The organism is Alteromonas sp. LOR (assembly GCF_000753865.1).
Taxonomy (GTDB): Bacteria; Pseudomonadota; Gammaproteobacteria; order Enterobacterales; family Alteromonadaceae; genus Alteromonas.
In genome coordinates, this window is the sequence record NZ_JQFW01000015.1 from 1 (window position 1) to 115,343 (window position 115,343).

At 44.2% G+C, this 115,343-nt stretch carries 93 protein-coding genes, 1 tRNA gene and 1 other RNA gene (1 of these 95 running past the window's edge); 44 read left to right on the plus strand and 51 right to left on the minus strand.

The window, feature by feature from the left end; translation table 11 throughout:
* Nucleotides 1–125: 125 nt before the first annotated feature.
* The gene (gene nhaC, locus JV36_RS0105350) at nucleotides 126–1,613 is read right to left on the minus strand and encodes a Na+/H+ antiporter NhaC (protein ID WP_032096427.1); all 1,488 of its coding nucleotides are present in this window, start codon (nucleotides 1,611–1,613) and stop codon (nucleotides 126–128) included.
* 387 nt (nucleotides 1,614–2,000) lie between these two features.
* Between nhaC and JV36_RS0105355 the strand changes: the two genes are divergently transcribed.
* A complete protein-coding gene (locus JV36_RS0105355; RefSeq protein ID WP_032096426.1) occupies nucleotides 2,001–3,287 on the plus strand; it encodes an HD-GYP domain-containing protein in 1,287 nt (428 codons plus the stop codon).
* A gap of 45 nt (nucleotides 3,288–3,332) precedes the next feature.
* Here the strand turns inward: JV36_RS0105355 and JV36_RS0105360 are convergent, their stop codons facing one another.
* Together JV36_RS0105360 and JV36_RS0105365 are read right to left on the minus strand one after the other, a co-directional pair.
* Nucleotides 3,333–4,631: a general secretion pathway protein GspB gene (locus tag JV36_RS0105360; protein WP_032096425.1), complete on the minus strand. Its 1,299-nt coding sequence runs from the start codon at nucleotides 4,629–4,631 to the stop codon at nucleotides 3,333–3,335.
* Complete coding sequence (locus JV36_RS0105365; protein ID WP_032096424.1) at nucleotides 4,624–5,535, minus strand: ExeA family protein; 912 nt, start codon at nucleotides 5,533–5,535, stop codon at nucleotides 4,624–4,626. The genes JV36_RS0105360 and JV36_RS0105365 overlap by 8 nt, the downstream gene beginning before the upstream one ends.
* Before the next feature lie 146 nt (nucleotides 5,536–5,681).
* On the opposite strand from JV36_RS0105365, the gene JV36_RS0105370 reads away from it, so the two are divergent.
* Both JV36_RS0105370 and JV36_RS0105375 read left to right on the plus strand, forming a co-directional pair.
* The gene (locus JV36_RS0105370) at nucleotides 5,682–6,995 is read left to right on the plus strand and encodes a CCA-adding protein (RefSeq protein ID WP_032096423.1); all 1,314 of its coding nucleotides are present in this window, start codon (nucleotides 5,682–5,684) and stop codon (nucleotides 6,993–6,995) included.
* Between the two features lie 274 nt (nucleotides 6,996–7,269).
* A complete protein-coding gene (locus JV36_RS0105375) occupies nucleotides 7,270–7,857 on the plus strand; it encodes a porin family protein (protein WP_032096422.1) in 588 nt (195 codons plus the stop codon).
* Nucleotides 7,858–7,948: 91 nt separating this feature from the next.
* Here the strand turns inward: JV36_RS0105375 and JV36_RS0105380 are convergent, their stop codons facing one another.
* Nucleotides 7,949–10,123: a S46 family peptidase gene (locus JV36_RS0105380; RefSeq protein ID WP_032096421.1), complete on the minus strand. Its 2,175-nt coding sequence runs from the start codon at nucleotides 10,121–10,123 to the stop codon at nucleotides 7,949–7,951.
* A 166-nt stretch (nucleotides 10,124–10,289) separates the two neighbouring features.
* A complete protein-coding gene (gene msrA / locus JV36_RS0105385; protein ID WP_032096420.1) occupies nucleotides 10,290–10,889 on the minus strand; it encodes a peptide-methionine (S)-S-oxide reductase MsrA in 600 nt (199 codons plus the stop codon).
* A 301-nt stretch (nucleotides 10,890–11,190) separates the two neighbouring features.
* Between msrA and srmB the strand changes: the two genes are divergently transcribed.
* The 3 genes from srmB to hemW all read left to right on the plus strand — a co-directional run bounded on the left by srmB (nucleotide 11,191) and on the right by hemW (nucleotide 14,417).
* Nucleotides 11,191–12,450, plus strand: coding sequence for an ATP-dependent RNA helicase SrmB (gene srmB, locus JV36_RS0105390; protein WP_032096419.1), 1,260 nt, complete (start codon nucleotides 11,191–11,193; stop codon nucleotides 12,448–12,450).
* Between the two features lie 232 nt (nucleotides 12,451–12,682).
* On the plus strand, nucleotides 12,683–13,285 hold the full coding sequence (rdgB, locus tag JV36_RS0105395; RefSeq protein WP_032096418.1) for an RdgB/HAM1 family non-canonical purine NTP pyrophosphatase: 603 nt from the start codon (nucleotides 12,683–12,685) through the stop codon (nucleotides 13,283–13,285).
* Complete coding sequence (gene hemW, locus JV36_RS0105400) at nucleotides 13,278–14,417, plus strand: radical SAM family heme chaperone HemW (protein WP_032096417.1); 1,140 nt, start codon at nucleotides 13,278–13,280, stop codon at nucleotides 14,415–14,417. The genes rdgB and hemW overlap by 8 nt, the downstream gene beginning before the upstream one ends.
* A gap of 80 nt (nucleotides 14,418–14,497) precedes the next feature.
* Here the strand turns inward: hemW and JV36_RS0105405 are convergent, their stop codons facing one another.
* From JV36_RS0105405 to JV36_RS0105445, 9 genes are all read right to left on the minus strand, one after another.
* Nucleotides 14,498–15,304 (minus strand): YggN family protein, encoded by an 807-nt coding sequence (locus tag JV36_RS0105405; protein WP_052010211.1) that lies wholly within the window; start codon nucleotides 15,302–15,304, stop codon nucleotides 14,498–14,500.
* Nucleotides 15,305–15,465: 161 nt separating this feature from the next.
* Entirely contained in the window at nucleotides 15,466–15,981 is a 516-nt protein-coding gene (locus tag JV36_RS0105410) for an Lcl C-terminal domain-containing protein (protein ID WP_235207804.1), read from the minus strand.
* A gap of 76 nt (nucleotides 15,982–16,057) precedes the next feature.
* Nucleotides 16,058–17,860, minus strand: coding sequence for an Lcl C-terminal domain-containing protein (locus JV36_RS0105415; RefSeq protein ID WP_081926540.1), 1,803 nt, complete (start codon nucleotides 17,858–17,860; stop codon nucleotides 16,058–16,060).
* A gap of 104 nt (nucleotides 17,861–17,964) precedes the next feature.
* Nucleotides 17,965–18,453 (minus strand): PAS domain-containing protein, encoded by a 489-nt coding sequence (locus tag JV36_RS0105420; RefSeq protein WP_032096416.1) that lies wholly within the window; start codon nucleotides 18,451–18,453, stop codon nucleotides 17,965–17,967.
* Nucleotides 18,453–19,448, minus strand: a complete 996-nt coding sequence (locus tag JV36_RS0105425) for a response regulator (protein ID WP_032096415.1) — start codon at nucleotides 19,446–19,448, stop codon at nucleotides 18,453–18,455. The genes JV36_RS0105420 and JV36_RS0105425 overlap by 1 nt, the downstream gene beginning before the upstream one ends.
* A gap of 201 nt (nucleotides 19,449–19,649) precedes the next feature.
* The gene (locus JV36_RS0105430) at nucleotides 19,650–20,360 is read right to left on the minus strand and encodes an LrgB family protein (protein ID WP_032096414.1); all 711 of its coding nucleotides are present in this window, start codon (nucleotides 20,358–20,360) and stop codon (nucleotides 19,650–19,652) included.
* Nucleotides 20,361–20,364: 4 nt separating this feature from the next.
* Nucleotides 20,365–20,727 carry a CidA/LrgA family protein gene (locus JV36_RS0105435; protein WP_032096796.1) on the minus strand — a complete coding sequence of 121 codons (363 nt, stop codon included), beginning with the start codon at nucleotides 20,725–20,727 and terminating at the stop codon, nucleotides 20,365–20,367.
* A 206-nt stretch (nucleotides 20,728–20,933) separates the two neighbouring features.
* Nucleotides 20,934–21,263 carry a hypothetical protein gene (locus JV36_RS0105440; protein WP_032096413.1) on the minus strand — a complete coding sequence of 110 codons (330 nt, stop codon included), beginning with the start codon at nucleotides 21,261–21,263 and terminating at the stop codon, nucleotides 20,934–20,936.
* Nucleotides 21,264–21,485: 222 nt separating this feature from the next.
* A complete protein-coding gene (locus tag JV36_RS0105445; RefSeq protein WP_032096412.1) occupies nucleotides 21,486–22,295 on the minus strand; it encodes an MbnP family protein in 810 nt (269 codons plus the stop codon).
* A 437-nt stretch (nucleotides 22,296–22,732) separates the two neighbouring features.
* Here JV36_RS0105445 and JV36_RS0105450 point away from each other — a divergent pair.
* Nucleotides 22,733–22,809: transfer RNA gene (locus JV36_RS0105450), tRNA-Ile, on the plus strand.
* 210 nt (nucleotides 22,810–23,019) lie between these two features.
* Complete coding sequence (locus tag JV36_RS0105455) at nucleotides 23,020–23,574, plus strand: hypothetical protein (RefSeq protein WP_032096411.1); 555 nt, start codon at nucleotides 23,020–23,022, stop codon at nucleotides 23,572–23,574.
* 98 nt (nucleotides 23,575–23,672) lie between these two features.
* On the opposite strand, the gene JV36_RS0105460 is transcribed toward JV36_RS0105455, so the two are convergent.
* The 3 genes from JV36_RS0105460 to JV36_RS0105470 all read right to left on the minus strand — a co-directional run bounded on the left by JV36_RS0105460 (nucleotide 23,673) and on the right by JV36_RS0105470 (nucleotide 28,886).
* A complete protein-coding gene (locus tag JV36_RS0105460; RefSeq protein WP_235207779.1) occupies nucleotides 23,673–24,128 on the minus strand; it encodes an MBOAT family protein in 456 nt (151 codons plus the stop codon).
* Nucleotides 24,129–24,204: 76 nt separating this feature from the next.
* Nucleotides 24,205–28,287 (minus strand): pullulanase-type alpha-1,6-glucosidase, encoded by a 4,083-nt coding sequence (gene pulA, locus JV36_RS0105465; protein ID WP_052010210.1) that lies wholly within the window; start codon nucleotides 28,285–28,287, stop codon nucleotides 24,205–24,207.
* Nucleotides 28,287–28,886: a PEP-CTERM sorting domain-containing protein gene (locus tag JV36_RS0105470; protein WP_152561556.1), complete on the minus strand. Its 600-nt coding sequence runs from the start codon at nucleotides 28,884–28,886 to the stop codon at nucleotides 28,287–28,289. Before JV36_RS0105470 ends, pulA begins: the two co-directional genes overlap by 1 nt.
* A gap of 479 nt (nucleotides 28,887–29,365) precedes the next feature.
* Between JV36_RS0105470 and JV36_RS0105475 the strand changes: the two genes are divergently transcribed.
* The gene (locus tag JV36_RS0105475) at nucleotides 29,366–30,007 is read left to right on the plus strand and encodes an HvfX family Cu-binding RiPP maturation protein (protein ID WP_081926541.1); all 642 of its coding nucleotides are present in this window, start codon (nucleotides 29,366–29,368) and stop codon (nucleotides 30,005–30,007) included.
* Between the two features lie 74 nt (nucleotides 30,008–30,081).
* Here the strand turns inward: JV36_RS0105475 and JV36_RS0105480 are convergent, their stop codons facing one another.
* Complete coding sequence (locus tag JV36_RS0105480) at nucleotides 30,082–31,167, minus strand: mechanosensitive ion channel family protein (protein ID WP_032096408.1); 1,086 nt, start codon at nucleotides 31,165–31,167, stop codon at nucleotides 30,082–30,084.
* Between the two features lie 340 nt (nucleotides 31,168–31,507).
* Between JV36_RS0105480 and JV36_RS0105485 the strand changes: the two genes are divergently transcribed.
* Entirely contained in the window at nucleotides 31,508–32,380 is an 873-nt protein-coding gene (locus JV36_RS0105485; RefSeq protein WP_235207806.1) for a LysR family transcriptional regulator, read from the plus strand.
* Here JV36_RS0105485 and JV36_RS0105490 read toward each other — a convergent pair.
* Nucleotides 32,377–33,345 (minus strand): L-threonylcarbamoyladenylate synthase, encoded by a 969-nt coding sequence (locus JV36_RS0105490; RefSeq protein ID WP_052010209.1) that lies wholly within the window; start codon nucleotides 33,343–33,345, stop codon nucleotides 32,377–32,379. The two genes, JV36_RS0105485 and JV36_RS0105490, sit on opposite strands and share 4 nt — an antisense overlap.
* Before the next feature lie 255 nt (nucleotides 33,346–33,600).
* On the opposite strand from JV36_RS0105490, the gene JV36_RS0105495 reads away from it, so the two are divergent.
* The 4 genes from JV36_RS0105495 (at nucleotide 33,601) to JV36_RS0105510 (ending at nucleotide 40,897) form a co-directional block, all read left to right on the plus strand.
* On the plus strand, nucleotides 33,601–35,217 hold the full coding sequence (locus JV36_RS0105495) for an NADH-quinone oxidoreductase subunit L (protein ID WP_032096406.1): 1,617 nt from the start codon (nucleotides 33,601–33,603) through the stop codon (nucleotides 35,215–35,217).
* Nucleotides 35,217–37,628: a YbcC family protein gene (locus JV36_RS0105500; protein ID WP_032096405.1), complete on the plus strand. Its 2,412-nt coding sequence runs from the start codon at nucleotides 35,217–35,219 to the stop codon at nucleotides 37,626–37,628. The genes JV36_RS0105495 and JV36_RS0105500 overlap by 1 nt, the downstream gene beginning before the upstream one ends.
* Before the next feature lie 195 nt (nucleotides 37,629–37,823).
* Nucleotides 37,824–39,017, plus strand: coding sequence for a patatin-like phospholipase family protein (locus JV36_RS0105505; protein WP_081926542.1), 1,194 nt, complete (start codon nucleotides 37,824–37,826; stop codon nucleotides 39,015–39,017).
* Nucleotides 39,018–39,304: 287 nt separating this feature from the next.
* Entirely contained in the window at nucleotides 39,305–40,897 is a 1,593-nt protein-coding gene (locus JV36_RS0105510) for an ABC-F family ATPase (RefSeq protein ID WP_032096404.1), read from the plus strand.
* 158 nt (nucleotides 40,898–41,055) lie between these two features.
* Here JV36_RS0105510 and JV36_RS0105515 read toward each other — a convergent pair whose 3' ends face one another.
* Complete coding sequence (locus JV36_RS0105515; protein ID WP_052010208.1) at nucleotides 41,056–41,991, minus strand: BadF/BadG/BcrA/BcrD ATPase family protein; 936 nt, start codon at nucleotides 41,989–41,991, stop codon at nucleotides 41,056–41,058.
* Nucleotides 41,992–42,316: 325 nt separating this feature from the next.
* Between JV36_RS0105515 and JV36_RS0105520 the strand changes: the two genes are divergently transcribed.
* On the plus strand, nucleotides 42,317–43,075 hold the full coding sequence (locus tag JV36_RS0105520; RefSeq protein WP_235207780.1) for a MipA/OmpV family protein: 759 nt from the start codon (nucleotides 42,317–42,319) through the stop codon (nucleotides 43,073–43,075).
* Nucleotides 43,076–43,133: 58 nt separating this feature from the next.
* Here the strand turns inward: JV36_RS0105520 and JV36_RS0105525 are convergent, their stop codons facing one another.
* From JV36_RS0105525 to JV36_RS0105550, 6 genes are all read right to left on the minus strand, one after another.
* A complete protein-coding gene (locus tag JV36_RS0105525) occupies nucleotides 43,134–43,637 on the minus strand; it encodes a CreA family protein (protein ID WP_152561555.1) in 504 nt (167 codons plus the stop codon).
* 120 nt (nucleotides 43,638–43,757) lie between these two features.
* The gene (locus tag JV36_RS0105530) at nucleotides 43,758–44,648 is read right to left on the minus strand and encodes a GGDEF domain-containing protein (protein ID WP_052010207.1); all 891 of its coding nucleotides are present in this window, start codon (nucleotides 44,646–44,648) and stop codon (nucleotides 43,758–43,760) included.
* Entirely contained in the window at nucleotides 44,645–45,451 is an 807-nt protein-coding gene (locus JV36_RS0105535) for an alpha/beta fold hydrolase (RefSeq protein WP_032096403.1), read from the minus strand. The genes JV36_RS0105530 and JV36_RS0105535 overlap by 4 nt, the downstream gene beginning before the upstream one ends.
* 190 nt (nucleotides 45,452–45,641) lie before the next feature.
* On the minus strand, nucleotides 45,642–49,433 hold the full coding sequence (locus JV36_RS0105540) for an AAA family ATPase (protein ID WP_032096402.1): 3,792 nt from the start codon (nucleotides 49,431–49,433) through the stop codon (nucleotides 45,642–45,644).
* Nucleotides 49,430–50,785, minus strand: a complete 1,356-nt coding sequence (gene sbcD / locus JV36_RS0105545; protein WP_032096401.1) for an exonuclease subunit SbcD — start codon at nucleotides 50,783–50,785, stop codon at nucleotides 49,430–49,432. The genes JV36_RS0105540 and sbcD overlap by 4 nt, the downstream gene beginning before the upstream one ends.
* 282 nt (nucleotides 50,786–51,067) lie before the next feature.
* The gene (locus JV36_RS0105550; protein WP_032096400.1) at nucleotides 51,068–53,338 is read right to left on the minus strand and encodes a TonB-dependent receptor; all 2,271 of its coding nucleotides are present in this window, start codon (nucleotides 53,336–53,338) and stop codon (nucleotides 51,068–51,070) included.
* A gap of 343 nt (nucleotides 53,339–53,681) precedes the next feature.
* On the opposite strand from JV36_RS0105550, the gene JV36_RS0105555 reads away from it, so the two are divergent.
* Nucleotides 53,682–54,698, plus strand: a complete 1,017-nt coding sequence (locus JV36_RS0105555) for a LacI family DNA-binding transcriptional regulator (protein ID WP_032096399.1) — start codon at nucleotides 53,682–53,684, stop codon at nucleotides 54,696–54,698.
* A 41-nt stretch (nucleotides 54,699–54,739) separates the two neighbouring features.
* Here the strand turns inward: JV36_RS0105555 and JV36_RS19685 are convergent, their stop codons facing one another.
* On the minus strand, nucleotides 54,740–54,883 hold the full coding sequence (locus JV36_RS19685; protein ID WP_160173362.1) for a hypothetical protein: 144 nt from the start codon (nucleotides 54,881–54,883) through the stop codon (nucleotides 54,740–54,742).
* A gap of 55 nt (nucleotides 54,884–54,938) precedes the next feature.
* On the opposite strand from JV36_RS19685, the gene JV36_RS0105565 reads away from it, so the two are divergent.
* The 5 genes from JV36_RS0105565 to JV36_RS0105585 all read left to right on the plus strand — a co-directional run bounded on the left by JV36_RS0105565 (nucleotide 54,939) and on the right by JV36_RS0105585 (nucleotide 62,001).
* Nucleotides 54,939–56,186 (plus strand): MFS transporter, encoded by a 1,248-nt coding sequence (locus tag JV36_RS0105565; protein ID WP_235207781.1) that lies wholly within the window; start codon nucleotides 54,939–54,941, stop codon nucleotides 56,184–56,186.
* Nucleotides 56,183–57,823, plus strand: coding sequence for a trehalase family glycosidase (locus tag JV36_RS0105570; protein WP_034331558.1), 1,641 nt, complete (start codon nucleotides 56,183–56,185; stop codon nucleotides 57,821–57,823). Before JV36_RS0105565 ends, JV36_RS0105570 begins: the two co-directional genes overlap by 4 nt.
* A gap of 164 nt (nucleotides 57,824–57,987) precedes the next feature.
* Nucleotides 57,988–59,436: an adenosine deaminase family protein gene (locus JV36_RS0105575; RefSeq protein WP_235207782.1), complete on the plus strand. Its 1,449-nt coding sequence runs from the start codon at nucleotides 57,988–57,990 to the stop codon at nucleotides 59,434–59,436.
* Between the two features lie 99 nt (nucleotides 59,437–59,535).
* A complete protein-coding gene (locus JV36_RS0105580) occupies nucleotides 59,536–60,579 on the plus strand; it encodes an AI-2E family transporter (protein WP_032096397.1) in 1,044 nt (347 codons plus the stop codon).
* A 384-nt stretch (nucleotides 60,580–60,963) separates the two neighbouring features.
* Nucleotides 60,964–62,001 carry a carbohydrate porin gene (locus tag JV36_RS0105585; RefSeq protein ID WP_152561554.1) on the plus strand — a complete coding sequence of 346 codons (1,038 nt, stop codon included), beginning with the start codon at nucleotides 60,964–60,966 and terminating at the stop codon, nucleotides 61,999–62,001.
* Nucleotides 62,002–62,071: 70 nt separating this feature from the next.
* Here JV36_RS0105585 and JV36_RS0105590 read toward each other — a convergent pair whose 3' ends face one another.
* From JV36_RS0105590 to JV36_RS0105605, 4 genes are all read right to left on the minus strand, one after another.
* The gene (locus JV36_RS0105590; RefSeq protein ID WP_032096395.1) at nucleotides 62,072–62,509 is read right to left on the minus strand and encodes an SRPBCC family protein; all 438 of its coding nucleotides are present in this window, start codon (nucleotides 62,507–62,509) and stop codon (nucleotides 62,072–62,074) included.
* Between the two features lie 211 nt (nucleotides 62,510–62,720).
* Nucleotides 62,721–64,046 carry a TMEM143 family protein gene (locus JV36_RS0105595; RefSeq protein ID WP_032096394.1) on the minus strand — a complete coding sequence of 442 codons (1,326 nt, stop codon included), beginning with the start codon at nucleotides 64,044–64,046 and terminating at the stop codon, nucleotides 62,721–62,723.
* A gap of 391 nt (nucleotides 64,047–64,437) precedes the next feature.
* Nucleotides 64,438–64,650, minus strand: coding sequence for a hypothetical protein (locus tag JV36_RS0105600; RefSeq protein ID WP_032096393.1), 213 nt, complete (start codon nucleotides 64,648–64,650; stop codon nucleotides 64,438–64,440).
* 65 nt (nucleotides 64,651–64,715) lie between these two features.
* Nucleotides 64,716–65,063 (minus strand): hypothetical protein, encoded by a 348-nt coding sequence (locus JV36_RS0105605; protein ID WP_032096392.1) that lies wholly within the window; start codon nucleotides 65,061–65,063, stop codon nucleotides 64,716–64,718.
* 321 nt (nucleotides 65,064–65,384) lie between these two features.
* On the opposite strand from JV36_RS0105605, the gene JV36_RS19390 reads away from it, so the two are divergent.
* From JV36_RS19390 to JV36_RS0105620, 4 genes are all read left to right on the plus strand, one after another.
* A complete protein-coding gene (locus JV36_RS19390) occupies nucleotides 65,385–65,522 on the plus strand; it encodes a hypothetical protein (protein WP_235207783.1) in 138 nt (45 codons plus the stop codon).
* A 253-nt stretch (nucleotides 65,523–65,775) separates the two neighbouring features.
* Entirely contained in the window at nucleotides 65,776–66,432 is a 657-nt protein-coding gene (locus JV36_RS0105610) for a YigZ family protein (RefSeq protein ID WP_052010205.1), read from the plus strand.
* A gap of 20 nt (nucleotides 66,433–66,452) precedes the next feature.
* Nucleotides 66,453–66,977, plus strand: a complete 525-nt coding sequence (locus tag JV36_RS0105615) for a YgjP-like metallopeptidase domain-containing protein (RefSeq protein ID WP_032096783.1) — start codon at nucleotides 66,453–66,455, stop codon at nucleotides 66,975–66,977.
* Complete coding sequence (locus JV36_RS0105620; protein WP_032096391.1) at nucleotides 66,977–67,327, plus strand: YacL family protein; 351 nt, start codon at nucleotides 66,977–66,979, stop codon at nucleotides 67,325–67,327. The genes JV36_RS0105615 and JV36_RS0105620 overlap by 1 nt, the downstream gene beginning before the upstream one ends.
* Here JV36_RS0105620 and JV36_RS0105625 read toward each other — a convergent pair.
* Nucleotides 67,324–68,793, minus strand: a complete 1,470-nt coding sequence (locus JV36_RS0105625; RefSeq protein ID WP_052010204.1) for an esterase/lipase family protein — start codon at nucleotides 68,791–68,793, stop codon at nucleotides 67,324–67,326. The genes JV36_RS0105620 and JV36_RS0105625 overlap by 4 nt on opposite strands.
* Before the next feature lie 459 nt (nucleotides 68,794–69,252).
* Here JV36_RS0105625 and JV36_RS0105630 point away from each other — a divergent pair, with 459 nt between their 5' ends.
* Nucleotides 69,253–69,858, plus strand: a complete 606-nt coding sequence (locus JV36_RS0105630) for a hypothetical protein (RefSeq protein WP_032096390.1) — start codon at nucleotides 69,253–69,255, stop codon at nucleotides 69,856–69,858.
* 223 nt (nucleotides 69,859–70,081) lie between these two features.
* Here JV36_RS0105630 and JV36_RS0105635 read toward each other — a convergent pair whose 3' ends face one another.
* Nucleotides 70,082–70,330, minus strand: a complete 249-nt coding sequence (locus tag JV36_RS0105635) for a hypothetical protein (protein ID WP_032096389.1) — start codon at nucleotides 70,328–70,330, stop codon at nucleotides 70,082–70,084.
* A gap of 47 nt (nucleotides 70,331–70,377) precedes the next feature.
* Entirely contained in the window at nucleotides 70,378–71,166 is a 789-nt protein-coding gene (locus JV36_RS0105640; RefSeq protein ID WP_032096388.1) for a hypothetical protein, read from the minus strand.
* 300 nt (nucleotides 71,167–71,466) lie between these two features.
* Between JV36_RS0105640 and JV36_RS0105645 the strand changes: the two genes are divergently transcribed.
* On the plus strand, nucleotides 71,467–72,387 hold the full coding sequence (locus JV36_RS0105645; protein ID WP_032096387.1) for a cation diffusion facilitator family transporter: 921 nt from the start codon (nucleotides 71,467–71,469) through the stop codon (nucleotides 72,385–72,387).
* 160 nt (nucleotides 72,388–72,547) lie between these two features.
* Here the strand turns inward: JV36_RS0105645 and JV36_RS0105650 are convergent, their stop codons facing one another.
* A complete protein-coding gene (locus tag JV36_RS0105650; RefSeq protein ID WP_442853184.1) occupies nucleotides 72,548–74,380 on the minus strand; it encodes a M1 family metallopeptidase in 1,833 nt (610 codons plus the stop codon).
* A gap of 547 nt (nucleotides 74,381–74,927) precedes the next feature.
* Here JV36_RS0105650 and JV36_RS0105655 point away from each other — a divergent pair.
* A complete protein-coding gene (locus tag JV36_RS0105655) occupies nucleotides 74,928–76,151 on the plus strand; it encodes a hypothetical protein (RefSeq protein WP_032096386.1) in 1,224 nt (407 codons plus the stop codon).
* 97 nt (nucleotides 76,152–76,248) lie between these two features.
* On the opposite strand, the gene JV36_RS0105660 is transcribed toward JV36_RS0105655, so the two are convergent.
* Nucleotides 76,249–76,677 (minus strand): organic hydroperoxide resistance protein, encoded by a 429-nt coding sequence (locus JV36_RS0105660; protein ID WP_032096385.1) that lies wholly within the window; start codon nucleotides 76,675–76,677, stop codon nucleotides 76,249–76,251.
* A gap of 158 nt (nucleotides 76,678–76,835) precedes the next feature.
* Here JV36_RS0105660 and JV36_RS0105665 point away from each other — a divergent pair, with 158 nt between their 5' ends.
* Together JV36_RS0105665 and JV36_RS0105670 are read left to right on the plus strand one after the other, a co-directional pair.
* Nucleotides 76,836–77,279, plus strand: a complete 444-nt coding sequence (locus JV36_RS0105665; RefSeq protein ID WP_032096384.1) for a MarR family winged helix-turn-helix transcriptional regulator — start codon at nucleotides 76,836–76,838, stop codon at nucleotides 77,277–77,279.
* 80 nt (nucleotides 77,280–77,359) lie between these two features.
* Nucleotides 77,360–78,529 (plus strand): MerR family transcriptional regulator, encoded by a 1,170-nt coding sequence (locus tag JV36_RS0105670; protein ID WP_032096383.1) that lies wholly within the window; start codon nucleotides 77,360–77,362, stop codon nucleotides 78,527–78,529.
* A 43-nt stretch (nucleotides 78,530–78,572) separates the two neighbouring features.
* Here JV36_RS0105670 and JV36_RS0105675 read toward each other — a convergent pair whose 3' ends face one another.
* Complete coding sequence (locus JV36_RS0105675) at nucleotides 78,573–78,944, minus strand: hypothetical protein (RefSeq protein WP_032096382.1); 372 nt, start codon at nucleotides 78,942–78,944, stop codon at nucleotides 78,573–78,575.
* Nucleotides 78,945–79,439: 495 nt separating this feature from the next.
* On the opposite strand from JV36_RS0105675, the gene trhA reads away from it, so the two are divergent.
* Both trhA and JV36_RS0105685 read left to right on the plus strand, forming a co-directional pair.
* The gene (gene trhA / locus JV36_RS0105680) at nucleotides 79,440–80,096 is read left to right on the plus strand and encodes a PAQR family membrane homeostasis protein TrhA (protein WP_235207785.1); all 657 of its coding nucleotides are present in this window, start codon (nucleotides 79,440–79,442) and stop codon (nucleotides 80,094–80,096) included.
* An 8-nt stretch (nucleotides 80,097–80,104) separates the two neighbouring features.
* Nucleotides 80,105–80,695, plus strand: a complete 591-nt coding sequence (locus JV36_RS0105685) for a hypothetical protein (RefSeq protein WP_235207786.1) — start codon at nucleotides 80,105–80,107, stop codon at nucleotides 80,693–80,695.
* A 108-nt stretch (nucleotides 80,696–80,803) separates the two neighbouring features.
* On the opposite strand, the gene JV36_RS0105690 is transcribed toward JV36_RS0105685, so the two are convergent.
* Nucleotides 80,804–81,712 (minus strand): hydrogen peroxide-inducible genes activator, encoded by a 909-nt coding sequence (locus JV36_RS0105690; RefSeq protein ID WP_032096381.1) that lies wholly within the window; start codon nucleotides 81,710–81,712, stop codon nucleotides 80,804–80,806.
* Between the two features lie 186 nt (nucleotides 81,713–81,898).
* Between JV36_RS0105690 and JV36_RS0105695 the strand changes: the two genes are divergently transcribed.
* Nucleotides 81,899–82,882 carry a universal stress protein gene (locus tag JV36_RS0105695; RefSeq protein WP_032096380.1) on the plus strand — a complete coding sequence of 328 codons (984 nt, stop codon included), beginning with the start codon at nucleotides 81,899–81,901 and terminating at the stop codon, nucleotides 82,880–82,882.
* A 166-nt stretch (nucleotides 82,883–83,048) separates the two neighbouring features.
* Here JV36_RS0105695 and JV36_RS0105700 read toward each other — a convergent pair whose 3' ends face one another.
* The 5 genes from JV36_RS0105700 to JV36_RS0105720 all read right to left on the minus strand — a co-directional run bounded on the left by JV36_RS0105700 (nucleotide 83,049) and on the right by JV36_RS0105720 (nucleotide 90,056).
* On the minus strand, nucleotides 83,049–84,317 hold the full coding sequence (locus tag JV36_RS0105700; protein WP_032096379.1) for an inorganic phosphate transporter: 1,269 nt from the start codon (nucleotides 84,315–84,317) through the stop codon (nucleotides 83,049–83,051).
* Nucleotides 84,318–84,639: 322 nt separating this feature from the next.
* The gene (gene phoU, locus JV36_RS0105705; RefSeq protein ID WP_032096378.1) at nucleotides 84,640–85,356 is read right to left on the minus strand and encodes a phosphate signaling complex protein PhoU; all 717 of its coding nucleotides are present in this window, start codon (nucleotides 85,354–85,356) and stop codon (nucleotides 84,640–84,642) included.
* Between the two features lie 119 nt (nucleotides 85,357–85,475).
* A complete protein-coding gene (gene pstB, locus JV36_RS0105710; protein ID WP_032096377.1) occupies nucleotides 85,476–86,282 on the minus strand; it encodes a phosphate ABC transporter ATP-binding protein PstB in 807 nt (268 codons plus the stop codon).
* 8 nt (nucleotides 86,283–86,290) lie between these two features.
* Nucleotides 86,291–87,895, minus strand: coding sequence for a phosphate ABC transporter permease PstA (pstA, locus tag JV36_RS0105715; protein WP_052010203.1), 1,605 nt, complete (start codon nucleotides 87,893–87,895; stop codon nucleotides 86,291–86,293).
* Nucleotides 87,888–90,056, minus strand: a complete 2,169-nt coding sequence (locus JV36_RS0105720) for an ABC transporter permease subunit (RefSeq protein ID WP_032096376.1) — start codon at nucleotides 90,054–90,056, stop codon at nucleotides 87,888–87,890. The genes pstA and JV36_RS0105720 overlap by 8 nt, the downstream gene beginning before the upstream one ends.
* 234 nt (nucleotides 90,057–90,290) lie before the next feature.
* Here JV36_RS0105720 and JV36_RS0105725 point away from each other — a divergent pair, with 234 nt between their 5' ends.
* The 4 genes from JV36_RS0105725 (at nucleotide 90,291) to JV36_RS0105740 (ending at nucleotide 95,980) form a co-directional block, all read left to right on the plus strand.
* Entirely contained in the window at nucleotides 90,291–90,797 is a 507-nt protein-coding gene (locus tag JV36_RS0105725) for a glycine cleavage system protein R (RefSeq protein WP_032096375.1), read from the plus strand.
* A 106-nt stretch (nucleotides 90,798–90,903) separates the two neighbouring features.
* Nucleotides 90,904–92,976, plus strand: a complete 2,073-nt coding sequence (ppk1, locus tag JV36_RS0105730; RefSeq protein WP_032096374.1) for a polyphosphate kinase 1 — start codon at nucleotides 90,904–90,906, stop codon at nucleotides 92,974–92,976.
* Nucleotides 92,977–92,992: 16 nt separating this feature from the next.
* On the plus strand, nucleotides 92,993–94,525 hold the full coding sequence (gene ppx / locus JV36_RS0105735; RefSeq protein WP_032096373.1) for an exopolyphosphatase: 1,533 nt from the start codon (nucleotides 92,993–92,995) through the stop codon (nucleotides 94,523–94,525).
* Nucleotides 94,526–94,813: 288 nt separating this feature from the next.
* Nucleotides 94,814–95,980: a DUF418 domain-containing protein gene (locus tag JV36_RS0105740; protein ID WP_032096372.1), complete on the plus strand. Its 1,167-nt coding sequence runs from the start codon at nucleotides 94,814–94,816 to the stop codon at nucleotides 95,978–95,980.
* Here JV36_RS0105740 and JV36_RS0105745 read toward each other — a convergent pair.
* Nucleotides 95,958–98,129: an alpha/beta hydrolase family protein gene (locus tag JV36_RS0105745; protein WP_032096371.1), complete on the minus strand. Its 2,172-nt coding sequence runs from the start codon at nucleotides 98,127–98,129 to the stop codon at nucleotides 95,958–95,960. The genes JV36_RS0105740 and JV36_RS0105745 overlap by 23 nt on opposite strands.
* A 328-nt stretch (nucleotides 98,130–98,457) precedes the next feature.
* Here JV36_RS0105745 and JV36_RS0105750 point away from each other — a divergent pair, with 328 nt between their 5' ends.
* Nucleotides 98,458–98,922, plus strand: coding sequence for a hypothetical protein (locus JV36_RS0105750; RefSeq protein ID WP_032096370.1), 465 nt, complete (start codon nucleotides 98,458–98,460; stop codon nucleotides 98,920–98,922).
* A 199-nt stretch (nucleotides 98,923–99,121) separates the two neighbouring features.
* On the opposite strand, the gene JV36_RS0105755 is transcribed toward JV36_RS0105750, so the two are convergent.
* From JV36_RS0105755 to tkt, 4 genes are all read right to left on the minus strand, one after another.
* Nucleotides 99,122–100,021: a fructose bisphosphate aldolase gene (locus tag JV36_RS0105755; RefSeq protein ID WP_032096369.1), complete on the minus strand. Its 900-nt coding sequence runs from the start codon at nucleotides 100,019–100,021 to the stop codon at nucleotides 99,122–99,124.
* Nucleotides 100,022–100,335: 314 nt separating this feature from the next.
* Nucleotides 100,336–101,511 carry a phosphoglycerate kinase gene (locus tag JV36_RS0105760; RefSeq protein ID WP_032096368.1) on the minus strand — a complete coding sequence of 392 codons (1,176 nt, stop codon included), beginning with the start codon at nucleotides 101,509–101,511 and terminating at the stop codon, nucleotides 100,336–100,338.
* A gap of 92 nt (nucleotides 101,512–101,603) precedes the next feature.
* The gene (gene epd, locus JV36_RS0105765; RefSeq protein ID WP_032096367.1) at nucleotides 101,604–102,614 is read right to left on the minus strand and encodes an erythrose-4-phosphate dehydrogenase; all 1,011 of its coding nucleotides are present in this window, start codon (nucleotides 102,612–102,614) and stop codon (nucleotides 101,604–101,606) included.
* 17 nt (nucleotides 102,615–102,631) lie between these two features.
* Entirely contained in the window at nucleotides 102,632–104,623 is a 1,992-nt protein-coding gene (gene tkt, locus JV36_RS0105770; protein WP_032096366.1) for a transketolase, read from the minus strand.
* A gap of 408 nt (nucleotides 104,624–105,031) precedes the next feature.
* Here tkt and metK point away from each other — a divergent pair, with 408 nt between their 5' ends.
* On the plus strand, nucleotides 105,032–106,177 hold the full coding sequence (gene metK, locus JV36_RS0105775; RefSeq protein ID WP_032096365.1) for a methionine adenosyltransferase: 1,146 nt from the start codon (nucleotides 105,032–105,034) through the stop codon (nucleotides 106,175–106,177).
* Between the two features lie 378 nt (nucleotides 106,178–106,555).
* Entirely contained in the window at nucleotides 106,556–107,032 is a 477-nt protein-coding gene (locus JV36_RS0105780; protein ID WP_235207787.1) for a hypothetical protein, read from the plus strand.
* 70 nt (nucleotides 107,033–107,102) lie between these two features.
* Here the strand turns inward: JV36_RS0105780 and JV36_RS0105785 are convergent, their stop codons facing one another.
* Nucleotides 107,103–107,636, minus strand: coding sequence for a 3'-5' exonuclease (locus JV36_RS0105785; RefSeq protein ID WP_032096364.1), 534 nt, complete (start codon nucleotides 107,634–107,636; stop codon nucleotides 107,103–107,105).
* Nucleotides 107,637–107,991: 355 nt separating this feature from the next.
* Between JV36_RS0105785 and JV36_RS0105795 the strand changes: the two genes are divergently transcribed.
* Nucleotides 107,992–108,735 carry a substrate-binding periplasmic protein gene (locus JV36_RS0105795; protein WP_442853180.1) on the plus strand — a complete coding sequence of 248 codons (744 nt, stop codon included), beginning with the start codon at nucleotides 107,992–107,994 and terminating at the stop codon, nucleotides 108,733–108,735.
* 186 nt (nucleotides 108,736–108,921) lie between these two features.
* On the opposite strand, the gene rnpB is transcribed toward JV36_RS0105795, so the two are convergent.
* Nucleotides 108,922–109,273, minus strand: an RNA gene (rnpB, locus tag JV36_RS19225) — RNase P RNA component class A.
* Between the two features lie 191 nt (nucleotides 109,274–109,464).
* Here rnpB and JV36_RS0105805 point away from each other — a divergent pair.
* Nucleotides 109,465–110,262: a peptidylprolyl isomerase gene (locus JV36_RS0105805; protein ID WP_032096360.1), complete on the plus strand. Its 798-nt coding sequence runs from the start codon at nucleotides 109,465–109,467 to the stop codon at nucleotides 110,260–110,262.
* Between the two features lie 184 nt (nucleotides 110,263–110,446).
* Here the strand turns inward: JV36_RS0105805 and JV36_RS0105810 are convergent, their stop codons facing one another.
* Nucleotides 110,447–111,565, minus strand: a complete 1,119-nt coding sequence (locus tag JV36_RS0105810; protein ID WP_152561552.1) for a zinc-binding dehydrogenase — start codon at nucleotides 111,563–111,565, stop codon at nucleotides 110,447–110,449.
* Between the two features lie 544 nt (nucleotides 111,566–112,109).
* Between JV36_RS0105810 and JV36_RS0105815 the strand changes: the two genes are divergently transcribed.
* The gene (locus JV36_RS0105815) at nucleotides 112,110–114,977 is read left to right on the plus strand and encodes a M16 family metallopeptidase (protein WP_032096358.1); all 2,868 of its coding nucleotides are present in this window, start codon (nucleotides 112,110–112,112) and stop codon (nucleotides 114,975–114,977) included.
* Nucleotides 114,978–115,282: 305 nt separating this feature from the next.
* Nucleotides 115,283–115,343 carry the 5' portion of a branched-chain amino acid aminotransferase gene (locus JV36_RS0105820; RefSeq protein WP_268746554.1) on the plus strand. The gene runs 968 nt beyond the window's last position, so 61 of the gene's 1,029 nt are visible here — the first part of the coding sequence; the start codon lies at nucleotides 115,283–115,285; its stop codon lies off the right edge, out of view.

The following is a 115,343-nucleotide window of genomic DNA, read 5'->3' on the forward strand; positions in this document are numbered from 1 at the left end:
AACTTAAATGCTCTGTGATGTTTGGACATAAAAAGACCCCCAGTAATTGGATAGTCCAACTATTGGGGGTCACTTCAACCCTCGCTTTTTTATTTTCCCTAAATACTTTAAACAGCAAAGAACAATCACTCGGTCACTGGCGTTCCGTCATCATTGAACTTGGCAATATCAGCACCTGATGACTCCCACTCTTCACGCTCTTTATCCGATGCCTTCGGTGAAAACATACCGGTATAGGCATAAAATATTCCTATTAATGGCGCTGTCCAACATGCGAAAGCAAGAGGTATGTAGAGTAGGTTTTGCAAGTTATCACCGGAGATGCCAAGTCCTAATGCAGAGATAACAAAAGCGCCTCCGGCATTCCACGGAATGAGTGGAGACATTAGCGTACCGCCCTCTTCTATACCTCGGGAAAGATTAAGCGTTGAATACCCCATGCCGCGATAAACAGGAGAATACATACGTCCTGGTAGGGCAACAGATAAGTACGGGTCACCGGCAACAAGATTCGTTGCAAACGCAGTTCCTACGGCTGCAACTTGAGTACCTGCGAATGTTTTTGCTTTACTTTTGATAGCGTTGATAATGCTTCTCAAACAGCCTGTAGTCTCAAGCGCACCACCAAAACCTAGGGCAATAAGTACTAGCGAAATGGTCCACATCATCGACTGAATGCCGCCGCGATTAAGCAATGTATCTATTTCGCTTATATTAGTTTGAATGGAATAACCGTTATTCGCATAGTCAAACACGGCCTGAAGTGACTGCCCTTGTGTAACCATTGCAAACGCGCCGCCAACAACTACGCCTGCAAACAGCGAAGGCAAAGGTGGGAATTTCTTCAATGCCAATACCATCACGACTAAAGCAGGCAATAACGCCCATGCAGATATGTAGAAGTTATCTTCTAAAGCGGTCGTAATGCCTTCAATTTTTTCAAACGACACACTTTGCGTATCGATAACAAAAAAACCAACGCCAATATAGATTAACAGCGCAATAACCATGGCCGGTATAGTTGTGGCCATCATGTTTTGTATGTGTGAAAAGACGTCGGTGCCTGTCACCGCTGGTGCTAGGTTAGTCGTGTCAGAAAGCGGCGATACTTTATCACCGAAAAATGCGCCAGAAACAACAGCGCCTGCCGTCCAATACATGGGAATGTCAAACCCCTCGCCTATGCCCATCAGGGCCAAACCAACGGTTCCGACACTTCCCCAACTAGTGCCTAAAGACACTGACACCACGGCGCAAATGACCATGCCAGCGGCGAGAAATATCTCTGGCGATAAGGTTTTTAAGCCGTAATAGATAATGGTGGGAACTGTGCCGCTGGCAATCCAAATACCGATGATCATGCCCACCGTTATGAGCACGCTTACCGATGGCAGCGCAACATGGATAACTTTAAAAATACCGGCGCGAATATCTTCCCACGACAGTCCAAGGTAAACACCTACAAAACTTGCAAGGGCTAAACCTATCGCTAGGGGGATATGAGGCTCGAAAACGCCAAAGTAGAAAATCTGTGTTCCCAAGATTATCAGCGTTAACACAACAGGTGTTAACGCCAGCAAAAGCCCGGGCGTAGTTTGCTGTTCATCTTTCATAGGACATCCTTATACTAGAGCACTGATATAGACAATCAGACCCTATGCTGTGAATAGCGATCTAGATATAAAAAGTACTTCGCTAGATATGAAAAGCGCTATTACAAGAGTTAATTATTTATTAATTGTGCAGGTTTACTACGCTACTTTACGTGTAAAAGATCGAATGCATGGAGAATGACAGTGGTTATGCAAGGGCTTGGTCACGGGTTTGGGCATATATTTAAACGTTACGTTTGGTTTCATTTTTCAATGAAAACCACTGTAAGTACAAGAAGTCGACTTTTACGGTTATTAAAAATAATATTCCTCATTATTGGCATATCATCACACATAACCCTATGCTAATTTAACGAGCCTAAAACAATGCAGTAAACGGACAATGAAATGCTAGAACAGGTGCCTATTAATGAGCTTAAACCAGGAATGTACGTTACACAGGTTCTAGAGCAATCTGGTACGCTTCATATGCGCTCCCAGGGCATTGTTAAATCTCAAAGCATTGTGGATACATTGAAGAAGAAAGGCATCTTACTTCTCGAAGTTGATATTGCTAAGTCAAAACATCAACGCAATGAAGAAACACAAGTTGATGCTCTGGTAAATGATAGCTCGGCACATGATAGCTCGGTAAATAATAGCCCGGCCCATAAAGGCACGGCACATGAAGAGCAAGCGCCGACCAAGGAGCTCTCAGCTTCTGAGTCAAAAGCTCATAAGTCAAACCCCCTAGACAATGCCTCTATCAACAAAGCTAACGACTTATATGAAAATGCACTGTCTATTCAAAGTAAGTTTGTAAAGGCGTTAAATCAAGAAGCCGTGACTGACTTATCGCCTATGACGTCGCTATCGCACAGTCTCATCGAAAGTGTATTTGATAACGAAGACGCCTTAAGTTGCCTCACCCTCATTAAAGATACTGACAACTACCTGCTAGAACACTCGATAAACTGCTCAGTGTTGACCGGAATATTTTGCAAATTCTTAGGATACGACAGAGACAGTATTGAACAAGCAAGTCTTGGGGCATTGCTTATGGATACGGGCATGTCGTCAATACCTGCTGACATTCGAAGGCCTACTGCAGCCCTATCTGAAGACGATCTCGCGGTTTTGAAAACCCACGTAGAAATTGGTGTTACCCTAGTAGAGCAATGCGGAGATATTCCCGATTTATCTTTGCAGGTTATTGAACAACATCAAGAGAGAGTAGACGGCTGTGGTTATCCCGACGGGCTTTGTAACGACGAAATATCAGAGTTTGCTCGAATAGCCGCCATTGTTGATACCTATGACGAGTTAACATCTCATCACCCGTCACAGCCAAGTCTCACGCCTATGCAAGCGCTCAAACGCTTATCAGAATCATCTGGCCTAGATCAAACCTTAGTTACCCAGTTCATCCAATGTATTGGCGTACACCCAGTAGGCTCTTTGGTTAAATTAAAAAGCGGCAAGTTAGGCATTGTTAGTAAAATTAATCCTAAAGATCCAGTAAGCCCTCATGTGATGACGTTTTACAGCGTGACATCGAACCACTTTAATGAAATTAAAAAAATTGACCTTAGTCATTATAACGATGAAGTGGTGTCTGGCGTTCGTCCGGAAGAATTCAGAATAAACCTGCCGAAGTTTTTCAAGGAAGTGTTTGTTCATCAAGCCCCACACTAATCGATAGCCGATTACCGACAACCGGGGCTTGGTTCATCTTACACGCTACCAGTCAGTAAGCGCTGCCATGGTAAATATTTCATCTTCAAAGGCTAACACCACCCGCTGAGCTTCAATGTTTACAATTTGGACTTTGTCGGCAATCCAGTCGCCTTCTGAAAGCTGACGACCATTTACCCTAACCCACCTATCTCGCGGTTGAGACGCGTACATATGGGCACTGAAATTCATTGTAGGCAGCCGAGTTAATAACCTTACCGGTAATTGGTCTACCCGCAGTGTATCGTCACGTACCGTTACCTTTGTCTCAGGCTCTCTCGCTGAACCCGGTGATTTGTCATCAAGTGCTTCAACGGCAGCGTTAAATCGCGCCATTAGCTCTGGAGAAACCTCAATATTGTTAGCGTTATTTGCCTCGTTAAGCACTTTCCCTTCGTACTCGTCGGTAGAGCCCTGCTCACCCGTAATATTTTGCCCTGTGCTCCCCTGCCCCGTGCTTTCCTGCCCCGTGCTTTCCTGATTGCCAGCTCTGCCAATTTCAGAATTAGCGCTTCCAGAATTAGCGCCCTCAAAATTAGTGCCTGGCCCTGAATTGCGAGCATTATTGTCAAAGCCATCTGACGCCATTTGATTATTCGACGGCTGCGATGCATTGTTGTTCATCACATTCTGCGCATTATCTCGCGTATTACCAACGTATTGTTGTTGCGCTGACTGCTGACCTGGCTGTTGTGATGTCTGTTGCGCTGGCGTTGAATTATTCCCTGTATTAGTAGATAAAGTTTGCTCACCGCCAATGCCGTTTTCATTCGGCGCTGCATTTGTACTGGTATTCGAAGGCGTATTTGCTGCCGTATCAATATTGCCTGCTGATGTTGAGGTGTCGGTAGAAATTGATGAGGCTAACGCCGGCCACCAATTATTCTTAGTCGCTGCGGTAAAGCCTAGTGCCAGTCCCCCCATAATCACAACAGCAAAAACAAAAGCTTGCTTTGCATAAAGTGAAAACGACGACGGAAGGCCTTCAACAGTAGGCAAAAATAAACTGCGATTGAATTGGTCATTCAACGATTTATCGAAACGCGCCGACGTATCGTGCTGGCCCCGCAATAATGCCTGCGTTTGCGTGCGATGGTGAGTTGAAGTGGGAGTTGGAGGTGCAACTTCAACCGTTTGTTCAGGGTCAATTTCAAGTTCTTGCACTCCCATTTCTGAGAGGCCTTGCACCATAGCATCGCTCGATACTAATCCGGATTTGCGTATTTTAACTGGCCCGTTTTGCTTGGTAATTTGAACTATCACCATGCCTGGCTGCAAATTTTCGATAGCAACAATACTAGACATACAAACTCCCAATGGCATACCCACACACTAACGCTAGTACAAACGTACCCGCCAAGTACCACCGGTTTTGGCCCTGCACTCTTTGGCTTACTACATCTTCACCCAAAATCTGTTCTGCCGCTGCGAGAAAAATGGGCTTTTTCACCACCGCATGTTGCTTAGTAAATGAGAGGGTTAACGCCCTATCACATAGCAAATTAATAACCCGAGGAATTCCCCCCGTTATTTGGTGTACTGCACGCAAGGTACCCTTGCTGAAAATACTGATATCGCCATCTGCCACGCTAAGTCGGTGAGCAATGTAAGAACTCACCTCTGGGGCGGTTAGCGGCAGCAGGTGATAACGAGCCGTTATGCGTTGTGCAAGCTGTCGAAGTTCATTGCGTTTAAGCAATTGCTGTAGCTCAGGCTGACCAATTAACACCACTTTAAGGAGCTTTTCTCGGTTAGTTTCTAAATTGGTTAATAAGCGCAACTGCTCTAATACCTCAGGCAATAAATGCTGCGCTTCGTCAACCATCAATACGGTATTCATACCCGATTGATGATTTTCGGCGAGTTTAGACAAAATGAGGTCAGTGAAATATTTAAGACTGGCTTTATCAGATGAATATGAAAGCCCTAACTCGTCACACACGGTGGCCAAGAGCTCTAAGGCTGATAACGTGGGGTTTAAAATCATCGCTACCTGAGTGTTATCCGGCAGCTGTTGAAGTAATTTTCGCGAAACCGTTGTTTTGCCTGTTCCAACCTCCCCAGTTAGCATTACAAAACCTCCGCTTTCCCTTAAGCCGAAGGTTAAGTGTGCTAGAGCCTCTTTGTGTCGTGGGCTCATGTAAAGATAGTCGGGGTTTGGCGCTATGGAGAACGGGTTGTCGTTTAACCCGAAGTAATTCAAGTACATGGTTTTCGCTAATTTATCGTAAAAACGATGATTAAACTACCAGAGCATGACGGTAAGTAAAAGCGCCATAGCACGCAGTAACAAATTTAATTGTAACATTGGTATACTCATCATTATTACCCTTACTTTTTGAAGAGCGAGAATACATGCAAGTTTACTTGGTTGGCGGTGCCGTTAGAGACACGTTGTTAGGAAGGCCCGTTACCGAACGCGATTACGTGGTAGTAGGAGCAACCCCTAACGACATGCTCGCAAAGGGCTTTACACAAGTAGGAAAAGACTTCCCTGTATTCCTTCACCCTCGCACTAATGAAGAATATGCCCTAGCTCGCACAGAAAGAAAATCTGGGGCTGGTTACACGGGCTTTATTTGCGATGCATCATCTGAAGTGACTCTTGAAGAAGATTTACGACGTCGCGACCTCACCGTTAACGCCATGGCGCAAGATGATTCGGGCAATATTATCGACCCTTATAACGGAAAAGCTGATTTAGAAAAAAGGTGCTTGCGCCATGTTTCTCAAGCATTTAGCGAAGATCCATTGCGGGTGTTTCGCGCGGCCCGCTTTGCGGCTAGGTATGCCTACTTAGGTTTTTACATTGCCGAAGACACCATCGCCCTTATGACATCGATGGCAGAAAGTGGTGAATTAAAAGCACTAAGTGCAGAGCGCGTATGGCAAGAGACTAAGCGCAGCCTTTTAGAGCAATCTCCCGAAGTGTATTTTTCAACGTTAGCAAAAAGCAAAGCGTTGCCAAGCTGGTTTATGGAACTCACTGACTTCATCGACGAAGCAATAGTGTTACTAATTAAATCAGTAGCCGCCACTAGCAGAAACGGCAGTAGGAGCAACGGCAGTAGCAGCGATGGCAGTAGCAGCAACGGCGACAGCAGCAGTGACGGAGACGTTATTATCGATAGTAAGGCGGATGAAAACGTCAGCGCTGATAAAAAAGAACACGATGATACCCAAATATTAATTACTCGGTTTACCTCACTTTGCATATTGTTAGATGAGCAACAAGCAGCGGCGCTGTGTAAACGCCTAAGGGTGCCAAACCAAGTAAGCGAGATTGTTGTGCTGGCCTGTAAATTTAAAACCTTATTGCTAGGCAATGGTATTGGCCCTGCGACAAGCCATAGAGCAAGCTTTACTGAAACCAGCATAACCTCTGATGCCCTGATCACTGTTTTCAACGCAGCGGACGCGTGGCGACGACCTGAGCGCTTTGAACGATTACTTTTTGCCATCGGTCCGGCGGCAGAGGCAAGAGAAGTAAAATGGTCAGCCACGCACGGCCTAATTAATAAGGCCTTAGCCGCAGCGAACCAGGTTAATGTTAAAGACATTATTGCCAATGGGCACAAAGGCGCAGCAATAAAAGAAGCGTTAGATAAAGAAAAGCTGCAGGCCATAGGCCATGCTATCGAGTCAGGGCAGGTCGAAGGCGCTAAGTAAGTCATTACATACAGCAAAGCTTATGTATTCTTTTCAAACCGCAAGAAAGTTCTGCCGTACAGCTTTTAATCGACGATTAAAAGCTGTACAACTCCGGTCAAAATCCTTTGTAAACTGTGAAACTCTTTCACGGTTTTTCCCTCTTTTCTGTGAAATTTACGCTGGCATACCAATTGAATAGCTAATCACATCAACCGTGAACAATTACAGCTTCACGTTGAACTTCCCTAAGGGAAGCTAATGGAAAGTTATAAATTGAAAAGAGGATGTCATTATGAAAAAAACACTTACAACACTTGCAGGAATCGCAGCACTTTCATCGCTAACATCATTTGGTGCCCATGCGCAATCAAACGATATCACCGCTGACGACAGTGGTTTTTATGTAGGTGGTAACTACGGATACCTTCGTGTAGAAGGTGAAGACGACTTTGATGACGACAAAGATGTATGGCAAGGATTGCTAGGTTATAAATTTAACGAGTACGTTGCATTAGAAGGTAGCTTCATCGATTTCGGTGACTACGGCACCGACTTAGCTGGCGGAAATACCGATGGGTATACGGCAGCAATTAAAGGTATTCTTCCGCTAACAGACCGTTTCTCACTCTATGCAAAAGCAGGTCAACTGTGGTCAGAAACTGAGTACAATCTAGGCGGCATATCGAATGAATCCGACGATGAAAGCCTTTTCGTTGGCGCAGGTTTAAGTTACGCCATTACCGCTAACTTCCTAGTGAACGCGGAATACACGGTGTACGATGCTGAACTAGACGCGGAAGAAGCCGTTGACGATATCGACGACACTAATTTTGAAACCGATTTAAAACAAGCGAGTATTGGTGTTGAATATCGCTTCTAAATAACAATTTTCAAATACTAAAAAGCCAGCCTTTAATCAGGCTGGCTTTTGTCTTTCAGTTTTTTATCTAACGTCCTTTTACTTAATCTTCTTACCTAACAACTGTCATTTCTTCAATTAAGTTGTTTGCCCCATCTACATACTCCATTACCCAAAGCATATAGCGGGTATCAACGTGAATAGTGCGGGTAGTTTTAGGGTCGAAGTCCCAATCTGAGTTAACACTCTCAAAGGTTCCATCAAACAATAAACCAATTAATTCGGCTTTCGAATTTAAAGTAGCAGACCCTGAGTTACCGCCTGTAGAATCTAAGTCGGTTAAAAAGTTAACTGGAACGCTGTTTATATCATCCAATTTATACGGGCCGTACTTCGACTCATTGATGAGTGAAAGCTGTTTTTTAGGTGAATTAAACGGCGTTTCGCCTGTGTCTTTCTCAGTAATCCCTTCAAGACGGGTGAAAGGCTCGTAGATAAGGCCATCTTTAGGCGAACCGCCCATTACGTTACCGTAAGTCACACGCAATGTGCTGTTAGCATCTGGATAAGCCAAACTTCCCATCGACTTCTGCCATTCAATAATTGCCTTCATGTATTTAGGGCGAAGCGCTGTGGCTTTGCCGCTTAAGGTTTTGCTTTGATCTTCAATACTCATTTCAGTATCGAAAAGAGCAACGGCCAATTTAATGAATGGGTCATCACTTTTTTCAAAGTCTTCACGGCTAGCGGTAAGCCATGACAGTCGAGTTTCAGAGTCAGTTAATGAGGTATTCTCGTAAAACGCCTTCAACGTTTTCTGCAGTGTTTGGCTGTCTGTAGAGCCGTCAATACCAACCGCTTCGTCAAATGCAGCAACGCGATTTTCTTCAGGTTGCTCGAGGTACATGCTGATCATTTTTTGCCAAACGGCTTGATCAACAACCGGATCGAAACGACGCTCTATTCGCTCCATTCCTTCTTTTAAGCGAATTTGATCCCGTTCTTGAAATCCAGATTCACGCTCAGCATCTGGCTTTTCACTCTCAATAGCATTGCGATATAACGTCTGCGCAGACGACAGTAACTGAGCGCGATTCAAGTTGTTGTACCAAAAGTTTTGCTTATTCATTTGCATCTGCTGTTCGCTTACCGCGTCTAGTTCAGCTAGCGCCTGCTTAAGTTCGCTTTTGTCATTTTTATCAAGCCAAGCCGACAGCTGTGCTTCGCGCTCAGCACGACGTGGTACTAATCCTACTCGTTTGGCGCCAGATAGCTGGCCTAATGTGTTCTTATGGAAGTTGTTTAAACCGGCAAGAGTCGCTTCGTATTTAATACGCGCGTCGCTTCCTTCTTCTGACGCTTTTTCGATAGTATCAATCCACTCGCCTACTAAATCTAAATAGGTGGGGTACAACCAATCGAATGTGTAAGACACACGGGACAAACGCGCATAGCGATTTGTTGAGCCGGGGTATCCCGCTGCCATAACAAAGTCGCCGTCGCTAAGCCCTGCGGCAGACACTTTTAAGAAATGTTCTGGCTTAAATGGTACGTTCTCTTCACTAAAATCGGCTGGCTTACCGTCTTTACCCACGTAAGCACGATAGAACGAAAAGTCGCCCGTGTGACGAGGCCACATCCAGTTATCGATATCACCGCCGTATTTCCCAATGGAATCTGCAGGTGCATACGCAATGCGAACATCGCGTATTTCCATTTGTTTAATAAGCTTGTATTCAAGGCCTTGGAAAAATGACGGCACTGAGCAGCGGAAACCCGGTTGTGACTCACATTCGGTGATCAATGCTTTACGGTTAGCTTCGATAGCATCGAAGCGCGCACGCCCTTCTACCGACTCTTTTATACCACCAGTTACTTTATCTGTTACGTCTTCAAACCCAACGGTAACAAACATACGGGTGCCAGGTGCAGCAGGCAGCTCTTCATTCATTTGCTTGGCAAGAAAACCATCTTCTAAATAGTTGTTTTCAGGCGTGCTGTTGTATTGCACAGACCCTCTTGCACAATGATGATTAGTAACCGCCAAGCCTTTATCCGACACAAAAGACGCTGAGCAGCCACCAAGCGACACAATGGCGCCCATGGGGAATGCCGTTAAGTCGTTAATACTTTCAGCAGGAATGGCCAGCCCAGTTTGCTTTAGCTCGCTAGCTATTGATGGTAATTGCTCTGGCGTGAACATGCCTTCTTTGGCATTTACGTGCAACGCGGCTCCAGCTGCACCAATAAATGCAGTTGAAATACATAACGCTTTTATTTTTGACATAGATTTTCCTTTTTATTGCCAATAGACGGTGTGATGAGCCGCCTTAAAATTCCGTGAGATAAAGTAACTGGCTACACACAGTTTAGTATTTTTGCATTGTCGCAAAAGCGTCAGCATATAGTGAGCACACAATTGTTAACAAGTGTAACCAAAGGCGGTGAAGTACTTAGTGCGTGACAGCATCACCCCAAATTTCTTCTAAGCGAGCGTCGCGGCCACATCCCCAGCGATATGTTGCATAACGGATCGGGCTTTTTTTGTAGTAGTCCTGATGATAGCTTTCATTGCCTTTGATGGGGTAAAAGGTTGAGGCGTTGAGAATAGGTGTAACCACCTGCTGATTTGGAAACTGGCTGATAACCGCCTGCTTAGATTTTTCTGCCAGCATGCGCTCATTCTCGTTTTTCACAAAAATGGCACTGCGGTAGCTAGGTCCTTTATCACAGAACTGGCCTTTGTCATCAAATGGGTCGATGTTTACCCAGTAATGGTCCAAAATATCTTGATAACTCAACACGCTAGCGTCGTAAGTGATCAACACGGCTTCGTAATGACCTTGATGATTGCCACTATACGTTGGATTTTTAAGTTTTCCCCCAGTGAAACCTGAAATAACGTCAGTTACCCCTTCCAATGTTTCAAAGTCTTTTTCCATACACCAAAAGCAGCCACCTGCCAGTATGGCTTGTTTCGTTTTCGCAGCCATTGCTAAAGGACCATAAAAAAGTACGGCACATGTTATTGCCAGCGTAAGAATTTTTTTCATAACAGCGTTTTACCTATTTTGAGAAGCGCTTTTGTTTAGCTATTTTCAAACGTTTAGGTGTGTTGACCTAGCCTGCTTTGCGTTTGTAATTGCATTTTTATCTGTAGTTGAGTCTATACGGTTAAAACAAAATCGCGGTTTTAATTTAGCGCTAGCAACTTTACCATTGCAATTGATGCAAAACGCGTAAACGAGAACGAAAGGGAATGCAGAGATAATCTCATTTCCTGTACAGTTTTTTTCTGTGTTTCGACGCATCAATGCTACAATACACCCCATTCATTTTAAGCGTTTTTATACTATGACTTTCGAAGAACTCGAATTAGACGAAACTCTCTGTCACGCCGTGGCCGATATGGGTTATGAAACCCCAACTAATATTCAAGAATTGGTTATTCCACTTGCCATGGACGGACGAGACATTTTAGCGTCTGCACCCACCGGTACCGGAAAGACAGCGGCATTCTTGCTGCCTGCGTGTCAATTTTTGCTGGATTACCCGCGTAAGCAACCCGGCGCTACGCGTATATTAATTCTAACGCCCACTCGTGAACTTGCCCTTCAGGTATACGAGCAAGCTAAAAGTTTTACCAAGCATACGCAACTAATCTGTGGTGTTATTACTGGCGGTATTAACTATGGCACCGACAAAGAAACACTAAGCCAAAACTTAGATATTCTTGTAGCCACACCGGGACGCCTTTTAGAGCACATCGAAAAAGAAACGGCTGACTGCCGTGATATTGAATGCTTAATTCTTGATGAAGCTGACCGCATGCTCGATATGGGCTTTTCTACCGTGGTAAATCAAATAGCCACAGAAGCTCGCTGGCGCAAACAGAACCTGCTTTTCTCAGCAACGTTAGAAGGCGCTGGGGTAAGAAACTTTGCGAAAGACATCTTAATTAACCCTGAAGTTGTTGAAGCAAATCCATCGCGCAAAGAAAAAAATAAAATACACCAGTGGTATCACCTTGCCGATGACTTCGCTCATAAACAAGCGCTGCTTATTCACATTCTTAAAGAGCAAGTGACTACTGCAGTTGTGTTTGTAAAAACACGAGAGCGTTTGCAGATGCTTAAAGACGTGCTTGCGTCTAAAGGAATCAATGTTTGCTGGCTTCAGGGCGAAATGCCGCAAGACAAACGAAACGCCGCATTAGCGCGTTTTAAAAGCGGTGAAGTGCCTATTTTACTTGCCACCGACGTTGCGGCACGTGGAATAGACGTACCCGATGTAAGCCATGTGATTAATTTTGATATGCCACGCAAAGCCGATATTTACGTGCATAGAATAGGAAGAACCGGCCGCGCTGGCGCAAAAGGTACTGCTATTTCACTGGTAGAAGCCCACGACTTTGCCATGGTTGCAAAAGCTGCCCGTTATATGGAAGAGCCTATTAAAGGGCGAGTTATCGCCGAGCTTAGACCTAAAAACAAAACGCCCAAAATTACTGCCAAAAAGAAAAAGGTAGCAACAAAGAAAAAGACAAGGCCGAAGAACAAAGCGAAAGCAAGGGCGAGTTCAAAAGCAAAGTCAGCTGGCAAAAAAGCCAAGTAAGTCAGAGTTTGTTAAGCACTGCTAGGGTATCTAAAAAGGGTATCTGACAAGGGCATCTAATTTGTGCAATTAAATTGAGCCATTAAGTTTAATCATTAAATTTAATGGCTATGGCTAGAAACAAAGCTAGCTGTCAGATTGTACAATGAAAAAGTGCCCCTTAGTGCCCGCTGTTGACTCAGTTCACTTGGTCCACTGACTGTGGCAAACCTATTCAACTCAGAGTAATGATATGACATTTCCCCAAAAAATTGTTTTAGCCTCGGGTAATCAAGGCAAGGTACGTGAATTCACCTCTCTTTTTGCTGAATACGGCGTAGACGTAGTTGCACAAAAAGAACTGGGCGTTGAAGACGTACCAGAAACAGGTACCACCTTTGTAGAAAATGCCATTATTAAAGCGCGCCATGCAGCTCAGGTAACGGGTTTGCCCGCTATCGCAGACGACTCTGGGTTGGTAGTTGATGCATTAGGCGGTGCTCCAGGCATTTACTCGGCTCGCTATGCTGGTGAAAACGCCAGCGACGGTGACAATATCGATAAGCTCTTGGCTGCCCTTGATGGCGAAGCAAAACGCAAAGCCCACTTTTTCTGCACACTAGTATTTATGCGTCACGCTGATGATCCAGTACCGCTTGTCAGCCAAGGCAAATGGCAAGGCGAAATTCTTAAAGCTCGCCAAGGCGACGGTGGTTTTGGATACGACCCCATTTTTAATCTACCTTCCCACGGCTGCACAGCGGCAGAGCTAGAAAGCGGCGAAAAGAATCGTGTTAGTCATCGCGGTAAAGCGCTGGCCATTTTACTTGATAATATGAGATCTGCTTTTGCGTAATCCACCCCTTAGTTTGTATGTGCATATTCCTTGGTGCGTACAAAAGTGCCCTTACTGCGACTTTAATTCACATGGATTAAAGTCGGCTTTGCCAGAAAAAGAATACGTGGCTCATCTACTCGATGACCTTGCAGAAGACGCCAAGTCTATTGGCGATAGGCAAGTAGATACCGTGTTTATTGGTGGCGGCACACCAAGCTTATTTTCTGCAGACGCAATGGCAGATATTATCGCTGGCATAAAAGCCCGGGTAAATTTAGCACCTGATGCGGAAATTACCATGGAGGCCAACCCTGGCACCGTGGAAGCTGGAAAGTTTTTAGGGTTTTATCAAGCTGGCGTAAACCGTATTTCTGTGGGAATTCAAAGCTTCCAACCGCAGCATTTAGCGGTGCTTGGCCGTATTCATAACGATGACCAAGCTATCAATGCAGTAAAGCAAGCGCACAGCGCTGGACTGCCTACGTTCAATCTCGACCTAATGCACGGATTGCCCCAGCAAAGCGTCGACAATGCTATGTCAGACTTAGATAAAGGCATCGCCCTTAATCCTTATCACCTATCTTGGTATCAGCTGACCATCGAGCCAAACACGCCTTTTTACTCTCGCCCTCCCGACTTACCCGATGACGACATACTGTGGGAAATTCAAGAACAAGGGCACCGAGTGTTAGAAGCAGCGGGTTACCAGCAATATGAAATTTCAGCCTATGCAAAAGAAGGCCACCAGTGTCGCCACAATGTAAACTATTGGCGTTTTGGTGACTACTTAGGTATTGGCTGCGGGGCTCATGGCAAAATAACGGATATAGAAAGCGGGACGATAAAAAGGCTAGTAAAGGTGAAACACCCTAGAGGCTATATGGAAATGAGTCGCCCTTATATCGATACCACCACACTGGTAGAAGAAGACGATATTCCTTTTGAGTTTTTTATGAATAGATTCCGTCTTTTAGAGCCCTGCCCTATCGACGACTATAGTGCGCTAACAGGCGTTTCAATAAGCGATGAGGTGAAGGCTGCGCTAGATGATGCTGCGCAAAAAGGACTGCTAGACATTACACCGCATCACTGGCAGGTAACAGCTAAGGGCCGACGCTACTTAAATACGCTGCTTTCCTGCTTTGTGTAATGCATGCAAATGAACCTGCACCGCGTTATACATTGCAATTTTAAAAGCAGCAGTTTGTTTGCAAAGCAGCAGCGCCGAGCTTACTCGTTAGCCGTTTGTGCTGTTTGCGAAGTAATAATGTTGTAGGGTTCAAACGCTGGAAGACTGGCTCTTAAGTTTTCCTCGGCAATGTCTAAACGCTTAAGCTTTTCACAAAACCATTCTGCTTTTTTACGCAGCGTCGTGGCCTTGTCGCCAACGTCTAAACCTTCACCAACCGTATTAAGCTGTCTTGTAATCGCCGCGACTTTCTCTTCATTCACTTCGCTGCTGTCGGTGTTAATACCGCTGATGGCTGAGAGAATACCGCCTACTGAGGTAGAGATCGCTTCTTCAAGCTGCGCCTCAATTTCACTGTCTACAAACTCATCGACGCTTTCTAGGGACCCAGGGCCAATAAAATAGTGATTACTGGCATGGCGAAACTTATCCTTCACTCTGCCTTGTACCCGCTTCATTGCGGTATTCAAGCGCTCGTAGCTGTCGTGATCGCTACCTACCAAGCCCAAGTAAACATGCTCGATAGTATCTATAGCCAAATCTACTCCTTCGGTGGCCAGCACTATCATTTTCGGCACTACATAATGCAGACCATTTGAATATTCACTAAGCCAAGCACGCTGCTCTTCATTAAGCGTTTGCCACCTGCCGTTAATAAAAAGCTGAGACTGTTCGTTAATTTGCACTACTGTGCGAGTTTTATCCATCACTCGCAATTGGTCGCTATTAACCGCAATGCCGTAGGCAAAATCGATGTTACAGGTATATTCAGCCTGCGTAGAAAAAGGCAGCCCTGCTAGCAAGCAAAGCAGTATCGAAATAGGTTTGAAACGAGGGAAATATTTCATAACGCTATTGTGGCTAGCTTACGACAAAATAAAAAGCCGTGTTGAGTTTAACGTGCTAAAAATCAGGTTGAACTTGAACTAGATTGGATAAAAAGAAAGCACATAAATCATTATGTGCTTTTCCATCGATAACTTTATTTGTTTTTGCTAAACGCAGATGTCTAATTGTCGGTGGTAAATGTTCTTACTAAGCGAACATAAATAAATCGGTCTTTTTCTTTAATCGAGTGGCTTGCATTAAAAAAGGCAACCACCCAAGCTCTATCAGGATCGTCAGCAGATGGTGTAGAAGTCCAAAAATCATCAGGGGGGGTGGCCGGGAAAAGCGAGCTATTCACAGCGGGTCTAACGCAGTCTCGCTCGGTAATCGAAGCAAGCTCTTTCACATTAGGTAAACGCCAGCCAAGCAAATCTTCGTCGCTTGCTTGATGGGCTAGTTGCAGCGCCTCTTGCCACGTGTACTTTATCGCTTCACCTTCGCAAGTTGAGCCGTTCCACGTTTGCCCTTCTGAGCAACGTCGCCATACAAGGTCGGTGGTAACATCAAGCAATGTACTGGTTGTTACCGCAGTAAAGTTGTCATTAGGGGTGGTTTCCAGGCCATCTGACAAACACTCTTGCGCTAGCGCCACGCTGGGAGTAATGCATAGCGCCGCTAACATACATGCACCAGCCATCTTGGCGTTTAATGTGCTGTTTATGGCTGCAGCAGCTTTTGTCATAAAGGTGTTTTTTATAGGTAGTATCATCACGTTATCTCCCTGCTCTCACTAAACGCACTCTCGCTGCCGTGGACTTATTGAGAAAGTTATCAACACCCGAGTCAAAATCTAACGCCCATGAATTTTGTGCATCATCACTGTTTACACCGTCTGCGCTTGGCACTGACGACCAATACCAAAGAGGCGTGCTCGATGGAGCCCCCGTATTAGGGAAGTAATCTTCATCTATCGCTACCCCGCTAACGTCGCCAAGATGCATAAGCGAAAAGAGCTCTTTGTGCGTGGGCATACGCCAATCGAAAAAGCCGCACAAACCTTGTGAGTTAACCTCGGCAACATAAGCCGTAGTATTACAGTTAGTGAGCAGGCATGTTGCGGCCATGCCCACTTGGTCGCCTTCAAAACCGCCGTTAACTTCTTCGCTATACCAAGAGTAGGTAAAGTTTACGTCGCGCACCGAACCGTCATCGGTTTTCACTTCCCATACCAAGCCGGTTACGTTGTCGCGAACGCAAGACCATGTTTGGGCATCAGCGTCTTGCTCATCGCCGTTTGCGTTTAAGCGGGTAAAATCAAAACCGGCTTTACCTCTACCTGCTTTTTCTATTAATCCATTTTGTTCAATAACATCAGAGCCGCGCTGACCGTCTTGGCCAGGGAAATCGTTTTGCTGTACTTGGGTTAGCGCATTATTGGTGGCTTGTTGTAAAAAACCAGTGTCGTTGACTAACGCAGTGGGCATGGGTTGAATACGCACCGAAATAGTATCTTCAACACTGTTGCTATTGGCATCGGTTACGGTAAGCGTATACGTCACTACTGTGGCAGACGATACCGCAGGGGCAATGGCGAAAGTAGATAGCGCATCACTATCGTCAACGGCTTTTATGCTTACCGATGTGCTTGTTGGGTCGCTATTGTTTAGGTCAGAGCCAGTCGCACCAGACAAAGAGGAGGTTGCAATACTGCTTCGCTCCCAAGAATATTGAAGCGGCTCTGCCGCCGGAATACTGGTACTCGCTTGTCCATTCAACACAATAACTTCACCACTAAATACGCCTTGCGAAAAGCCGGCGTTAGCTTCTGGTAACGTTTCGGCCTCAGACTGAATAGACAAACTCACTAAAGCGGTGTCGCTCGCCCCTTCGCTATCAACCACTTCTAGCTGGAATTCGAGGGTCTGTGGATCGTTTGCAATAGGCGTAGTGATACTCAACGTAGATAGATTGGTTTCCACACCCGTGATGACATTGGTTCCGCTGGTTTGCGACCACGTATAGCTGGCTATAGCGTTTGTATTTGCTGGCGCATCAGCATCACTGCTGCCAGAGCCGTCTAATACAATATTCACACCGCCTGGAAAATTATTGGCTGGCAAACCACTCCACTGAGGAACAGAAATATCTGCCACGGGATCGATATTAATAGGCGCAACTGTGATGATAGTGGCATCGCTGGTTGAATTACCGCTAGCGTCATTTACCGCCAATGTAATGGTATAGCTGGTGCTTTCATTGACCGAGGGAGCGACAAAGCTCGCTGAAGACGTGGATGTATCGTCATGGGTAATATCTAGGGTAGGCGACGCGGTCCAATTATAGCTATAGGTACCGTCTCCACCAGTTACGCTGCCGCTTAATGTATAAGTAACCCCTTCTGTAACGGTGGCGTCTGGCCCTGCATTTACCGCCAGAGCAATGTTGCCTGGACTGCTGTTGGAATCGGAGCCACCTCCGCCGCATGCACCTAAAATAAAGACACCACAACACACAACAAAAAATCGTGTCGCGGCAGTAAAAAAGCGAGGAGAATGAATAAAAGGCGTTACTTGCATAAAAGCTCCAATAGCACGACAACCTATTTGCCGTGCTTTTAAAAAACAGTATGTTTTAAATTACTGAGGGGAGTAAGGAATGAGGTGATGCAGTTGCGTTAACGCTAGAGTATTCTTTTCGACTCCTGCGCCTCTGACACCGATACCTGCAACGATTCTAATTGCTTTTTCCCTACTGCCACATCAGTCATGTCATAAATCATCATACTGATGTAATCCACTTTACCCGTTGCCGAAGTCAACGGTGAAAGCGTGATGTTTTGATACATATATGGCTCACTACCTGTAATCGGCCGATAGTTGGGAAACTTAAACAAATAGGGGCGTTGCTCCCATGTCATAAATGCACGGGTTTTCAATTCAAACACTGGCTTGGCTTTTTTCATAAACCAGTCTTTTTTGATGGCAGGAAATAGCTCAAATAACGATTTGTCTCTTACTTCGCTAGGCAGCATTCCGCTGTGGCTTTCCATAAAACCGTTCCACACCTGCACAGAAAAGCTTTTATCTAACACCACAATACCCACATCAACGGTTTGCAGCATATCCATCATCCAATGGAATTCTAATAAATCGTCGAGATTCTGATTCATTAAAAGTCCTCCAGCAAATGGGCGAGTTTTGAATTCATCATTTTCATCGATTCCTCAGTGAACAGCAAAATGAGATCGCATTGAACGTTGTAGCCCTCAAGGCCATAGCTTAATTCAATGGCAAGCGTTCGCTTCCACTTAATTTGGTTCATACTGATGATTTCGGTAATCGCGCGGTGTTGACCAAGTACAATGGGATGCCCTTGGCTGAAATTAACATCCATCTGATTTGCCAGCCCGCTGAGACAGGTGCCAATTAAAATACTGGCAGCGTCCATCAATAGTTCTAATTGAAGCTGGTCGTCTACCTCACCTTCTACATTTAATATTTTGGCCACGTCGTCGAAGCTCGAATCACTTAAAATACACAGCGCTTCGCCGCTGATACCTGGGCCTAAAAAGCCTTGGCAAACCGCGGTGACTTCTTCATGACTTTCTATATCTGACAGCATCATATGAAGTTCAGACACTTCAATGAGATTGACGTTGGGAATGGGTAATTCAACAAATACGTTCATGGTTCTGGCTAGGTGGTCGCCCGCTTGGCCCATGGCTATATTAGTAATCTCTTGGTAGCAATCGCGAATATCGGGGTCAAGAGGAGTAACCTCATGCACCTCTTCCTCTTCAGCATGCAGGATATTATGTTTATCTAATACCTCGGCAAGCGCCTGAGGGTCGACGGGCTTGCGAATAAAATCTAACGCACCAAGCGAGATTACTCGGTCACGGGCTTCAGGCTGAATATCACCAGACACCACAATAACCTTAGTTTTAAGCCCCTGCTTTTGAATCGCTTCTAAGGTGCCGTACCCATCAAGTACGGGCATATTTAGGTCGAGTAGAAGCAAATCGCCTTTACCGGCGGTAAGGGACGCAAGCCCCTCTTGGCCATTTTTAGCAAAGTGCACAGCAACGTCCCAATCTTGGGGAAGGCACTTAGCCACTTGCTTTCGTGCAACTAATGAGTCATCACAAACGAGTACGGAAAACATTAAGCTTTTATACCACCTAATTTAAGAAACCAGTTTTCACCGACGTTATCAATTACTAACTAATGTAACCGTATCGGCAGAATAACAGCAAACTGAAACGCGCTTTTGCATAAGCGTATAATGATATGAAATACATCACTAAGAAATAGCACTTTTGGGGAATATTGCCAACGATAGCACCAAATTAATGCTGTTGGGGCTTTATAACACTATGCTGAACATAAGGGGGAGAATAAAAGCGGTAAATAAGCCGTTAATGCAAAGCCCAAGCGTTGCCATTGCGGTTACCTCCTCGCCCATGTGAATAGCTTTGGCCGTGCCTACTGCATGGGCCACTGTACCTAGAGCGATGCCCTGAGCTTCTGGGCTTGTTACGCGGCACAACAAAAAGACCGAGTTGGAGACCACCGCTCCCACAATACCCGTGGTGATAACAAAAACAGCCGCCAGTGCTGGTATGCCGCCAATTTGAGCTGTGGCTTCCATGGCCAGCGGCGTAGTTATTGATTTAGCTAACATGGTGAGCTGAAGCGCAACGGGCGAACCCAGCGCATACAATGTAAACCACGCTAACAAGGGCGCCAACACACCGCCTACCGCAATACTGGCAAATAGTCGCCAGCCGTAATGCCTTAACTTTTGCCACTGCTTAAAAATAGGCAGCGCTAAAGCAACGGTTACCGGCCCTAATAACCAGTGCAACAGCGATACCGATTGTTGATACTGAGGCACACTCATATTACTGAATAAAAGCGCGAGCCCCACCAGCGATACCGTAATTACCAATGGGTGTGATGCGGGATGGCCGTTAAAAAACAGGTTCACTTTTACGCTAATGACGTAACAACACAGGGTAACGGGTAACCATATAAGGCCACTTACGGTAAAGGTATTGAGGATCGCATCTATCATTGCGCTACATCGACTTCTTTTTCATTAGTTTATTCGCTACCCACGCCGTTAACCCCAAGCTTAATGCTGTGGTGCCCCCAATCGCTACAGCCAGCGCCATCGCATTAGCTTCAATATCGCTCCAATACATACCGACTCCCAATACGGCGGGAACAAAAAGTACAGACATGTGCTTGAGTAAAGGCTGCGCCACTAATGTGGTGTGTGTTTCAATGTTTGGAAAGGCGAAAAGCAAAGAGAGCAATAATACCAACCCTAGTAACGGGCCGGGAATGGGCAGACCGAGGGAAGCTGAAAGAAATACCCCGCCGTAATAGGCGAGTAAAATAGCAAAAGCGCCAATGAACGTATTTTTAAGCTGAAGCATTTTCGCCTTTCGTCTCTTTGATATTGATTAGCAAGTGTATTCTCATACTAGCATGCTGAAAAGCGCGACAAAGGTCTTACTAATAAATGATCACCACGCGTTAGTTAATGATGAATGCTGCAAAGTGAGGCGTCAGAAACAAGTAAGGGCTAGATAAACTAGCCCTTACTTTTAAAATCAATACTTGCTAAAAACTCACTATCGGCCTAGAAGAAGCTGTCTTGGTGAATTTTAATAAACATGCTGGTGCCAACTTTCGAGTAGTCTATTTTGTACTCTTTTCCGTTAAGGGTTTGGATGAACACCAATGTTTTCTCATCGCCAAACACGTCGCTCATCGTCACGTCCACAAGCTCCATATCCATCATTTTGGCATCGCGCTTGTTCTCTGGCACTTTGCCTTCGTACTGCTTAATACCTTTATAGGTAACAATAATCGGCGGATGCTCGTCTCCATTAATGACCAGTAAGTCTAGCTTTCGAATTTTATGAATAATGGTGTTACGGCCACTTGTAATAAAGGCTCTTTCTGTCATTTTTATCTCCGCGACAGCGCACCTGCTGTATAAGGCAATGCAATGTTAAAATTATTATAAGTTTACCACTAATCACATGCGTAGCACATAAGCAGTAAGCTCTTGCTTTGACTAAAGTATAAACATAAAACGAATAAAACAGGCAAATAAATACGACTTTTTGTCGCATTTTGCCTACTTTCGCTGCAACTACTGCCTCTTTTCTATGTTTATCGCGCTAATTTAGTGCCATTTTATCCATGGGCGGTATACCAAGTTGTTGATCAGCTTCTTGCACGGCGCAATTTCAGATGACGCAAACTTGCAGTCGTCTACCTCGTTTATATCTAACTGAGCAAATATATTAGACACTGAAATATCAATGTCTAGGTCGGTATCTAGCTGTGTCATGGGAAGTATAAACTCAACACGGTTAGTGAATGCACACGCCTCAACTTTCACCTCATCAATACCTGTATCCTCACACCCTGCATTACCCAAATGATAAGACCATGTCGATGACGGGTCACCGGCTTTTGATACGTCTAACCGCAAAAACATATGCCCGTCTAACTGGTTAGCAAACATAGACTTATCATTTATCGGCGAGGTCTGTTTATTAATGTCGGCGTGATTTTGCTCTAAAGGCAGCCCCATAGTGAAACGCAAGTTGGTTGACAACTTTAATAGCTCTTCGGAAACGTCTAATACAATCTTATTGTTCGCATCGCTTGGATTGCTGCACATGGTATGAAATTTTAAAAGCGCGGTAGACGGCGTTTGCCATTGTGTTTGCTTAAACTTCACTCGCTGCCATTTCCCGTCAACCCGCACCTCTGGCTTACTCAAATAGAACCCAAAGTAGTCGATATTCCATCTGTCGTTTCCGGCGCGCACAATGACGGGACAGGCATCAGTTTCAACGCCCACTAGTTTAAACGGTATTTCACCAGCTTCTCTGCTGCCAAAGCTCCCCATATCACAACCACTCAATGACAAGGTGGCAGTAAACAATAGAGCTAGTAAAGAAGCAGAACGGGAATGCATGTTCATAACGGAGCGTTTATCCTGTAAAAAAAGAGATGAGACATCTAATAGACAAGCAATAAGGAAGTAAAGTTTAAAAAAAGCGTAGTCAATTAACCCAAGCGATTGTTTGCAGCCATGAGCTAATCGCAAACAGCCTTGAGCCAATCGACAACAGCCCTGAGCCAATCAAAAACAGCCCTAATAGTGCTGCTTTTGGCTGTAGCGAGTCAAGAAACTTAATAGGAGTAGAGAAATCTGCGCCCATCGCCAAAAGCTTTTCACCACATCTTGCGCTAATGTGAACAAAAATAAAGCAAACAATTCATAAAGCTATTGCCAAGGCGTGACAAGCCAAATAAAACTGCTTATACTTGCGGTCGCTTGAATATGTGAAGCTCATGTTGCTTTCAAACATAGCTTTGAATCACATAGTTAACGCAGCGCAATATACAATTCAAAATGGCCCAATAGCTCAGTTGGTTAGAGCATCCGACTCATAATCGGCAGGTCCCCTGTTCAAGTCAGGGTTGGGCCACCATTTTTTCCCAAAATATTCTATAAAGCTCAAACGCACTCAAAATTAAAAAGCTAACCCTAATTCCCTCTCGAATTTTGTCGAGCATATTGGATAAAGGCTGCGCAATGTGTGATTGAATTTATGATTGTTATCACATACTATTCTTAACTTGCACGACAATAATATAGAGAAGTACCTGTATAAAAGCTGTCTAAATAAAAGGATATAAATATGGAACATTTAAAGTTTTTATTAATTGGTTTTTTGATGGTTTTGTTAGCAGCATCGGGATGCGCTTCTAATCCGAAAGGCGCTTCGTTTGAACAAGCACCTGATACCGTATCTCCAGATCAAGCACGAATTACGATTTATCGTGATTCCGACGCCTATGCGGCCTCTTTTTCTTGGCTTGTGGCTCAAAATGTAAGTCAGCAAAGTCCCAAACCGCTCGCGGTCATCTCTAGAAATACTTACTATCGTTTCGATACAGCTCCTACACGAATTGAGCTATTGGCAGATTTACAGAAAAGCCCAATATATACGCCCGTATCTCCGCTTGCTGCGGTAGCCGGTGTAATTTCTGCTGCTGAAGCAAAAAACACTAACGATAAAATTGATTATGTCGCGCTTCATGATTTTGAAGCAAAGCCTGGACAAGAATATTACTTTAAGCTTGAGTTTAAAGACGCAATGCTAGATCCAAGCCCTTATCTTGTGCAAGTGACAGGTAAACAAGCTATGAACGATCTTAAGAAGTCAAAAATGGCATTATTACCGAAGACATAATTCCGCTATTTTTTGCTTCAAATGAAACGATAAATTCTGGACTGCAGACATCATTAAGGTTCTCAGTCCCTAGCACGTAAAACTCAACAAACGTGAAGTTAGCTGTAAGCCTGCACAAACACTCCATCAAGCAACGAGGTCAACAAATAACACGCAACTATTATCGCTACATTGAACAATGCACGAATGGCCCACGGGAAGTTAGCGTATTGAAGATTCAGTTTGCTTGTGACTAAAACTGCTGCCCCCATCACTGCAAACCAAGGTGTAAAAAAGAATATAGCGTGCCACTTAAGCAAGGTAACCGCTAGGTCGTGAAGCGCTCCGCTTACTGCAAAAGTTATCATTATCGTTAGCCACTGCGGTAGCCATTTTGATAGTGGCCGCATTACGTATCGCGATAAATAGTAGCTCCATATCGGATTCCAATACCGCCAAAAATGACTGAAAGATTTGGCCCCTAGAGAACGTGAAAGCATATTTTGCAAAGAGCCAGAAGCACCTAGTCCTAAGCCGGTTCTTTTCTTCACATATTGATTTAGTCTAATCGTCAAAATACGTCTCTTTTGAAAATAAAATGGGGCGATATCTATCGCCCCATTATGTATTTTTAGCAGATTTATAAATAGCCTAATATTGTTCCGGTCCCTGCACTAGGATAATCGGCGAACTGGTATCGCTCGCGTCTATCTCAAAGCGCAACGTTTGCGATTGGCTTACCGTCAATTGTACGTTACCAGCGCCTTGCGTTAACGATATAGATTCTCCTACATTAATTGAGCCACCGTTACTGCCTAAATTCGGGCTAGACCAGTTAGCTTCCGCTACTTTAAATTCGTAGGTACCAGCACTAACAAAAGTACTTATAGCGTAAACCCCTGCCCCTTCGTATGTCATTGGTCGAGACGTTCCCCAATCGCCCATGATGCCGCGTAAATAAATAGCGGTATTGCCATAAGGTGCAGGTATTGCATCAGGGTTTTCATTAGAGATAGTGAGCACTGGATTGGCATCATTTGAAGCATCTAACTCAAAAGTATAGTCGCCGTCTTTAATAATGTTCAGTGTAAGGTTATTACCGCCATTACTGAGTGTAAACGACTGCCCAGCTCCTACCGCGAAACCACCACCAATGTTTGCCACGTCGAAATATTCATCCGCCAGCTTGAATTGGTAAGTGCCTTCAAACAAATTGGCGGTAAGACGATATTTATCATTACCCACATACTCAAGAGGTAAAGACATATCCCAGTTGTTCATACTTCCGCGAAGAAATACTGTTCTATCGCCATAGGGTGGCAAGGCTGACAGTCCGTACCCTTGTTCGCCATTTTGCGGCTTAACAAATATTGCAGTAGTAAGCGCTGGCAAACTGAATGTACTGTTGCTAAACGATGCATTTTGTACTCGTTCATCGGCAGACGTCTGCTGATTGGAATGAAGCTCAAAGCCGAGTGCATCGACTATGCTGAAACTCTGTGTGCTTTGTGTTCCGTTAAATAGCACCACAATTGCATCATTGTTTGCGTCCAGGTCGGCAAGGCCAATACCGTCATCAAGACTCATCACAATTAACCCTTGTACTTGCCCCTGCCCCGTATTGTGAAAACGAATACGCTCTGAAATAGCTTCTGCACTTGTTAGCCTAAACAATTTGCTTGTAGACCGAATATTAAGAAACTCTTTAAACAGTGAGGAAGTCAGCTGAATATCTTCAGAGCCAAACTGCGCGTTAGTATTCGCTGAAACGCTGCTAATCTCTCCCCATTTCGCCTCGTTATCTTGCGCTAACGGTAAGCCGATATTCCAATTATTTGTTGTCTTGGTAAAGTCGACTCTATTGAACCAATCACCTGCATCGTAAGTGTTTCGGTCCATTGATTTAGAGCGAATTAGATCTGAGCCCATGTGGAGAAATGGGATCCCCTGGCTTAGCAAAGGAATAGAAAGAGCAACGTTTTGAATGCGAACGCGATCTTGTACTGCCATATCACTTGGCAAACCATATTGAAGCTGATCCCAAAGTGCCTCATTGTCGTGCTTAGAAATATAGTTAACGGTATCAGCGGGGTCATCACTGTAGCCGGCCGGCTGTCCGTTCCAACTATAGTCGTAGGTAGACAAGTAAGTACCGTCTGCGGCTACAAATTGATAACTACCTACATTGCCCACTAAGCCAATTCTTATCGTATCTTGATCGTGAAGGCTTCCCCCTGTGTTAAATAGAGCTGCATTTCGCACTGCCTCTCGCTGTCTGTCTGAGAAGGTACCTATTTCAGATCCAGCCATATTAAGCTGGGCCGCCTGCTCAAATCTGCGATTGTTAACCACTTCACCAAAATTCCAACCTTCTCCATAAAAATAGGTATCTGAGTCTACTTCGCGTACGGCTTCACGAGCATCTAAAATGGCTTGCTTCGGTATATGCCCCATTAAATCAAAGCGGAATGAATCGAATCCAAACTCTTTAGCAAAACTGACTAACGAATCGTTCATTAGTTTTGCCATCATGACGTGCTCAGTAGCGGTATTTTCACAACATGTTGAGTTCTCTATACTGCCAGTGGTTTCACTTAAGCGCTGGTAGTATCCAGGTACTACTTTATCGAGTAACGATGTATCGTAAAGCCCCGATGATGCCGTGTGGTTATACACCACGTCGAGCACTACACGCAGACCCATTTCATGAAGCGCTTGGTTCATTGCGCGCATTTCTAAAACTCGAGCCTCACCGTCTGGAGCCGTAGCATAGCTTCCCTCTGGCGCAGCAAAATGGTGTGGGTCGTAGCCCCAATTAAAACCGTCAAAGGCACGCATTGAGTCTACTAACGCTTGTGCTTGAACAGTGCTAGGTGAATAACTTTGCAGTACATCTAAAATAATCGCGTTGTCATTTTCCACACCGCAGACAGGCGCTTGGGCATTTAAACTACACAGTTTGCCTACGGTATCGGTAACATCTACGCGGCCTTGTTCATCTTCTCGAATAGTTGCTATATCGTTCGCCGGCAACATGTGAAAATGGGTGAGGCCTGCACGTTGTAACGACTGTAAATGTTGAACTGGAGCAGAATTAAGCTCGGTAAATGCCATATATTTACCGCGATGTTCAGCACTGGTACTCTCATCGAGAATACTAAAGTCGCGAATGTGACTTTCGTAAATAATGATATCTTCAGGATCCTTCGCTGCTGGAACAACGTGAGTATCCCAGCCTGCTGGTTTCAAGTCTGCATCATCAAGATTTACAAATTGAGTAAAGCGGCCATTTGTGGACAGGGAAATTGAATAAGGGTCGGTTGTCTCAACTAATTCAATGTTTTGTGTGAGTGGGTGGTATACCGACAGTTCATAGCGATAAAACTGCCTGTCTAACGTTGCCTTTTCACCCGTGTGACGCCAAATACCTGTGTCTGAATCAAGTATCATAGGATAGGTGTTTTGTAGCGCTTTTGCTTTGTTGTACACCTTTAATGTAACCGACTGGGCAGTTGGTGCCCATACTGAAGCGGTCACTGACTCGTTACTATAGTCTACGCCTAACTTCGCTTCATTTGCGTCATTGTTAGTACGTGTATATAAATAGTCTAGAACTCTTGGAATTTGAACTCGCGTTGAATCAACAATGTTTCCTTCAGCATCGGCAGCAACGGCAATAAGCTGACCTGTCAGCATCTGCTTAGCTTGCGATTCGCTTACATCGATTGAGAAGCCGGTAAACCCACTTAAGTGCGGATTATTGTTGTAATGAACTTGCTCTGGCGCATCTAAATACATAGGAGTGCTAGATGCTGAACTCAATGCATCGGTATTTAACAACGACACACCCGAGCTCTCTATATCAAGGCTCGCGTCAGACGAATGATACAGCGATATATTTACGGCATCGCTGTGCTCAGTAAGCCAAAGCAAGGTATTACTATCCATCCAGTGAGCTCTTGCACCGTCTAGAAACTGAGGACGGTTAGCTACGGGTGTATACCAAAGCTCTGGAAAGCCATTAAACGTGAAAACTTGGTTACCAAATTCAGGTTCAAATTGACTATCAGCGTCGCCTAGCGGTTTTTCATTTCCTTTATGTAAAATAAAGTTATAGCAGTCGGCTCCAGGCTCCACCGACATTATGTAATACGCACCATAATCGGGATGAACTCCGTCAGCAGGATAGGGATCATTCCAATTACTAAAATGAGAACTTTGTGTAGTAGGCTCAGCGTAATTGCCACATGCTTGGCCATTCCAAAGGTGTAAGCCCCATCCGTCGTATTGACCATCGTCGCGGTCATAAAATACAGCAATCTGATTTTCAGCGAGTGTTAGACCCGAGCCCCCGCTGTCTTCAACAACCCCCTGCACTGAAAGGTCTAAGGAAAGGCGGGCTCTACGCAGTTCCAATCTAGCGTTTACAGTAGCGCGTTCTCCAGGTGCCAGTTGCTCAGTATCTAGCGTTAAGTAAGGTACGCCGTCTTCTTCTCCACTGGCATTCATCAACGCATGGCTGCTAGCGTTCACCATGACACGTAAAGGGCCTAGTAATATCGAATCGCCCGTATTTTCAACCGTAACTGTAGTGACGTATTGTCGATTAATACGATCGAGCATAGGGCGCTTAAGGTAACTTGTATCAGCGGCCTCTGTTTGTTGCCAATCTGCAAACGATGGCGCGCCTGTAAGCGCTAGTAAAGGTAGGCACATCATTGATAACTTGTTCATTATAATGCTCCCCTTTTATCTTGATGCTTACGACGAATGCCAATAATGGCTAGTCCCATTGCCATTAATAATGAAGTGTGAGGCGCTGGCACATCTACTTCTTCAGTCAGGGCGACATTATCGATAATGAACGTTGAGGCAAATGACTCAGTGTTGAAGCCAGGCTGCAATACAAATTCAAGAAAAAAGCCATCGTAACTATTATCAATTTGCGTGGTAAATGTGCCGCTGCCGTTTTCAAATACAGAAAATAGTGGTTCGATATCAATCCCATCGTTTAGATATACTGAGAACAAATCAGATTCGATGTCGGTTTGTAAGTCGAGCCCACTGAATATCCAATCAAAACTTAAATCTAACGACACACCATTGGCAACATCTGATAAATCGAGCTGTGTAATCAATGAGTTGTTAAAGTTGACGAGCATCGAATTCTCTAGAGTAATTTGCGCAGAACATTGACCTGCATTGTTTATTATCGAGAAGTCACTGGTATCATCGGGTTCACCCAACAAGTCTGTGTCTAAACTCCACCCATCGAAGCTGCATGTTTGAAAATCGCCGTTGGGAATAAGGCTAGCATTAGCCCGTGTGCACATAACCTGAGCGCATATAAAAAGTAGTGTAACTGCCGTTATAAACCTGAAATTCATCATTTCACCTTTTTGTTAAAGAAGTCCATTTTGTGTTAACAAAATGTTTATTTTCCACACATGCTATTGGAAGGGATACTTGCTTACTAGCGTTTAGCCCCTAAAAGAGCGCTGAATACGTATGCAAAAGAAATAAGGCACATCTACGTAAAATCACCGAACGTGTAGATAAAAATCTAGAAATGAACAGTAATTATAGGAATATTGAGATTAACGGAAGGTGCTGATGTGGCGGAATTCAAAAGCGAAGCCCGTTGTGTAATTTCATATTTTGAAACCCAGCGAGAAAAAACTTTATGCGATAGCACTCTATTTCAACCCAAAAAACATCCAGTTAATGCGGCGAGATTTTTGGTATTTCTCCTTCTTTAAAATGACTTTCTACAAAACATGAAATTTTATTGGCATGAAATTTTTTTGCACGTATGGCGTTCTTATTTAAAAATTCACATTTAAGGTTTATCGCCGTGCTCATTTCAAAATACGACAATACTGTTAAGCGTTTACACCATTTCGATGGGGTAGCATTACTATTAATAAGGCTTTATCTAGCGCCAGTTATGATTCAGGCCGGTTGGAATAAAGCCAGCAGCTTTTCAGGAATAGTAGATTGGTTCGGTAATGAAGATTACGGTTTAGGGCTACCCTTTCCATTTGTGCTTGCGCTACTGGCTACAGCGGCTGAACTGGTTGGCGGCATCTTTCTTTTGTTTGGCTTGCTGACGCGATTAGTTAGCGTTCCTTTGCTAATAACCATGCTGGTGGCCATGGTAACCGTGCATGGAAAAAACGGCTGGCTAGCTATTTCTGATGCCTCTTCGTGGCTGGCTGATGGTACTATTTTGCTTAACGAGCGCATTATGGATGCTCCTGAAAAGCTAGATGCTGCCAAATCACTGCTTCAAACCCACGGCAACTACGACTGGCTAACTTCAAGTGGCAATATTGTGGTGTTAAATAATGGCATTGAATTCGCCGCCACCTATTTTGTTATGTTACTCGTACTACTTATTTACGGCGGCGGAAAATACGTGAGCGCCGATTACTTTTTAACAAGAAATAGGTAGCACTAACAACCTTGTTACCTATGGCTATTGGCTTACTCCTATTGCTGTTTTTATTCCCGGCCTTGTTGCTGCTTTTATTTTTGTTCTTGCTGCTGCTCCTGTTGCTGCTCTTGCTGAAGATTAATTGCAGCAATAGGAAATGGAATAACGATACCTTCTTCGTCAAAGCGCTTTTTAAGCAATTTAATAAACGCACTTTTAATAAAGAAGCGGTTGAAGTATTCACGGGTTCGCAGCATTACCGTAAGGTTAATGCTCGAACTATCGAAGGTATGAAAAAGCACAAACGGCTCGTAGGTATCTACTCCGTATTCATGGGTGTGCAGTGTATGTTTGGCTACCTCTAAACACACTCTTTCAACGTGATCTAGGTCAGAACTGTAATGCACGCCTAATTCCACAGGCACCGATAGCTCCCGCTCGGGATAGTAGTAATTAATCAACTTTGAATTAGACAGCTTACTGTTGGGCACAATAACAATATTGTTTGGTAGCATTCTTACCCAGGTTGAGCGCCAGCCAATCTTTTCAACAAAGCCTTGCTCGCCTGAATCTAGCTCTATGTAGTCACCTATTCGAATAGGCTTATCCATCACTAACTGAATGCCTGAAAAGAAGTTTTCAAGGGTAGGCTGCAGTGCTAACGCCACCGCCAAAGAGGTAATACCTAGTGATGCCACAATGGGCGTTATAGAAATACCCATAGCGCTTAAAATAATGAGAATGGCCAGAACAGCTAATACTGCCCGAAGCGCACCACCGGCAATGGCACTGGTATTTTTAACTAAAGACGACTGGTCTTTGTAGCGACGTAGGGAATAGGTAAGAAAACGCTCTAAGAAAAGGAACAACGTGATGATAATGCTCGACTCAATAAGCACATTAAGTACTGTAAGCGTGCGTTCATCGTCTACTTTAAAAACAGATACCACGCTTTTTACAAGCAGTAAAAATATTACCCATATAGTTAGGCTAAGGGGTGCGTTTAAGGATAAGACGAGTACCCGATACATACCCGACATACTGCTAGTTTCGGAGCGAGCTTTTTCTTTCAAACGCACCAAAACAAGACGTTTTACCAAAAAAAGAATGACAACAGCCAAGAATAAGCCGGCTATCGCTGCCAGCTGTTTGGGCTCTAACGTACTTGCTATGTCCATGTCAGCCTTGTCTCCCGCGTAGTGCTGGCGTGTGCCACTTTAAACTACCTGCTCTTTTCAATAGCGTGGTTGCTTACTGGTCTAGTCATCCCCTAGTGCACTGCAACTTTTGCGCCGTAAGTTTTAGGCTTATGCTATCGAGATGTTTTACCGGCTGTGCCGTGCAAATGAGTCTGTCACCACAGGCACTTTCTACTAATTTTGAAAGGGCAAACGAGGAATAGAACTAACAGGATACTGCACCGTCTCATTTTTTGCGGTAGTATAAACGGCGTTAACCGTTAAATTTAACGCTAAATCAGAGACTTACTAAAGCTACGGAGATAACCTCGTGTCGAGAATGAATTATCATCATTTGTATTATTTTTGGCGCGTCGCGAATACCGGTAATTTAACCCAGGTAGCCAACGAAATTCACCTTTCACAATCGGCTATATCGGCCCAGCTTAAACAGTTTCAACAACACTTAGGTATAGAGCTTCTCACCCGCAAGGGGCGTTCACTTATTCTAACGCCCGAGGGCAAGCAGGTACTTGCCTACGCCGACGACATATTTTCGAAAGGCGAAGAACTAGAGAGTTTGATCAATAAGGGGCTACCCACTCAACATAGGCACGTTTCAATTGGCGTGTTATCGAACTTATCTCGAAACTTTGTAGAAAGTTTTACGCTACCGCTTATAAACGATAAATTTGCTACTTTCTCTTTGCAAACAGATAGCCTAGAAAACCTGCTCGATGGCCTTTCTAGCTTTAAATTCGACATTATACTCACCAATCACAATGTTGAATTAGGTCAGCAAAACGCCATATGGCACAGCGAATTAGTTTCCCGCCAAGCCATTGAAATTATTGGGCCTACTAAGCCTCAGCGAACCCGTAAGTTCCCCAATAGTTATGGGGATGCGACCTGGGTTCTGCCTTCTCAGAATAGTGAAATTCGCTCTGCATTTAGTATTGCTTGCGCCAAATTTCAATACACCCCCAAAATAAAGGCAGAAACCAACGACATGGCGATGCTTAGATTGTTAGCTCGAGATAGCGGCGCCTTTTCAATTATGCCTGAAGTGGTAGTTCGCGATGAAATTGCCAATGGCCTTTTACATATTCAACAAAGCCTGCCCGACGCCTACGAACATTTTTATGCCGTTACCCTATCGAAAAAACGGGTTTCTCCCCACGTTCAACAGTTGATTGAACAAACGAAAAGTTAGCCCAAAGCCACTACTCTGCTTACTCGATTATTCAGTGCAAACCACGAATCGGTATTAGGTAAGGCTTCAATATAAATACAACTCAGCCCCTGTTTATCTAATTCATGCAGTGCATCATAAAAGTCGCGACTGTATTGCTGAGGCGTTGAAGAAAGTTGAATGTAGTTTCTTTTTTCTAAAGGCCATGTGCAGGGTGAAAGAGCTATTAAGCCTTCGCCTTTGGTAAATCTCTTTTGCACTAGCGCGTTTTGGGAAAGCATCTTCACTGGCGTATTCGGCTGATAATGCTGTAAGACGCTGCCAGGTACAGTAAGGCCCTCATTGTTTTTGAAAGTGACTTCGGTCTGTAAGTCGCGTTTCAGGCTGTCGCGGTCGATAGGCCCAGGCCTCAATATGCAGGGCGTCTCTCCCGTTACATCAACAATGGTCGACTCAATACCCACTTCCGCCCTTCCTCCATCTACCACTGCGGCAATTCGTCCATGTAAAGACGTAAGCACGTGGGCAGCGCTAGTTGGGCTTATAAACTTGTATTTGTTGGCAGAGGGAGCAGCAAGCCCAACTCCCGCCGCGTTGATTAACGATAAGAAATCATCACTCGCTGGCATTCTCAGCACCACGGTATCTTGCCCCCCGGTGACGGTATCGCTTACCCATGGCTGCTTTTTTAGTAATAGTGATAACGGCCCCGGCCAATATTTTTCAGCCAATAAATAAGCCCGCGATGGAATATCCCTAGCCCACTTTTTCATATCAGCAATATTGGCAATGTGAACAATAAGCGGGTTTGTGGCTGGCCGCGCTTTGGCTTTAAAAATGGCTTTCACCGCATCTTCGTTCGATGCATCGGCAGCAAGGCCGTATACCGTCTCGGTTTTAATAGCTACGCACTCACCTGCTTTAATAAAAGCGGTTGCCTGTGCTAAGTCGTTGGGAAAGTGAAGAATAGGGGTTGTAGGTTGCATGCTTCGTTATACAAAAATTCTGTTAGCGTAATGATCGCCCTCAATGAATATAAAATAAAATTCAAATTATCAAACAAAATCATTCATTAAACAGAACGAATTAACAACAAAAGTTCACATTCAATATATTTTTCAACATTTTACTTAAAACAAAAAATTAACACAGTTAAAAATACGAACGATTTTTAAATATATATCTATTTTTTAAATTAAACTGACCGTGCTTTACTGCTTAAAACAAAAAAGGAGTAAAACATGTCACCTCAAACCAGCGCATTTTTGCTAATTTCGCTGCCACTGTTCTGGGCCATACTGTCTTGGTTTACCAGTAAAAAAGCCACACTGTTCTCAACTGTCAATATCGAGAAAGTCGCTATTGTGGGAAGCATCACACTGCTCATCGTGTCTTTAGCTACTGGCCTTTCTAGCAGCATGCTTACTGATGAGGGGACAACTGCAGTGGGTGTCATGTTAGTCTCTATTTCCCCTATGAAAGCCATTGTTATGCTAACGGTTGTAGCAATAGGCACCATACTGATGCGATTTTCTCGCAATTATTTAGTGGGTGAAGCCTGCTACCCCCGTTTCTTGCGCTGGATGCAGCTTACCTTGTCCTCTGTGGTTATTACTATCTTAGCCAACCACCTCATTATTTTCTGGGCGGGATGGCTAGCGGTCAGTCTTTCTTTGCACAACTTATTGCTACTTTATCCCGAGCGCCCACGCGCCATTATTGCGGCACATAAAAAGTTTATTTTGGCTCGCACCTCAGAGTGCTTGATGGCGGGTGCCTTTGTATTGCTGTTTTTAGCGTTCGACACCTTGTATATCGATGAAATTTTGTACCTCGTTAATCAACCCAGTTCGATTATCCAAACACAAAGTGGATTAACTAACGCTGAGTTAACGACTTATGCCGCCTGCCTAATAAGTGCAGCTGCGCTGTTAAAATGTGCTCAACTTCCGGCGCATGGCTGGCTTATAAATATTGTCGAAGCGCCTACGCCAGTAAGTGCGCTACTTCATGCTGGCGTTATAAACTTGGGTGGGTATCTGTTATTGGCCTTTGCGCCCCTCGTTGCTGCAAGTAGTCAGGCGCAGTGGATGCTGTTAGTTGTAGCAGGGTTAAGTGTATTTTTCAGTGCATTGATCATGACAACCCGCGTCACAATCAAAGTACGACTTGCTTGGTCAACATCATCACAAATGGGGTTAATGCTTATTGAATGCGCCATGGGGCTTTATTCGCTTGCGCTAATCCACTTGGTTGCTCACTCGTTTTACAAGGCCTATGCGTTTTTAAATACAGGTTCGGCGGTTTATGAAACCTTAGAGCACGATATTAGCGCCCATCGAGCCCCCCTCTATGCCGACTGGCTTAACGCTGCGTTTATTACCTCTCTTGTCATAGCTGCTAGCTTTACACTTTCTAGCTATCAAGGGCCCGCAAGCCCCTGGGTACTGATGGCGCTGGCATTCACCGCGTTTCTTGCCATGCGAACCGCTAATTCAGACCAAACACAAATGTATATCTTAGTGGCTATCACCATTGCTCTTGTAAGCTTTTACGCAACAATAAAAGGCCTTATTCAAAGCTATATTGTGCCCGCTTACCCGGCCCCAATTGGCATGTTTTCGCTAATGGACATATGGGTATCAGCATTGTTAGTTACGCTATTTGCGCTGCACTTTGTCATGCAAACATTTGCTAATCATATTGCAGTGAAGCGTTTTAAACAGCTTTTGTTTGCAGGGTTTTACCTCGATGAATGGTTTACCAAAATCACATTAAAACTACATCCAATAACGCTGCGTGAGAAACAGTCGCGACCTAGTCATGCAGCATCAGTGTCTAAAATTGGGAGTCAATAATGACCGTTATCTCACTTAACGCCTCAAGTCTTGATGAAAAGCGCATTCACAAAGCGGCAGCCCAAGCTTGTGAGGGAGTTGCGCCAAACTTCCCTCTTGATAAATTAATTGCGGTAAACCCCTATTGGAAACTGATAAACAGCTCGCAGCAAGACGTATCGGCAAAAGTACATGCCCTTGCCGGTATATCAACCGTGATGCCAGCGTCTCATTGGTTAGATTTGTATAAAGAGGGAGAGATCTCAGACAATGCAATTTCTCACAGTTTAATTCAGTACGGTATTACGCTAGATAGCGCAACGTTTTTGTCTACGCTTGGCGATACCACCAAGAAGTTAGCGCTTCCACTTATTACAACGCACTTCGACAGCTATCGCTCGGCAAGTGAAATGACATGGCAAGATGAGTGTTTATTTCAAATCAGTCAGTTTTGCGCGGCGTACTATCAACACGAATCTCCTCTTGTTCACGTTGAGGGCAACTCTGCCGCCGACACCTTGTATAAAAGTTGGCTTAATGGGTTAACGCACGACGCCGGCATTAACGTACTGATGAATACCCGCGGGCTTAAGAAAGTATTTGAAACCCTGCCAACAAGTGTTGATGGCCTTCTACTTGAAGCGAGTAAAACACTGGCGCTAGATAACAGCAAAGCGCAAGACTATTTCTACGCGCTCATTATGAGTATTAACGGGTGGTCTTCTTATATTGCTTATCGCACTTGGCTTAAAGACGAAAACGAACTGCAGGGTTTACTCGCTATTCGTCTTGCTTGGGAACTCATTGTGTATCGGTATTATGAAAAACACCATGCTGTAGAGGCTAACCAAGTAAGAACAAGATGGTCTTACGTATTAAATCAACTCCCAGCAAGAATAGCGCAGTTTAAACGAGAAGAGCAAAGCCAGTGGGTAATGATGTATGCCTACGAGTATGAACAGCAACAGCGGTTACAGGCTAAATTGATTGGCTGTACGCCGGTTGAGCAAACCCACGCAGAAGTGCAGGCTATCTTTTGCATTGATGTGCGCTCTGAAGTTATCCGTCGTGTTTTAGAATTGCAAAGTCCTTCCGTGAAAACCATGGGGTTTGCAGGCTTTTTTGGTATGCCAGTAGCCTATGCGCCTGCGAATACAGATGCAAAGCGTCCTCAACTACCAGGGCTTCTTGCTCCGCAGCTTTCAGTATCGGAAAGTGGTACTGAATCTCATCGCACCGAATTTATTCAGCAGCGTTCTACGTGGCACAAATGGAGCAAGTCGCCACTTGGCAGCTTTTCTATGGTGGAGTCTGCGGGGTGGTGGTATGCCTTTAAACTTTTGAAAAACTCTTGGCTTCCATCGAGTAAAGAAAACCCGATGAACACATTAAGTCATGAGCGCAATTGGGAAATTAAAAATGAAAACGGCCCTATTGGCCTAGATGACAAAGTAGCCTTAGCTGCGGGTGCACTAAAAATGATGGGAATGAATAAGTTCTCTCCCACTGTGTTGTTAGTGGGTCACGGCAGCAAATCTAGAAATAACCTGCATGCCGCTGGTCTTGATTGTGGCGCCTGCGGCGGTCAATCTGGCGAGGTTAATGTGCGCGTGCTGGCTCAACTGCTCAATGATGAGGATGTTCGCAAAGCACTTAAAACCATGGGACACAAAATAGCCGGAAATACGCGCTTTATCCCCGCACTGCATAATACGACTACCGACGACGTGGAGTGTTTTGATACGTCTGTACCAGAGAAAGTAAAAAACTGGTTATTAAAAGCCAAGCATCAAGCGCAAAAGGAACGGGCTAAACATTACAGTACCAATTTACAGTTTGAATCGGACAAAAAGCGTGATCAGCGCTTTCAGCAACGCGCAAAAGACTGGTCTCAAGTTCAGCCTGAGTGGGGTCTTGCAGGAAACGCGTCGTTTATTATCGGTCCTCGCCAGCGTACTCGAGGAGTAGACTTAGAAGGCAAAAGCTTTTTACACGACTATACCTGGCAAACCGATTTGGATTCTTCCGTGCTAGAAACCTTGATGACAGCGCCAATGATTGTTACCCACTGGATCAACGCGCAGTACAACGCCTCTGTAACGGATAACGAAAAATTAGGCAGTGGAAACAAGGTGCTTCACAACGCCGTTGGCAACAATATTGGTGTGTTTGAAGGCAATTCCGGTGATTTGCGAATAGGGCTTTCAAAGCAGTCGCTACACAACGGCGAGCGCTGGGTTCACCAACCTCAACGACTGGGTGTTTATATTGTTGCCCCAAATCACAAAATTCTCGACATTGTGAATAAACACACCATGTTGCAAGAGCTTATTGATAACGACTGGATATATTTATTTAGCTGGGAAAAGCAGGCTGTCATAGAAAGACTTTACAAAGGAAAGTGGTACAAGTCTCACGGCCTTTCTATGTAATTCTGCCTACCGGCAAATGTGTTTGTGTGTAAGTGTGTTGACAGGGACGTCTTTTTTGCACATCGCTTCTTTTATTCCGCTTTTCAAGTCACTGTGTTTTTCCTATCGCTGCGATTCATTCTTTCAATTTTCGCATTGGCGTAAAACGCCATATCCTTTGGTTCATCTTAACTATCTATCGAACAGGTAACCAAAATGAACACTCCAGCCCCATCGTCAGTCTCACCTCAAGCAAACGAGCGTACTAAGTTAGCGCTTATTGCAGAAGGCGGGGGACAGCGTGGAATTTTTACCGCTGGAGTGCTCGACGCGTGGTTGGCTGAAAATTACGACCCTTTCGACATGTTTATTGGAACCTCAGCAGGCTCGCAAAACTTAACCAGCTTTTTAGCGCGGCAAAAAGGATATGCGAAACGATTAATTAGAGGTCTGTCGCGTCACAAACGTTTTTTTCAAGTTGGCCGCGGCTTGGTGGGTAAGCACATTGTCGATTTAGATTGGTACTTTGATAAAACCAAGGAAACAAATCGACTATTAGATTTTAGCGCCGCTACTGAAAATTTAGGAGACAGGGAGCTATTAATAACGGCTACAAACTCTCGAGATCGCAAGCCTTATTTTTTAAGCCCTACAGGTAGCGCTAATCAATGGCGTGAACTTCTAAAAGCGTCTAGCGCATTGCCTTTTTTGTATAAGCAAGGCGTAGCGCTAACAACTGACTACAACGCTAGCGCTTATAACGCCTCTTCGAATAACGGTGAACGCACTAGCGTTTCTAGCACTAACAGAGCGTTAGCGAGGAAAGGTTTCGCTAAAGGGCCTACAAAAGGTGAACAAAATGCCAGTTGTAGTGAGCCAACGGCACCTACATCAGATTTTTACTTAGATGGCGGTTTGGCGGCTCCCCTCCCCGTGCGAGAGGCGTACGAGCGCGGCGCGAAGAGAATTGTTGTTATTCGCACTGGTGATATTAATTTTCAGGCGCGCTCAGCGTGGCTACACAAATTGAAGTCATTAGTGTGCGCAACGGGTCATTGCCCCAAAACAATTAATTATTTAGTGCAGCACGAGGAAGCTTATCAGCAAGAGTTGGCGTTTATCGCAAACCCACCAGCAGATGTAGAGATTATCCAAATATTTGCTGGCAAACCCTTGCACAGTAAGCTTCTTGGAAGTACTGACAGCGACTTGCGTCATGATTATAACGTGGGTGTAAGCGCAGGAAAGCACTTTTTAGCTCAGTATGAGGCCGCAAAAAACCATGATGTAACGCTACCGGCGACAGATGATTTAGCATTGCCAGCAACAGACGATTTAGCGCTTGTAGCGGCAATGAATGGCTCACCTATCAGCCAAACAGCATTTGGAGCCCACCGGCTGTCTGCTTAGAGTGCTGTTCTCTTTAGCGCACAGCTCATTTTAATGCACTGTTCCTTTTAATGCACTAGAGCAGCGCACTTGTCGAAAAAATGACTTTACGCCCTTTAAGGGGGCTAGTTTTTAGTGCTAAGGAATTAGGGCATGAATTAAGACATTTGTGTGAAGATAAGGGCAATAGCTCAAAATTTCCTCGACATATTGCCCTTATTTCCTTATAGTGCGCGCGCAATGCAAGCTGCCTCGGCGTACAAACGCGCCCAGCTTTATCTTCTGATTTACTCCCCTGGATACCTGTTTTGATAACCACCGCTAATATTACGATGCAGTTTGGCTCTAAGCCACTGTTTGAAAACATTTCTGCCAAATTTGGCAACGGCAACCGTTACGGCCTAATTGGTGCAAACGGATGCGGCAAGTCTACCTTCATGAAAATTTTGAGCGGTGAACTTACACCGACTTCTGGCAATGTCTCTATGGCACCGGGTACTAAACTCGGTATTTTAAGTCAGAACCAATTCGCATTTGAAGAATTTAGCGCAGTTGACACCGTTATCATGGGTGACCGTGAATTATGGGAAGTAAAACAAGAACGCGACGCCATTTACAGCAAGCCTGATATGAGCGAAGCAGACGGTATGCGTGTTGCCGATCTTGAAACTCAGTTCGCCGAAATGGACGGTTACACAGCTGAAGCCCGAGCAGGCGATATATTAAGCTCTGCCGGTATTGATGAAAGCTACCACTTTGGCCTAATGAAAGAAATTGCACCGGGTAAAAAAGTGCGTGTTCTTCTTGCTCAAGCCTTGTTTGCAGAACCTGATATTTTGCTACTTGATGAGCCAACCAACAACTTGGATATTTACACCATAAGCTGGTTAGCAGAAGAGCTAAACAAGCGTAAATCTACCATGATCATTATTTCCCATGATAGACACTTCTTAAACTCTGTGTGTACTCATATGTCGGATATTGACTACGGTGAACTTCGTACTTACCCAGGTAACTACGACGATTACGTTCAGGCTGCAATGTTAGTACAAGAACAGCTGCACAACGAAAACGCGAAGAAATCTGCTGAAATTGAAGAGCTTCAGGGCTTCGTTGCACGATTCTCTGCTAATGCGTCAAAAGCAAAGCAGGCAACTTCTCGTGCTCGCCGTTTAGAAAAAATTGAATTGTCTGAGGTGAAAGCGTCGAGTCGCCGTAAGCCTTACATTGTGTACAAGCAACACAAAAAACTGCATCGCTTAGCCATAACCCTTGAAGAACTGGGCCACAGCTATCCCGACCTTCCGCTTTTCAGCAACGTTAACTTGTTGCTTGAAGCAGGTCAGCGCCTGGCAATTATCGGTGAAAACGGTGCAGGTAAAACCACGCTACTTAAAACCTTAGTAGACGATTTAGAGCCTACAATGGGTAACATTAAGTGGGCGGAAAACGCAGCGATAGGTTACATTCCACAAGACAACGCCAAATACTTCGCTAAAGATATGACGTTGTTTGACTGGATGAGCCAGTGGCGCAGTCCAAAGCATGATGACCTTCAAATAAAAGGCATGCTGGGACGCTTACTGTTTACTTCTGATGACTTTAATAAGAAAGTGCAGGTGTGTTCAGGGGGTGAGAAAAACCGTCTGTTGTTTGGCAAGCTAATGCTTCAAGATATCAACGTGCTTGTGCTAGATGAGCCTACTAACCACATGGATATGGAGTCTATCGAAGCGCTCAACAATGCTATTTACAAATTTGATGGCACGGTTATTTTTGTTAGCCACGACAGAGAGTTCGTTTCTTCGCTAGCCACTCAAATTATTGAAATAAAAGACCAAGAGCTTAACCACTTTGATGGTAACTATGACGAGTTCTTGTCGCATAAAGAAATAGCGTAAGTTAACGGTTAACGTTATATACAAAATAAGGTGGCGCAAGCCACCTTATTTATTTAAACCGCGCCTACCTTTCACACTATTGTGCACAAAGCACTTTTCCTATAGAGCCTGTTTCTATCGACCCAGCTACTATCGGCCCTACTCCTTTAAGAACGTTTTTACTTTACGCCTTCTTTCACTCTATCCTTCGCGCTATCCACTTGTGAAAAGTATCCTATTGCACCGCGCTGAGCGTTTGTTTTTGGCGTGCATAACGATTGCTGTATATCATTAGGCAATAACGGAATATAGGTTTGCGCAAGCCCACCCACCACACACACTGGCATTACTGATGAATCGCCCGCTGTTTTACAAAAACTTCGATAGTACTCGTTTAGCGTGTTTATGATGGAGTGAATGTAGCGAGCGCCTTCGCGAATAATCTCGGTAGCTGATTCGCAGCCTGCTTCATGGCATGCTGTAACAAGGGGTGCCAGCTCTCCATAATGACTTGGTTTATAAGAGGAGGTAATGGTAACAACATCGCTAGCTGTGCGTGCTTGAAGTTGCTCAACCACTCGTTTTGCAAGCGCGCTTTCTTGATGAACACCATCCATCGTAAGCAATGTATTTTTGACTGCCTGAAGGCCAAGCCACGCTGCGCTGCCATTGTCGCCTAAGCTAAGTCCATAACCACCAATATCTTTAAATGTGCCATCGCGATGACACGTAGCTGCCGAGCCAGTGCCGCAGATAATTAGGCCACCGTTTGCGCCTTCATGGGCACCAAAGCAGGCGGCATGCAAATCGCTCATTACGTGAATGCGTTTAAACGGCATTGGCAATGACAGAAAATAAGTCTTTGCTTTAGGAATGTTGGCGCCGGCAAGCCCTGCCATTACCACCAGTTCAGACAGAGAAAGCGACAGGTTGGCATCGGCTATTGCTGCTTTGCATGCACTCACTATTGATTGCAGTGCCTGTTGGGGGTCGCTCATTATATTTGATGCCCCAGAGACTCCCTCTCCAACTAACTTTCCATTGCTATTTTGCAACACAGCCCGACAGTGTGAACCTCCGCCGTCGATGCCAATAATGTATTCGTGCTTCACCATTTTCTCGTCAATTTACTTCATATTGCTTTGCTTCATATGCCTCCACTCTATCACAAGCGCTATCATCAACTAACGTGGTTTTTACCACGCAACACGAATTCTTTTCTAAAAGTCTGCCTGCAAGGGCGTAGTCTTAGGACAGCAGCAACACTTGGTTACACTCACTAACCCGTAGTGCTGATCAATTATGACCAAATGAATGTATTCTTGTTTATGGTTCTATTCTAGGTTCTGCTCTAGGTTCTGTTTTAAGTTCTGTTCAATCTCTGATTTAAACGTTGCTTTAAACGGTCGAATAAATTGCTATTAAAAAGGAGGCTCGAAATTGAAAATACAAACAAGTTTAATACTAGGCGGCTTGCTGTCAGCACTGACAGCTTCTACATTTACGTACGCCCAAGCTCCACAACAACCTCAAGGCTGGATGTATGGCTTTGGCATTAACGCATCGCAAGATGTCTATGCGGGATTCGATAACCGAATTGTTCCTATTCCTATTATTGGTTATGCCGGTGAAAAACTCAGGGTGTATGGGCCTTTTGTTAGCTACCAGGTATTTCAAAAAGAGGGCTTCTCAGTCGATGCACAATTAGTCCCCGTATTCGCCGGTTACGAGGAATCCGACAGCTTTATCTTTGAAGGAATGGACGATAGAGACTTTAGTTTTGCCGCTGGAATAAGTGCAAATTACAACACGCAAAGCTGGACATACTCCTTATCCACCAATGCCGATATGCTAGGAAAGTACGATGGTTTTCAAGCCACCGCAAGAATAGGTAAACAATTCAGAATAAATGGCTTTTTGATTGAGCCCTCTGTTGGCCTTAGCTTTCAAGACAGTAACTATGTGGATTATTACTACGGCGTGCGCCCTGAAGAAGTCACTGCATTTAGAGGTTTGTATGAAGGCAGCAGCGCGACAAACACCGAAGTAAGAGTAGCAGTGTCTACGGGTAAGTTTTTAGGCGGCATGACCCGAGTTGACGTGGGCGCTACATTTTTTGATAGCAGCATAAGCGACAGTCCACTCACCGATGACGACACTGCATTGAGCGCCACACTGGTTTACACCCGCATGTTTTAACCTGGCGCTCATTACCATGACAACGTTTATTGGCGCTGTCTTAAGCCAATATCAGTGCTTAATTAAACGCCTCGGTTTCCCATAAAGGCACTGTAGAAAGACTGTGTTTATAACTGCCCGATGTTTCTTTTGTGCTGTATGACAAATACATCAGTGTTTTTGATTCTTCGTCGTAAATGCGGCGAAGCTTCATGTTTTTGAAAAACACACTTTTAGACTTTCTAAAAATCACATCACCGGAGGGCGATTTATCGATATTCGCCAGCATTTCTGCGGTTATCGGTCCGGTTTGTCTGCAGGCGATGGCGCTATCAGACGGATCTGAAAAGTCTAAATCGGCTTCGATGCTTGAAATATGACAGGTAACGCCTGTCACTATGGGGTCGACTAATGCGTCTATTTTGATATCTTTGGTGGTAAATAATCCAAGAGACACATCCCCTACTTCACTGTCGCTGCAACCGGCTACGCCCCCAATCGCTAAAAAAGCTAAGAAAATAGTTCTACGCAGTAACGTACTTAATGTAGTTCCATCACTACCCTGTAAGATCAATTTTTTCATTTCCATCCTTTTTTGCCTTTTACATTGCATCAATCGCGTGCGTCGATTTAGCTACTTTGTACTTCTACTCTTTGAACCAAAAACGTCCATAAGCGCATGAAATAGAGTTATAGCAATCATTCAGCCTAATTGAGTTTGGTTTCTACCATTATTTTTTGCTTTATATAACGCGTCATCTGCTTTGCTAATTTTCTTAGCAATAACGTCTTTATCTCCTAGGTCTTGAGGCTCTATTGCAGCGACACCAATACTTACTGTGAGCTTTTTGCTATTCGGTAGACGAATTTTGTGAACGGCTTCATGAATTCGATCGCAATAATATTGAACATCTTGAAGATGGGTGTTGTAAAGCGCAACGAGAAACTCTTCACCTCCCCAACGAGCAACAAGGTCACTTTCTCTCACCACAGCAGTTAACATAGACGCCAACCTTAGTAGCACTTCATCGCCGTATTCATGACCAAAATTATCGTTAATGAGTTTAAAGTAATCGATATCGATAAGCACCAGGCATACGGGCACGTATTTGCGCCTCATAAATGTGATTATCTTGGTGAGATCAGTATTTAATGCCCTGCGATTTAGCAAAGAAGTCAGCGGATCTAAACGCGTTAAGCGAGTGAGCTCTTCCGTTTTCTCCTCTAAGCTTTCTCGCGCTAAGACCAGTTCTTGGTAAAGCTTATCCCGTTCTTCGGCAGGATAAACGGCCCAAAATAGTGTACCGCCAACTAAGCGTATATTCGCCACTGCGGGTATTCTATCGCCTCGTCGAGTGATTAACGTTAACTGCACCTCCGTAAAAATACCATTATTTATAAGAATCGGCTTTACATAACTTTCATAAAAAATAAGCGAGGCTTTCGATAGAACATCAGTCAACGTTAGCGAGAGCTCGTCGAAGCAAATGTGTAAAAATTGCTGTGCATAGCCATTACCTGATAGTACTTGAGTGCTTTCAAGATGAGTCACAAACAGCAGGCAGGGGAAGTTATCTACCTCTACTTGTCTCAATCGAGAAACTCCTCGATAGCACACGCCACTTGCTCGGGCGTTGTCATATGCAGGCAGTGCCCTTTAGCTTCTAAAACATTGAGTACCGAGTGCTCAATTGCTTTATGCATGTACTGTCCAACCTCAACGGATACCAGAGTATCGTCCTGACTTTGAAGTATGAGTGTTGGCGTAGTGAGCTTGGGCAATAAGTGCCTATCGTCAGCAAAAAACGTGGCTTTCGCAAAGGGTTTAGCATAGCTGGGGTCGGTCGAGCAAAAACTGCTTTCTAGCTCCTGTTTAAACGAATCACCATTCCCCTCTCCAATGGCTAAAGGAGCAAAATAACTCGCCCATCCAAGATAATTCTTATCCATTAAATTGATAAGTTCTTCTAAGTCCTCTTTTTCAAACCCTCCCATGTAATCGGGCGGTAAATTCAAGAAGCACGGAGAAGGACAGACCATGATCAGCTTGCCAATTAAGTCTGGACGTTCGATAGCTGCGTACATGCCGATGGTGCTGCTCACAGAGTGTCCAATAAAAATTACGTTGCTAAGTGCTAGCGAATCACAGATTTCTTCAACGTCTTTTGCATAACCGCTAAGCTGAGAATATCTTTTTTTATCGAATGCATTGAGGTCAGACTGCCCGCATCCAACATAATCAAACAGAACGATTTTGTAGCTTTCTTCAAAAAAGGGAATGAGGTAATCCCACATACGCTGATCGCAACCAAAACCATGAGCTAGCAAAAGAGTGACTTCACCCTTACCAGTAACGCGCACATTGTTGCGCTGTATGATATCTGTTTCTAAGTACATATCTGTTCTACCAACATTTTTTGCATAACAGGTGATTTGCTTACCCTAGCTGCCAGTTTTTTAGCACGATGTCCTTATCTCAAACCAACGCATTACTAACTTCTAAGAAACCAAGTGTAGCGTAAAATTACTCTCACTATATTATGCTAATAGCCTTTTCCGCTAAAAAAGCGGCCGAATGTTCTAAAAACTATACTAAGGTAGAAGGGACAGAATAGCGCTTTTCCAATGCACTTAACCCAACACCATTTTGCTTAATAACCTTTAACTGAGTAGGAATGCGCTCTTTCATGGCCTCAATATGGCTGATAACACCAATCATTTTGCCACTAGCATTAAGGTTATCAAGTGCATCTAAGGCCACGTCTAGGGTTTCAGCATCCAAGGTGCCAAAGCCTTCATCTAAGAACAATGAATCGATACTGGTTTTATAACTTACCAAATCAGAAAGAGACAGCGCCAACGCCAAACTCACCAAAAAGCTTTCGCCTCCAGATAAGGTTTTGGTATCTCTTAATACATCACCTTGCCATGTATCTACCACACTCAAACCTAACCCTTCATTCTCTTTGCGAATTAGCTGATAACGCCCGTGTAACTTATCAAGCTGCTGATTAGCCAGCACTACCAAGTTATCTAAAGTAAGGCCTTGAGCAAAACGTCTAAACTTGTCACCGTTGGCTGAGCCGATTAGGGAATGCAGATACGTAATATCGTCGTAATAGGCCTCAAAACGCGCCATTTCTTCTATTAATGTCTGCTGTTTTTCTTGTGCCTGTGCATTGGCTGATAGCTGCTGAGCTATCTGACCTTGGGTAGACAGCAACGCGTCTTTACGCTCATTTTTCTCAGCTATATTCTCGCTGACCTGCAGCGGCCCGCGGTCTTCAAGTAACTGGTGCCAGCGCTCAGCATTCTCGTTCCCTTTAAGCTTTTCTTGCTGCGTAACAGCATTGGCCACTAGTAATTCAGCATGTTGCAGCTTCTGCGAAATCGAGTGTTTGAGTGCAACAAGCTGCTCTCGGGTTTCTTCATCAAGCAGCGATTGAGTAAAGGCCTCCTCGCTTTCAAAGGGGCTTTTGTTAAGCAGGCAGTCAAAATCACTACGAGCAATGGCAAGCTGCTCTCGTTTAGTCATTAACTGTTCGATAAGCTGCTCTTTTTCCGCATCTAAGCGAGCAGCGGTATTGTTGGCGCCCTGCTGCTTGGCACGATATTCAGTTAACTGTTGCTCAATACGCTCTATGTTGTCAGCGGCGATTTTTCGCACTGCGGCTATGTTTTGCTCTGGGAATACCTCCTGTCGTTTAGCGTTGAATGACGACAGAGAATCTTCATATTGCTTTACTCTTTCAGTACTTTCTTTCAGCTGCTGCTGATAAGCCGCTATTTCACGGGTAAGCGTAGCTAAATTCTCGTTAAAGGCATTAATGCTTGGCAACAGTAACTCAAGCTCATGCTGCTTTGCTTTGTAAACGTTGAGTGCGTCGGCCTTTTCTTTTAACCATTGCGTTAGGTCTTGAGGTGCAGGAGCTGTAAATTCGACTCCAGTGTTTTTACCTTCAAAAGTATTATCATCAGAAGTATTAGCGCCAGAAATATCCGAATTAGCTCGGGTAACTTCGGCTATCGCTGCAATTAGTGCGCTTTCTTTTTCATTGAGTGCTCGCTGTTTTTCCTCAATATCTTTTTCCAGCTCAGCAATGGATGCCTGCACGTTTTGCTGTTGTTGTAACAGTAACTGGTGCTCACCATTTGCACTCGACAGTTCGCGTTGTGCATTGTAGTGCTTGGCTTTCTCGTCGGTTAACTGTTGCTCCGCCTGCTCAATATCTTTTAATTGCCGATTAAGAGAATCGATACGCGCTTTGTATGCGTTGCTAAAGCGTGTAAATTGAGCGTTGCCTTCTACGGGTATTTCACTAAATGCTGAGTCGATGGCGTTGCTAATCACTTCTTGCTGGCGTTGCCACTGCACTTTTAATTCTTCTAACCGCTTAGTAATAGCACTTTTATTTGCGAGGGCTTGTTCAATAGCCATCTCAGCTTTTGCCAGTGCTTCTTTGGCTTTTGTTCCCTCTTGCTCTATATCTTCTAACTGTTGTTTGAGAGCATCTCGCTTTTGCACTGTTGCGGGTACATCAATATTTACCGAGTCTACTTTGTGTTCATTTGCACCGCATACTGGACACGCCTCGCCGTCATTAAGTTGAGCACGTAAGTGCGCTACCTCGTTGTTCAGTGATATGATCTCATCGATTTCTTTTAATCTTGCTTTCGTATTTTTGTAGTCATCCACCAAACTGTCACGTTTGGCTTTTTGCGTCGCTTTTTCGTTTTCACGCGCTTCATCACCTGCCGCAATATTATTCACATCATCCGTCAGCGCTTTGTACTGTAGCTGCAAATGATCGCACTGAATAATGTTATCCCAGTGCTTAAGCTTTACTGCAACTTCATCACTCAGTGTTGCTTTTTCATCACCATTTAGCAGCAAATTAAGTGCATGTTGATAGCTCTCCACTTGCTCTTTAAGCCGTTCAGTTTCTACAGTGAATTTTGATACTTCATCAAAACGTTGGCTTACCTTTTCTGATAGCTGACTTAACGCGTGTGCATTTTCATTGCGCTTAGCGACCCACGAGTTTATTAACCCTCGTTCGTTATTTATGCTTACCGCAGATTCACTCCAGCCGCTTATATGCTCGGCAATGTTGCCGATGTGCCTGTGCGACTGTAAGTAAGACGATAACTCTTCTTTAAGCGCGCGCTGCTGAGAGAAAGCCTTTTCAATTCGCGACTTTTCTTGCTCTTGCTCACCAAGAGATGCCGTTAACGTAGATATGGTATTGGTTAACTCGCTCAGGGTGTCTGTGGTCTGCTGAATTTTATTGTCTATGGGCAACACATGGTTATTGATGCGTTCTTCAAGACGAGTATTGTTAGTCTTTGCTTCTTTCAGCGCTTCCTCGGCATGCGCTACAGACTGTTGCGCCTCACTGCATGCCGCCTGAGCATAAGGTAACTGCTGTTCTTTTTCTTTCAGTCGCCCCTCATAAACAGTCACATCATCTTGAATCGATTTATATTTAAAATAAGGAACTCGTAGCACCTCGGCAGGTTCACTTTGTGCTAATTTGTCCAGCTTGCTTTTTGCCTCGTCTGCGTCACTCTGCGCAGCTTTTTGTAGATGTTGCGCTTCATTTACGGCGTGTTCATTTTCTTTAATCGCATCTTGCCACTGCTTTTGCTGGTGCAATACGTGAAGCTCTGCAGATAAATCGGCAATGTGTTGTTTGGTCTGCGTGAGTTCATCATTTAGGGTCTTAGTTTCATGTTCGCTAAGCAGGGTTACGCCCTCTAACATTAACCCAAAGTCTTTCTTTTTTTGTTTGGCTTCAGAAAATTGGGCATGAACCGCTTGAGAAATTTGACCGTAAATTTCTGTTCCCGTGAGCTCTTCTAATAGCTCGGCTCTGTCATTTTCATTAGCATTCAAAAATGCCGCAAAGTCGCCTTGAGACAGCATCATCGACTTAGTAAAGCGGGCAAAGTTAAGCCCAGTAAGTCGTTCTACTTCATCACTTTTAGGTCGAACCTGGGTTGCTAATACTTTGCCAGTGTCTACCTCGGCGAGTTCAACGTCGGCACTTTGCAAATTGCCATCGGCCTTGCCTCGCGCCCTGCGCATACTCCAAAACGCACGATAAGCTTTGCCTTTAATATCAAACTCCACTTCTGCTAAACACTCTGCCGTGCCGCGAGTCATAATATCGTTGGCCGTAGAAGAGATAGTGCCTAAACGAGGCGTTTGATGGTAAAGCGCTAAACAGATGGCATCGAGCAATGTGGTTTTACCCGCACCGGTTGGCCCGGTAATAGCAAATAACCCATTATCAACAAAAGGTGACTGGGTGAAATCTATCTTCCACTCGCCCTTTAGGGCATTTAAGTTTTTAAGTCGCAGGGTTAATATTTTCACTTCGCCTGCTCCTTATCTGCTTTGCTGCTATTAACAAGAGCGTCATTGTCCTCGTCATTAGCGTGAACTCGCTCTACTGCCTCTGAAAACAGTTGTGTTATGCGCGCTTTACGGTTTGTTGATGATGCTTGAGTGGATGTGTTTTCATCTGGCTCAGGGCTATTCTCCCGCTCAAGGCTGTCAAAATCTTCGAGGGCCAACCGCGCCTCAAACACCTCTTTAACCGACAGCTCGCTCAATTGCCTGTTTTTTGTTTCACTTAAGCTTTTCGTGGCGCTTTTTCTCACACGCTTGAGTTGTAAAATTTCGGCGTTTTTATCTTCTAACAAAGCCTGTATACGCTGTTGCAAATCCGTAAGGTAATCTTGGGTTTCAACTTCAATACACAGCCACACAGGCGAAAGCTCTGTGGCATCAGCAATAGCGCTGCTGCTATTAATTCCTAATTCAATACTCGCTAAATCTCCTTTAATCACCTCCATAGCTTGAAAGCGCGGAACGGGAACCGGCGTGATAGCGGTTTGGCCAGATGAAAACTCCACCATAACAACCTGCTTTTGCGTATTCAGTTCATCAAAGCTTAAGGGTATTGGCGAGCCGGAGTAACGAATATGCTCGGTTTTAGCCACCTTCTGTGGACGGTGGATATGACCTAAGGCAATGTAATCGGCCGGAGGGAAGCCACCTGCATCGAACCCTTCTAACGTACCGATATAAATATCCCGCACGCTTTCAGACTGACTGACACCCAGCGCAGTTAAGTGGCCTGTAGCAACTATGGGAATAGTCTCGGCCTGCCGCTGTGTTTGTGCTGCAATCGAATGTCGAAGCGCAATAGCTTGCTGATATAACATCGCGTAATGCTGCTTTATTGCTTCACCCAACGCATGGCGCTTATCTATCGCACTTTGTCCTGCTGTACTCACCAACACATCTTTTGGGCGAATAAACGGCACGGCACATAAAATAGCGCCAACCTCATCGGCGCTATTTTTAAGCGCAATAACCTGTTCGGCGCTATCACCAAACGTGCTGGCGATAACGTGACTATTTAAATACTTAAGCAGCGATTTACTCTCGTTAAGTACAGAAACAGAGTCGTGGTTTCCCCCCAGTACAACAAGAGTGCATTGCCGACCTTGCAGCGCACCAATAAATGCATGATAAAGCTCTCGTGCGTAGCTAGGAGGCGTACCTGTATCAAACACATCGCCCGCCACAATCACCGCATCTATTGCATGAGTGTCGACTTCATTTAAAAGCCATTTCAAAAATGCGTCATGTTCGTGCTTTCGGCTTTTTGTAAAAAAGCTCTGCCCTAAATGCCAGTCAGACGTATGCAATATTTTCATGTAATTGGAGAACCAGAATGCGTTTGGAAAGAATAAAGTGACGTATATTGAACTCGCAAAGTGCTGTTAAACAGACTCAAGGAGTTACCGTTGAACTATAGAGATATTCTACTTTTATGACAATGGGCCATATGAATTTGCAAGGAATGTAATCCTGTGAGCAGCTGGTATATTTTAAACTGCTAACTCGAGAAATGCTGACCGGAAGTGTAAGTAGAATATACAAATAAAAAAGGCTGGCGTGTTTAGCGCCAGCCCTTTGGTTTTTCTAGCTAAAAGCATTTAGAAAAATAGATATGACACGCTAAATCTTACACTGCGCGGCATAATGAAACGGCCATTAGGTGCTTCTGGATTACGAGGATCACCCTCTGTAATGCCCTGTTCATCGGTTAAGTTATCAACCGACAGTTGAAGGCGAAGCGATTCTGTTGGGTCTAAGGTCATACCCACATCAATTTTTTCGTAACCCTCTAGTACAACTGTGTTCTCGTTGTTACCAAAGCGGTCGTCTACTGCAGACAGGGTTCCATACACTGTTGCGTACATGTCACCAATATCAAAATCGTAGCTTGGCGTCACACGCACCTGCCAACCTGGCTGGCGCTGGGCCTCGTTACCTTCATTAGTCGCACTTGCTGTAATTTCAGTTTCTTGAAGCGTTGCATTAACACTTAAAGAGAAGCCAGAGTCATGGCTGTATCTACCATCTAGCTCAACACCGTAGGCTTCATTAGTAAGAATTTCAGCTGGCGCGCCAGGTCGGCGTACAAACGTATCACCTTCAACTTCATTCGCGAAAGCAGTTGCAAAAAATTGCACGCTATCGTTCATAAATTTATAGCCCAATTCCGCTTGCATGATCTCCTGAATGAGGTCGTTTCCGCCAGTATAAGCCCCCCAGTTGTCACGAAAATCATCGAAGTACGGCATTTTGTAACCGCGGTTGGTGCGAATGAAAACGCCGCTGTTATCGTTTAAAGCGTAGTTCGCTCCTAAGGTCCACGATGTTTTGGTTTCATCGTATTCAAGGGCTTTGGTGATTGTGCCGTCTAAACCTTCATCCACTGAGTAATTCACTTCGTGATTCTCACGGCGTAGGCCTAAATCGATGCTTAAGTCGGTTGTCGCATACCATTTACTGGTTGCGTAGAAAGCAAACGTGCTGGCATCGCCTACCGAGTTAATATCGTAGTTAAAACCACATCCCTCAGCACTGTTATTACATTCGATGCCATCAAGCAATTCACCGCCTGGTTGCAACACGTGATAAGCCGTATTACCTATGCTCCACCAGTCTTCTGATTTAGTTGATGCACTGTAAATACCGAATGAAGCATCAAAATCTTCCCAGCTTTTCGATATCGCTAAATCGTTAGTAAATGACTCTATGTCTTTAAGTACAACCCAACGACCAATTTGCTGAATGGGCGTATCGCCTGCGTAAGTGGTGCTTGTTACGGCGCCAATTGCCGACTCACCATTATCGGCTACGTCTGAAACCGTGACTGCAGCGCCATTTGGAACAAGACCAAACGTGTTTGCTTCACCCTTAGTTAGGTTAAAGCGGTCGATAAGAAACCAGTCATCACCCAACTCAAGCTTCAAGCTTCCGCCACTCACATGACCGTCCCAGCCTCGCCCATCACCAAAATCAAACGCCTCGGTAGTATCGTCTGGACCATAGGTAATTGTGGCTTGTCTGTTAAGTGGGCCTATTTGAGTATAATTAGCATCAATACCTTCGACGTTAAGCGGTGTAGGTAAATACCAAGTGCCACGGTCATCAGTTTGACGGGTGTATAAGTTAAGCTCGCCTTTATCGAACACCTTAGTAATGTTCACGGTAAACTGATTACCCTGCTCTGAATTGAAGCCGGCATCTCTGATCCCTTCAGAGCTTTTAATATAGCCACCTACCATGTAGTAAAGATCGTCAGCGAGTGCACCACTTGCTACTACGTCAACACGATTAAGCCCGTAGTCCGACACTGTGTACTTTGCCATTGCTTCGCTAGACTCTCCACCACGCTTCATTCTGAAGTTGGTCGTTAGGCCTGGCTGACCGTTACTCACTACTGGGTTAGGTCCACCGCGCAAACCTTCTACCATTTCGATGGTTTCATCGATACGGAAAAGCTGAGAGTTTTCTAAAAACGATAGGGTTGGCGCTGGGTAAATAGGCGACCCGTCAAGCGCTATTGTAAGAAATGGTGCGTCGCCGCCTCCAGGGAAACCACGAACAAAAACGTTGGCACCAGACTCACCACCAGAGCTCTCTACCCATACTCCGGGGATGGCTTTAAATAAGTCGGCGGTAGACTTAGGGGCTAACTTTTCAATGTCGCTTGCGTCTATGTTTGTCACAGCGAAGCTTGCGTCAATTTTTCTAATCCCTGCCCCACCTGGCGTACCACTTACCACAATGATTTCGGCGTTTTCTTCGGCGAGTTCCTTTGTGGTTTGTTTGGATTCTTCTTGTGCGATAGCAGGTTGTGCAAGTGCCACTGCAATAGCGCTGGCGAGTGATGCTTTTGTAAACAACGTTTTCATGGTGTGTGCTCCCGAAAATGTTATATTGCGTTGTTAACTGAATGCGTATAACACGTTTATAAAATGTTATTCACATCACGAATTGACAACAAAATAGATCCATTTGCAAACGATTGCAAACGATAATTGAAAAAATTGCAATCGTTTGCATTTTTTTAATATTCAACAGAACGTCTATTTTATACAAGGTGTTTGTGCGCTATATTGTTAGCTTATTGATACGATAAGCTTTAATGCGTAAGAGTTGGCACAACTTGGCCGCTGTCGGGCTATCTACAATCAATACACTCATTATGCAAAAGATGCCCTGCATAATAAGAATTAACATTAGAGAACGTAAACATTGACTGCTGATACAAAACTGACGCTAGCTAAACTTGCTGAATTGGCCGGAGTGTCTACCTCTACTGCGTCTCGAGCGCTAAAAGATAACCCACTGATAAGAAAAGAAACTCGCACAAAAATTCAGGCGCTCGCTAAAGAGTATAATTTCAGCATTAACGCCGCAGCCAGTAGATTGCGAACACAAAAAACCAACGTGATTGCCGTTATTCTCAACCTTATCGACAATACTGAACAAAGCACCACAGACCCATTTTTACTTAAGTTAGTCGGCGAATTGAACCAGGCGCTAAACGCCAAAGGTTACGAACTACTGCTGTCTAATTCTTTTATGGCCTCCGACGATTGGGCTAATTATTTTATTCACAGTCAACGGGCCGATGGCATTTTGGTTATTGGACAAGGTAAAACCACAGAAAAGATTGATCGTGCTGCTAAAAGTGGCGTGCCCATTGTGGTATGGGGAGACACTAAAACTGATGCTGGGTACCCCATTGTGGGCGGCAATAATTTTTTAGGTGGCTATGAAGCAACCAAGTACCTCTTGAGTCAGGGGGCGAAGCGAGTGCTATTTCTCGGTGATTCAGAACACGCAGAAATGCGAGAAAGACTTAGGGGCTTTATGCAAGCTCACGAAGAGGCCAACATAGTGCCAGACTTTTCTCATGTAGGCGCTATTGATATAACTTCAAAAACGGCTTATCAGTACATGAATGATCGGATAAAGGCTAACGGCCTCGATTTCGATGGCATTGTGTGCGTCAGTGACATGGTAGCACTGGGTGCTTTAAAAGCACTTAAAGAGCGCTACGTCGGCATTCCAAGCGATGTAGGCATAGTGGGCTATGACGATATATCACTAGCCGAGCTCATGCACCCTGCACTCACTACCATAAGGCAAAATACTCAGCAAGCCGCTACACTTATGGTTGAGCAGCTACTTAATCAGTTAGAAAATAAGCCAACCGAAAATCAAGTGGTTGAAACTTCGCTCATTGTAAGGCGTTCAACTAAATAAACGCAGTCGCTTTATTCAGTCTGCAGCGTTAACAAAACCGCCTAAACAGCATTTATCCTTAAACGCCCATCGCAATACTTTGTTAGCCACTCATGCTGCGCTTGCGTATCACTGAATGCAAACGCACGACTTAATACAAACGCGTCACTCAATACAAACACACCTTCAAATGCAAACGTTTGCATTTTTATTTTCTTAGCATTACACTCCAGCTTAATTAAGTTAACAGAGTGTTTACACATGTCTCGTTTGATGATTATTGCTGCCATTGCGGTGAGTTATTATGTCTTCGCCATACTGCTAAATAGCGTAGGCACGGTGATCCTACAATCCATCAATAGTTTCGACATTAGTAAACCTCAAGCGAGCACCCTCGAGGGGTTTAAAGACCTTTCCATTGCCATTGTGTCTTTTTTGGTAGCCAGCGTTATTCCTCGGTTCGGGTATAAAATTGCCATGCTATTAGGCTTAGCTCTTGTTGCTGTAGCCTGCGCTCTTACCCCATCAGTCGCTAATTTTATGTTCATTAAAATGCTGTTCGCCTGCATCGGAACAGCATTTGCCCTAGTGAAAGTGTCGGTGTACGCCATTATTGGTCAGCTTTCATCGTCGACAAAAACCCACTCATCATTAATGAACACCATAGAGGGCATTTTTATGTTGGGTGTTTTGTCTGGCTATTGGATTTTCGCGGGCTTTATCGATCCGAATAACGACGCCTCTCTTGCTTGGCTCAATGTTTATTATCTTCTTGCTGCCTTAGTTGCGCTTACGTTTGTTATTGTGATGTTTGCGCCCATTAAGGCGGTGAAGCTTTCTGACGACGCTACCATTGCAAGTGAATTCACTAGCATGCTCAGACTTGCCTACAAGCCGCTGGTATTAGTATTCATTTTTTCTATCTTTCTCTATGTATTGATTGAACAAGGCATAGGTTCATGGCTACCAACCTTCAATAAAGAGGTGCTTGGATTACCTACCCAAGTGAGCATTCAAATGACGAGCATTTTCGCCATAGCCCTCGCAGTGGGCCGCTTGACAGCCGGTGCTGTGCTAAGAAAAATGAACTGGTATCCGTTTTTAAACATCTGTCTTGTGGGAATGGCAATTGTCATGCTTATTAGCTTACCTTTGGCTGAAAATAGCGGCGCGCATAGTGATATATCCAGTTGGACCGGCGCCCCACTAGCAGCATTTCTTATACCAATGATTGGACTAATGATGGCGCCAATTTACCCAGTTATTAACTCAGTTATGTTAAGCGCCCTGCCTTTGCAGCAGCATGCGCCAATGACTGGGCTCATAGTTGTGTTTTCGGCCCTTGGTGGCACAACAGGCTCAATCGTCACTGGTTTTGTCTTTGATGCCATGGGAGGACAAAACGCGTTTTACCTATCCCTTGTTCCTATAGCGGGACTTCTTGCCACGCTCTTTTTCTTCAAAAAAGCATCATCTTCTTCTGAATTACAGGATGCCTCATCATCATGAACTCTTCTTTGCATAGCTGGCGCGACAGTCTGGCGTTTTTTAACAGCGACTTATTTCGACACGTTCAAATGGCCGAACTATTTCCTGATAGCAAAACCTTTGCCGATGCCATAGTAAAAACAGACCTAACAACAGTACTTCAACAATACGAACAAGAGTTGCAGATAGCGAGTGAGGAAGGTGGCGAGGTAGACTTGCACAACTTTGTGGACGCACACTTTACGCTACCAGATAGCGACAATGCGACCTCGACGTTGCCATGCGACGATATAACTACTTATATTGCCAATATGTGGGATGTACTTACGCGCACTCCCGATACTCAACACAAAGATAGTTTAATTGCGTTAGCTCGCCCTTACATTGTGCCAGGTGGTCGTTTTCGCGAGATTTATTACTGGGATAGTTATTTTACCGCGCAGGGTCTTGTGCATGCTGGGCGAAGCGATATGGCTATTAATATGCTGGAAAACTTTGTAGATATTCTTAACGAAGTGGGCTGTATCCCCAACGGCAACCGGGCTTATTATCACTCTAGAAGTCAGCCGCCTATTTTAGCGTTGTTCTACAACTTGCTAGAAAACCAACTTTCAGAAAAACAAAGAGCCTACATCATTGATGGGCTAAAAAAAGAGTACGCCTTTTGGATGCAAGGGGCTAATAAAGCCCTTAGCGACGGTGATAAAGCCTTAAGCGATGGTGATAAAGCCTTTAGCGAAGACAAAGCCTTTAGCGAAGACAAAGCCCTTAGCGACCGTAATAAAGCCTCTAGCGAAACTAGTAGAGATCACGTAAAAACGCGGGCCGAACTTCGCACCGTGACAATGCCCTGCGGCGCTGTGTTAAATCGCTATTTCGATCCCGAGCCAACACCAAGGCCCGAATCTTATAGGGAAGACATAGAAACTGCTAATAATATCAATGCCGATAAAGGCGGGTTTTATCAACATATCAGGGCGGCCTGCGAATCGGGCTGGGACTTCAGCTCTCGCTGGCTTGAAAACCCACAGCAGCTTGAAAGCATCAGAACCACAGAACTGCTCCCTATCGATTTAAATGCGCTTTTAGCTTCACTAGAACAAACACTATCACGGGTGACCGAAGGCAAAGAGCGCGCAATTTACCAAGATGCGTTAACAAGCAGAAAACAGGCTATAAATACTTACTTGTACAGTGCAAAGAAAGGCGGTTACTTTGACTGCCACTTTCCTAGCATGACACAAACGTCTGTTGTATCAGCGGCTATGACTGTTCCGCTTTTTGTGAACATAGCAAGCGATACTCAGGCTGCTACAGTCCAACACACACTGATGAACGATTTGCTTAAAAAGGGTGGCGTAGTAACTACTACAAACACTACATCTCAACAATGGGATGCGCCAAACGGCTGGGCACCTCTGCAATTTTTTGCAGCAATAGGTATGGCAAATTATGGTTTCAACGACGATGCTACAGAAATTATGCAGCGTTTTTGCACTACGGTTGAAGATAGCTTTGCCAATACCGGTGCCTTACTTGAAAAGTATAATGTGTGCGTGCCTACTGAGACTGCAGGGGGCGGCGAATATGATGTACAGTTGGGATTTGGATGGACTAACGGCGTTTACAGCTATTTCAAAAACGCGCTCAAGGGGTAGTTTTGCCCCTATTTCACCCAGTTCGTTGTTCACTTAGCCTTTATTCATATACAAAACAGTCATTTAAAACTACCCTCTTACGTAGACTTACAGGTCATATAATTGCAATGATTTGATGCATTTCAGATAATCACTCAAGTAACCTGCTAATAGAGGACAGTTTTTTGTTAAATCACATCAAGGCTCTCGCTTGCCTACTTATACTCAGCCTGCCTGCTAGTGCAGCGGATACATCGTCATTGGTGTCTGAGTCGACAATGTCAGAGTGGTTCAACGCATTTAAACAACGCGCAACACCAGCGCAAATGTATAACTTCTTGCATGCCATGCCCAAAGGCGGTGATATTCATCATCACCTTTCCGGCGCTGGCATGAGCGAGTGGTGGTGGGATATCGCCACAAATTCAAAGCAAAACGGCGGCTATACTTATTACACAAAAACAGCACCCACATTATGTAACGGTTACGGCACGAACGAATTTGGCTTTAATCCTCAGCTGTTGATGTTTCACACCGTTTCAGCCTTTACTTACGAGCAGCTCTCTATCTGCGAAAAAAACAATTACACCCTGCTTACCAACTTGAGCAAGACGCAAAAGCAGGCGTTTCTAAACAGCATTAGATTGGATAAGCCTCACGAGGGCCGCGACGAGTTTTTTCAGACTCATTGGCAACGCCTGGGAGACATGCTGCTTAACCCTCATATACAAGCCTATTTACTATTAAAGAACATGCAGGCGTACCAACAGGAAAACGTAATGTACTTAGAAACTCAGCTTCAAGTAACAGACATGCGGTTTCCAGACGGCTCTGCCTATACGCCCAAAGCTACTGCCGAACTGTTTGTAGAGATGTTAGAAAGCGACGCTGCGGTAGATACCAATGTGCAAGTACGCTTCCAACTAGCGATTGTTCGCTTCTTACCTAACGCTGAACAACAGCTTGAAGAAGCATGGACGTTTGTTGATGGGCATAGAGGCTACTTTGTTGGCATCAACTTTGTGGGCAGAGAAGATAATGACAAAGGGTATCCACTGCGTTTTTTATCCACACTACGTAAGCTTCGTGCTCAGTCACCACCGGTATCGCTAAGTGTTCATGCTGGTGAGTCGGATGAGCCCAATACTCACATTAAAGATACGTTGCTGCTGGGCGCAGACAGAATTGGTCATGGGTATAACCTGATTGGAGACCCAGACACGCTATTGATGATGCGCAACTCTCCCTACCTAGTGGAGATAAACCTCATATCTAACCTGCTGTTGGAATATGCAGAGAGTATTGATGAACATCCCTTCCCAGAGTACTTGCGAACAGGCGTGCCGGTGACGCTTTCAACCGATGATAGAGGCATGTGGAGCAGCAATTTAACTGATGAGTATTACTTAGCGGTATCACACTTTGATTTATCGTGGGATGAATTGGTTGAGTTAAATACAAACGCGATAGTTCACAGCTTCATGTCAAATGAAGACCGCGAGACATTACTGCTTCGCCTCAAAAAAGAAACTCAGCGCTTTATTGATAATAGGTTGAACAATACGCCAATAGCAGACGTACAGCAGCACTACACCTTTATTTGCAGCTACGCACCTGCTGTTTGCAGCGAATAGTAAAATTGATAGGACACAGGCGATAGTGCATAGGCAATGCAGGAGCTTTGTCAGCCTTTGCACCGCTTAGCTACAGAGTATAACAGGGAGTAAGGACATATGACATCAACAGGAAAAAGGCAGATTCAATACTGGGCACTCGCCCTCGGCGCACTCATCCTTGTGCTGTGGTTTTTAGGCGATGGGCTGTTACCGTTTATTTTAGGTGCAGTGGTTGCCTACATTCTCAACCCAGTCGCAGAAAAATTGGAGAGTAAAGGATTCAGCCGACCCGCGGCTACTGCCCTGATAACACTTTCAGCAACGCTCATTTTTGCGCTCACTGCGCTTCTTGTTGTACCAGCAGTCGTGGCGCAAGCAATAAGCTTATTCGAATCTGGCCCAGATTTGTTCAACAGTTTGAGTGAGTGGTTAAGTAAAACACTCCCGTCAGTGTTTGGTGAAAGTACTACATTACGCTCAGTGATGAATTCTGCTAGTGACGTTTTAAAAGAGCGTGGCGGTGAGTTTTTAAGTACTGCATTTAGCTCTGCAGCAAACATCATCGATTTGGCAATGCTGTTTGTAATTGTGCCTGTAGTAGCCGTTTATCTACTTTTAGATTGGCACCGCATGAGTTCAACTATTTACGGTTTGCTTCCCCGCAAACATGAACCCGTTATTCGCGACTTATTGAAAAAAATAGATAAAACCTTAGCTGGATTTATTCGCGGTACCGGCTCCGTATGCATTATTTTAGGCGTTTACTATGCCATCTCGCTGATGCTTGTGGGCCTTAAATTTGGTCTAGTGGTGGGGTTTGCAGCAGGATTGATAAGCTTCATTCCTTATTTAGGCGCTATCGTGGGCGGATTACTTGCGTTAGGTTTGGCTTTATTTCAGTTTTGGAATGAGTGGATTTCAGTGGCGATGGTAGTGGGAATTTTCGTGTTTGGCCAGGCCGTTGAAGGCAACTTTATTACACCTAAACTCGTTGGGGATTCTGTAGGATTACACCCAGTATGGCTCATTATGTCGCTGTCTATTTTTGGTAGCTTGTTCGGCTTTTTAGGGCTTTTAGTTGCAGTACCTCTGGCCGCCATAATTGGTGTACTAATCCGCTTTTTCATCGATAAATACAAACACAGCGACCTATATAAATAAAGGGGGTCAGGTCCACATTTTCGAACTAATTAGTCACGCAGCTCTGAACTTCTGTTCGATAAGCTTCTGTTCGATTAGCTTCTAAGCTTTAAGTTTGTGCTCTTTTAACATCTGGGCTTTTAACAGCTGTTTTTTTTACACCTGGGCCATTGATTTAAGCACCTACTTTGATGCAACTTTTTGAAGCCTATTCTTTAAACGTCGTTTCTTTTAAAAGCTCAGGTGAGCTAATTCGTGTATGACTTACGTAAAAAGGAGTCTAAATGATGGTTAGTAGTGATATTCAACCAGTAAATTGGAAGAAAGGTTTTTCCCATTCTATTCGGCATTTCACAATTAAAAAAACGAGCAGTACGATTTAGCACGCTCAAGCTCAGTGTGGTTTTGGCATCATGCTTTTGTGCTGCCAATACCTTGGCAAATCCGCTCTCACTTACTCTCGTTCACGACACAAGCTATGTAGTATCGGGAGGACTAGAGGAGCACGCTACTATAAATAGGACGCTGGGTATTGTTGCCTATGAATATCGTATTAACGACAGCACGTTATTTTTTGCAGATGCTCAAGTATTAAGAGGGAACAATGGTAGTGACTCTGTTGGCGATCTTCAGGCATTTTCGAATATTGATGAAGATGAGCTCACAAAAATGTATGAGGTTTGGGTAGAGAAGTCATTTTATGAAGAAAGCCTGCGCTTCAAAATAGGTCAAGTCGATGCAAATAATGAATTCGCCTATGCTGAACATGCTGGAGAGTTTATTCACTCGTCCATGGGTTTTAGCCCAACGATTTCCTATTTCCCCACTTATCCAAGCCCTCGACTATCGGTGAATGCATTTTATAGCGCCACGCAAAATACACAGCTATCTATTGGGCATTACGCCAATCAAAATCGCAGCTTTAGTAACGGTTTCACCGTGGGGCAATGGACACAACATATAGGCAACGTTACGGCTGCCATTGGCGGCTGGATGCAATCGGGAGACATAGTGCCATTAGTAGATAATGAAAATGACAAATCTTCATTATCTCAGGATGCTAGCGGGCTTTTCGCCACTCTGTCTGGTGAGTTTAGCTCTCGATTATTTGCAGCACAGAACGGTGGTTGGTTTTTGCAGTATGGACGAAGTAGCGATACAACCAGTGAAATAGACACGCACATTGGCGCTGGACTAACGTGGTACGGCATCAATAACCGTAAAGACGACGTGTTAGGGCTTGGCATATCTCATATTACCACCAGCCACCTTCTCGCATCTCAATATAAGCGAGACGAAACAGCGATAGAGCTGTTTTATCGTTTTCAGCTAACAGATACCCTTGCGCTTAAACCAGACATACAGTTTATTGCAAACCCTGCCGCCGACAGGGAAGCAAAAGACGCTCTTGTTTTAACAATGAGAGTAGAGCTGTCTATTTAAAGAAGGTTTCTATCTAAAGAAGATTTCTTTCTAAACAAGCCCCTCTCTCAATGGAGCACTGTGGCTCACGTTATGAATTGCCAATCTGCTTTAAGATACTACCAAACGCTCTTCCACCGTTTTTTTGAATTTGCTTATCGAAATACAAACTTCCCAACAAGAAAATAGTGATATGGCCTTTTGAGCGCCACGTTGCGTGGGTTTTACCGTCTTTTTCTTGAAGCGTGATTTCGCCTAGCTGATGGTCGTAAGGCAGTGGTTTCGACTTTATGACTTTGTAGCCAAGTTTATAAGGAGGCTCAAACGCGACAATTTCTTCATGTAGATTAGCGCCACCTGCGATAATTTCACGCACAGCGCCTAACCCGTTTTTATCGTCCTTACCATGAACGAGTAAGTTCGCTTCATCCACGCCTTTAAACTGCGCATAGTTTTCGTGATCGCTTAGCATCGCAAACACATCGTGGATAGGTTTATCGATTACTCTTTCTACATGAATTGAAAACATTATATACCTACTACAAAAAACGTGAGCCTATTGAACGCTAGAATATAGAGCAATGTGTGAATAGCTCAAATAACCACTTTTTATCTGCAACTATAGGCAACTCGGCCATTATTTGAATAGGTTTGTTTTTGGAGTAAGCTGTATCTGCAGAAGATGGACCTGCAAGAAATGTCCTTCAATAGATACACCTCTAAAAACTAAACCTGCAAAGCTAGCCTTGGTAAATATTATCCCAATACTCGTCTAATTCTTTAATAGCATTTTTTAACGGCTTGGCCGTGAATCGCTCATTATTTTTATCTACAAGCTTTGTTGCTACGAGCCCTGTTTCTACTCGCTTTGTTTCTACTGGCTTTATTTCTACCAACTTCATTTTAACTAATTTATCGATAGCATCAGACACATCAAAGTCTAAGGTGCAATGGTGCGTTTGCTCAAACCAAGCTTCAATCTCTTTATCGAGTTCATCTGCGCTCATCCCTTCTCCTTCATGTTTTAACAAGAAGGTATATGCCAACAACGCTTCTTTACAATCTTCCTCTTCTGCGGCGTCTACCAGAGTGTGAAACACGCCAGCGTTGTTATCTAAATTCTTAAAATAAAGATTGTCAGACAAGGCTTTCATAAACCGTATTTTTCGATTTTTAAACTTCGTCCATTCTTTAAAAACAAAGCTGCCAAAAACCCCCATACCAATACCAAAGGTAATAAGGCTTTGCTTAGTAAGCTCTACTGACTCATCTTTAAGCCCCAACCAAAACGCGAGAAACGACGACAGCAGTAATATAGACGCCCCTAATTTCGTCACTAACACAACAATGCCACCGACCGTTGCCGACGCCCCAATGATAAGTTTATCGAGCGGACGCATTTTCACTTCACTGTTTGGAAACAGCATTTCCAAATCTGCTTTGGGCACGTTTTGAAACAGCTTAATAATAGTGGCCCCAGGGATGAAAGTGACAGGAAGCTGTTTTTTAGTGTTTTTGCGTTGGTCGAAGTAGTCTTTATCTTTAAAGGTAATATAAACCGCCACTCGATCGTAGTTGGTAAACGATATCGATTTTTTGCGCAAACCAAAGAACGTACGTAACGTTTCTGTTTTAACCGATTCACCTCGGCGATAAAACACGACTTCTTGAAAATCGTCAAAACTTACCGCCAAGCGAACTTTAAACAGCGACTCTTCATGTAGCGCATCTTCTAAATCAGTATCGGTGACTTTTTCAAAGTTGGCAGAATCTAATAATGTGGAAAACTCACTGGCGAAGTCTTTTTGAACGGCCTTACGTTCGCTATCTGTAATGTCTTTCAGCGTGCGGGTATCTTTGTTGGGGTCGAATAGCGCGTAGCTGTTTTTCAAGCGCTCTAGCTGTTCGTGATACTGAAAGTGAATGCGACTCACCAACAAATTACAAAACACCTCAAAGGAGTTAGCAGTGCTATCAGCATCAGCGGTTTCTTTGTTAATGAGGACATCGTTACACATGTAAACAACATCGGCTTTGCGAAAAGGTATAAATCGTTCTGAGGACATAACCGTTCTAACGTAGGTAATTCACTAACACTTGGAACACCGTTTTTTATTTTGTCAGTGGTGTTATCCAAGTGGCTAACGAAACAAATTCATGTGCTCAGTAAACCATAAATGACTGATAACACAATGCACCTAAAGGCTACTTACAACATAAATTGGTGTTTGATAATAAGGTGCTCTAATTAATGAAAAGTATTAATCAAGCGTAGCGCTAATAAAGCGTTTGAAGGCCTTTCTTATGTAAGAGGTCCACAAATCCCCTTTAAACTCAATGACGCTAGTTACAGTATAGATTTGCTAAACATGGAGACGGTCTCCAAGGGCAGCTTAAAACCTGCCCCAGAACAGCCGGAGATTATAGCAACGACATCCGTACTTGCTGCTTTGGCTTTTAAGACTTTGATATTTTTTGATTGCTTAATGAAAAAACTAGAATAATTATCATACCGCCAAGTGATGACGCACCAATAAATCCTGACCAAAAATGATTACTTAAACCAAAAATTACTTGAGGTTCCATTCGACCTAATAGGGGTGCGACAATAGTAGCTATCAAAAGTAGAGCCGCCGCATAATAAGGTATCGATTTACTGTCAATTTTCACAAATTTGTTCCTATGTAAAAGCATTTTAAAAGCGACTTGAGGACGCTCAGTTTAGGTGTATTTGGTTACTTCTCTGGCCGAGTGAAGTACCTATAAGGGGTCCACGTGAAAGCGAGATCCCAGCCCTCATTTTCATATTCTTTCACTAAGCTTGACCCTCGCAAAGAAACAACACGGATATTTTCCACTGGTGCGTCCGTTTGGGTAAAATAGAGAGTCAGCCACGTTGCGCCGACGATCTTTCTCCCCTTGGCGCCCTCTTCTCGCATAATCTTAGCCTCGTTGAATACAGTGACGCCCCTGCGAGTAATGCGAGTGCTATCCTGAGGGTCAAAGTCAGCTTCACCTGAATAGATTGCATTGGTTTCCGTGGAGAAACGTTGTTGCGCAGCTTGACGACTAATACCAAGCAATTTGCCTATTTCCGCCCAACTTAACCCAGCTCTACGCCCAGACTGAACCCACTGCGCGAGCGATTTGTTAGCTTCGTCAGCTGCAATATAAGCCTCAACAATTAGACCAGCATAATCTTCCGAGGTAGCATTATCTAAAGCTTCAGGTTTACTTTCCGTGTGCCAGTTTAGGATAAAGTCAGCAACTTTATTTCTGAGCTCTTTTTCCTTTGCAATGTCAATAATCGCCTCCTTTAAGCAGTATGAATAACGTCAACATAACATTGACAAGGAAAGTGTCAACACAAAATTGACAAAAGCGAGGTGGTAAAAAGCGATATATTGCTTAAGGCTTTAGTTACACTTCAACTACAAGGCTCGTTGTTAGACGAGGTCAATGAGTTGGTTGCGGATGCTGGTGGTTATAATGCAAGGCAGCGCAAAGGCCGTAAAACTCAGGAGATTAATGATGACTTCTGAGGCTTATGTTTTTATTGATAGGTTCAGAGTCATTGCACTAATTCTTAGAGCAGGACTGTAAATGAAAAATGTTGGACCTGATAGCATTCTTAAATCATACATTTAGCATATCTCTGCGCTAAAATAGGCCCACAGTTTCAAGCATTTCTTTCAATATCATCAATCACATCTATATCGTATTCTATTGCACTTTCTATTGCACTACCTCTACGACCCGCTTAATTGCAGCTGCGCAATGGGGTATACTTACCGAATGAATTATCCCGTTCCCGCCAATCAGGTTGAAGTCCTGTTTGAAGTCAAGAAAAGCAAGTTTATTGCGATGGCAGCATTTGCCAACTCTCGAGAGAGCGCAATGGCTGTGCTTGATGAAGTGAAACAGCGCTATCCCGATGCACGACATCACTGCTGGGCCTATATTTTTGGTCCTCCAAGCTCTCCAGTAAGCGCTGCGATGGCCGATGATGGCGAGCCAAGTGGCACAGCCGGCAAACCTATTTTAAACGTGCTTCAGCATAAAAATATTGGCGATGTAATGATTGTAGTGACTCGTTACTTTGGCGGTATAAAGCTGGGCGCTGGCGGCCTTGTTCGCGCTTATTCTGCATCGGCGCAGCAAGCCATCGAACAGCTCACTGTACGAGAAGAAGTTACCCTTCACTCGCTTACCGTTGATGTAGACTTTAAGCACGAACAATTTGTTAGGCATTTGGTTCAGCAAGCGTCGGGAAATATTGCCGACTGTCGCTATGCACAGCAGGTCAGTATTGATATTCAAATACCCGTTTCCCACGTAGAAGAAATAAAGCAGCAGCTGGCGCCAATTGTTAATCAAGACATTGAGGACCAGCAAGGTGACAGCCCGGACGTTGACAGCAAGCAAAGCAAATTGAATGATTCGTCAGTATGAGTGCCAATATGAGTGCCAATATGAAAAGCAGGCTTCAATATCTCTCACACTACCCTGAGAGACTGCAACAACAAATTCAACAGATGATTGACGACAATGCTCTGGGAGATTGGCTGCGCACTCGTTACCCTGCCACTCATTCAGTGGCAAACGACAACGACTTACGCGAATATGTGATGGGGCTTAAAAACCAGTATATGAAAAAAACTCAACCGTTGAGTAAGGTCATATACGATCAAAAAATCCATATTGTGAACCACGCCCTTGGATTGCACTCCTATGTATCTCGGGTACAAGGCGGCAAATTAAAGAGCAAAAATGAGTTGCGAGTGAGCAGCTTGTTTAAAAACACGCCCGAGCCATTCTTGAACATGATAGTGGTGCATGAACTAGCCCACCTTAAAGAAAAAGAGCATAACAAAGCCTTTTACAAACTCTGCCAACACATGCTGCCCGATTACCATCAGATTGAATTTGATGTACGGGTGTACCTCACTGAACTCGAATTAACCGGGCATGTTTATCAAATGCCTAAGGAAGCCTAATGGATTTTCAATTTCGCACTGACATGTTAGGGGAACCCTCCGCCAAATGTGATATTGAATGCGAAGCATTTGGTGATTGGTTGAGTAACGATTTAGGCACAGATCGCGCAAGCATTAATACGGTGCTAGATGCCATTGAAAACCTGCTGTGTCGCAATATTCCTGATTACCAATTTATTGGCAAGGAATATACGTTAACCATTGAGGACGACGAAGTGATACTTACCCTCAATCACAACGAAACCAGTCACAAAGAATTTGCCGAAGATTACGACCAAGAGATGCAAGCAGGTTGCGGCTTAGCAGATTTCAAACATTTACTGCAAGAATGGAAGGCGTTTATTCGTTAATAAGCGTCCTCTGAAAGCCACCGGTGAATAACGTCGTAAATTGTTTTATTTCCCAGTAAACCAAGGTGACTGATGTTATTCCCCACCCACAGATTCTCTGGTTTGAAATCTAGATTAAACGCTTCATTTTCATGAATGCCTAGTGCGCTATTAAGGGGCACTAAACCATCACCAACGAGATGCTTATTTATAGCGTTAGGCGATGCCGAGGACGTTGTTGCAATGGCAAAACACGCTACCCCATCAGGCAGTGGAATAGGTTTGCGTTGATCGTTAACAAAATCAAAAAGCCGCTCAGAGTGAGTGTCGCTTTCAACGATATATCCGTGCCGAAGGTCGGCAATACCTGCACTGCGAATTTGAGTAATACGTGTTAAAGGAGCCGTGAAGTGATGCATACCTAAAAATAGGTCTACCCAGTTACCCGCTTTTTCAAGGGGCGCACCGTGATGTGGGGTGCCAAGAAACACTATTTTTTTCAAATACTCGGCCCACTGTGCCTTTTCTTCGGCTGCCTCTGTGATTGCCGCCGCTTCTGATATTGCAGCTTTAGCATAATAAAGCGCGCTTCTTGTGACCAACCCGCCCATGCTATGGGCAACAACTGAAATATCTAATGAATGCTGGCTTTGTAGCAGCCCAAACTGCGTCGTCAACTTGCCTAATAGCGCGTTTAACTCCACCCCATTTTGGTATATATGCCGCCCCGTATTGTAGTGCAAATAAACCGTGGTGCATGAGAGGTCATTAGCAAGGTGATAACCATGATCGTGCTCACTTTGCCGCCACTGCACATCATTCATACATAAGCCGTGTACCATGATAAGAAGCTTACCCTCAGACTCTGCGATGTGTCGCGCCAATGCGTCTAGCTCTATATCGTTGCCGTGTTGACGAAATGTCATTGCGATGGACAGCGGACTTTGCTGTGTATGAAGGTAATCGCCTATAACGCCATTTATGGCTGAGAGTAATGTAGGTTTTATCGATGAAGGTGATGGTGAATGCGTTGATGATAGCGGTGCTGCTTCGCTTACATTGCCATTTACACTATCATTATCACTAGCATTGCCACCGACATTGTCTTTGAGGCTGCCGCTGTCTCTGTTATTCAAACTGTCGTTTAATACCGAGAGCGGCACACTAATGCGCTTGCTTACCTCGTTAGTAATGCCGCGTATACTGTCGTAAACCATGCCAGTAATACCACTGCTAAGCGTCTGATTTGATTTTAGTGTTGATTGTTGTATTGGTGGCGAAAGCCAATTCAGCGGATTAATACGGTTGTGCATCGTTTCAATTACCAAGGTAAGTTGAATAACCGCATCGGCAATTAGCCGATTAGCTTCTTGCGCCTGAGAGGGCTTTTTTGTTTGAGTTTGTTTGCCAGTATTTTTGGCATCAGCACCCTTGGTATTAATAGCCTTGGTATTAGTTGCTTGGGCATCTGTTTTTGGGTTAGACAAAGCATGCCCTTCCTATTATCAAGTTGCTCTAAGCATAGCAGTAATGGCGTAAGGGCAATCTAATTTTTGTACAGCACGGTTTGCTCTAATTGCTTTTACTGTACTTATTTTGCCTCTCTTACTTTGATTTGCCTATTTCAACCTATTCACCAAATTTGCACCAGCAGGTAAATACCTGCGCCTTAACGAAAGAACAAAAAATTAAAAAATAATAATCATAGCGCAGCTCACTAGAATTAGTACGCTAAGCGACATATGAGGATAGCTACTGATATCAACGACTTGTTCAACACATTTTAATTTGCTACGTTTACATTGTATAAATTTAAAGCGCTCCTTACACAACATTGTAATAAGTAATAAAAAGAATGGACGTATGCCTATTGCAATTCACGAGCGCAGCAAGACAAATTTTTAATAGCAAGTTGTCGTTATTCTGAAGGAAAAGAGGATTTCACTATGCTCAAAAAATACCAAGCCAAAAACTACACAGCTATACCGGTTTTCTGCCAACAATACGCCAAGCTAGCAGTATTTCTTTCTGCAGTTGTTAGCCCATTTGCCATGGCTTCGTCATATATTCCATCAACTGGAAATGCCGCAGACACAGTCACCAATGAAACTATCGAGGTATTAGGCAAACGACCAGTTTCTTATTACCGAAGTAAGCTTTTCGACGCGCAAGTGTCGTTTTTCAAAACATACAATACTGTGGCCGAAAAATCAGGCTATAAGGTAAAGTGTAAGCCATGGGAAAATAATCTTAACCACCGTGGTTGCCAGGCACTATTTGTAAATGAAATCCTCGATGAGTACAGAAATCCTGTTTTCTTAGCTTCTGGCTATTCTAACGACCACTACACTGGACCAGGCGTAGGAGGTTCAACAAGTTATCGAATAAGCCAATCTGAACTGCAGAAAAAAATGCAGGAAGTGCAAGCGGCGCAATACGAAGATATGATTGAAAAAATAGAAACCGTTGATGAAGTAAAAGAAAGCTTTACAGCATTGACTAGAGCGAAGATGAGATATGCCAAACGTGTCTCACAAGAGCAAAGCGAATAGGCTATATCAGTTTAATCAATCGGTTCAGCTTAATTGGCCGTGCTGGCTATGTTCGTTAAGCGTTTTAGTAAGCCACAGCAAAAATAGAAAAAGGCCTGAGTCCGATACAATATCGAAATCAGGCCTTGGTTGCCGCTTAGAAATGAGTCCAACTTAATGGGGTCACTTCAAAATACGCTCCTTTTTTATGTCAGTTATCTGCGACTTTGTATCATGAAGAACACTATGGACATGGTCCCTGCATAGAAAACATTTGTTCGTCTTGCGGCGAGTAAAAACGCCATGTACAGGTTTCAAGTCCACCACCACTGCTGCTTAATTGGGGAATGAACCCTCTTCCTCTGCCATAATCCACTGGGCTGCTATCGCCAAAATTTCCGCCTACAGGGTCAGATTGAACACTCGCCTCTATATAATTATTTAACTTTTCAAGTAAGCACGCGTTTACATTAATTGCTCCGCCTTGTCTCAATGCGCTAATTGCAAGACCATCGATACGTGAACCATGGTCATTTATCCCTAGAGCAATGATGTTGTTTTTATAATAACGCTATACACAATTTTATTTCTAGCTGGGCTCGAATCATCGCTAGAAAAATTCACCTCTAATAGTTTGCCAATAGAACGAAAGTCCCGAGTGCCCTCGATTCCAACTCCTCCTGCACCAACAGAAAATGTATCTGCTGCGAAATAGCTATAGGCAAATTTAGATTCGGGCTTGGAATGCTTGCCTTTGTATTCGATTTGCAAGTATTGCTGTATGTTACTTCGGGTCCTTGCGTCAAAAGTAGCTCTTACCGCTTTTGCTATGTTTGAACTATCATCGCAGTTACTGAAGGGTTTTGTACCAGATGTATTCGCTTTGCTATCAAACAAACTTGGTGTGTTTTCGAGGTGTTGATTAACCGTTTCTCTAACAGCATCGAGCTCAGAGTAGGTTGTAAGAATATCCGTCATCAACATCTCAGCTTCACCGCTTACCGAGAAGCGCTGTACGTTTAATTTCCCGTCGTCTTCTCCTCCGCCTTTATTATCGCGAAATAGTTCAAAGCCCCAGACTTGCCCTGTAGATGGGTTGGCCACCAAAATTTGATTTGGTTGGTAGTAACATTTAGGGAGTTCTAGACCAATATCAACGTCTTTATGGCAGGTAATTTCAGTCTTGAATTTAAGTGCAATGCGTTTTGCCTCAACTTCATTGCAGTCATTGCAGATTTTGGCGCGGTAATTTTCTGCTGTGGCTGAAAAGGCAGTGAATAGCGTTGCAAGCAGGCATGATTTGGCTAGCACTTTTATCCATGTGTTCATTCGTCCATTTTTCCCTATTTCCATTTTACTATGTATAAATATAAATGCGATGCGACCTCTTCACCGCCCTCTTAACGTCTCAAATTGTCTACTCACTGTCAAAGAAACTGTTTTTGTTTATCCTTAGCGTTCTCGCAAAATACGACCAGCGTTTCTACTTTCAATCTAGTTTGCTGTTCTTGCTATAGGTGACATCCAGCCTTAAAAAAATTATTCGTTACCCACCATAAATTCGCTATCTTATTTTCAAAACAAGCGTATTATCCGCCGAATATTAACACTTGAGTCTTTGAGCCGAAAATGGCCATAGGTTTTCACCACACTAAAGAAAAAACCTTACTACGTGTATCGTTTTACGTAGCGGGTTTGTTTGTATTTATCGCACTTGGCTTTGCCTTTATTACCCATTCAGCCGCCATCCTGTTTGACGGCGCATACTCACTCATTGCCTTTTTCATGTCGTTGCTCACGCTGAAAGTAGCAAATTTGGTGCAACTGCCCGATGACGACCGTTTTCATTTCGGCTATACGGCCATAGAGCCTACGTTAAACTTATTCAAATCCATTGTTATCATTGCCACATGCTTATATGCCGTTGTGGGGGCTATTGGTAGCCTCACAGACGGCGGAATAAAGGCTGAGTATGGTTATGCAATAATTTACGGTGTTATTGCTACTACTGCGTGCTTTGCTGTGTCTGGCTACATGAAGTATCAAAGCAAGCCCTTGCGTTCAGATTTAGTGGCGGTAGAAGCTCACACTTGGTTTGTAGATGGCGTATTGAGTGCTTCCATTCTATTAGGGTTTGCCACTGCGTATGGTATTGAGCAAACCCGTTTTGCTGAGTATGCCTCCTTTGTCGACCCCGTTTTGCTAATAATATTAGGACTCGCGATATTGCCAGTGCCTTTTAAAATCATGCTTAACAGCCTGAAAGAAGTTATCAATAAAGCGCCACCAGAGTCGGTAACTGCCGTCATTGAAAAGCGTTTAAAGCAAACCTTGATTGCAGTGCCCTATCAACATGTTGAAGTACGGATAAGTAAAAGCGGAAGAGACATTTATTTACTCGTGCATATTATTGTTGATAAATCGTTTTCCGTTGCCACGATTAGTGAGTTAGACGATATCCGCATAGCCAGTGAGACCGCCATGCGACAATGGGATCCAGCCATTATTATGGATATATTGTTTATCGCTAATCCAGCGTTAGCTGATTAGCCAAGCTACTCTTTTTCACGCGACGGCTACAACCAATACAGTACAATAAAGCTACATAAAAAAGCCCTACCAACTAAAGTTGATAGGGCCTTTATATGGCGTATATTCTGAGAGAACAGGCTTTACCTACTCACTCTTTAAAACATTACTCATAAAGCGCTTAGTTAACAAAACCTTCGTTAGCTCTTATCGTTAATGGATGGTAGCCAGGCTTTGCCTCTTCAAATGCTTTTTTCGCAAATGCTTTACCTTCTGGTGTTTGCGAAAGCGAGCGATAAAGCGGCTTAACCAGTTTGTTTCGGCCAATGCTAACCAGATAGCTGTACAAACGCTCGTATGCTGGCTTGTATTCATTGGCTACCGCAATCATCAGCCAGCTGTGGGCAATTTCGTTGTTTTGCGTTTCTGTTAGCGAAAACGCACTGTCTAATTCGACAAGCTGCTTGTCGGTTAACGACTCGGGCATATTGTTAAGGAAGTATAACCATTCATGCACGGTCCATTGCGCAGTGTCAATGGCACTTGCCTTAGTGGTATTTGCTAGCCATTCGCCGCGTACCTTATCGATATTAACAAAAGCATCAGACTCAGGCTTTGGTGCGCCCTCAGGAATACCAGGTTCAAAAATCCACTGCTGAATACGCTCAGCGTCCAACTTTTCTGGATATTGCTTAAGTAGCGTTTCGTCCAAATAGTCGATAAAGGTATCTGTAGTGATGCTTTTGAATGCAAAGTCTTCGAAGTACTGCATTAAAAATGCATCAAAATTCTCGCGCCCTACTTTTTGCTCTAATTCTCGAAGAAAAAGCGCGCCTTTTTCGTAAGGGATATTTGAAAATACATCGTCAGGGTTACGACCACGTAAATCGATAGCAAGAATTTCATCGTTTTGTTCTAGCGCAGCGATATCGTTTTGCAAGTCTTGATAGCCTAGCACGGCCTCCTTCTTAAACCGCTCATGACCATAAATCATTTCCATGATGCGATAGGTTAAATAGGTGGTAAAGCCTTCGTTTAACCACAAATCACGCCATGTAGCGTTGGTAACTGTATTTCCAGACCAGCTATGAGCTAACTCATGTGCAATAAGAGACACTAGACTTTTGTCACCCGCGATCACAGTTGGAGTGATAAACGAGAGACGAGGGTTTTCCATGCCGCCAAAGGGAAACGATGGCGGTAAAATGAGAAGATCGTATCTGTCCCATTGATAAGGGCCGTAAGTCTCTTCAGTGACTTCGAGCATTGCTTCGGTGTCTTCAAATTCTTTAGCTGCACTTTCAAGAAGCGCAGGTTCGGCATACACCCCTGTTCTCTCCCCCATGGCCTTAAACTGCAGATCGCCAATGGCTAATGCAATAAGGTAAGAAGGAATAGGTTGCGGCATGGTAAAGGTGTATTCACCATCGCGCTGTGTTTGAGGATCGTTTGCTGCGCTCATTACTGCCAATAAGCTTGGCGGTGTTTTAATGGTGGCCTCATAAGTCACACGCACTTGCGGGGAGTCTTGCAATGGTATAAAGCTTCGGGCGTGAACGGCCTGTGCTTGAGTAAATAAGAACGGATGCTTTTTACCTGCAGTTTGTGCTGGTGTGAGCCACTGAACGCCTGACGCACTTGGTGATGTGGAATAGTTCACGGTAACTTGATTGGCGTTCTCGGGTAACGAGATGGAAAGAGGCGTTCCTAGGTCAACATCGGTTTCGCCTAAAGTAAAGGGAACTGCCTCACCATTTACGGTAACAGTTTCAATTTTAAGAGCGCGAGTATCAAGAACAAGCTCATTGTATTTTGGGTCGGTGCGCTCTACCTTGAGCGTTGCACTTCCTGATAACTGCTGAGTATCAAAATTAGCGCTAAGATCTAACGCCAAATGCGTTACCCGTACTTCATCGGGATTAGAGAATGAATGATAATCAACGCCTGAGGCCATGTCAGATGACCCCTCTGTAATTTCTGCTCTAGCGTTGTCTTCTGCCGCCTTGTTTCCCATATTTTTGTTTACAACGTCTTTCATGGCAGCGCTAGCGTCGGCCTTACTTGAAGGCTCAGTTGTGGCATCGCTGCACGCAAAAAGTGCTGGTACACAAATTAGCGTAGCTAGCATTTTGCAGTAGCTCATAGTGTGGTTCCCATGTTGGTTCATGCTTCTTCCTTTATAGTTCTTTCTAGCTCGTTCTATTTCTTTATAAGTTTGGGCAATTCTGTCTAAGAGTTCGTTCTACATGGTCATAGTAGCAAGTCGAGACTTCAGGAGCGATAAATAAACAATAGGGTCTAGAGAAGTTGTTCACTGGAGAGCATTTTCAATACAAATAGCACCTAAGAGACTAAAAAATAGACTATTTTTAATTTAAGTTTGATATTTCCTATCTAATATTTTCTAATAACGGGAGCAAAGGATATGCGACCATTCTTTAAAACTTATTTCACTGCAGGATTGCAGGGTCATAGTTTCTGTACGTCTATACCTTTGCTTCCATATAAAAAGCTTCAGCGCTAATAATTGCAATAAGAAGCACTCTATAGAGAAAATACTAATGAAAGCAAAACTCTTAACATCACTTATCTCAGCAACGCTTCTCACTGCTTGTGGCAGCACACCCATGACCCCAGAAGAACAGGCAATGGCAAGTCAAATGCAACAAGCCTTTTTGGCTCGACTTCAAAGTTCTACCATGCCTGGCGGCGCAGCCACACAAGCTCAAGAAACTGTCGAGCCAGAAATTGTAATTAGTGAGAATGAGCTTTTAGCACAAAAGCAAAAAATAGATTTAAGTGGTGGACCTGCAATCTTTTATCGCGAAAAAGACGGGATCCTAATAAACAACACAATATTTAACGACTTTGAAGGCCAAGTGGCTAACTTTGGCGGGAATCGTTTTACTGGCGAATTTACTTATGCTGTGAAAAACTTTAACGGCTCTTTTTCATTAAAGTACCATAAGGCTAATTCACAAGAGGCGCCCGTTAAAATTGCTACTGTTTTAAAACGTGGCAACCAATTTGAAGTGAAAACAGTAACCGGGAAGACCATTCCTGGGAACAACGTTATTCCTACGTCTGATGGCTTTATAGTGGGCCGCCCTGGCTCTGCATTCCGCTATACCATAGGCGACAATAATGTGAAGTCTATTTCCCTCCTTGATAACTATCACATTGCCAAATATCAAAATGGAGATGCGGCATCGACAGGGTTTATTCTTTTAGAAAAGAATGCTCGCAACAAGAACGATGATGTCGGCGGACTACTTGATACCTTCAAGGAAATGGGAAGTACGTTTGGACTTAATAAACTCGACGACTACGTGCTAGTTAGCCTTGACGGCCAAACTATTGTGCCTATGGATGTTGGCTTAGGCGGAAAGGAAATTGCAGAGCACTCAAATTGTACTCGCCAGAACTCGGTAATAAACAAGTGCGAGAACGTTGACTTCCGCGAGTCACTTTACACTGAGCTAGGTCTACCAAATTATAGTCACTATTACTGGTCGATTAATTGGGTGCAAACTCAGGATGGTCCGCTTGCGATATACCGCACATCTACCAAAATCAAAATTGTCGATATCAACAACAACCAAGTACACACTGCATTTTCTCGTGTGTTAGGTGTCAACGAATTCGATGTCATTGAAAATGCAAACGGTACTACTGGTATTGAAGCTCGATTAGGGTTTAGCAAAGAAAAAATTGATGATATTGAGTCTTTTATCAAAAACAATACTGTTGATATTGAGCCTATTCAAACCTTGCAAACATCGTAAGGTAATTTTTGCGGGTAGAGGCATATTGTGCCCTACCCGCATTTAAACGCCAATTTTAGAGTTTTATTAATTCACTTAAAAATAGCACTTCAACTCTTTAAGCTAGCGCTATCTCTACTTCAATATTGCCGCGAGTTGCATTTGAGTACGGGCACACTTGGTGCGCTGCATCTACTAGCGCCTGCGCTTTGTCTGTTTCCACATCACCAAGGTCAACGGTAAGCTTAACGGCAATGGCAAAGCCTTGTTCGATAGGCCCAATAGACACATCGCCAGTTACGCTAATATCGTCTGACAATTTAATTTTTTGTGAAGCAGCAACGTGCTTCAGTGCACCGATGAAGCAGGCTGAGTACCCTGCTGCAAACATTTGCTCAGGGTTTGTCCCCTGCCCACCTGCGCCGCCAAGTTCTTTTGGTGTAGAAAGTCCAAGCTCAAGTTTGCCGTCACTAGACTTTGCCGTACCTTCTCTTCCGCCTGTTGCCGTTGCTGTACCGGTATAAACGACCTGTTGTAATGTATGCATCATAAACTCCGTTGTTAAAAAGAAAATTGCAAAACAGTAAGCGAAGACTTTAGTTAGCCACACTTACTTTGCATGCAAAGTAAAATAACACTATCCCGGCTTGAAGTTCAAGTACTTTGCATACAAAATATAAAACTACTATTGAATTGGAGTTGCCTGTGTCTGAATTATTAAAATTAGAAAATCAGCTTTGTCATCGCTTTTATACGCTTTCAAATGCATTTACACGTGCTTACAGGCCGCTGTTGAAGGCGCTGGATATTACTTATCCACAGTACATTACGCTTATGGCTTTGTGGGAAGCGAATAACATCACCATTGCCGAACTATTAGAGCGCACCGCGATTGATGGTGGAGCTATGACGCTCATTCTTAAAAAGCTGAATGAAAAACAATTCCTCACTATTGAAAAAGACGAACACGACAAGCGAGTTAAACGAGTAATGCTCACCGAGGAAGGTAAATCGAAAAAGCAAATAGCCCAAGACGTACCCTCGCAGATGCTGTGCAAATTAAAAGGCATGAGCCATGAAGAAAGCGTGCAGCTTCGTTACTTACTAGACAAACTTGGTAGCTGCTTTAACGCTGACGAACAAAGATAGAGAATGAAAATTGATTCTTGACCTGTCTATAACTATATAGTTTACATTCAACGTCGCATTAAAAATGTATGGAGTTATACGTGTATCGTATTTCTGAGTTAGGTGCATTGGTAGGTTTATCGAGAACCACCTTACTTTACTACGAAAAGCTTAATTTGATTTGCGGCAAGAGGTTAGGAAATGGCTATCGAGTATATAGCGATAGAGACATACAACAAGTTCGCTTAATTCAACAGCTACAAAGCGGCGGATTGACGTTGGCTGAATGTAAATCTTGCCTTGAAAGTAAGTTGGATAGGTCTGTTCTTAAATCTCGCTATGACGAGCTAACGCAAGAGATCAGCCGAAAACAAACGTCGTTGGCGTTGTTGTCTTCCCTGTTAGGTGAAAGCAGCAGTAGATCGTGGCACCAAATACTTGCTGATGTAGCGCCAGATGCACATATAGACTGGTTAAAAATTCAAGGGTTTGATGAGAAGCAAGCTCTAAGGATCAAATGGTTATCAAAAGACATGAATGAACATGACAAGTATATGCAAGATTTCATGAACGTATATGAAACGCTCGAATCGTGGGGGCCGAACAGCGAGTCTGACACTGTGAGAGCGTTTCAAACACTTAGTATTAATCCTAGAAAAATTTTAGAGATTGGTTGCGGCAAGGGTAATTCAACCATGCTCTTGGCTAGATTATGCGATGCACGCATTGTAGCGACGGATAACGAACAAAGTGCCTTGGATAAGGTAGAAGATAAAATAAAGCAAAATAACATGGGCGAGCGAGTATCAACCCAATGTATTAGCATGACGGAATTAAGCTTTGGCGAAGAGAAGTTTGACGTAATTTGGGCTGAAGCCTCCGCCTATGTAATGGGCATAGAGAACGCGTTAGAGAAATGGAAATCGCTTATCTCGGAAAATGGTGCGTTGGTGTTTAGTGATTTAGTTTGGTTGACAGAGACCCCAAGCAAAGAAGCGATTAAGCATTGGAAAAGTGACTACCCAGATATGCAAACTGTTGATACTCGAAAGTTACAAATAGAAAAGGCTGGATACAACCTACAGAATACTTTTACGCTGTCTGAACAAGCGTGGAAAAACTATTATGAGCCACTTGAACAGCGGTTAAATGAGGTTGGCCCTACACTGGCTGGTTCACAAGCAGTTACCGATATTCAAAACGAAGTAGCGTTGTTTAAATCTCACCTTGGCGAATTTGGCTACCAATTTTTCATCGCAGAAAAGTGTTGAAGCTTTGTCTACGGCGTTTCAAGTGAAACGCCGCTTGCGCCTATCAAGCAGAGGTATACTGCGACATTTCAGCATCAACTTCTTGCGCATATTGCGTTAAGTGATGCGCTAAAATGTTTTCCACTCTTATCATGATGTCTTTGCGTTGGTGATCCCACCCACGCTTATCAGCCTGTTTCGCTTGCGCAAGGTAAAATTCAATTCGAGTTTTACGTAATAGATGAGTTTTTCTATTTACGTTAAATTCCATGCTGGTGTAAGTCTCTTCCACATCCGTAATGTCTGTATGATAAGGCTTTGCATTATCCTCAGCAGTCGCTTGACTTACAAAGGTATTTCCATTGCCTACTACTCCTATCATAACGATGAGTAACGACACGACTATTCCTGAAGAAATCCATTTTAGAAAAGACATTTATTGCTCCTTGTTTCTGGCTTCTGTTTCAGCGCTACAATTTTTGGCTTTATAACTTTTTGCCATCGCTGGTTTAAACTCTTGCGACAAAACACCTATTACGTTGCATCAGTAGTGGTGCTGAAACTGTAAATTGTTTGGTTAACTTTTATGAGTTATCAACCCATTGTTCCCTAGTTGTTGCAGGTTTCGAACCAAGAGTAAAAAATCATTAAAATCAGATATTTATTAAAATAGGAGCAAGGTAACTGTGTTGATATTGGAAGTTTCTACACAAGAGGGCGTAAAAAGCACCGAGTAAAATATAACCTACCGAGCTGTAAAGGCGGCTTTGATAGGCGGGGCGGTCAGCTCTGAACGAAAAGCGTAAGAAGTAGTCTTTAGAAAGTTGAAAACTAGTGTCAATATCAGCCCGTTTTCTGCTATCATTATTTCAGCGAACACTTGTTCACTGAAATTCACAAAAATGACGACAAACACGTGATAGGATTAGTCATGTCAGAAATGCGAGACCAATTTGAAAGCATACCCGCAAGGGCTTACTCGATAATAGAGGAATGGCTTAATAGTATTAGTCACGGCGTCGGTTTGGTTGCTGCCATTGTTGGCTTAGTGTTTTTACTCTACCGAGCTGAAGGTACGCTTGCCCTAGTTACCGTAGCAATTTATGGCACTACCCTTATTCTGATGTTTTTAAGCTCTACTCTTTACCATGCTACTTCACATCATAAAGCCAAAGAATGGCTTAAGCTTTTCGACCACAGCGCAATATATTTATTGATAGCGGGCACTTACACACCTTTGCTTTTAGTGTCTATAGGCGGCGCGTTAGGTATGGTTATGACCGGGGTTATCTGGAGCCTTGCATTTGGCGGCGTCGCCTTTAAGCTAGTGGCGCAGCATCGCTTTCCAAAAGTGTCTGTTATGACGTATCTGCTTATGGGCTGGATAGCCATTGGACTTATTTATCCTCTTTATATGGCATTACCTGGAGCTGGATTGTGGCTACTCGTAGCAGGGGGACTTTGTTTCAGCGTGGGCGTCTGTTTTTACGTGGCAAAAAAGGTAAAATACACCCATGCTATATGGCACGTATTCGTTATAGGCGGATGTGGTTGCCATTATTTTTCAATTTATTATTTTGTGGTTTAACGCTCGCTGTGAATACAACTGAAACTGAGACTAACATTACTGGCACTGGCACTGGCACTGGCACTGGCACTGGCACTGGCACTAATGATACTGGCACTACTGGCAATATCACTAATGATAGGTCGCCCGCCATCGCCTGGTTCTCACTGAAAGCGGGCAAGATCTGTTTGGGCAAGAAGCCCGTTGCCGAGGCCTATAGTGCATTAAAGAGCTTAGGTGTGACTCATGTGGCAACGGTTCAAACCGGTGAAGAACAAGCCCCAAATGTTCGAGACAGCGCATTGGAAAATGGTTTGGAATGGTTGTGGGTGCCCTTTAGTCATCCTTCATCTCAGTCGCCAACCGATGATGTTCACTTACATCATTACCTCCATGAGCTATCAAAAATGTTATCTGAAGGTGCCAGTATTTATTTGCACTGCGATGGCTCTCAGCATCGCTGTAGCCTACTCTTTTACGCACTTTGCCACTACGTGGGCATTCCATCAAACAGCGCTTACAATGCCCTGCATAGCTTTGGTCGAAATGCGGCAAACAACTTATCACGCTCTGAGCTTACGTGGGCTGCCGAACTCGGTCATTCAGCTCCGCATATCTAATGTTAAATAGAGCCACCTAGCAGCTGATGGCTCTGCATTAACTTCCTAAGATCATCGTTCTAAGATCATCTTTCTAATATTTGCGCTATTAAGTGTTTGCTCGCTCTATTATTTGAGCGTCGGTATTGGCAATAATGGTGAAACAATTTCACCAATACGTCGAAACAGCTGCATGCGAGTGGTACCAGAGCGCCATACAAGGCCTATTTCCCTGAAGCCTTTTTCCTCAGCAGGATAACTTTGAAGCCCAGTGTGCTCTAAAATAGACTGGTTAATCGCCAGCTCTGGTAAAAAGGTATACCCCATTTTGCTATTTGCTAATTGTACTAAGGTATACAGGCTACTCGCGGCGACACTGCTTATTTGGTCGCTGTGCTGTAAGTTACAGGCGCTTACCGCATGCCCCGTCATACAATGCTCTTGTTGAAGTAAGAAAATACTTTTCTTAGGCAGTGACGATATATCAACAGGATTCGGTAAGGCCGGCATCATGTCTTCATGGGCGATAAGGTGAAATGGGTCGTGCCCTAGCACCATTTGCTTGCACCCTGGGGTTTCCATAGGCAATGCCAGAATAAGTAAATCTAACCTACCGTCTGTTAACTGCTGAAGCAGCTTCTCCGTAGTGTCTTCCTGCATCTCTAGGTTAATTTCTGGCAGAAACGCCTTAAAAGCTCCCAACATGCCTTCAAAAAGAAAGGGCGCAATAGTAGGAATAACCCCTAGCTTTATGGTACCTCGTTGCCAATTACCCGCATTTTGCGCGTATTCAACCAGTTCACCCGCTTCTTGCAGTATTAACTTACTGCGCTCCACAATGTCTAACCCTAGCGAGGTAAACACAAACGTTTTATGTTCGCGCTCTAGAAGCTGGCTACCGAAGTGCTCTTCGAGGTTTTGGATGGCAGTACTCAATGTTGATTGGCTCACGTTGCAACGCTGAGCGGCACGATGGAAATGCTGCTCTTGATGCAGGGTTACAAGGTAGTGTAAATGCTTAAGGTTTGGCCACTTCATACTCATCTCATAATTGATTAATAATATGGTTCTTAATCTAGCATAAGGATTACGTGTATCACATTAAAAACCCGAAAACGTCATGAAGAATTCTTACTTTCACACTGGCAAGCAAGACATTCTGGGTTTAGGATAAAGTGAAAGCGTATTCGGTAAACACAACAACCACATGCTAATGAGGCCACTATGAAGGGACACTACAAAAACATTCTCTGTGTACTAGGCGACTCTCATCGTCAGGATGATACGGTGGCACAAGCACTTCACATTGCTAAAACCCATCAGGCGAATATCACCATTGTGCTTGCACTAGAGGCGCTTCCGCCAAATGCCAATATGATCATGGAGTCGTTTTCTTATATTGAATCTCAACAGGGTATGGAAACCCAGGCTCAACAGTGGCTAACTGAGCAGTCTAAAAACTGGAGCCAGCATTATCATGCTGATACCGAGGTACTGATAGGCGATCCGCTGATTAATGTTGTGAGTTACGTCATTAATAACAATATCGACTTAGTCATTAAGCGCGCAGAAGAGAGTTTTTTAGATAAGCTTTTCGGCAGCTTAGACATGCGCCTATTGAGAAAATGCCCCTGCCCTGTTTGGGTTGTCGATCGCAAGCCCAAAAGCCAGTACAAGAATGTGGTTGCTGCACTTGATTTGAACTATCACTATCCTAAACACGAAGTCTCCGTGCGCCAAGAGCTCAATCGCGACATACTTCGTCACGCAAGTCAGATTGCCTTACTTGAATTCGCTCAACTGCATGTTGTGCATGTATTCGATGCGGTTCCCGAAAACATAGCAAGAGATGGGTTTATCACCGTCGACAACGATAGAATGGAACACGACCTCGCCAAAATATTTGCGGAACGGGATACCGAACTGGCTCTTCTGCTCAACGAACTTTCTGATGAGCTAGACGATGACGTACTGGATTTCCTTAAACCGCAAAAACACATTGTACATGGCTATCCTAGACGAGAAATTGCGGCCACTGCAGCGTCTGTTAGTGCAGATGTGGTTGTCATGGGTACCGTGGCAAGGCTTGGTGTGCCTGGTTTTATTATGGGCGGTACCGCTGAAGAAACTATTCATCAGCTGCATTGCGCGGTTGTCGGAATAAAACCAAATGGATTTCAAACACCTATTTCTGTTGAGAAAAAATGAGTACTTGAACGAAATGACCGTGGGTATAAAAAAGCCGCGATAAGTTTTCACTTATCGCGGCTTTTTTGGTGTTCTCTACGTTTACAATCACATCACTAATTAGTGTATTCGCGCTATCTAAACGAGCTTTCCAACATACTTGTGCTCGATTTACACTGCTTTGGTTTTACACCCCAAACGATGCTCTTAATATGTAGAACGAGATAATTGAGAGAATGGCGCCCGCAGGAAGCGTAACAACCCAAGACACTACAATATTTCTTACAATGCCAAGGTTAAGTGCAGAAACACCTCTCGCTAAGCCTACACCTAGCACCGCACCAACGAGCGTTTGCGTGGTAGAGATAGGTAAACCTGTTCCTGACGCGATAACAACGGTACAGGCTGCTGCCAATTCTGCTGCGAAACCACGGCTGGGTGTAAGGTGAGTTATCCCCTGCCCTATGGTTTTTATTACTCGATGACCGAATAGCGCTAAACCAGCAACTATTCCTAAACCACCAAGAGGTAAAATCCATACCGCGAGCTTGGCATTTGCATTAATTTCGCCGCCACTGCTCACTACACTAACAACGGCCGCTAATGGTCCGATAGCATTCGCTACGTCGTTCGAGCCGTGGGCGAATGCCATGCAACACGCCGTCACTACCATTAATAGTGCAAACACTTTTTCTACGTTTGCGGCCTGTAGATCTGTATCTTCAGAGCCACTGAACTTCATGCGGCCAATATACCACTTGCCTAAAACACCTAGTAACACTGCGATAATCACGGCGAGAATGTATCCATTCACCGCGCTCATTTCTAAGCCTACGTGCTTAAGCCCTTTTTTAATCGTTACGAGTGACATAACAAAGCCCGCTAACGCCATATAAAATGGCACGTAGCGCTTAGCACTTTCAAAAGGAGAGGCAGTTTGGAATATGAGTTTATGCGCACTCATAAATATTAGATAGGCAATGACACCCGAAATAGCAGGCGTAACCACCCAGCTTCCCACAATACCGGCAACTTTATCCCACGAAACCGCGTCCATACTCACGCCAGCCGCAGTAAAACCGATAATTGCGCCGATAATAGAGTGCGTAGTAGATACAGGCCAACCCAACCATGATGCTACGGCCAACCAAATACCAGCAGCCAACAGCGAGGAAATCATGCCCAGTACGAGCAATTCGGGTATGTCTGTAAAGAAGCTTGAGTCGATAATTCCTTTGCGTATGGTAGAGGTAACCTCACCACCCGCGAGGTAAGCGCCAGCAAACTCAAATATCATCGCAATAAAAATTGCTTGTTTTATTGTTAATGCTTTTGACCCTACTGATGTCCCCATTGCATTGGCAACATCGTTGGCTCCAATTCCCCACGCCATGATGAAACCTACACCACCGGCAAGAAGAATTAGAATTAGGCCATAACTTTCAAAAAAATCCACTAAGTATCGCTCCCGAGCTAATGCGATTTGGGCTTTACGCTACTTCACTGTGTAGCAGTTCCCCGAGCCAAATAGGCTAGAGTGTGATGTTAAAGACAGATTATGTTTTAGCATAATGTTCGTTTTTTGCACGACCTGTCCTCGGCTCCGGCGCATGATAACGTAATCATCTTCGAAGCCATAGCGAAAATCATCGAAATTCGGTAAAAGTATATCTCGACGCTGATTATTCAATCAAATGTTTCATTTTTATGACAGCTATATTTCAAAAAACACGCCATGCCACGCCACGCGGGCGGTATAGCGGCATCTACGCAGATAATTAAGTCAGATCTTCTATCTTCTGATGGATGCTTTCAAGGGAGGTATGACGCACATCGGTTCCCCGTGTTAGGTACACAACATATTCGCAAACGTTTTTACATCTATCGCCAATGCGCTCTAGTGAACGCAATGCCCAAAGCACGTCCAGCCAATCTTGCATATCTTCGGTGATTTTTTCCATTTCAGACGTGGTGTACGTTATCAGGCGTTTGTATTCACTGTCTATTTGATTGTCCTGGCGATAAACCTCAAGGGCTGCCGACTCATCTTGTCGCGCGAAAGCATCGAATGTGCCGCGCATCATATCGATAACCTGTTCGCCTATTTTTACCATACTACTTTTTATGGTGTCAGAAGAAGGAAGCTTGTTTCGCGTTACCAACTTAGCAATGCGCTCTATTTCATCACCCATACGCTCAATATCAGTAATAGCTTTAGAAATGGTCATGATTAAACGTAGATCGCTTGCCGTAGGGTGCCGCTTGGCAATAATTCTCAGGCATTCTTCGTCTATCTGAATCTCCATAGAATTTATTTTTAAGTCGTTCAACACCACTTTTTCAGCAATGGCCGCATGGTTGTGCTTAATGGCATACAGCGTATCTACCATCTGCTGCTCTACCTCGCCTCCCATGGTTAGCACGGAGTTACGCAAGTTTTCTAATTCAACGTTAAACGTACCCGAAATATGATTGTTTAAAGCAACTTGACGCATTCTAGTAACTCCGGTGAACGGCAAACGTGGCACAAGCAAACATCACGCATGCAACAGAGGCAGCTACTAAAGGTAGCGCGCCTCTTCGTATATGGCTAGCGGGAATAAAAAAGTCGTTCTTAGCCATATCGCCCCGTGATGTAATCTTCTGTTTGTTTTTTCTCAGGCATGGTGAACAGCGTGTCGCTATCGGCATACTCCACTAGTTTACCTTGATGGAAAAAAGCCGTGTAGTCGCTAACGCGAGCAGCTTGCTGCATATTATGAGTAACAATCACTATCGTACATTGCTTTTTAAGCGACTCCATCAACTCTTCAATGAAAAGCGTCGTCAGCGGATCAAGGGCTGAGGTTGGCTCATCAAGCAACAACACTTCTGGTTTTAAGGATAAAGCCCGCGCAATCACTAATCGCTGCTGCTGACCGCCCGATAAGGTCATTGCAGGCTCAAACAATCGGTCTTTCACTTCATCCCACAATGCGGCCTGCTTTAATGCATTTTCTACCGCATCGTCTAAATTCCGTCTTTCACGCACACCTTGAAGCTTCAATCCGTAGCATACGTTTTCGTAAATACTCATAGGAAATGGATTTGGCCGCTGGAAGACCATACCCACTTTGGCTCTTAGCCGTGACACGTTGGTTTTTTTACTATTAATGTTCTTACCATCAATAATCACTTCACCCTTGTACTGACAACCGTCATATAGGTCGTTCAGTCGGTTAAAGCAGTTTATTAGTGTGGATTTACCGCACCCGCTTTGACCTATTAACGCCGTAACTTTGTTTTTTGGGATCCGCATGGTGATGTCTTTTAACACGTGCTTATCACCAAACCATAAGTTGAGTTCGTTAACCTCAACCGCTGTCTGCGCGCTCGATAATTCGCTAACGGGCTGTATATTATGTTTAAACAACTTCAGCATGACAGCTTTTACCCTTTTAAATACCGTTTACGTAAGCGTGTTCTAAGTAGTACCGCTAAAATATTAAGTACAAATACAACCACCAGCAGTAGTAAGCACGCGGCAAACATCATAGATGCACTTTTAGCATCGGTTTGGCTGTGAAATGCACTATCGTAAATTAACACACCTAGGTGCATGAACTGTCTATCGAGGTGTAAAAATGGAAACTCACCGTCAATAGGTAAGGCAGGCGCAAATTTTACTGCCCCCACCAACATAAGTGGCGCAACCTCACCCGCGGCTCTGGCAATGGCCAATATAACGCCGGTCATAATACCGGGAGAAGCAATAGGCAATATAGTGCGTACAATGGTTTCAATTTTAGTGGCACCTAGTGCATAGCTGCCCGCTTTTAGTCCTTCTGGCACCCGCCTAAGTCCCTCTTCGGTAGCGACAATAACCACCGGAAGTGTGAGTATTGCCATGGTTAATGCCGCCCAAAATATACCTGGGCTACCCATGGTTGGCGCAGGTAGCGTATCACTAAAAAAGAGGCTGTCTATACTGCCGCCAAGTGTGTACACAAAGAAACCAAGGCCAAACACACCATACACAATGGAAGGCACACCGGCCATATTGCTTACGCTTACGCGAATAATGGTGGTTAAGGCTGTGTTTGGCGCATATTCGCTTAAATAAATAGCCGCCATTACGCCAAAGGGGGTAACGATAATGGTCATAATGAATACCATTAGCACCGTACCGAATAGAGCAGGAAACACGCCACCCGACGTATTCGCTTGTTTAGGCGATTCAGTGAGAAACACAAACACTTCACCAATGGCTACCTGCCACTTCTCAAACCCTGTTAATCGACTGACAAAATCGACACTTTGAATCGTAAATATCGGAATACTAAAGGGCTGCCCGTCGGCAAAGCTCACCGCTAGCTTGTATTGATCTCGCTGGGTTTCAAGTGAACGAACTCGCTGTTGATACTCATTGAACTGAGCGACTAGTTTTTCTCGCGCTGGTGCATCCGCTACCACATCTCGATTGTCAAAGCGAGAGAGCGATTCGTGAATTGGCGCTAAAAACTGTTTGTTTAATTTTGTAATTTCATCTGAGATGAGTGCTACTGACTCCATTATTTGCGGCAATTTAGCTAGCGGAATATTGGCGCCCTCTGGCGTAACCACATTTTCAGGCACAGCCATTACCTGCCGCCCGTCATTGAGCTTTATCTCGGCGCTGTTTTTAGCCAGGTCAATACGCTTTATACGCTCACGCTCAACTAACAATTGCGCCCCGTATGGGTTTAGCGCGTCTGCATACTTAAGCCTAATCTCCGATTTAGCTTCATCATCGAATACATTTGCTAAAAGAGTTTCAACCTGCGGAGCAGCTTCTTTAGGTGGAACTTGGTCGGAGGCAAATTCTGGAGAGGATATGGGAGCAAGCGCAACGCTGTAGATGGGTTTTGGCCAAAAATAAGCGCCGCCCCTTGCCGTAATCAACACTAGTACGCTTATGAGGGCAATCAGCAATAGGCCGGTAAAAAAGGCGGTTAAACTAATCACCAGCGACTGACGCTGCACCGCATTTAAGCCAGAAAGGCGAAGCTTAGCCATGCTCTTTTCTCCTTCCCAGTCGCTGACGCATAACCTCGGCAATGGTATTTACCACAAAGGTGAATGCAAACAAAATGCAGGCGGTAAAAAAGAGAATTTGATAGTGGGCCGATGAAACATCAGCCTCAGGCAATTCAATGGCTAAATTAGCGGTTAATGCCCTTAGCCCTTCAATAAGGCCCCAGCTAGATATGGGGGTATTGCCCGTTACCATGAGCACAATCATTGTTTCACCAAAAGCGCGACCAAAGCCCAGCATTATGGCAGCAATGATGCCAGGCAGCGATACGTGTAACACCACATGCATTAGCGTTTGAAGCCGTGTTGCTCCTAGCGCAAACGAGGCGTTTTTTAAGTCTTCGGGCACCCCGTTTATGGCGTCTTCAGCCAAAGAATAAATACTAGGCGAAATTGCGATCCCTAAAGCAATAGCAACCACAATGGTTGTTTTACCAATTGGACTGTCTGACCCCGACGCCAACAGTGCAAACCCATCAACGCCCATGATGGAGAATATAAATTGAGGCGCAAACTCCACGCTGATAAAGGCGAGTAATAACGTGCCGCCTAAGGCAAATACCAACTCGCTACCGTGGCGAATACGCTTTGGTAGGTATTGCGCTACTTGGCGCTGAAACAGCGACACAATAATAAGTGCAATTGGCACAAAGATAATAAAGAAGGCGACGGAAAATAGAAATTGCTCCGCCTTGGGCGACAGCCATATAGCGGCAATAAAGCCAATGAGTACGCTGGGGATAGCCTCTAACATCTCAATAGCCGGCTTTAACAGGTGGCGAAGTCTCGCTTTTGCAAAGTAAGCAGTATAAATGGCCGCGCCAATGGCAACGGGAATAGCGATAACCAAAGCCAGCAAAGAGGCTTTAAAACTACCAATTAATAGCGGAGTTAAACTAAATTTGGCTTCTTGGTAGTCTGATGCACTGGTGGTTTGCCATACCGTCGCCTCGGTGTCGTAGCCTTCGTAGTGCTGTGGCTCAAATAAAGAAGACCAGGTGGTTATACCGCTTAAGTGATTACCCTGCCATGCCGTTACCGAACTGTTACTTCTTCCTATTAACACATCACCGTGCCAGTCAATACTAGAAATAGCCGTGTCACTTCGGCGAGAGCTTATTATCTCTCCAGTAATTCTGTTGATGAGCAATAGCGTATTGTTGCTCGTTAGCACTGAAATCAAATTCATGCTGGCATGCTCGGCAATATCTAGCGTTACCTCATCATCGCTTAACACAATTGAGTAAGTCTTTTGAAAGTGTAAGCCTTCGCTGCCTTTACTCAATACCCACCGCGTCAATGCTTGGGTGTTAAGGTTGTGTAAAAAGAATGAACGCTGTTTGGCCAAGGGGAATACCAATGCATCACTGCCTTCGTGAGAAACATTACTGATAAATGGCTCTGATGCATTAGCCTTATCGTAAAGGCGATGAAGATAAACATCGTTATTTTTATGCAGCAGCATGCTTTCACTGCCAGGCATCAGCGTGACCTGTTCTACACCCGAAAAGTGCTTATCGATAAACGTGGTGGGCGCTATGCGATTAACCCAGCGCACAAAAACACCGCTATCAAGGGTAACCTGCGTCACCACCCACCGATTGGATAATTGAATTTGCCAGTGCTTTTGCCCCTGCCAAACCTGTTTAGGAAGCGCAAACGCAATGGTATTAGACGGAGTGCTTTGCACTACCTTCTTATCTAACAATTTGTCTGCATTGTAGGTTCGCACAGGAATAACACGCACCTGCCCTGTGGGTGAAATATCAATAATGAAGTTTTCGCCCATTACGCTCATAGCAGAAAGCGTGTGACCACAAGGCTTTGTGTAATCTTGTGTGTTCGTTAGCTTACCTTCAGAAAAGGCGAGAAGCCCTAATCGGCAGTTTGCTTTTTCTGCCAACAGCGGTTGTCCATTAAAGATATCGCCAGTGCTAATAATAGATTCATTGTTAGGCACGGTGGTGTGGGCAACTTGCTTAAGCGTAGGCGTGTAGGTAAGCGGTATTGCTTGGCTTATGAGGTGTGAAACTAAGATAACCAGCGTCAGCAACACCAGACCGCCAAAGCCCGTCACTAAAAAGCGAGACCGTCTGTCAGTCCGTTGGCGTCTCTTGTTTATGCTATCGCTATCGGGAGTCATTCTACTTTTTAGTGTTTATATAATAAAAACCCTTCGCTGTGGAAGAATTTGGAGTAAATTGCACTGGTGAGCAGTGTAAGTTTTGTTATGCTAATAGCAAGCGAAAATTTTTCGTGCGACATGTTTTAGGCGGTGTGTTTATGGCGCTAATCAAACCATTGAGCGCTAACACAAGCCATTAGCCTGGGTAAGCACGTTAAGCTTATTTCTCAGCCATTCATCAAGGAGTTTTGCATGCAATCTATAGTTATAAACATAATGGGGCAAGACAAGCCTGGGTTAGTCGATTCGCTTGCGAAATGTATATACGCACACAAAGGTAACTGGTTGGGATCAAGCTTTGCGCACATGGCGGGCTTATTCACAGGCTTTGTTGAAGTGCATGTAAGTGCAGAGGGAAAACAGCTTTTAATAGACGCCATAGAAGCGTTACCCGACATCACCGTTCAACATGTAGCCGCACTTGGACCTCAAGAAAGCAACGCCGTTAAGTATACCGTTGAAGTAATGGGTAATGACAAACCCGGTATAGTGCAAGAACTGACTAATGTACTTAATCAGTTCAACCTCAACATACTTACCTTTGCCTCACACTGCGAAAGCGCGCCTAACTGGGGCAGTTTAATTTTTAAAGCGAAAGCAGAAATTGGTGTACCAGCAGAATTTGACGATGGCGCATTGCAAGATGCCCTTGAAGCTTTGGCGAATGACTTAGTTGTCGACATCACCGCAACGCATTAACGTGAAGAATACGCCGTTTCACCCATTGCCAAGTATTGCCTTGTCATCAAAGTGTAATTAATGGATGACAGCCTTTGACCATTTTGTGAGTCTTGAATGAGAAATTATGGATAACAACGTTTTATATTATCCTGCGGAACTGAGTTGGTTAGCTTTTAACGAACGCGTGTTGCAGGAAGCCGCCGATCAAAACACCCCTGCTGTTGAACGTATACGCTTTTTAGGTATTTACTCAAACAACCTCGATGAATTTTATCGCGTAAGAGCGGCGGGTGTAAAAAGACAAATCACTATTGCACAAAACGACGGTAACGAAGAAGAAGCCGAGCGTCAGACAGCATTAATGGCTTTGATTCAAAAGAAGGTGGTTCAGCTTTCAGAAAAATTCGATAAAATTCATAAAGACGTAGTAAAAAGTTTAGCCCGATACAATATACATATACTTCGTAAAAACGACTTAGATGATTATCAGCAGCAGTGGGTTCGCAACTTTTTTATCAATAAAGTGCTGCGTCACATTGCGCCTATCATTATTGATAAAAAAACAGACCTTTTAAAACGGCTAAACGGCACGTCTGTTTATCTTTATGTAGCCCTGAGAAGAAAAGAGAAAAACACGAAATTCGCAGTCATTCAGGTTCCTACCACTGAAATGTCTCGCTTTATGCTTATTCCCCCAGAAAAAAGTAAAAAGAAAAAGCATATTATTATGCTCGACGACATGATTCAGCTTTGCCTTGAAGATATCTTTCGAGGTTTTATCAAGTTTGACGAGATAGAGTCATTTTCATTCAAGATGACTCGGGATGCAGAGTATTCCATCAACGATGAGATAGACGAAAGCTACGTTGAGAAGATGTCTGAAAGCATGAAGCAGCGCCTTATTGCAGAGCCGGTTCGGGTTATTTATGACACCGACATGCCAGACGATATGATGCAAGACCTGCGCAAGCGCCTTAAAATTACTAAGCTCGATACCATGCATGCCGCGGGACACTATCGTAACTTTAAGGACTTTATTGGCTTTCCCAACGTGGGCAGGGAATACCTTGAACATACGCCGCTGCCGGCTATTGATAGCAAAGCATTTTCGCAACACAACACCGTGTTTGATGCCATTACAGCCAACGATATTTTATTGCACTATCCTTATCACCGCTTTTTGCATTTCACTGAATTTTTGCGTCAGGCAGCTTTCGACCCTAATGTTCGCACCATACGCATTAATATTTACCGAGTGGCCAGTAACTCTCGCATCATTAACTCGCTCATTGACGCGGTGGATAACGGTAAAAAAGTGACCGTGGTTGTAGAGATACGCGCCCGTTTCGACGAAGAAGCTAATATTGAATGGTCGAAACGAATGACCGAGGCGGGAATTCGCGTTGTGCTTGGGGTGCCTACTCTTAAGATTCACTCGAAGCTGTGTATTGTGACGCGAGAAGAGCGTGGAACTTTAGTTAATTACGCCCATTTCGGTACGGGTAACTTTAACGAGAAAACCGCTAAGATATACACCGATTACAGCTTGTTTACGCGCAATCAAGAGTTAGCTGACGAAGGCGTAGCGGTGTTTGACCTTATTCAATACCCATACCGCCGTTATAAATTCCAGCATTTACAAATTTCGCCGCTGAACTCTAGAACCAAGATCCAGTCGTTAATTCGTCAGGAAATACAGCATTTAAACCAAGGCCATGATGCGCAAATAACGTTCAAAATCAACAACCTTGTTGATAAAGAGTTGATTGACGATTTATACCGAGCTAGCCAAGCTGGCGTTAAGATTCGCGGTATAGTTCGCGGTATGTGCTCACTGAACCCAGGTCTTAAAGGTATTAGCGACAACATTGAAATTATCTCTATTGTCGATAGATTCTTAGAACACCCCCGCGTGATGATTTTTGAAGGCGGTGGTGACCGAAAAGTGTTTATCTCTTCTGCCGATTGGATGACACGCAACATGGACAATCGTATAGAAGTGGGCTGCCCAGTTTACGATAGAACCTTGCAGCAGCGCATTGTTGATATTATGGAGCTGCAGTTTAACGATACGCTGAAAGCGCGCGTTATCAACTCTGATCAGACGAATAATTATGTACTGCGCGGTAATCGCAGAAAGGTACGCTCTCAAATAGAAATATACGACTACCTTAAACAACTTGAAGACAACCTGTAGGATAACCTAATCACTAATGACTGAGCATGAATCCATCTTTGACGGTGTAGAGTCCCGGGAAGTAAGTAAAGTCGCCGCGCTAGATATTGGCTCAAACAGCTTTCACCTTGTCGTGGCGAGAATTGTAGCGGGATCTGTTCAAATTCTTCACCGCGTTAAACAGAAGGTGAGACTTGCCGAAGGGCTAGATGACGACAATATTTTGTCTGATGAAGCCATAGAACGTGGCCTTGCCATGCTCAAAGTCATTGCTGAAAGTTTAAAAGGCTTCGAGCCCGATTCAGTCAGAATTGTGGCCACGCACACCCTGCGAAAAGCGCGAAACGCCAGACAGTTTATTCGCGCAGCAAAAGACGTGCTGCCCTACCCCATTGAAGTTATCTCCGGGGTGGAAGAAGCGCGCTTAATCTACTCCGGTGTTGCCCACACTAATCATGCTGATGGCCAGCAACTGGTGGTAGATATAGGCGGTGGTTCAACGGAGTTTGTTATTGGCAAAGGGTTTAAACCTCTACTTTGTAGAAGCTTGCAAATGGGCTGCGTAAGCTACACCCAGAAATTTTTTGCTAACGGCGAGCTAAAGCGCAGTGCGTTTAATAAAGCAATAACCAGTGCCGCTCAAGAGCTTGAGATGATAGACGTTAAGTATCGCAAGCTTGGCTGGGTGCAGTGTGTTGGCACCTCGGGGACTATTCGCTCTTTATTCACACTATGTCAGCAAGACAAAACCAACGAACACGATATTCCCGTTACGTTGAAAGCCTTGCGTAGCCTTATGGACCAATTCATTGATGCGGGGCATGTTGATAAGCTGGACTTTCCCAATTTAAGCGAAGATCGCCGTGTAGTAATAGCCGGTGGTATCGCTATTTTAATTGCAGTGTTTAAGGCTTTAAATATTAAAGCACTTGTTTATTCCCCTGCGGCATTGCGCGAAGGCGTGCTTTACCAAATGGAAGACGAGCTTCATCACGCGGATATTCGTGGAAGAACGGCCAGTAGCTTAGCAACCCGTTATGATGTGGATACCTCGCAAGCAACCATGGTGTTAAATACCTCGCTAATGCTGCTGCGAAAAGCGGAAAAAGCATGGAAGCTCAAAGGCCAAGACTTTAAAAATATGCTGGGTTGGGCAGCGCTGCTGCACGAAGTAGGTATACAAATTAATTCCCGTGGCGTACAGCGTCACAGTGCCTATATTCTCGCTAATGTTGATATGCCCGGCTTCACTCAAGAGCAGCAGTTATTGTTAGCCACATTAGTGCGTTTTCATCGTAAGAAAATACGCATTAGTGACTTACCTAGCTTTAACCTTTTTGACAGCAACGCCGTGAAGCGCCTTATTGCACTGCTAAGGCTCGGGGCGTTACTTAATTTAAAACGACAAGAGCAATTCTTGCCAGATATGACCATTGACGTTAACCCATCATCATTATCGTTGCGCTTTCCTGAAGGTTGGCTTGAGGAAAAGCCCATTTTATCTGCTGATTTAGCCAGTGAGAGCCAGCATTGGCAAGCGTTAGACTTAGAGTTATTGATTAATAGCTAGCTGGGTTTCTCTCTACAGCGTTTAACATCAAGAAAATAGCTAGCAGTAGTGCTAGCTATTTTTTTAGACGTTAAACGCTGGGGCAATGTAACAAGTAACAGAGGCAGTATCGCTGGTGTCGCATGTCGTCTTAAAAACACTCCAGAAAAATCATAGGCGCAAAACACATAAACGTTTCGATACATTTTTCACTTCGATCTTATTTATCAGACTCGCTACACTGCTGTAACTCCAAACTGCTGTAACTCCAAACTAATGGCACTCCATCTTCTTTTACAAGGAATGTAAATGCGAATTCAATCAATAGACGCCATTCGAGGCCTAGCTATCCTCGGTATACTCTTTTTAAATATTACGTTTCACCAAAATTTTTACACTGGATACGCGTTTTTTGAAGAACCGCTTTTATCTGATGACATCATTTCGCTAGTTAATGCCCTTTTCTTAGATGGAAGATTCCGCTCGTTATTTTGTTTGCTCTTTGGCGCAGGCTTGGCTATTCAATTTGAACACTGCCAATCGCGAGGATACGATTTTCTAACATTTTCTAAGTCGCGACTAAAGTGGCTTTTTGTATTTGGACTGCTGCACGGCGTATTCATTTTTGGTGGCGACATTCTGCTTTACTACAGTATTTGTGCGTTTTTAATTCTAAAGAATTTTTCCCTGAGCCAAGACGACCTCAAAAAGAAAAGCCTCAATTTTTTGGTAATAGGCAGCGTTATTATGCTTGTTGTTGGCGTGATATCAGCATATTTTTACGAATTCGGCAGCGAACTTCCACTTAGAGCCAGTGAGGTTTATAGCGAAGAAGTGGCGCAGTGGCAGAGCAGCTATTTATTCCAAATTGAAACACAAGCTACCTTTCAGATAATAAGTATTGCTGTCGCTCCATTTACTATGTTGTGGCAATCTATGGGCCTTATGATGTTTGGCGCGTACCTTTACCGAAATGGCTTTTTCAACGAGGGCTTTTCTTCAGCGTCGTTTATAAAGATAGCCGCCATTGCAATAGTGACATCCATCGTTTCGACCCTTCCTTTGATATTGATTGAGCAAGTGACGGCAGATGTCACACCGATGCTGTCGAGTGTCCCAGCTATCTTTTGCGCGTTGGTTTACGCTCATTTATTCGTTAAGGTAAAAAATACAGCAGCGTGGTGGTATCAGTCGCTAGTTAACTGCGGAAAAATGGCGTTTACGCTATACCTCACTCAATCAATTGCGATGGCGGTGCTCTTTCGAATAGTCATGCCTGCGTACTTCACTGACTTTGCCTTTACAGTCACCTTGCTCGATTTGCTTATCATTACGTTAGCCTTTACTGCTATTCAGATAGTGCTGGCGAATATAATGGCTAAGCACCTCCGCCAAGGCCCTTTTGAAGCCCTTTGGCGAAAGTTGTATTTAAATAGCTTTTATAAGAAACGTACTAAGGAGCATCTGGCGTTGTAACGTCATCAGCACCGCTGTACTTTTTAAACCACGCTAAGATATTTTCTACCTTGCCAATCATTCGCGACGGTTTTGCGGCAATGCCATGAGACGATTCAGGTACTTTTACGAGTACTGTATCTACTTTCTGAATTTTAAGCGCTTGGTAAAACTGCTCAGTTTCAGACATAGGAGTACGTTTATCGTTCACTCCAGTGATAAGCATGGTAGGCGTTGTAACATTGCCAACTAGCGACAGTGGTGAGCGCTTCCAATAATGCTCTACGTTATCCCAAGGTTTGCCAGGGAACTGAAAAGGTATTTGGTATAGCCCTGAGTCAGCGGTAAGCACTTTAGACAGCCAATTAATAACAGGCTTTGCTACTACCGCTGCTTTAAACCTATCCGTTAGACCAATGGCATAAGCAGATGCAATTCCCCCGGCTGAGCCACCGGTGATGTAAAGCTTTTCAGGGTCGGCAATGCCTTTTTCAATGAGCGCATCAACGCCCGACATGTGATCGGCAAAGTCATACTTTGAGCTGTACTTGCCTTGAAGTAACAAAGCAAAACGCTCTCCATAGCCAGTGCTGCCTCGGTGATTATCGTAAAACACTACGTAGCCTTCGGCCGCCATTCGTTGTAACTCTGCCGTAAACACTGGGCCATAGGCCAAATTTGGACCGCCATGAATTTCTAAAATCAGTGGGTAGGTTTTACTGCTGTCGTAGTCTGGAGGAAGAATATACCAGCCCTGAATTTCCTCTCCATCTATTGAAGACTTGTAAACAATCTCTTTCACTTCACCCAGCGTTTTGTGGCCAAGTACATCTTCATTCAGCGACGTCAGTTGACGCTCATCATCGCTGGTAACATATAAGTCAGCAGGTCTGTTAGTAGTACCTTTTGTGTAGGCAATAACATCACCCGCGGCGTGGTATGTGGCAAAGACGTATGGCCTGCCTAATGTAGTGCCCCCCAACCCAGATGCCATATTGGTTACTTTACCCGATAGCGACACACTATCGACTTGCGCAAGACCTCTTACCGACTGCTGAAAATAGATGTTCTTATTATCTTTCCATACAAAGTTAGACACGGAATTGTCGATGGTTTCAGTGAGATTTTTGTGCTCTGTACCATCGGCATTCATCACATACAAATACGTATTTTTATACATGACTTTTTCATCGCTTCGGCGTTCATAAGCGACATATTTGCCATTAGGCGATACAACGGGTGACGCTTCACGACCTTTAAAACTGGTTAGCTGCTCGATATGCCCCAGCATGTCTACCGTATAAATGTCTGCTTCTATTGGCTCGTATTCCCAGTTGCTGCTTCGATTGGCTGAAAAGTAAATTTTTGCGCCGTCATGAGAGAAGCTTAAGCTTCCGCGATGGTGATAATCACCAGAGGTAAGCTGCCTTGCGGTACCGCCTTGTGATGGCACGACAAATATATGTGTATACGCTGGCTCTAATACCCCTCTTCCGTCGGCTTGGTACCTTGCTTTAGTAATATATTCAAAGCTCGGAGACCAGTTGGCCCCTTTCGGCTTTTTAGGCATATTGACTTTCAGCGGCTTTTCTTCGGCATCAACGTTCATAGTAAATGCAATGTGCTTTCCATCAGGCGACCAGGTAATGGAGCTAGGGGAAGAGGTGACATTGGTAACAAGTGCCGTTTGCCCTGTATCCATCCAGCGTACATACAGCTGTGGCTTTCCTTCTTCGTTCGACAAGTACGCCAAACGTTTTCCATCAGGAGACCAACGGGGCGAGTAGAAATTATGTTTAGACGATAGTAAAGGCCGGTGCTGACTGCCATCGACGCTGGCAAGCCAGATATTAGCGCGCGTGCTATCTGACATAATGTCATTAGAGCGACGCACGTAGACCACCTGCTTTTTATCTGGCGATACCTGTGCTTCGCTGACATATTCTAAATTGAAAATATCTTCTGACGCAAAGTGGTGAGCTTTATTGGATGCTGGTGATGTTGGCGTCGAATTCACAGTGCTAGTGTCTTCTTGAGCCACGCTGGTAGCGGGAAGTAACGTACTCAGCAAAGAAGTACCTAAGGAAAATAATATGGCCGTAGAAATGCGCCCTGTAGAAAATGACTTCTTGGTTGTTTTGCGATGTGGGTGTAAATAATGTGCTGTCATTGTTGCCCTATTCTTTTTTATTTTTGATCGTCAAACTTGTTCAGCTCTTATACTAGCGCAATCAAAGGCCATGAAGATAAAGCGGGGTTAAATATGCGGCCACTCACTCGATTTAGTCGATAAAATGTACATACTTTTAAGACAAACTGTTCTTTATTTAAAGCTGTAGACCACGCTTGCTGCGATTTACTCTTACTGCTTCCTTTGCTCTTCGTGCATTTATAGAGTCTAGTTTTAAGCAACAGCTAACCGTATACGAAGGGAGAATATTGAAAAAGTAGATGACATGGTAGTGTGACTTTACCAACAAAAAGGTGGCATTAGGTATATGCATAATCATCATGGTGAATACAAAAGCGCAGTGAGCGAGCAGCTTGTACTCTTTTCTGCAAGAGGCCCGTGGAATGACGAAACAATGCGACATGGCGTGGTCAAACTCTCACAACACATAGAGACCGTATCAAGCAACACAGACAATCCAAGCAAGCAGTGGGCGCAATTAAGTGTGTTATATGGTGAAAGCCTTATGCCTCCATCCACATTTGATATTTTCATCAAGCAAACCCGCATTCGTCAAACTCGTGGATTAAGATTACTTGCAGTGGTAATTAAAGATTCTGATGTGGCAATGACAATAAGACAGCAACTGCGCTTTTGTTACGATGCAGCAGAGATTGAATATGCGTTTTTTGATGACATTGATGACGCCCTTAACGCTATTTCCCAAGCAGGTTTACGTTTTGATGAACGAGAAGTCAGGCAGTTTTTAAGTCAAAATGACTTTTCATCTTGAGCCTAAGGCCTTTTCACTTTCTTTTTGAAAACGGGATATTTCAGCACGGGATAAACAGGCACAAAAAAGGAGAGCGATGCTCTCCTTTTGTTTATGTCTATTTTGCAAAGCTCATATTTCGAAGCGTCTGTTGCAAATCTTATGACGCAAAGCTAATGCCGCTCATGACGGCAAAACACAATGCCATACAAGCGCTAAATTAAGACTTAGAAGCAGTATAAATACCGTCTATTGCGGTATCGAGTAGTGCTTCAAATTCTTCTTTAGACTGCTTGGCAGAGGTACCCTCGGTAAGTGCGCGAGAGAAGCTTGCGATCATGCCTTGGTTTTCTGACAACTTTGCATTAGCGTCGTTGCGAGTATAACCGCCAGATAAGGCAACTACTTTTAGTACACGTGGATTGTCTACTAACTCTTTGTAGAAGTTGGCTTGGTCAGGCAAGGTTAGTTTTAACATCACCTCTTGCCCTTCACTTAACAAGTTAAGCTGGGTAAGGATCTCAAGCTTAAGGAGTGCTTCAGCTTCGGCTTTCTGCGGGCTGTGAATATCAACCTCTGGCTCGATAATAGGCACAAGTCCTGCGGCAAGAATTTGCTTACCTACTTCGAATTGCTGCTCTACTACGGCTTTAATACCCTGTTGGTTAGCCAGTTTTACTACGCTTCGCATTTTAGTACCAAACACGTCTTGCGCCACGGCCTTCGCTAGCAATGCGTCAAGTTCTGGCATCGGCTTCATGAGCTGTACGCCATCGCTTTCTTCTTGAAGCCCTTTGTCTACTTTCAAAAACGGAATAACACGCTTCTTCTGCCACAAATAGTGAGCAGTGGACATGCCTTCAATTTCTCTATCTAAGGTATTTTCAAACAAGATAGCGCCTAGAACGCGCTCGCCGCTGAAAGGAGCACTAGTAATAATACGAGTGCGCATGTCGTGTACAAGGTTGAACATTTCTTCGTCTGAACTGTATTCTGACTCTTCAATACCATAAAGACGTAGCGCTTTCGGTGTACTGCCGCCGCTTTGATCTAACGCTGCAATAAAACCGATTTGTGTGTTGAGTTTATCCAGCATAGATTGCTGAGCTTGTGATGCCATTGCAACACTCCTTTTATATTGTTCTGCCTATACGACAGCTGTAGGGTTTATAGTTATTTCGTCAGCAAACATCACTGTAAAGCTAACCAGTTCTTTTTCACAAAGAACCTTTTTTAAAAAAAGAGTTTTTCGAAAAGCGCCGTTTTCAAAGATGGTTGCTCTTTAAAAAGGGGCACTTTCGAAAGGCGCTTACCTACACCATGTTATTGCTGTTTTCAGTATAGGTAAGCACCGGTAGCATACTAGGCGCTATTTCTTACGTTATAGTTTCAAGTGAGTTAATTTGATTAGCTAACTTGAGGCAACGACAGCGCTTATTTATTTTTTTCTTCTAGTATCGCTACAGCAGGCAGTGTTTTTCCTTCAAGAAACTCAAGGAATGCACCACCACCTGTTGATATGTAAGAGACCTTATCGGCAATCCCATACTTATCGACTGCTGCAAGTGTATCACCGCCCCCTGCAATAGAGAATGCGTCACTTGCTGCAATTGCTTCAGACAGGGCTTTCGTACCTGCGCTGAACTGTTCAAATTCAAATACACCGACCGGGCCATTCCACACAATGGTACCCGCATTTTTAATAATGCTTTCCAGAGCTTTCGATGAGTCTGGGCCAATATCAAAAATCATATCTTCATCAGTGACTTCAGACACGTGCTTTAACGTGGCCTCAGTATTTTCATCAAACGCTGCACCTACCACTACATCGGTTGGCACAGGAATGTTTCCGCCATTTGCCTGGGCGTTGTTCATTAGCTGAGTAGCTTGTTCCGTCAGGTCCATCTCAACCAGTGATTTACCTACATTGTGGCCTTGGGCAGCAATAAATGTGTTTGCTATACCGCCACCTACAATAAGCTGATCAACCTTTTCTGCCAGTGTTTTTAATACGGTTAGCTTAGTCGATACTTTTGACCCACCAACAATGGCCACCATTGGGCGCTTAGGATTATCTAGTGCTTTACCTAGTGCATCGAGTTCGGCAGCTAGAAGCGGCCCGGCACATGCTTGGGTAGCAAATTTCGCTACACCATGTGTAGAAGCTTGTGCACGGTGAGCAGTACCAAATGCATCCATCACGAAAATATCGCACAGTGCAGCATATTGTTTGGAAAGGGTTTCGTCGTCTTTCTTCTCGCCTTCATTGAAGCGTACGTTTTCTAGGATCACTAGTTCGCCATCGACAAGCTCAACACCGTCTAGGTAGTCTTTAACAAGCTTTACAGGTACATCGAGGGCGTCGTTTAGGTAATCGACAACAGGTTGAAGTGAAAACTCTTCGGCAGGCTCGCCTTCAGTTGGACGGCCAAGGTGAGACATCACCATAACGGCAGCTCCAGCGTCGAGCGCGGCTTTAATTGTTGGAATTGATGCTTTAATGCGAGCATCTGAGGTTACTTTGCCGTTTTTAACCGGTACGTTTAAATCTTGTCTAATGAGAACACGCTGACCGTGCAAGGCCATATCGTTCATACTTGGAATTGGCATCATCTTTCCTATGTTAATTTAAAAATGTTGTCATTCATTAACGTGTGAAAGCTGCGCGGGTTGGTGCCACCAACCCTGGCAGCATTTACGATTTATTTTGCTTCAAACATCACTTTGGCTGTGTCTAGCATTCGATTTGCAAAGCCCCATTCATTGTCACACCACACCAGAGTTTTAACTAACTGCTTGTGGCTTACGCGAGTTTGTGTGCCATCTACAATACACGAGTGTGGGTCGTGATTGAAATCTACTGATACCAGAGGCTCTTCGGTGTAGTCTAAAATTCCCTGCAAGCGACCGTCTTTTGCCTTTCGTAACGCTTGGTTGACTTGCTCAATAGACACTTCACTTTCGAGGCTAACACTTAAGTCCATCGCGGTGACGTTGATGGTGGGTACCCTTACCGCTATTGCTTCGAACTTGCCGGCAAATTTGGGTAAAATACGTTCAATACCCGCCGCCAAGCGCGTATCTACAGGAATGATAGATTGGCTTGCAGCCCGAGTTCGACGTAAATCTTCATGGTATGCATCGATAACTTGCTGGTCATGCATTGATGCATGAATGGTGGTAATTGTGCCACTAAGTACACCAAATGCCGCATCGAGAGCCTGAATTACAGGGACAATACAATTTGTGGTGCACGAGCCGTTAGAGACTAATTTATGGTCACTGGTTAAGGTATCTTCGTTAGTACCGAAAATGACTGTGTTGTCTAAATCGGGAGAACCAGGAGATGAAAACAGCACTTTTTTAGCACCCGCATCGAGATGAGACTGACCTGAAGCACGATCATCAAATAAACCGGTACATTCAAGCACAATGTCTACACCTAGGGTTTCCCAGGGAAGATTGCTAATTTCGGCTTCAGCAAGCAGCTGGATATCATCGCCTGCTACCGACAGTGTTTTGTCTTTTAAGGCCACATCGAAACGAAACCGCCCGTGGGCGGTATCGTATTTCAGTAAATGTGCAATGCCTTCGGGCTTAGCAATGTCGTTAATGGCCACAACATTAAACTCATTATTACGCCCACTCTCGTAAAGTGCGCGTAATACGTTGCGACCAATTCGACCAAACCCATTTATGGCAATATTTACCATTGGCTTTTATTTACCTCTTACAGAGACAGCGCGGCCTCTATGACAGCGTCGGTAGTAATACCAAAGTGCTTGAACAGGTCGCCCGCAGGTGCCGATTCGCCAAAGGTATCCATACCGATAATAGCGCCATTAAGGCCAACATATTTGTACCAGCTATCTTTTGACAGTGCTTCAACCGCTACACGCTTGGTAACAGAAGAAGGCAATACGCTCTCACGGTAGTCTTTCGACTGGCGATCGAACACGTCTGTCGATGGCATTGATACCACGCGCACGGCCTTGCCTTGCTCGGTTAATGCAGCGGCGGCTTCTACTGCCAACTGAACTTCAGAACCCGTAGCAATAAGAATAATTTCAGGCGTGCTGTCACTATCGATAAGTACGTAGCCACCTTTCGCAATATCAGCCACTTGCTGTGAGGTTCTTTCTTGCTGCGCTAAACCTTGGCGCGTAAAGATAAGAGTGGTTGGGCCGTCAGTACGCTCGATTGCCGATTTCCACGACACCGCTGATTCCACTTGGTCGCAAGGACGCCAGTTATCAAGATTCGGTGTAGAGCGAAGCGCAACCACTTGCTCAACAGGTTGGTGAGTTGGACCATCTTCGCCCAAACCGATTGAGTCATGTGTGTACACAAAAATAGCAGGCTGCTTCATTAGTGCTGCCATGCGCACTGCGTTACGTGCGTATTCCATAAACATCAAGAATGTTGCACCGTATGCTTTAAAGCCGCCGTGTAGCGTAATGCCATTCATCATGGCAGACATACCAAACTCGCGTACACCGTAGTAAACATAGTTACCCGATGCATCGTTAGCTTCAACGCCTTTACTGCCTTCCCAAATTGTTAGGTTAGAGCCTGCTAGGTCAGCAGAGCCACCTAATAGTTCTGGCAACAATGGACCAAACGCATTCAGCGCATTTTGAGACGCTTTTCGCGACGCAATGTTTTGCGGATTAGCTTGCAGCTCGGCAATGATTGCATCTGCTTTGTCACTGAAATCAACTGGCAGTTCACCGTTAACTCGGCGCTTAAATTCTGCGGCTAGTTCAGGGTATGCGGCTTCATAAGCTGCAAAAGCATCGTTCCATGCCGACTCTGCTTCACCGCCTTTACCTTTGCCATCCCACTGAGCGTATATGTCATCAGGAATTTCAAACGCGCCGTGTTTCCAGCCTAGCTTTTCACGTGTCGCTACAATTTCATCATCACCTAGCGGTGCACCGTGACAAGACTCAGTGCCTTCTTTATTTGGAGAACCAAAACCGATGGTCGTTTTACAACAAATAAGGGTTGGCTTAGCGCTATTTTCTTGCGCTTTTTCGATGGCAGCTTTAACTTGTTCTGCATCGTGACCGTCTACACCTTCAATCACATCCCAGCCGTAGCTTTTAAAGCGTGCTGCCGTGTCGTCGGTAAACCAACCTTCAACTTCACCGTCAATTGAAATGCCGTTGTCATCCCAAAACGCGATAAGTTTGCCTAAACCTAAGGTACCTGCAAGAGAACACGTTTCGTGTGAGATACCTTCCATTAAGCAGCCATCGCCAAGGAATGTATAAGTGTAATGATCAACAATGTCGTGACCATCGCGGTTAAACTGAGCCGCAAGTACTTTTTCAGCTAGCGCCATACCAACTGCATTGCTCACGCCTTGGCCTAATGGGCCTGTAGTGGTTTCTACACCAGGTGCATAACCATATTCTGGGTGACCCGGGGTTTTAGAATGCAATTGGCGGAAGTTTTTAAGCTCTTCAATCGGCAGTTCGTAGCCCGATAGATGAAGCAGTGAATATAACAGCATTGACCCATGACCATTCGAAAGCACGAAGCGATCGCGGTTAGCCCATGATGGGTTAGCTGGATTATGGGATAAAAAGTCCTGCCATAATACTTGAGCAATGTCGGCCATCCCCATTGGGGCGCCTGGGTGACCTGATTTAGCTTGTTGAACCGCATCCATACTTAATGCACGGATAGCATTGGCGAGTTCGCGACGAGAGGGCATGTTGTCTCCTGGTTATAATTCGTATCTAAGCGAGCGTGGAGGTAAGTCGCGCATTCGACTTAAGCTCTGCTTTTTTAATGTACGTTTGAATGTGGCGTTATTCTTACCCATGCCACCGCACAGTTCAATGGGTTTATAATGCCAAAAGCGAAACTACTCACAAAAAATGGTCTATTAAGCAAAACACACGTAAATGCTCATTGATAAAACGCAAATTTGTATGTCAGTACTCGACGTTGTTCGATCTCAATACTTAACTAAAAAAGAGAAACTGATCGGTAAATGTCAACAAATCGTAACGGTTTAGAGCCACAAGACTTTTAGACGTCTAGAAGTAAAGACTGGTATTTATAACTTGATTTAGTACAATACAAATAATTTCGATAATTAAATGCAAACGGAGTACACATGGCCACGAATCTATTCACTTCTGAATCGGTTTCTGAAGGACATCCGGATAAAATCGCTGACCAAATTTCAGATGCAGTGCTTGACGCTATATTAGAGCAAGACTCTCGGGCACGTGTTGCCTGCGAAACCTATGTAAAAACAGGTATGGTTTTGGTTGGCGGTGAAGTTACCACGTCAGCATGGGTTGATATTGAAGAAATCACTCGAAATACAGTGAAAGAGATTGGTTATACCCATTCTGATATGGGTTTTGATGCCGATTCGTGCGCCGTGCTTAACGCTATTGGTAAGCAGTCTCCCGATATTAACCAGGGTGTAGACCGCGCCAGCTTAGAAGAGCAAGGTGCAGGCGACCAAGGTTTAATGTTCGGTTACGCAAGTGACGAAACCGACGTACTTATGCCAGCGCCTATCACTTACTCCCACCGTTTAGTACAAAAGCAAGCTGAAGTACGCAAATCGGGCAAGCTTGATTGGCTGCGTCCTGATGCGAAAAGCCAGATCACGTTTAAATACGAAAATGACAAGCCTGTTGGCATTGATGCAGTAGTGTTATCAACACAGCATTGCGACTCAGTGTCTACTGATACCGTTCGCGAAGCCGTCATGGAAGAGATAATTAAACCGGTTCTGCCAAGCGAATGGATTGATGGAAATACCCAATTTCACATTAACCCAACCGGTCGATTCGTTATTGGTGGCCCAATGGGCGACTGTGGTTTAACCGGCCGCAAAATAATTGTTGATACCTACGGCGGTATGGCACGTCACGGCGGTGGTGCATTCTCAGGAAAAGACCCATCAAAAGTTGACCGCAGTGCGGCTTACGCTGGACGTTATGTAGCGAAGAATATCGTAGCGGCAGGGTTAGCAAAGCGCTGTGAAATTCAAATTTCTTACGCTATCGGCGTTGCGCAGCCTACCTCTATCAGCATCGATACTTTTGGTACCGGCGTGGTTGATGAAAAAACATTGGTTGCACTAGTGCGCGAACATTTTGACCTTCGCCCATACGGCTTAATTAAGATGTTGGACCTTGAGCGTCCAATTTACCGTGCAACTGCTGCCTACGGACACTTTGGCCGTGAAGCTTTCCCTTGGGAAGCGACTGACAAAGCCGAAGCGCTTAAAGCATCCATTTAGTTAAATAAATAAGGGCGTGTTAGCGCCGCTAAAAAGCCCTCGTTAATGCGATAAGCATATTTATAGCGGGGGCTTTTTGTTTTTTAAAGTAAAAGAATTTGCGTTAAGTATTTTAAATGCATTTCCGTAACCTGCATTTTTGTCTATGCTTAGATAAAGCTATTTATGCTTTACTAGTTAGCCAATTAAAAAGTTGCTGTTAAATAAGTAGCTATAAAAATACGTACTGCATCAGTGTGATACCGTAGACGCCGATAAGCAGTGCCATAATAAGATTGTTGAGTAAAGAGTGGTGCTCTTATTCTTTCTTTACTCTAAACTTCTTTGTTGCTGATTGTGTTGTAACAAGCAATGAAATTGACACTTAAAGTGAAACACATGACAACCAAGCGCTTCTACGTTTTATTGCTACTATGCGGACTCTGTTTTGCCGCTAGCAATGCGAGTGCGCGTGAAAGAAGTGTGGAATCTAACTTTGGTCCCATTCATTTTAAAAGCGCAAAGATGGCAAACTGGCAGCTGAAAAGCCGCTACAGACCACATTCCATCACAGAAACCCATCAGTACGACAGTAGCTTTACCTACCCCGCCGGTTCGCAAACGTCTGTGAGTGCCAAACGCAGTTTTAATACGCGCTTACCTCAACATGTTTACGCCACGTACAATACGAAAAACACGGCATTTAGTCATTACGCAGAGTGGCTGTATGTTCCAACAGATATAGGCACGTTTACCCGATTAGGATGGCTTTTAGGCGATAATAAAGGGTTGAACATGGCAGTAGAAATTGAACATCGGCAGGTTGGAGAAGAAGAAAACATGGCGCTTTCTCTAGGTGTGCATTACCTCTTTTAAGGGGTTGTGTTTCAAAGGTAGGCTCTTAGTTCGTTTTGGCTTTATTTGTTTTCCCTTATTTGTCTTGCCCTTATTTACATTGTTTAGGCGACTGGTGAGCCTTTTTACTGGCCTTAATCTGAGTTTGTATAAACGTTTGCTGAATTAAATAGGCGTCGGCACTAGCTCTATGTCGCTGGGTATCTAAATTCACTGATAAATCATCCTTCACCTCATGCCACATGTTCATCTGCGGCTCGCTCAAAATGTATTCCATTGCCCTGCACGTAAACGCCATCTCAACCTGAGCGGCGCTAAACAGCTTTATCAACCATGGGTTATCAACCACCCAACCGTCACTGTACACTATGGTATTGCCTAAAAAGTGATTAAGCTCGTGACACACTCTCACAGGCTCAACGCCGCGAGTGTGAAGCATCTCTCTTGTTATACCGTGCAGTTGTTCGGCTTTATCATCCCAGTGGATCCACGAATCAAACGGGCGGATCAATTTACACCACTTTGCACCATCATAGCGCACGATGCCGACTTCAATGGGGTAACTCGCCGCCCCAAAACCACTTGCTTCAACATCGACGATAGAAGGGAGCCATCTATTTTGCACTTTTTCTCCGCATAATTAATTACTAGCACGTTATATTGCTGACACACTGCACCTGTATCTTAAAGGGTAGCAGTACATTTTTCTTTTAGGCTACTAAAAGCCGACTCAGCCGAATATACGCACTTTTTCTTATTTTTTACTTCTAGCATCGCAATAGTAGAATCATGCCACTTTTCATCATCGTTAATTTGCACTACTCTGACCACATGGGTTGCGTTTAAAGCGTCTCGCTTATTAATAAACAATACCTAAAAACGTCTAAACAAACGATGCAAGCGCTGTTGATGGAATCTTTAGTCTTTTTTATAAATGATGCAGTGTTTACGAGCGACTTTTTACGATGTGGATGGACCCAGTGAAACGACGAATATATCGAATTTTAGTAAAGATGTTGCTGCTCTCGTTAGCCTCTTCAGCCTGTATTGCCAAGGAATCGCTGAGATATAATCTAGGTACTTCAGGCAGCTCAATACCCTATGAAAATGCGGTGGACTCTCTTCGTCCTGGCATAATGGTTGAATTACTACCATTAATTATGGACACTGCCGGGTTTAAAACCGAAAAAGTTATGCTATCCACAAAGCGAGCTGCGCAGGCGTTTAAAAATGGGGCACTCGATTTTGACTTTTTCAGCCCAGAATGGGTGCCATCAAATGAAGCAAACGGTAACTTTGTTTTCACCGACCCTATTATCGACGTAACAGAGTACTTTATTACCCTTCCAGAAAATGTAGACCGTTATCACACTCGTAACCAAATTCGTAAAGACAGTATTGTTGGTACCGTAGAAGGCTACGTTTATTTTGACGCTGATACCTTTACGCCTCTCGCCTTTCAATCGGAAAGTGACCTCATATTGGCCTTGCGTAATCAACGGATAGAAGTGGCAATTATGGAAGAGGCCGTTGCTCGCTATTGGTCTGCTAAACACGGTGTTGAAATTAGTTTAGGCGCTATTCACACCAAAGGCTCCCTCGCCCTTCGTTTGCATAGCCGACATAAAGATAAGATAGGCACGTTGAATAACGCCATAAAGAAGTTAAGAGCTGAGGAGAGGATTCAATCAATAATCGACAAATACGCCGATTTCTCTATCTAACTGCCAGATAGCAGCTATCGGGCTATGTTTGCCAACGAGTTAATGTCTTGCTATTACCTTGCAAAGAAGCTTTTAAAAAGAGCGTTCACGAAAGGTTAAATAAAGGCTTAATCGCCTTATCGCCGCGCAAAACGTATATGCCGACGAAAGTGGTAAACAACGTGATTACGTTGCTCACAAAAATAAAGGTGGAGTTGGCCGATAAGCCGGGTTCTGTCGTGGGCAACCATTCCTCTAGATCAGCAATTACTCACTGATTCAAGCAACCTACCCGATCCCCATGCGGGCCACACGTTAAGGGATCCTATTTGGTCTTGCTCCGGGTGGAGTTTACCTCGCCACACTCTGTTACCAGAGGTGCGGTGCGCTCTTACCGCACCCTTTCAGCCTTACCGGCATGTAAACATGCTTAGGCGGTCTTCTCTCTGCTGCACTTGTCGTCGGCTCACGCCGCCCAGACGTTATCTGGCACCCTGCCCTTTGGAGCCCGGACTTTCCTCCCCTTTCTTGCGAAAGCGGCGATTGCCTGGCCAACTCCGCGGCGCATTCTACAGTAAGCCAACATTAATAGCGATAGGGCGTGTTGATCTTTGCTGTACCTTTGTGCAGCGGTCTATTTGCCATCGGTAACAGCCTTTAGATAAAAAATGCAGCTTCATCTTTATTTGTAATCGTTTCGGCTTCTACCGTAGAATCAAGCCATTCATTTTTTTATAAGCGTATCAATTGATGTTTACTCTAGCTAAATCAAACTCTTTGCGAGTAGCGGGTGTTTTAGGTCTGTTAATGGCCGGCACAGTGCAGGCCACTGTAGTTGAAGTACGAACCGCACTAGGCAACGTACAAATAAACCTTTTCGATGAAAAGACTCCTGAAACCGTCGAGAACTTTTTGGACTATGTAAACTCAGGAGCCTATGCAAACACAGTGGTACATCGTTTAGAGCCAGGCTTCGTCGCGCAAAGCGGCGGTTTTGTTTATAACGGTATGTTTCCTCTTGATAGCGTACCCACAGGAACGCCTGTTATTAATGAGCCTTTGTTATCTAACGTTCGCGGCACTATTGCAATGGCAAAGCTTGCCAGTTCACCAGATAGCGCCACATCACAATGGTTTATTAACTTATCTGACAACAGCGCAAACCTAGATGTGCAAAATGGCGGGTTTACCGTGTTTGGCCAAGTGTTAGGTAATGGCATGGAGGTACTTGATGCTATTGAAGACCTACCACGTTTTAATTTAGGCGCTGCAGCGGACTCTATTCCGCTGCAAGACTATACCAGCGCCGATGCGAATAATGATGTTGAGGTAACAGGCGACAACTTGGTGATTATTACTGACGTAGTAGTGACAGATAGCGCAACGGTGACCAATCCAGATATTATTCCTGTTGAAAATACGCTGATAGACGCAGTCTCTCCAGATGTTCCAGGCTCTGGCAACAGTTCGTCTGGCGGAGGAAGCTTAGGCTTTTTCTTACTGAGCTTAGCGCTGGTATGTCGCTGCGTTAAGTTTAAGCGCTCATAAACTTCTAGCTGCTTTTGCAAAGCCTTTAGCTTCAATGGAAAGCCTTTAGCGCTACTGTAGAGCCTTTAACTATAAAAAAAGCATTTAGCGGCCAAATAAAAAGCCACCTCTTGGTAAGAGGTGGCTTTTTTAGTATTGCGAAAAATGGCTTCTTCTAAACTCAAGTCAGCCTTATCAACAACATCTATTTCTGAGGATTGATTAAATACTTTTCGCCGGTTTTCTTTGCATTATATTGAGCTATTCTTTCAGGCTGCAATGCCTCTTCTAAGCTTAATACATCAGTAAAGTCGCTCTTAAACGTGGTGTTAATTTCATTTGCCACGCGATGGTGTAGCGCACCCACTTTTTCAGGGGCTAATTTGCCTAAGAAGCGCATTAATAGCCACCCGCCAATTCCCCAAGTCATGCCATAGGCACGGTTTAAGATAGTAGGTGAAAAGTCTAGGCCGCCGTAAATATACACTTGTTTGTTGGCGTCTGAGCCGTAGGTATTAAAACCTTCAGCGTCTTTGCTTCCAACCGCTTCCATTGCCGTTAGAATGTCGCTAACCAACTCGCCCCCACCAATGGCATCAAACGCCAATGTGGCACCGGTTGCTTCAATGGCTTTGTAGAGGTCTTTTTTAAAGCTATCGCTTGACGAATTGCATACGTATTTTGCGCCAATTTCAGTCAATAAATCAGCTTGAGACTGCTTGCGTACTATATTGACCAAAGGCACGCCTTCGGCAATACAAATTTTGTTTAGCATAATACCTAAGTTAGAGGCCGCTGCGGTGTGAACCAATGCACTATGTCCTTCCATGCGCATAGTTTCAACCATACCCAAGGCCGTCAGCGGGTTAACAAACGATGACGCAGCTTGCTGCGGCGTAGTCTCTTCTTTATGAACGATACACGCTTGAACCGGCACGCAGCAGTACTGCGCAAAACAGGCACCTGATAGTACCGCGACCGTTTTACCCAACATAGATTGAGCTGCTTCACTTTCACCGGCAGCCACTACCACGCCAGCACCTTCATTACCGATAGGTAATGACATGTCCAAGCGAGATTTTATACGAGGTAGTAAACCGGGGTGCACGGGTGCCGTTAGCTGACCCTTGTCTGCATCGAAGGTCGCTTCATTCAAATTTGCTGGGCCAAACATAGGCCACATATCCGACGGATTGATAGGTGTGGCTTCAATTTTAACAACAACCTGGTGCGCTTTTGGCTCAGGAATATCCGAGTCAACGAGGTTAATTTCTAGCTGACCTTGCGAAGTAATTTTTGTTAGTAGTTGTTTTGATGTTGTCACAGTAATCATTCTCCGTGTAATTATTTTGAGTAATAGCGTTTGCTTATAACCTTACGCTAGCACTAAGAAAAGCTGCACGCGAATCACTTAGGTGGATAGGCAACCATAAGAATTTTATCGGTATACGGTGCTAACTGGAGTACTTGTGCAGTCAGTTGTACTTTACAAAAACGTACTGTCGTCTCTTTCTAAAACCACCAGCAACTTGTGCCTACTATCAATAGTTACTATTGTAGAGCGACTAGGGCGTGTTGCTCTTTGATGTACATTTTTGCAGCGGTCTGTGAGCTATTTAGACAAGGCGAACGGTTGAAGGTCTAGCGGGCTAAATCGAAACCATTCAACGCAGGATAAATAGCTCACAGGCGCTGCCCGAAGGGGGCGTTATGGAAGCATTTTACTCTTTGTCACAGTCCTTTGACTTAGCCCACTAGGCCTACAGGACTGTTCCGCGATTAAAATGCTTCCATTTAGCCCAAAAATCGTACAAAAAAGATCAACACGCCCTACCATCCACTCAAGAATAAATAGAAGGGATTACTCCATGAAAGCAGGTACTTACCTCTTTGGTATTATTGCTTTGGCAACTGCGGTAACCGCATGTGCTCCTACTGCACCATCCTCTAAGGATAGTGTAAAAAAAGAAGTGAAGGCCGATGAGCCAGGTCTTAATATCGAATACGAGAAATATCAGTTAGACAATGGTTTAACGGTCATTTTGCATGAAGATAAGTCTGACCCTATTGTCTCGCTTGCCACCGTGGTACACGTTGGCTCCAACAGAGAAAAACCTGGAAGAACAGGGTTTGCCCACTTCTTTGAACACATGGCCTTTAACGATTCTGAAAATGTGCCTAAAGGCGCTAATCGCAAAATGATCCCTGAATTAGGTGGGAGTCGAAATGGCGGCACCTGGAGTGACGGTACTATTTACTACGAAGTGGTGCCAAAAGATGCGTTTGATAAGCTGCTTTGGATAGACTCAGACCGTTTAGGCTTTATGATCAATACGGTTACCGAGCCTACTCTTGAGCGCGAAAAACAGGTGGTGAAAAATGAAAAACGTCAGCGCGTGGACAACCGCCCTTACGGCCATACCGACCACGTTATTCGCAAAGCGCTTTACCCCGCTGAACACCCTTACAGCTGGACGGTTATTGGCGATTTAGAAGACTTACAGGCAGCTACGCTGGAAGATGTAAAAGGCTTTTACAACGAGTTTTATACCCCATCAAACGTAACGCTAGTGATTGCCGGTGATATCGACATTGAAGCAACAAAAGAAAAAGTGGCTTATTGGTTTGGCGAAATTGATGCCGGCAAGTCGGTGGCGCCTATAGAGCCTAAGCCAGTGTCGTTAGATAGGGATATTACTTTGGTGCATGAAGATAATTTTGCTCGCCTTCCTGAAATTAGAATTACGCTACCTACTGTTGAACAGTATCATCCTGACGCATACGCTCTTGATATGCTTGGCGAATTATTGGCAGGGTCTAAAGACACACCGCTATACGAGTTACTCGTTACTGAAAAGCAAGTGGCTCCAAATGTATCGGCTTATCACTCTGCGCAGGAAGTTGCTGGTACGTTCACATTGCGAGTACGAGCAAATTCAGGTCAACCTTTAGATGAAGTCCATGCCCTTGTTAAACAAGGTTTAGCTACTTTCAAAGACAAAGGCGTTACCGATGCTCAGCTGACTCGCATACGCGCGCAAACCGAAACCGCGTTTTATGAACAGTTTGAAAGCATTCTTAACAAGTCCCTTCAGCTTGGAATATACAATGAGTATGCACAATCTCCTGATTTTTATCATACTGAAATTGCGCAGATTAACAGTGTCACAACCGAAGACATCATGCGTGTATTTAACCAGTATGTGCTAAACAAGCCTGCCGTTATTACCAACTTCGTTCCTAAAGGCAAAATTGAACTTGCTATGGACAACGCCACTAAGGCAAACGTGGTTGAAGAGCAAATTATAGAAGGGGCAGAAAAGGAGTTTAACGAGTCGGATAACGTCGCATTCAAGCGCACTAACACCAACAACGATCGCAGTGAACCCGCACTAACAGACCTGCCTGCTATTAACGTACCTGATGTGTGGCAGCATACTACTGAATTAGGTATTAATGCTTATGGTATTGAAGATACCGAGCTGCCATTAGTGAATTTCAGCATGCGTTTCCCGGGTGGCCAGCTGCTAGACGCAAGCGGTAAGGAAGGCACATCAGCGCTACTTGCCGATATGTTATTTGAGGGTACTGAAAAAAGAACGGCGGCAGAGTTTGAACAAGCACTTGGTCTACTTGGTGCGTCGGTTAACGTAAGTGCATCGAAGTACGATATTACGCTTCGAGGAAGTGTGCTCGCTAAAAACTACCGCGAGACAATGGCGTTGGTCTCTGAAATGCTAACTATGCCTGCTTTTAAACAAGCTGATTTTGATAGAATAAAACAAGCTCAGCTGACGAACATCAAGCAGAGCTTAAGTAACCCATCGCGCACAGCATTCAACGTTTTCTCTACCAAACTTTACGGCGATAATCACCCATTAGGCGTTGCCACAGGTGGAACGCTCACCAGTATCGATACCATTACATTGGACGATGTTGAGGCCTATTACGCAGCTAACATTAAGCCGCTAGGTAGCCAATACCATAGTGTGGGTGCAGTCGATAAAGCGTCGGTCATTGCCGCACTTTCTTCGTTCAGCGATTGGTCTGGTGCAACGGCTTCACTGCCTAAGCTAAAACCTGCCGTTACATCGGCAGATAGCCGCGTGTTCTTTATTGATATTCCAGATGCAAAGCAATCTGTTATCTATATGGGCAAGCTGCTTCCAAATGCACAAAACGACGACATTTACCCCATTGAATATGCCAACACATCACTTGGCGGTGGAATTAGCGGACGTTTAGCTCAAACATTGAGAATTGAGAAAGGCTACACCTACGGCGCTTATTCGTATGTAAGAGGCGGCCCTTATCATTCAGCATTTATTGCAAGTTCTCAGGTGAGAAGCAATGTAACTAAAGAATCGCTAGAGGAATTCAAACGTCTTGTGGGCGATTACAAAGACACCTTTGACCAGCAAGATTTGTCTGTCATGCAAAACATGGTGATTAAAGGCAATGCGCGAGCGTTTGAAACCTTGGGAAGCAAGTTACGTATGCTAGAGGAGATTAGCGAATACAACCGCCCTGCTAATTACGTAGAGCTACAGCAAAACTACGCACTAAATGCCAACTTAGATGAGGTGCATCGGGTTATCGAGCAGTATATGCAGGAGCCAGCCATGATTTATGTTATTGCGGGCGACGGTAATACTCAGCGAGAAAAGGTAGCTGCATTCGCGGCATCTCTAGACTCGCCTCTGGTAGAACTGGATATTCACGGTACTAAGCTCTAGTTCGCTTTAGTACGCTTTAGTATGCTTTAGACAGCCTAAATACACTGCAATACTGAGAATAAGCCGAAGGCTACAATGTGCCCTTCGGCTGTAGTAGTGAAAAGCCCTAGTACCAAAAGTGCGAGCATCAACAGTGCTAGTATCAAGAGCGCGACTACCTTAAGTCCCTAGCATCATAAAAGCATAGGGCCTTTTCTTTGTGTCGAGAAAGGCCTCAAGTTTACAATTTACATGACAAAGATGATTTCCTTTTGCACATTCTTTTAGCAAACAGGGTAATTTTTGATAAACTCACCGCAGTATTTTTGAGAACACATAAACAGGAAACCCTAATGGCCGTATTCGGTACCGTATTCATGCCTGAAA

What these genes read in the sequence shown, in the direction of transcription:
- nhaC (WP_032096427.1), bottom strand. Translation starts at nt 1,613, where the DNA reads ATGAAAGATGAACAGCAAACTACGCCCGGGCTTTTGCTGGCGTTAACA.
- JV36_RS0105355 (WP_032096426.1), top strand. Translation starts at nt 2,001, where the DNA reads ATGCTAGAACAGGTGCCTATTAATGAGCTTAAACCAGGAATGTACGTT.
- JV36_RS0105360 (WP_032096425.1), bottom strand. Translation starts at nt 4,631, where the DNA reads ATGTCTAGTATTGTTGCTATCGAAAATTTGCAGCCAGGCATGGTGATA.
- JV36_RS0105365 (WP_032096424.1), bottom strand. Translation starts at nt 5,535, where the DNA reads ATGTACTTGAATTACTTCGGGTTAAACGACAACCCGTTCTCCATAGCG.
- JV36_RS0105370 (WP_032096423.1), top strand. Translation starts at nt 5,682, where the DNA reads ATGCAAGTTTACTTGGTTGGCGGTGCCGTTAGAGACACGTTGTTAGGA.
- JV36_RS0105375 (WP_032096422.1), top strand. Translation starts at nt 7,270, where the DNA reads ATGAAAAAAACACTTACAACACTTGCAGGAATCGCAGCACTTTCATCG.
- JV36_RS0105380 (WP_032096421.1), bottom strand. Translation starts at nt 10,123, where the DNA reads ATGTCAAAAATAAAAGCGTTATGTATTTCAACTGCATTTATTGGTGCA.
- msrA (WP_032096420.1), bottom strand. Translation starts at nt 10,889, where the DNA reads ATGAAAAAAATTCTTACGCTGGCAATAACATGTGCCGTACTTTTTTAT.
- srmB (WP_032096419.1), top strand. Translation starts at nt 11,191, where the DNA reads ATGACTTTCGAAGAACTCGAATTAGACGAAACTCTCTGTCACGCCGTG.
- rdgB (WP_032096418.1), top strand. Translation starts at nt 12,683, where the DNA reads ATGACATTTCCCCAAAAAATTGTTTTAGCCTCGGGTAATCAAGGCAAG.
- JV36_RS0105405 (WP_052010211.1), bottom strand. Translation starts at nt 15,304, where the DNA reads ATGAAATATTTCCCTCGTTTCAAACCTATTTCGATACTGCTTTGCTTG.
- JV36_RS0105410 (WP_235207804.1), bottom strand. Translation starts at nt 15,981, where the DNA reads ATGGCTGGTGCATGTATGTTAGCGGCGCTATGCATTACTCCCAGCGTG.
- JV36_RS0105415 (WP_081926540.1), bottom strand. Translation starts at nt 17,860, where the DNA reads ATGCAAGTAACGCCTTTTATTCATTCTCCTCGCTTTTTTACTGCCGCG.
- JV36_RS0105420 (WP_032096416.1), bottom strand. Translation starts at nt 18,453, where the DNA reads ATGAATCAGAATCTCGACGATTTATTAGAATTCCATTGGATGATGGAT.
- JV36_RS0105425 (WP_032096415.1), bottom strand. Translation starts at nt 19,448, where the DNA reads ATGTTTTCCGTACTCGTTTGTGATGACTCATTAGTTGCACGAAAGCAA.
- JV36_RS0105430 (WP_032096414.1), bottom strand. Translation starts at nt 20,360, where the DNA reads ATGATAGATGCGATCCTCAATACCTTTACCGTAAGTGGCCTTATATGG.
- JV36_RS0105435 (WP_032096796.1), bottom strand. Translation starts at nt 20,727, where the DNA reads ATGCTTCAGCTTAAAAATACGTTCATTGGCGCTTTTGCTATTTTACTC.
- JV36_RS0105440 (WP_032096413.1), bottom strand. Translation starts at nt 21,263, where the DNA reads ATGACAGAAAGAGCCTTTATTACAAGTGGCCGTAACACCATTATTCAT.
- JV36_RS0105445 (WP_032096412.1), bottom strand. Translation starts at nt 22,295, where the DNA reads ATGAACATGCATTCCCGTTCTGCTTCTTTACTAGCTCTATTGTTTACT.
- JV36_RS0105455 (WP_032096411.1), top strand. Translation starts at nt 23,020, where the DNA reads ATGGAACATTTAAAGTTTTTATTAATTGGTTTTTTGATGGTTTTGTTA.
- pulA (WP_052010210.1), bottom strand. Translation starts at nt 28,287, where the DNA reads ATGAACAAGTTATCAATGATGTGCCTACCTTTACTAGCGCTTACAGGC.
- JV36_RS0105470 (WP_152561556.1), bottom strand. Translation starts at nt 28,886, where the DNA reads ATGTGCACACGGGCTAATGCTAGCCTTATTCCCAACGGCGATTTTCAA.
- JV36_RS0105475 (WP_081926541.1), top strand. Translation starts at nt 29,366, where the DNA reads ATGGCGTTCTTATTTAAAAATTCACATTTAAGGTTTATCGCCGTGCTC.
- JV36_RS0105480 (WP_032096408.1), bottom strand. Translation starts at nt 31,167, where the DNA reads ATGGACATAGCAAGTACGTTAGAGCCCAAACAGCTGGCAGCGATAGCC.
- JV36_RS0105485 (WP_235207806.1), top strand. Translation starts at nt 31,508, where the DNA reads ATGAATTATCATCATTTGTATTATTTTTGGCGCGTCGCGAATACCGGT.
- JV36_RS0105490 (WP_052010209.1), bottom strand. Translation starts at nt 33,345, where the DNA reads ATGCAACCTACAACCCCTATTCTTCACTTTCCCAACGACTTAGCACAG.
- JV36_RS0105495 (WP_032096406.1), top strand. Translation starts at nt 33,601, where the DNA reads ATGTCACCTCAAACCAGCGCATTTTTGCTAATTTCGCTGCCACTGTTC.
- JV36_RS0105500 (WP_032096405.1), top strand. Translation starts at nt 35,217, where the DNA reads ATGACCGTTATCTCACTTAACGCCTCAAGTCTTGATGAAAAGCGCATT.
- JV36_RS0105505 (WP_081926542.1), top strand. Translation starts at nt 37,824, where the DNA reads ATGAACACTCCAGCCCCATCGTCAGTCTCACCTCAAGCAAACGAGCGT.
- JV36_RS0105515 (WP_052010208.1), bottom strand. Translation starts at nt 41,991, where the DNA reads ATGGTGAAGCACGAATACATTATTGGCATCGACGGCGGAGGTTCACAC.
- JV36_RS0105525 (WP_152561555.1), bottom strand. Translation starts at nt 43,637, where the DNA reads ATGAAAAAATTGATCTTACAGGGTAGTGATGGAACTACATTAAGTACG.
- JV36_RS0105535 (WP_032096403.1), bottom strand. Translation starts at nt 45,451, where the DNA reads ATGTACTTAGAAACAGATATCATACAGCGCAACAATGTGCGCGTTACT.
- sbcD (WP_032096401.1), bottom strand. Translation starts at nt 50,785, where the DNA reads ATGAAAATATTGCATACGTCTGACTGGCATTTAGGGCAGAGCTTTTTT.
- JV36_RS0105550 (WP_032096400.1), bottom strand. Translation starts at nt 53,338, where the DNA reads ATGAAAACGTTGTTTACAAAAGCATCACTCGCCAGCGCTATTGCAGTG.
- JV36_RS19685 (WP_160173362.1), bottom strand. Translation starts at nt 54,883, where the DNA reads ATGCAAACGTTTGCATTTGAAGGTGTGTTTGTATTGAGTGACGCGTTT.
- JV36_RS0105565 (WP_235207781.1), top strand. Translation starts at nt 54,939, where the DNA reads ATGTCTCGTTTGATGATTATTGCTGCCATTGCGGTGAGTTATTATGTC.
- JV36_RS0105570 (WP_034331558.1), top strand. Translation starts at nt 56,183, where the DNA reads ATGAACTCTTCTTTGCATAGCTGGCGCGACAGTCTGGCGTTTTTTAAC.
- JV36_RS0105580 (WP_032096397.1), top strand. Translation starts at nt 59,536, where the DNA reads ATGACATCAACAGGAAAAAGGCAGATTCAATACTGGGCACTCGCCCTC.
- JV36_RS0105590 (WP_032096395.1), bottom strand. Translation starts at nt 62,509, where the DNA reads ATGTTTTCAATTCATGTAGAAAGAGTAATCGATAAACCTATCCACGAT.
- JV36_RS0105595 (WP_032096394.1), bottom strand. Translation starts at nt 64,046, where the DNA reads ATGTCCTCAGAACGATTTATACCTTTTCGCAAAGCCGATGTTGTTTAC.
- JV36_RS0105610 (WP_052010205.1), top strand. Translation starts at nt 65,776, where the DNA reads ATGAATTATCCCGTTCCCGCCAATCAGGTTGAAGTCCTGTTTGAAGTC.
- JV36_RS0105615 (WP_032096783.1), top strand. Translation starts at nt 66,453, where the DNA reads ATGAAAAGCAGGCTTCAATATCTCTCACACTACCCTGAGAGACTGCAA.
- JV36_RS0105620 (WP_032096391.1), top strand. Translation starts at nt 66,977, where the DNA reads ATGGATTTTCAATTTCGCACTGACATGTTAGGGGAACCCTCCGCCAAA.
- JV36_RS0105630 (WP_032096390.1), top strand. Translation starts at nt 69,253, where the DNA reads ATGCTCAAAAAATACCAAGCCAAAAACTACACAGCTATACCGGTTTTC.
- JV36_RS0105640 (WP_032096388.1), bottom strand. Translation starts at nt 71,166, where the DNA reads ATGAACACATGGATAAAAGTGCTAGCCAAATCATGCCTGCTTGCAACG.
- JV36_RS0105645 (WP_032096387.1), top strand. Translation starts at nt 71,467, where the DNA reads ATGGCCATAGGTTTTCACCACACTAAAGAAAAAACCTTACTACGTGTA.
- JV36_RS0105650 (WP_442853184.1), bottom strand. Translation starts at nt 74,380, where the DNA reads ATGGGAAACAAGGCGGCAGAAGACAACGCTAGAGCAGAAATTACAGAG.
- JV36_RS0105655 (WP_032096386.1), top strand. Translation starts at nt 74,928, where the DNA reads ATGAAAGCAAAACTCTTAACATCACTTATCTCAGCAACGCTTCTCACT.
- JV36_RS0105660 (WP_032096385.1), bottom strand. Translation starts at nt 76,677, where the DNA reads ATGCATACATTACAACAGGTCGTTTATACCGGTACAGCAACGGCAACA.
- JV36_RS0105675 (WP_032096382.1), bottom strand. Translation starts at nt 78,944, where the DNA reads ATGTCTTTTCTAAAATGGATTTCTTCAGGAATAGTCGTGTCGTTACTC.
- trhA (WP_235207785.1), top strand. Translation starts at nt 79,440, where the DNA reads ATGTCAGAAATGCGAGACCAATTTGAAAGCATACCCGCAAGGGCTTAC.
- JV36_RS0105690 (WP_032096381.1), bottom strand. Translation starts at nt 81,712, where the DNA reads ATGAAGTGGCCAAACCTTAAGCATTTACACTACCTTGTAACCCTGCAT.
- JV36_RS0105695 (WP_032096380.1), top strand. Translation starts at nt 81,899, where the DNA reads ATGAAGGGACACTACAAAAACATTCTCTGTGTACTAGGCGACTCTCAT.
- phoU (WP_032096378.1), bottom strand. Translation starts at nt 85,356, where the DNA reads ATGCGTCAAGTTGCTTTAAACAATCATATTTCGGGTACGTTTAACGTT.
- pstB (WP_032096377.1), bottom strand. Translation starts at nt 86,282, where the DNA reads ATGCTGAAGTTGTTTAAACATAATATACAGCCCGTTAGCGAATTATCG.
- pstA (WP_052010203.1), bottom strand. Translation starts at nt 87,895, where the DNA reads ATGGCTAAGCTTCGCCTTTCTGGCTTAAATGCGGTGCAGCGTCAGTCG.
- JV36_RS0105720 (WP_032096376.1), bottom strand. Translation starts at nt 90,056, where the DNA reads ATGACTCCCGATAGCGATAGCATAAACAAGAGACGCCAACGGACTGAC.
- JV36_RS0105725 (WP_032096375.1), top strand. Translation starts at nt 90,291, where the DNA reads ATGCAATCTATAGTTATAAACATAATGGGGCAAGACAAGCCTGGGTTA.
- ppk1 (WP_032096374.1), top strand. Translation starts at nt 90,904, where the DNA reads ATGGATAACAACGTTTTATATTATCCTGCGGAACTGAGTTGGTTAGCT.
- ppx (WP_032096373.1), top strand. Translation starts at nt 92,993, where the DNA reads ATGACTGAGCATGAATCCATCTTTGACGGTGTAGAGTCCCGGGAAGTA.
- JV36_RS0105740 (WP_032096372.1), top strand. Translation starts at nt 94,814, where the DNA reads ATGCGAATTCAATCAATAGACGCCATTCGAGGCCTAGCTATCCTCGGT.
- JV36_RS0105745 (WP_032096371.1), bottom strand. Translation starts at nt 98,129, where the DNA reads ATGACAGCACATTATTTACACCCACATCGCAAAACAACCAAGAAGTCA.
- JV36_RS0105750 (WP_032096370.1), top strand. Translation starts at nt 98,458, where the DNA reads ATGCATAATCATCATGGTGAATACAAAAGCGCAGTGAGCGAGCAGCTT.
- JV36_RS0105755 (WP_032096369.1), bottom strand. Translation starts at nt 100,021, where the DNA reads ATGGCATCACAAGCTCAGCAATCTATGCTGGATAAACTCAACACACAA.
- JV36_RS0105760 (WP_032096368.1), bottom strand. Translation starts at nt 101,511, where the DNA reads ATGCCAATTCCAAGTATGAACGATATGGCCTTGCACGGTCAGCGTGTT.
- epd (WP_032096367.1), bottom strand. Translation starts at nt 102,614, where the DNA reads ATGGTAAATATTGCCATAAATGGGTTTGGTCGAATTGGTCGCAACGTA.
- tkt (WP_032096366.1), bottom strand. Translation starts at nt 104,623, where the DNA reads ATGCCCTCTCGTCGCGAACTCGCCAATGCTATCCGTGCATTAAGTATG.
- metK (WP_032096365.1), top strand. Translation starts at nt 105,032, where the DNA reads ATGGCCACGAATCTATTCACTTCTGAATCGGTTTCTGAAGGACATCCG.
- JV36_RS0105780 (WP_235207787.1), top strand. Translation starts at nt 106,556, where the DNA reads ATGACAACCAAGCGCTTCTACGTTTTATTGCTACTATGCGGACTCTGT.
- JV36_RS0105805 (WP_032096360.1), top strand. Translation starts at nt 109,465, where the DNA reads ATGTTTACTCTAGCTAAATCAAACTCTTTGCGAGTAGCGGGTGTTTTA.
- JV36_RS0105815 (WP_032096358.1), top strand. Translation starts at nt 112,110, where the DNA reads ATGAAAGCAGGTACTTACCTCTTTGGTATTATTGCTTTGGCAACTGCG.